The sequence below is a fragment of the Anthropogastromicrobium aceti genome (assembly GCF_020687335.1).
GTDB classification, from domain to species: domain Bacteria; phylum Bacillota; class Clostridia; order Lachnospirales; family Lachnospiraceae; genus Anthropogastromicrobium; species Anthropogastromicrobium aceti.
On sequence record NZ_JAJEQN010000001.1, the window covers coordinates 1 to 115343 of the forward strand.

92 protein-coding genes, 1 riboswitch and 1 other annotated feature are annotated in these 115343 nt (G+C 41.0%); of the genes, 23 read left to right on the forward strand and 69 right to left on the reverse strand.

Going from position 1 to position 115343, the window contains the following annotated elements; all coding sequences use genetic code 11:
• Positions 1–105 precede the first annotated feature (105 nt).
• Positions 106–447, forward strand: a complete 342-nt coding sequence (locus tag LKD48_RS00005; protein WP_118616482.1) for a helix-turn-helix domain-containing protein — start codon at positions 106–108, stop codon at positions 445–447.
• A gap of 61 nt (positions 448–508) precedes the next feature.
• On the opposite strand, the gene LKD48_RS00010 is transcribed toward LKD48_RS00005, so the two are convergent.
• The 3 genes from LKD48_RS00010 to LKD48_RS00020 form a co-directional block, all read right to left on the reverse strand.
• A complete protein-coding gene (locus LKD48_RS00010) occupies positions 509–1342 on the reverse strand; it encodes a formate/nitrite transporter family protein (protein WP_118616481.1) in 834 nt (277 codons plus the stop codon).
• A 365-nt stretch (positions 1343–1707) separates the two neighbouring features.
• Positions 1708–3294, reverse strand: a complete 1587-nt coding sequence (locus tag LKD48_RS00015; protein WP_308730754.1) for a zinc ribbon domain-containing protein — start codon at positions 3292–3294, stop codon at positions 1708–1710.
• Between the two features lie 35 nt (positions 3295–3329).
• Positions 3330–3500 (reverse strand): transposase, encoded by a 171-nt coding sequence (locus LKD48_RS00020; protein ID WP_118612202.1) that lies wholly within the window; start codon positions 3498–3500, stop codon positions 3330–3332.
• Between the two features lie 349 nt (positions 3501–3849).
• Between LKD48_RS00020 and proB the strand changes: the two genes are divergently transcribed.
• The 3 genes from proB to asnA all read left to right on the forward strand — a co-directional run bounded on the left by proB (position 3850) and on the right by asnA (position 6994).
• A complete protein-coding gene (gene proB, locus LKD48_RS00025; protein ID WP_118612201.1) occupies positions 3850–4626 on the forward strand; it encodes a glutamate 5-kinase in 777 nt (258 codons plus the stop codon).
• A 20-nt stretch (positions 4627–4646) separates the two neighbouring features.
• Positions 4647–5897 (forward strand): glutamate-5-semialdehyde dehydrogenase, encoded by a 1251-nt coding sequence (locus tag LKD48_RS00030; protein WP_308730755.1) that lies wholly within the window; start codon positions 4647–4649, stop codon positions 5895–5897.
• 86 nt (positions 5898–5983) lie between these two features.
• Positions 5984–6994, forward strand: a complete 1011-nt coding sequence (gene asnA / locus LKD48_RS00035; protein WP_308730756.1) for an aspartate--ammonia ligase — start codon at positions 5984–5986, stop codon at positions 6992–6994.
• Positions 6995–7059: 65 nt separating this feature from the next.
• Here asnA and LKD48_RS00040 read toward each other — a convergent pair whose 3' ends face one another.
• The 3 genes from LKD48_RS00040 to LKD48_RS00050 form a co-directional block, all read right to left on the reverse strand.
• Positions 7060–8511 carry a TrkH family potassium uptake protein gene (locus tag LKD48_RS00040; protein WP_308730757.1) on the reverse strand — a complete coding sequence of 484 codons (1452 nt, stop codon included), beginning with the start codon at positions 8509–8511 and terminating at the stop codon, positions 7060–7062.
• 36 nt (positions 8512–8547) lie between these two features.
• Entirely contained in the window at positions 8548–9909 is a 1362-nt protein-coding gene (gene trkA, locus LKD48_RS00045) for a Trk system potassium transporter TrkA (RefSeq protein WP_308730758.1), read from the reverse strand.
• 139 nt (positions 9910–10048) lie between these two features.
• Positions 10049–12238: a C40 family peptidase gene (locus LKD48_RS00050; RefSeq protein ID WP_308730759.1), complete on the reverse strand. Its 2190-nt coding sequence runs from the start codon at positions 12236–12238 to the stop codon at positions 10049–10051.
• Positions 12239–12474: 236 nt separating this feature from the next.
• Between LKD48_RS00050 and ymfI the strand changes: the two genes are divergently transcribed.
• On the forward strand, positions 12475–13203 hold the full coding sequence (gene ymfI, locus LKD48_RS00055; protein WP_308730760.1) for an elongation factor P 5-aminopentanone reductase: 729 nt from the start codon (positions 12475–12477) through the stop codon (positions 13201–13203).
• Position 13204: 1 nt separating this feature from the next.
• Here ymfI and LKD48_RS00060 read toward each other — a convergent pair whose 3' ends face one another.
• From LKD48_RS00060 to LKD48_RS00070, 3 genes are all read right to left on the reverse strand, one after another.
• Positions 13205–15028 carry an ABC transporter ATP-binding protein gene (locus LKD48_RS00060; RefSeq protein ID WP_308730761.1) on the reverse strand — a complete coding sequence of 608 codons (1824 nt, stop codon included), beginning with the start codon at positions 15026–15028 and terminating at the stop codon, positions 13205–13207.
• A gap of 59 nt (positions 15029–15087) precedes the next feature.
• A complete protein-coding gene (locus tag LKD48_RS00065) occupies positions 15088–16911 on the reverse strand; it encodes an ABC transporter ATP-binding protein (protein ID WP_308730762.1) in 1824 nt (607 codons plus the stop codon).
• A gap of 115 nt (positions 16912–17026) precedes the next feature.
• Positions 17027–18337, reverse strand: a complete 1311-nt coding sequence (locus LKD48_RS00070) for a hemolysin family protein (protein ID WP_308730763.1) — start codon at positions 18335–18337, stop codon at positions 17027–17029.
• Positions 18338–18786: 449 nt separating this feature from the next.
• On the opposite strand from LKD48_RS00070, the gene LKD48_RS00075 reads away from it, so the two are divergent.
• Positions 18787–21591, forward strand: coding sequence for a glycoside hydrolase family 3 protein (locus LKD48_RS00075; protein ID WP_308730764.1), 2805 nt, complete (start codon positions 18787–18789; stop codon positions 21589–21591).
• A 72-nt stretch (positions 21592–21663) separates the two neighbouring features.
• On the opposite strand, the gene trpS is transcribed toward LKD48_RS00075, so the two are convergent.
• The 16 genes from trpS to LKD48_RS00155 all read right to left on the reverse strand — a co-directional run bounded on the left by trpS (position 21664) and on the right by LKD48_RS00155 (position 44136).
• Positions 21664–22752, reverse strand: coding sequence for a tryptophan--tRNA ligase (trpS, locus tag LKD48_RS00080; protein ID WP_066561475.1), 1089 nt, complete (start codon positions 22750–22752; stop codon positions 21664–21666).
• A 116-nt stretch (positions 22753–22868) separates the two neighbouring features.
• The gene (locus LKD48_RS00085; RefSeq protein ID WP_308730765.1) at positions 22869–24983 is read right to left on the reverse strand and encodes an LTA synthase family protein; all 2115 of its coding nucleotides are present in this window, start codon (positions 24981–24983) and stop codon (positions 22869–22871) included.
• A gap of 42 nt (positions 24984–25025) precedes the next feature.
• Positions 25026–27764, reverse strand: coding sequence for an NYN domain-containing protein (locus tag LKD48_RS00090; protein WP_308730766.1), 2739 nt, complete (start codon positions 27762–27764; stop codon positions 25026–25028).
• Between the two features lie 19 nt (positions 27765–27783).
• Positions 27784–29031 (reverse strand): GTPase HflX, encoded by a 1248-nt coding sequence (gene hflX / locus LKD48_RS00095; RefSeq protein ID WP_308730767.1) that lies wholly within the window; start codon positions 29029–29031, stop codon positions 27784–27786.
• A 55-nt stretch (positions 29032–29086) separates the two neighbouring features.
• Complete coding sequence (locus LKD48_RS00100) at positions 29087–30454, reverse strand: MATE family efflux transporter (protein ID WP_308730768.1); 1368 nt, start codon at positions 30452–30454, stop codon at positions 29087–29089.
• Positions 30455–30474: 20 nt separating this feature from the next.
• The gene (locus LKD48_RS00105; RefSeq protein ID WP_308730769.1) at positions 30475–32487 is read right to left on the reverse strand and encodes a beta-galactosidase; all 2013 of its coding nucleotides are present in this window, start codon (positions 32485–32487) and stop codon (positions 30475–30477) included.
• 27 nt (positions 32488–32514) lie between these two features.
• A complete protein-coding gene (locus tag LKD48_RS00110; protein ID WP_308730770.1) occupies positions 32515–33348 on the reverse strand; it encodes a deoxyribonuclease IV in 834 nt (277 codons plus the stop codon).
• A 14-nt stretch (positions 33349–33362) separates the two neighbouring features.
• Complete coding sequence (locus tag LKD48_RS00115) at positions 33363–34244, reverse strand: aldose 1-epimerase family protein (protein ID WP_308730771.1); 882 nt, start codon at positions 34242–34244, stop codon at positions 33363–33365.
• 9 nt (positions 34245–34253) lie between these two features.
• Positions 34254–34847 carry an HAD family hydrolase gene (locus tag LKD48_RS00120; protein ID WP_066561494.1) on the reverse strand — a complete coding sequence of 198 codons (594 nt, stop codon included), beginning with the start codon at positions 34845–34847 and terminating at the stop codon, positions 34254–34256.
• Positions 34847–36049: a 23S rRNA (uracil(1939)-C(5))-methyltransferase RlmD gene (rlmD, locus tag LKD48_RS00125; protein ID WP_308730772.1), complete on the reverse strand. Its 1203-nt coding sequence runs from the start codon at positions 36047–36049 to the stop codon at positions 34847–34849. Before rlmD ends, LKD48_RS00120 begins: the two co-directional genes overlap by 1 nt.
• Positions 36012–37400 (reverse strand): CapA family protein, encoded by a 1389-nt coding sequence (locus LKD48_RS00130; RefSeq protein WP_308730773.1) that lies wholly within the window; start codon positions 37398–37400, stop codon positions 36012–36014. The genes rlmD and LKD48_RS00130 overlap by 38 nt, the downstream gene beginning before the upstream one ends.
• A 612-nt stretch (positions 37401–38012) precedes the next feature.
• Positions 38013–38630 carry a hypothetical protein gene (locus tag LKD48_RS00135; RefSeq protein WP_308730774.1) on the reverse strand — a complete coding sequence of 206 codons (618 nt, stop codon included), beginning with the start codon at positions 38628–38630 and terminating at the stop codon, positions 38013–38015.
• A 55-nt stretch (positions 38631–38685) separates the two neighbouring features.
• A complete protein-coding gene (gene hemW / locus LKD48_RS00140) occupies positions 38686–39894 on the reverse strand; it encodes a radical SAM family heme chaperone HemW (protein ID WP_308730775.1) in 1209 nt (402 codons plus the stop codon).
• A 4-nt stretch (positions 39895–39898) separates the two neighbouring features.
• Entirely contained in the window at positions 39899–41713 is a 1815-nt protein-coding gene (gene lepA, locus LKD48_RS00145) for a translation elongation factor 4 (RefSeq protein WP_118612173.1), read from the reverse strand.
• 81 nt (positions 41714–41794) lie between these two features.
• Positions 41795–42985: an acetate/propionate family kinase gene (locus tag LKD48_RS00150; protein WP_118612172.1), complete on the reverse strand. Its 1191-nt coding sequence runs from the start codon at positions 42983–42985 to the stop codon at positions 41795–41797.
• Between the two features lie 137 nt (positions 42986–43122).
• Complete coding sequence (locus tag LKD48_RS00155; protein ID WP_308730776.1) at positions 43123–44136, reverse strand: peptidoglycan recognition protein family protein; 1014 nt, start codon at positions 44134–44136, stop codon at positions 43123–43125.
• 170 nt (positions 44137–44306) lie between these two features.
• Between LKD48_RS00155 and LKD48_RS00160 the strand changes: the two genes are divergently transcribed.
• The 3 genes from LKD48_RS00160 (at position 44307) to argH (ending at position 49238) form a co-directional block, all read left to right on the forward strand.
• Complete coding sequence (locus tag LKD48_RS00160; RefSeq protein WP_082868509.1) at positions 44307–44786, forward strand: GtrA family protein; 480 nt, start codon at positions 44307–44309, stop codon at positions 44784–44786.
• Between the two features lie 64 nt (positions 44787–44850).
• The gene (locus LKD48_RS00165; protein WP_308730777.1) at positions 44851–47859 is read left to right on the forward strand and encodes a YfhO family protein; all 3009 of its coding nucleotides are present in this window, start codon (positions 44851–44853) and stop codon (positions 47857–47859) included.
• A 2-nt stretch (positions 47860–47861) separates the two neighbouring features.
• The gene (gene argH / locus LKD48_RS00170) at positions 47862–49238 is read left to right on the forward strand and encodes an argininosuccinate lyase (RefSeq protein WP_308730778.1); all 1377 of its coding nucleotides are present in this window, start codon (positions 47862–47864) and stop codon (positions 49236–49238) included.
• A gap of 113 nt (positions 49239–49351) precedes the next feature.
• On the opposite strand, the gene thrS is transcribed toward argH, so the two are convergent.
• From thrS to LKD48_RS00215, 9 genes are all read right to left on the reverse strand, one after another.
• Complete coding sequence (thrS, locus tag LKD48_RS00175) at positions 49352–51109, reverse strand: threonine--tRNA ligase (RefSeq protein ID WP_308730779.1); 1758 nt, start codon at positions 51107–51109, stop codon at positions 49352–49354.
• A 376-nt stretch (positions 51110–51485) separates the two neighbouring features.
• Entirely contained in the window at positions 51486–52886 is a 1401-nt protein-coding gene (locus tag LKD48_RS00180; RefSeq protein WP_308730780.1) for a tyrosine-protein kinase domain-containing protein, read from the reverse strand.
• A 109-nt stretch (positions 52887–52995) separates the two neighbouring features.
• The gene (locus LKD48_RS00185) at positions 52996–53178 is read right to left on the reverse strand and encodes a DUF6472 family protein (RefSeq protein WP_308730781.1); all 183 of its coding nucleotides are present in this window, start codon (positions 53176–53178) and stop codon (positions 52996–52998) included.
• A gap of 97 nt (positions 53179–53275) precedes the next feature.
• A complete protein-coding gene (locus tag LKD48_RS00190; RefSeq protein ID WP_308730856.1) occupies positions 53276–54400 on the reverse strand; it encodes a glycoside hydrolase family 88/105 protein in 1125 nt (374 codons plus the stop codon).
• A 96-nt stretch (positions 54401–54496) separates the two neighbouring features.
• Positions 54497–55843, reverse strand: a complete 1347-nt coding sequence (gene glmM, locus LKD48_RS00195; RefSeq protein ID WP_227100891.1) for a phosphoglucosamine mutase — start codon at positions 55841–55843, stop codon at positions 54497–54499.
• A 36-nt stretch (positions 55844–55879) separates the two neighbouring features.
• The gene (glf, locus tag LKD48_RS00200; protein WP_308730782.1) at positions 55880–56980 is read right to left on the reverse strand and encodes a UDP-galactopyranose mutase; all 1101 of its coding nucleotides are present in this window, start codon (positions 56978–56980) and stop codon (positions 55880–55882) included.
• 29 nt (positions 56981–57009) lie between these two features.
• Positions 57010–57258 carry a hypothetical protein gene (locus LKD48_RS00205; RefSeq protein ID WP_066558685.1) on the reverse strand — a complete coding sequence of 83 codons (249 nt, stop codon included), beginning with the start codon at positions 57256–57258 and terminating at the stop codon, positions 57010–57012.
• Positions 57259–57291: 33 nt separating this feature from the next.
• The gene (locus LKD48_RS00210; RefSeq protein WP_308730783.1) at positions 57292–58641 is read right to left on the reverse strand and encodes an LCP family protein; all 1350 of its coding nucleotides are present in this window, start codon (positions 58639–58641) and stop codon (positions 57292–57294) included.
• 333 nt (positions 58642–58974) lie between these two features.
• Positions 58975–60291 (reverse strand): hypothetical protein, encoded by a 1317-nt coding sequence (locus LKD48_RS00215; protein WP_308730784.1) that lies wholly within the window; start codon positions 60289–60291, stop codon positions 58975–58977.
• Between the two features lie 200 nt (positions 60292–60491).
• Positions 60492–60759, forward strand: a binding site (T-box leader).
• A gap of 148 nt (positions 60760–60907) precedes the next feature.
• On the opposite strand from LKD48_RS00215, the gene LKD48_RS00220 reads away from it, so the two are divergent.
• From LKD48_RS00220 to LKD48_RS00230, 3 genes are read left to right on the forward strand one after another with little or no spacing between them, the layout of a single operon-like run.
• Positions 60908–62008 (forward strand): ABC transporter substrate-binding protein, encoded by a 1101-nt coding sequence (locus LKD48_RS00220; protein ID WP_308730785.1) that lies wholly within the window; start codon positions 60908–60910, stop codon positions 62006–62008.
• A 32-nt stretch (positions 62009–62040) separates the two neighbouring features.
• Positions 62041–62967: an ABC transporter permease gene (locus tag LKD48_RS00225; RefSeq protein ID WP_118612159.1), complete on the forward strand. Its 927-nt coding sequence runs from the start codon at positions 62041–62043 to the stop codon at positions 62965–62967.
• Positions 62968–63013: 46 nt separating this feature from the next.
• Entirely contained in the window at positions 63014–63799 is a 786-nt protein-coding gene (locus LKD48_RS00230; RefSeq protein WP_118612158.1) for an ABC transporter ATP-binding protein, read from the forward strand.
• A 24-nt stretch (positions 63800–63823) separates the two neighbouring features.
• Here LKD48_RS00230 and bsh read toward each other — a convergent pair whose 3' ends face one another.
• The 14 genes from bsh to LKD48_RS00300 all read right to left on the reverse strand — a co-directional run bounded on the left by bsh (position 63824) and on the right by LKD48_RS00300 (position 81009).
• The gene (gene bsh, locus LKD48_RS00235) at positions 63824–64804 is read right to left on the reverse strand and encodes a choloylglycine hydrolase (RefSeq protein ID WP_227100902.1); all 981 of its coding nucleotides are present in this window, start codon (positions 64802–64804) and stop codon (positions 63824–63826) included.
• A 97-nt stretch (positions 64805–64901) separates the two neighbouring features.
• On the reverse strand, positions 64902–65915 hold the full coding sequence (locus LKD48_RS00240) for a hypothetical protein (protein ID WP_308730786.1): 1014 nt from the start codon (positions 65913–65915) through the stop codon (positions 64902–64904).
• Between the two features lie 199 nt (positions 65916–66114).
• Positions 66115–67125, reverse strand: coding sequence for a GGGtGRT protein (locus LKD48_RS00245; RefSeq protein WP_066558658.1), 1011 nt, complete (start codon positions 67123–67125; stop codon positions 66115–66117).
• 17 nt (positions 67126–67142) lie between these two features.
• Positions 67143–67835: an iron-sulfur cluster assembly scaffold protein gene (locus tag LKD48_RS00250; protein ID WP_066558656.1), complete on the reverse strand. Its 693-nt coding sequence runs from the start codon at positions 67833–67835 to the stop codon at positions 67143–67145.
• A 239-nt stretch (positions 67836–68074) separates the two neighbouring features.
• Complete coding sequence (locus LKD48_RS00255; protein ID WP_156500767.1) at positions 68075–68248, reverse strand: hypothetical protein; 174 nt, start codon at positions 68246–68248, stop codon at positions 68075–68077.
• A 246-nt stretch (positions 68249–68494) separates the two neighbouring features.
• Positions 68495–68737 carry an HPr family phosphocarrier protein gene (locus tag LKD48_RS00260; protein ID WP_262536898.1) on the reverse strand — a complete coding sequence of 81 codons (243 nt, stop codon included), beginning with the start codon at positions 68735–68737 and terminating at the stop codon, positions 68495–68497.
• Between the two features lie 304 nt (positions 68738–69041).
• Complete coding sequence (locus tag LKD48_RS00265; RefSeq protein WP_308730787.1) at positions 69042–71267, reverse strand: glycoside hydrolase family 3 N-terminal domain-containing protein; 2226 nt, start codon at positions 71265–71267, stop codon at positions 69042–69044.
• An 11-nt stretch (positions 71268–71278) separates the two neighbouring features.
• Complete coding sequence (locus LKD48_RS00270; protein ID WP_308730788.1) at positions 71279–71860, reverse strand: TIGR01440 family protein; 582 nt, start codon at positions 71858–71860, stop codon at positions 71279–71281.
• Between the two features lie 2 nt (positions 71861–71862).
• Positions 71863–72504: a methylated-DNA--[protein]-cysteine S-methyltransferase gene (locus LKD48_RS00275; RefSeq protein WP_308730789.1), complete on the reverse strand. Its 642-nt coding sequence runs from the start codon at positions 72502–72504 to the stop codon at positions 71863–71865.
• Positions 72505–72572: 68 nt separating this feature from the next.
• A complete protein-coding gene (locus tag LKD48_RS00280; RefSeq protein ID WP_262536905.1) occupies positions 72573–74513 on the reverse strand; it encodes a hypothetical protein in 1941 nt (646 codons plus the stop codon).
• 35 nt (positions 74514–74548) lie between these two features.
• Positions 74549–77026: a glycoside hydrolase family 2 protein gene (locus LKD48_RS00285; protein ID WP_308730790.1), complete on the reverse strand. Its 2478-nt coding sequence runs from the start codon at positions 77024–77026 to the stop codon at positions 74549–74551.
• Positions 77027–77052: 26 nt separating this feature from the next.
• Positions 77053–78648 (reverse strand): glycosyl hydrolase family 28 protein, encoded by a 1596-nt coding sequence (locus LKD48_RS00290; protein ID WP_308730791.1) that lies wholly within the window; start codon positions 78646–78648, stop codon positions 77053–77055.
• Between the two features lie 188 nt (positions 78649–78836).
• Complete coding sequence (locus LKD48_RS00295; RefSeq protein ID WP_308730792.1) at positions 78837–79742, reverse strand: family 43 glycosylhydrolase; 906 nt, start codon at positions 79740–79742, stop codon at positions 78837–78839.
• A 31-nt stretch (positions 79743–79773) separates the two neighbouring features.
• Positions 79774–81009 (reverse strand): aminopeptidase, encoded by a 1236-nt coding sequence (locus LKD48_RS00300; RefSeq protein ID WP_308730793.1) that lies wholly within the window; start codon positions 81007–81009, stop codon positions 79774–79776.
• Positions 81010–81414: 405 nt separating this feature from the next.
• Between LKD48_RS00300 and LKD48_RS00305 the strand changes: the two genes are divergently transcribed.
• The 3 genes from LKD48_RS00305 (at position 81415) to LKD48_RS00315 (ending at position 84361) form a co-directional block, all read left to right on the forward strand.
• Positions 81415–82152, forward strand: a complete 738-nt coding sequence (locus LKD48_RS00305) for an SDR family NAD(P)-dependent oxidoreductase (protein WP_308730794.1) — start codon at positions 81415–81417, stop codon at positions 82150–82152.
• 41 nt (positions 82153–82193) lie between these two features.
• The gene (locus tag LKD48_RS00310) at positions 82194–82811 is read left to right on the forward strand and encodes a ThuA domain-containing protein (RefSeq protein WP_308730795.1); all 618 of its coding nucleotides are present in this window, start codon (positions 82194–82196) and stop codon (positions 82809–82811) included.
• Positions 82812–82960: 149 nt separating this feature from the next.
• The gene (locus LKD48_RS00315) at positions 82961–84361 is read left to right on the forward strand and encodes a sodium-dependent transporter (protein ID WP_308730796.1); all 1401 of its coding nucleotides are present in this window, start codon (positions 82961–82963) and stop codon (positions 84359–84361) included.
• A 92-nt stretch (positions 84362–84453) separates the two neighbouring features.
• Here the strand turns inward: LKD48_RS00315 and LKD48_RS00320 are convergent, their stop codons facing one another.
• A complete protein-coding gene (locus tag LKD48_RS00320; protein ID WP_431833301.1) occupies positions 84454–85866 on the reverse strand; it encodes an aspartate ammonia-lyase in 1413 nt (470 codons plus the stop codon).
• 449 nt (positions 85867–86315) lie between these two features.
• On the opposite strand from LKD48_RS00320, the gene LKD48_RS00325 reads away from it, so the two are divergent.
• Positions 86316–87278 carry a LysR family transcriptional regulator gene (locus LKD48_RS00325; protein ID WP_118612146.1) on the forward strand — a complete coding sequence of 321 codons (963 nt, stop codon included), beginning with the start codon at positions 86316–86318 and terminating at the stop codon, positions 87276–87278.
• 136 nt (positions 87279–87414) lie between these two features.
• Here LKD48_RS00325 and ppdK read toward each other — a convergent pair whose 3' ends face one another.
• Positions 87415–90042: a pyruvate, phosphate dikinase gene (gene ppdK, locus LKD48_RS00330; protein ID WP_308730797.1), complete on the reverse strand. Its 2628-nt coding sequence runs from the start codon at positions 90040–90042 to the stop codon at positions 87415–87417.
• Positions 90043–90387: 345 nt separating this feature from the next.
• Between ppdK and LKD48_RS00335 the strand changes: the two genes are divergently transcribed.
• The 3 genes from LKD48_RS00335 to aroC are packed head-to-tail and all read left to right on the forward strand — an operon-like array spanning position 90388 to position 92176.
• The gene (locus LKD48_RS00335) at positions 90388–90834 is read left to right on the forward strand and encodes an ArsR/SmtB family transcription factor (protein WP_308730798.1); all 447 of its coding nucleotides are present in this window, start codon (positions 90388–90390) and stop codon (positions 90832–90834) included.
• A 13-nt stretch (positions 90835–90847) separates the two neighbouring features.
• Positions 90848–91027 carry a DUF4250 domain-containing protein gene (locus tag LKD48_RS00340; protein WP_118612145.1) on the forward strand — a complete coding sequence of 60 codons (180 nt, stop codon included), beginning with the start codon at positions 90848–90850 and terminating at the stop codon, positions 91025–91027.
• A gap of 51 nt (positions 91028–91078) precedes the next feature.
• A complete protein-coding gene (aroC, locus tag LKD48_RS00345; protein WP_308730799.1) occupies positions 91079–92176 on the forward strand; it encodes a chorismate synthase in 1098 nt (365 codons plus the stop codon).
• Between the two features lie 5 nt (positions 92177–92181).
• Here aroC and nudC read toward each other — a convergent pair whose 3' ends face one another.
• The gene (gene nudC, locus LKD48_RS00350; protein WP_308730800.1) at positions 92182–93102 is read right to left on the reverse strand and encodes an NAD(+) diphosphatase; all 921 of its coding nucleotides are present in this window, start codon (positions 93100–93102) and stop codon (positions 92182–92184) included.
• A 126-nt stretch (positions 93103–93228) separates the two neighbouring features.
• On the opposite strand from nudC, the gene LKD48_RS00355 reads away from it, so the two are divergent.
• Positions 93229–94080, forward strand: a complete 852-nt coding sequence (locus LKD48_RS00355; RefSeq protein WP_308730801.1) for an N-acetylmuramoyl-L-alanine amidase — start codon at positions 93229–93231, stop codon at positions 94078–94080.
• 54 nt (positions 94081–94134) lie between these two features.
• Here the strand turns inward: LKD48_RS00355 and LKD48_RS00360 are convergent, their stop codons facing one another.
• The 10 genes from LKD48_RS00360 to LKD48_RS00405 form a co-directional block, all read right to left on the reverse strand.
• Positions 94135–95007, reverse strand: coding sequence for an ATP-binding cassette domain-containing protein (locus LKD48_RS00360; protein ID WP_308730802.1), 873 nt, complete (start codon positions 95005–95007; stop codon positions 94135–94137).
• 3 nt (positions 95008–95010) lie between these two features.
• Positions 95011–95496, reverse strand: a complete 486-nt coding sequence (locus LKD48_RS00365; RefSeq protein WP_308730803.1) for a transporter — start codon at positions 95494–95496, stop codon at positions 95011–95013.
• Positions 95497–95663: 167 nt separating this feature from the next.
• The gene (locus LKD48_RS00370) at positions 95664–96734 is read right to left on the reverse strand and encodes an ABC transporter permease subunit (protein ID WP_308730804.1); all 1071 of its coding nucleotides are present in this window, start codon (positions 96732–96734) and stop codon (positions 95664–95666) included.
• 116 nt (positions 96735–96850) lie between these two features.
• Positions 96851–98029 (reverse strand): HAMP domain-containing sensor histidine kinase, encoded by a 1179-nt coding sequence (locus LKD48_RS00375; protein WP_308730805.1) that lies wholly within the window; start codon positions 98027–98029, stop codon positions 96851–96853.
• On the reverse strand, positions 98017–98691 hold the full coding sequence (locus LKD48_RS00380; RefSeq protein WP_117767624.1) for a response regulator transcription factor: 675 nt from the start codon (positions 98689–98691) through the stop codon (positions 98017–98019). Before LKD48_RS00380 ends, LKD48_RS00375 begins: the two co-directional genes overlap by 13 nt.
• A gap of 222 nt (positions 98692–98913) precedes the next feature.
• Positions 98914–99462, reverse strand: coding sequence for a hypothetical protein (locus LKD48_RS00385; protein ID WP_118612203.1), 549 nt, complete (start codon positions 99460–99462; stop codon positions 98914–98916).
• A 5-nt stretch (positions 99463–99467) separates the two neighbouring features.
• Positions 99468–100343, reverse strand: a complete 876-nt coding sequence (locus LKD48_RS00390; RefSeq protein ID WP_118612138.1) for a sugar phosphate isomerase/epimerase family protein — start codon at positions 100341–100343, stop codon at positions 99468–99470.
• The gene (locus LKD48_RS00395; RefSeq protein WP_308730806.1) at positions 100340–101056 is read right to left on the reverse strand and encodes a ThuA domain-containing protein; all 717 of its coding nucleotides are present in this window, start codon (positions 101054–101056) and stop codon (positions 100340–100342) included. The genes LKD48_RS00390 and LKD48_RS00395 overlap by 4 nt, the downstream gene beginning before the upstream one ends.
• A 184-nt stretch (positions 101057–101240) precedes the next feature.
• Positions 101241–102149, reverse strand: a complete 909-nt coding sequence (locus LKD48_RS00400; protein ID WP_308730857.1) for a cation diffusion facilitator family transporter — start codon at positions 102147–102149, stop codon at positions 101241–101243.
• A gap of 131 nt (positions 102150–102280) precedes the next feature.
• Positions 102281–102361, reverse strand: a riboswitch (NiCo riboswitch).
• A 124-nt stretch (positions 102362–102485) separates the two neighbouring features.
• Positions 102486–103358 (reverse strand): sugar phosphate isomerase/epimerase family protein, encoded by an 873-nt coding sequence (locus LKD48_RS00405; RefSeq protein WP_308730807.1) that lies wholly within the window; start codon positions 103356–103358, stop codon positions 102486–102488.
• A gap of 287 nt (positions 103359–103645) precedes the next feature.
• Here LKD48_RS00405 and LKD48_RS00410 point away from each other — a divergent pair, with 287 nt between their 5' ends.
• Complete coding sequence (locus LKD48_RS00410; RefSeq protein ID WP_118612133.1) at positions 103646–104029, forward strand: CidA/LrgA family protein; 384 nt, start codon at positions 103646–103648, stop codon at positions 104027–104029.
• A 6-nt stretch (positions 104030–104035) separates the two neighbouring features.
• Complete coding sequence (locus LKD48_RS00415; protein ID WP_066563672.1) at positions 104036–104728, forward strand: LrgB family protein; 693 nt, start codon at positions 104036–104038, stop codon at positions 104726–104728.
• 103 nt (positions 104729–104831) lie between these two features.
• Here the strand turns inward: LKD48_RS00415 and LKD48_RS00420 are convergent, their stop codons facing one another.
• The gene (locus LKD48_RS00420) at positions 104832–106538 is read right to left on the reverse strand and encodes a hypothetical protein (protein WP_308730808.1); all 1707 of its coding nucleotides are present in this window, start codon (positions 106536–106538) and stop codon (positions 104832–104834) included.
• Positions 106539–106724: 186 nt separating this feature from the next.
• Here LKD48_RS00420 and LKD48_RS00425 point away from each other — a divergent pair, with 186 nt between their 5' ends.
• Positions 106725–108476 (forward strand): helix-turn-helix domain-containing protein, encoded by a 1752-nt coding sequence (locus tag LKD48_RS00425; RefSeq protein WP_308730809.1) that lies wholly within the window; start codon positions 106725–106727, stop codon positions 108474–108476.
• Positions 108477–108480: 4 nt separating this feature from the next.
• Here LKD48_RS00425 and LKD48_RS00430 read toward each other — a convergent pair whose 3' ends face one another.
• The 7 genes from LKD48_RS00430 to LKD48_RS00460 form a co-directional block, all read right to left on the reverse strand.
• Positions 108481–108738, reverse strand: a complete 258-nt coding sequence (locus LKD48_RS00430; protein WP_308730810.1) for a heavy-metal-associated domain-containing protein — start codon at positions 108736–108738, stop codon at positions 108481–108483.
• A 155-nt stretch (positions 108739–108893) separates the two neighbouring features.
• Positions 108894–110132 carry a nitrogenase component 1 gene (locus tag LKD48_RS00435; RefSeq protein WP_308730811.1) on the reverse strand — a complete coding sequence of 413 codons (1239 nt, stop codon included), beginning with the start codon at positions 110130–110132 and terminating at the stop codon, positions 108894–108896.
• Complete coding sequence (locus LKD48_RS00440; RefSeq protein ID WP_308730812.1) at positions 110129–111421, reverse strand: nitrogenase component 1; 1293 nt, start codon at positions 111419–111421, stop codon at positions 110129–110131. The genes LKD48_RS00435 and LKD48_RS00440 overlap by 4 nt, the downstream gene beginning before the upstream one ends.
• A 12-nt stretch (positions 111422–111433) precedes the next feature.
• Complete coding sequence (locus LKD48_RS00445) at positions 111434–112210, reverse strand: ABC transporter ATP-binding protein (protein WP_308730813.1); 777 nt, start codon at positions 112208–112210, stop codon at positions 111434–111436.
• Entirely contained in the window at positions 112200–113231 is a 1032-nt protein-coding gene (locus LKD48_RS00450; protein ID WP_308730814.1) for a FecCD family ABC transporter permease, read from the reverse strand. The genes LKD48_RS00445 and LKD48_RS00450 overlap by 11 nt, the downstream gene beginning before the upstream one ends.
• On the reverse strand, positions 113231–114373 hold the full coding sequence (locus tag LKD48_RS00455) for an ABC transporter substrate-binding protein (RefSeq protein WP_308730815.1): 1143 nt from the start codon (positions 114371–114373) through the stop codon (positions 113231–113233). Before LKD48_RS00455 ends, LKD48_RS00450 begins: the two co-directional genes overlap by 1 nt.
• 48 nt (positions 114374–114421) lie before the next feature.
• Positions 114422–115171, reverse strand: coding sequence for a nucleotide-binding protein (locus LKD48_RS00460; protein ID WP_308730858.1), 750 nt, complete (start codon positions 115169–115171; stop codon positions 114422–114424).
• Positions 115172–115343: the final 172 nt, after the last annotated feature.

Consider the following 115343-nt stretch of genomic DNA (forward strand, 5'->3'; position numbering starts at 1 on the left):
CCATATAAAATTGCTATTCTGTCTGAATGCAAGCATTCACAGAAAGCAATTTTGCATGGCTCTGAATAGTTACAAAAAGCAAAATTAAAAACAAGGAGATTGACTATGTCTGATATTGCCGAAGCTGTTGGAAAACGAATTTATGCCATTCGAACATCAAAGCACATGAGCCGTAAAGATCTTGCCAAGCGCTCTGGGCTTCATCTTACCTATATCGGTCAGCTTGAGCGCGGTGAACGAAATGCGACGATAGCAACACTTGAAAGTGTTTCTTACGCACTTAATGTACCGATTGAGCGTTTTGTTGAATATATTACACCTGGAATGGCTTCACAGGAGACTGCTGCAAATGAATGCTATAACTTGATTTTAGAGCAGACACCGCGCACACAAAAGCGGCTTCTTGCAATTCTCCAAAATATGGCACAGCTGCACCAAATACAATAAATTCTAATTTTCAAAAAAAGAGTCACGCGAAAGTTTAGCGTGACTCTTAATATTACTTGTTTTATTTTTTTTCGCGGTTTAAATATAAAAGCGGAAGTCCAATACAACAAATTCCACCAACTATATTTCCAAGTGTAACCGGAATAAGATTTTTCACCAGAAAGCTTCCCCAGCTTAACTGTGATAACTGTGCTTCTGTGTAGCCATACAGTTCCATTGCTTTATTTACGTAGTCTGGATTCATCTTGCAAAACAGACCTGCTGTTATGTAATACATATTAGCAACGCAGTGCTCAAAGCCTGCTGTTACAAACAGCATGATTACAAAGAAAGATACAAGCAGCTTTCCGCTGATATCTTTTGCGCAAATTGCCATCAAAACAGCTGCGCAAACTAAAATATTACAAAGAATGCCAGATGTAAATGCCTTACCAAATGGCAGTGTTGCTTTTCCATATGCCACCTTAATTGTATAAGCACCAAGTCCGCCTGCTGAATAATCAAGCTGACCGCTGCAGTAAACTAGTGCTGTAAAAATCAGTGCTCCTGCAAAATTTCCAAGAAATACAAGTACCAAAACACGAATGCAGTCTGCCACAGAAATATGTTTTTCGGCAACACCAAGTGCCATTAAACAGTCACCAGTAAACAGCTCTGCCCCCAGCAGAATTACCATCATCAAACCTACTGGGAATACGACTGCCGCAGTAAGTCTCGCAAGTCCTACATTTGCAACAGAATGTGCTGCCACGCTGCTCGCTGCTGCACCCATTCCAATCATCATTCCAGCTAACATTGCTTTTCCAAACAGCTTGCCAATCGGTGTAGCTGCCTTTGCTTTGCATCCCTGTGCATAGCTTTTCGTTGCTTCTTTTACAGATAAAAAGCCTTCCATAGTAAAATATCCACCTGTCTTTTTTATTCCAGTCGGGATTTCCCGCCATCTTTTCCATTATATCACAATTTTTTTTGATTGAACAGCAAATTTTTAATGACATATCCTTTTCAACTGTGCTATAGTCAACAACTCGGTCATAGAATGGCCAAGCATCCAAAGTTTCCCTTGAATACCGGACATTCAATTTCCGCCCTTTGAAAATAAGTCCACGTTACACAATACGAATAACACAGGCTGATCCTCTCCGGACAGTCCATCTTACAGTCATGCCGTAAGAAGACGGTGGTTGTTGATATGTTCTGCTCTAGTCACAGATGAGATCCTACAGCATCATGTAAGATGTTACAGGGTCCCGTCTGCTTTCATGCAGATGCTGCTTGTTTTGTTTTATATGCGACATGCCGTTTTTCATATACGATTCGAATCGCATTCTGTAAATTCTTGTGACTGTATTGGTGTTCCTTACACAATTCCAGTATTTCTCTATCACCTGCCCGGTTTCTGATATTGACAGCACCAACGTGGTCTGCATCATCATGATACCCGCAGCTGGTACAGCAGAATCCTTTTGAGTGTCGGTTTTCTGCATTCATATTGCTGCATACCGGGCATACCTGACTTGTAAAATCAGGTGCTACCTCGAAAAAGTCACATCCTTTTTGATTCAGTGCTTCCATCAGCTTTCTTTGAAGCTTTCCCCTGGCAAATGTTGAAAACATTCCATTAACCTTACGGCTCTTATTAAATTCCTTAATATCCAACTTTTCAATCGCAGTCAGTGTATCTTTGGAAATGCTGTCCACATAGGTTGTGACTGATTTCTTGATCTCGTGATCCAGCCGTGCATAGTAGCAGCGTTTTTTACGATATGGTGCTTTTGCCGTTTGAATCATTCGTTCCAGGCGATCCATCTTTTTGATGAGAGAACGTCTCACATCCTCTGGCAGATCATGTTTTCTCAAAAAGTGCTTAATTTTTCGTTTCTTGTTTCGAAGGCTCGCAAGCTCTGCAAAGGCAGGCTCTACCTCTTCATGATAAAAGTCAATTACCGGACTCATGGAACCGATTGCCCTTCCGTCAGATGTATGAAAACAGTCCGAGATTCCGGTATCCACTCCAATACAATTCGTTGTTGCAGGCTGCTGTCTTGTTGAATCATAGGACCAGCCAATTCGAAGGTTTCCCTTTCGTATCTGCATCAGAACCATTCCTGCCATCTTGTTATTCTGAATCTTATGTAAAAAATGGCCGCTGGTATCAAGCGGGATCGTGATTCGCTGTCTTGTTTTTAATGGATTTGTAATAATGATTACATAGGGCATTTTGGTATCTGTTGATTGTTCGATCTTCATTAAGCGTAAGTCCAATGGAACTGATACGAAACGAAGCTTTGGAACACGATACTCCAATGATTTTGTTGCATATCGCTCCTGAAACTCCAGCTGCAGATCAGAAAATTCCTTTTCCGACATTTCATGAAGTGTTTTTGTGCAGTCCTCATAAAACATGCCTTCTATCTGTCGCATTGTTTCTTCCATCTTTTGCTTTGAGCATCCCATGACAGACATCGCAAACAATACTTTTGACTGTGCAAATATCCCCCTACCTTCTGACAAAAGATCCAGTCGGATATTATTCAAACGACCCGATACCTGCACTACTGCCGCATCGAATGCATTCTGGCAAAATGCGGAATTGATTCCTTCCGGACGAATGGCTTTTTCAAGCTTTCGCATTTGGGGATCTTTCTTATCATTCTTTACCAGTTGAAGTACGATATCAGGATTCTTTTCCAACAGATCAATGTCACGATTGATGAGAGCAGTATACGAGTTTTGCATCTGCTGTAAAATAACAAGCTTTTCCTTATTCGGCCGACCATACAGAAAAACACTCTTTGTAATAGTGGTCTGAAATGAACTGTTCTTTTTCTTTTTTGCTTTTGGCATAGCCCCTCCTTTCGTTAATACTGTTTTGACTGATGTTACATATACTTACGGATAGTCTCTTCTGAGATGTCGCCAATTGTTTCAAGGTAGTAAGAATGGTTCCAAAGCTCTCCTTTCCACTGCTGTTGACGTAAGTCTGGAAACTTTTCGTACATCTTTCTGCGGTATTTTACCGAACAAACAATATGATAATTGATGTTATACATGCAGGTACGTGCATGTTTCAGGCTATCTTTTTCACATATATTATATCATATAGTATACATATAGTCAACAAATAGTTGGAATATATTATACATACAGTATTGTTTTCTCTGTAGACTGCCACCCGAATCTTCCCTATATTTCTCTGCCGAAGACAGTTTCGCTTTTTGGAACACAAAAAGCTTTACGCCTTCGGCAGATTTATGGTATGATAAAAGCAAGCGGTGCTTTCATCTCGGTCATTGAATGGCCGTGGATTCCCACGCCAGATTCCTAAAGTAAAATGTAGCTATGATTTCTAAATAGTTACATTAAAATCAACTTCAAAAGCAGAAAGGTATGGTTTTCACTATGCGTATTGTCATAAAAATTGGTACTTCCACTCTTGCTCATCACACCGGACGACTTAATATACGACGTACAGAGGTGCTCTGCAAGGTAATCAGTGATTTAAAAAATGCCGGACATGAAATTGTCATGGTCTCATCTGGTGCCATTGGTATGGGTGCCGGCAAGCTTTCATTAAAGGAGCGACCGTCTGATATGCCGACAAAGCAGGCAGCAGCAGCTGTAGGTCAGTGTGAGCTTATGTATACATATGATAAGCTTTTTGGTGAATATAATCACACAGTTGCCCAAATTCTTTTAACTAGTGAAGATATTGAGCACGATGACAGACGGCAAAATGTGGAAAATACAATGGAGCGTCTGCTTTCTCTTGGCGCAATTCCAATTATCAATGAAAATGATACAATCTCTACTGCTGAGATTGTGATTGGTGACAACGATACGCTTAGCGCAATTGTAGCAAGCACTGTTCACGCTGATTTACTCGTGCTTCTTTCTGATATTGACGGCCTTTTTACAGCTGATCCAAGAAAGGATCCTTCTGCCACTCTTATTCCTACTGTTTGTGAAATCACACCTGAAATTAAAGCTATGACTTCTGGTGCAGGCACAAATCTTGGAACTGGCGGCATGACTACAAAAATTCAGGCTGCACAGATTGCAACAGAAAATGGCATTGATATGGTTATTGCAAACGGAGCTGACCCTGTTATCTTATATGACATCGCAGATGGAAAACAAGCTGGAACACGTTTTCTTGCGCAGAAAAAAATGCTTTAAAAGAAAGGACTAAACGCATTATGAAAGAAACAAAGTGTATTTTACGAGAGGCCAAAGCAGCTGTTTCTTCTCTGGCGGTTTTGAAAAGTGAAGAAAAAAATAAAGCGCTTCTTGCTATGGCTGATGCACTAATTGCTGACACTTCTTCTATTCTTTGTGAAAATAAAAAAGATATGGACGCAGCAAAAGACACTATATCTTCTGTCATGCTCGACCGGCTTAAGCTTGATGAATCACGCATACGCGCTATGGCAGACGGTATTCGTGCTGTCGCTGCACTGCCTGATCCTGTTGGCCGCATTCTTTCTGATGAAACGCGCCCAAACGGACTTCATATTCAAAAAGTCTCTGTACCAATGGGTGTTATCGCTATTATTTACGAAAGCCGCCCAAATGTTACATCGGATGCTGCTGCTCTAGCTTTAAAATCTGGAAATGTCTGCGTACTTCGCACAGGAAAGGAAGCCTTTCACAGTGCATTTTCAATTGTCAATGCACTTAAAAAAGGTCTTCATAGCTGTGGCATAAATGAAAAGGTCATAAACCTGATTGAGGATACAAGCCGAAAAAGTGCACTTGACTTAATGCGTGCCGTTGGTTTTATTGATCTTTTGATTCCGCGCGGCGGTGCAGGACTTATAAAAGCATGTGTAGAGCAGGCGCTTGTTCCTTGTATTCAGACAGGCACTGGAATCTGTCATATCTATGTGGATAAGGATGCTGACCTTTCCATGGCACTGCGAATAGTTGAAAATGCAAAAATGAGCCGTCCTTCTGTGTGCAATGCTGCCGAGGTTTGTCTTGTGCACCGTGATGTGGCAAAGAAATTTCTTCATATGCTGCAAAAAAGCTTGTGTGACCCATCTCGCGAACATCCTGCTAAGCTTCTCCTTGATAAAGAAGCTCTTTCAATTATTGATGGTACTCCTGCAGATGAGAATGATTTTGATACGGAATTTCTCGATTATATTCTCGCTGTGCATGTCGTAAGTGATGTGAACGAAGCAATTTCACATATTGCTTCCCACTCTACTCATCACAGCGAATCAATCATCACACAGAATGAACAGACTGCTGCTCTATTTACAACTCTTGTGGACAGTGCTGCCGTATATGTCAATGCATCAACTCGCTTTACTGACGGAGGTGAGTTTGGTCTTGGCTGTGAAATGGGAATTTCAACACAGAAGCTTCACGCGCGCGGTCCAATGGGACTTCGTGAGCTGACAGCTTACAAATATGTTATCACTGGAAATGGACAGACCCGTTGACAAAAGCATCACACTATCTTAACATACTTCTAGACGGCTGCAGCTATTATCTGATGTCCGTTTAAATAAATCTACTTGGAGGAATTATGGAACACTTAATTATCCCAGAGGGCTATGAACCAGCTTTAAATCTGCATGATACACAGATTGCCATCAAAACAGTCAAAGATTTCTTTCAGGATCTGCTCGCAAAACAGCTAAATTTGCTTCGCGTATCAGCACCGCTGTTTGTTGATCCGGCTTCCGGCTTAAATGACAACTTAAATGGTGTTGAACGCCCTGTATCATTTGACATTAAGGAGCAAAGTGGTTTTAATGCTGAGGTTGTACACTCTCTCGCAAAGTGGAAGCGCTATGCTTTAAAGGAATATGGCTTCTCAAATGGTGAAGGTCTTTACACCGATATGAACGCAATTCGCCGTGATGAGACTACAGATAATATCCACTCCATCTTTGTTGACCAGTGGGACTGGGAAAAAATCATCTCAAAAGACGATCGAACACTCGACACTTTAAAGTCCGTTGTCCGTGATGTATACAAGACACTTAGAAAGACAGAAATGTACATGGCAATCCAGTATGATTACATAGAAGAAATTCTTCCTAAGGAAATTTTCTTTATTACTTCTCAGGAGCTACTTGACATGTACCCGGACAAGACTCCAAAGGAGCGTGAATATCTGATCACGAAAGAAAAAAAGGCTGTCTGCCTGATGCAGATTGGTGATAAGCTTGGAAATGGCGAGCCGCATGACGGACGTGCACCAGATTATGATGACTGGGCACTCAACGCCGATATTCTTGTCTACTATCCAGTTCTTGATATTGCTCTTGAGCTTTCCTCCATGGGTATCCGTGTTGATGAGAACTCTCTTCGCACTCAGCTTGAGAAGGCTGGCTGCCCAGAGCGCGCCAACCTTGCTTTCCAAAAGGCAATACTAAATAAAGAACTTCCTTACACTATTGGCGGCGGTATTGGTCAGTCTCGTATCTGTATGTTCTTCCTTCGCCGTGCCCACATCGGTGAGGTTCAGTCCTCTATCTGGCCGGCTGATATCAGAAAGGAAGCAAAAAAGCACAATATTACATTGCTTTAATGCATATCAAAAAAGTGCCATGGACATCCACGGCACTTTTTTATATTTCTCGTCACTAATATTTATCAGCGTCTCCACGTATCGCGTGACAAAAGAATCAAAATTGGGAAAATTTCCAATCGTCCAGCCAGCATATCAAAAATTAGTACAATTTTTGCCAGCGGACCATAAATTGAGAAGTTACATGTCGGGCCTACTAATTCAAGACCTGGTCCGATATTATTAAAGCAGGCAAGTACGGCTGAAAAATTAGTTTCAACAGAAAAACCATCTATTGAAATAACTAGCAGACTAAACATAATAATAAGTACATATGCAGCAAGATAGGCGTTTGTATTTTCAAGCACCTTCTCTGATACGACCTGCTTGTTGCTGCGCACTGCCTGGATTCGCTGCGGACGAAGCATTTTCTGGATGTTTCTTCTAAGACTCTTAAAGACAAGCAAAAGTCTTCCGCACTTAAAGCCTCCGCCTGTACTTCCTGCACAGGCACCCACTACCATCAGACATAATAGGATTGACTTTGAAAAACCTGGCCACAAATCAAAGTCTGTGGTAGCAAAACCTGTAGTCGTCACAATACTGGCCACCTGGAAAAATGCGTGGCGTATTGTCTCTTCAAGTGTTCCATAAAAGCCTCTCAGGTTAATCACAATCAAAAGCACACTGCCCAGTACCATTCCAACATAAAGACGAAGTTCCTCATCTTTATATACACTCTTTACCTGCTTCATTATCAAAAGATAATAGCAGCTAAAATTCACACCGAACAGCAGCATGAACACTGTACATACATTTTGAATATATGGACTGTAGCTTGCCATACTATCATTTTTTACACCAAATCCACCAGTTCCGGCTGTTCCAAATGCTGTACACACAGCCTCTAATACAGGCATTTTTCCAACAATCAAAAGCAGGAAATCTATTACTGTCAATACAATGTACAAAATATATAAAATTCCGGCTGTGCTTCTGATTCTTGGAACAAGCTTTGCAACATTAGGTCCCGGGCTCTCTGCTCGAAGCAGATGCATTGTAAAACCATCATTTCGGCCGCTGACAGGAACAACTGCAAGTAAAAATACAAGAACACCCATACCGCCAACCCAGTGGCTAAAGCTTCTCCAGTAAAGCATTCCATTTGAAAGACCTTCTACATTCGATAAAATAGATGCACCTGTTGTCGTAAAACCAGATACGATCTCAAATAATCCATCAAGATAAGACGAAATTTCACGTGAAATCCAAAATGGAAGACAGCCCAAAAGACTCATTACAATCCACGCGAGTCCGACACAAACCATACCTTCTCTTGCATAAAAGCCTTTTTTGGCTTTTCTTGCAAAAAACATAAGCATGCCTGCCACTGCTAAAATCACAAGGATACTTAAAGCAAATCCTAAAATTGCCTGACTATCCTGACCAACCAGACTTATAATCAGTGCCGGCACCATAAATGCCGCCTCCGCCAACAGAATCTGCGCAATCAGCCGCCCCATCATTTTATAGTTCATAATTAAAAAACTCCTTTTTTGCAGAAACTGTATTTGTTATGCTTCAAAAATATCGTCAAGCTTATAGATAATATCATTTCTTGTTGTGACAACAACAACTGTATCACCCTCTCGAATAACAGAATCTCCTCCTGGAAGCTCTGTAACGCCGCCGTGTGTAATACAGGCTACAAGAATATTTTGCTTCACTTTCATGTTCTTTAACGGTTTATCACAATACGGCTTTTTCTCTTCAACATGAAACTCAATTGCCTCTGCCTTTCCATCTGCTATGGAATGAACTGATACGGCTGCTCCTGTCTGATTGTGCATTGCACGTATATAACGCACAATACCGTTACAGCAAAGATCCTTCGGCCAGATCGTACTTCCAATCGGAAGCTGATCAATCATGCTGCCATTTTCCATATGACCAAGCTTTGTGATAACCTGAGATACACCATGCTTAGTTCCATACAGAGAAATAATCATATTTAACTCGTCCATACCAGTTGCCGTGACAAGTGCATCACAGCTTTCAAGATTTTCACGCTTCAGCACAAATGTATTGCTCGCATCATCATTGATAATCTCTGTTTTAGGAAGAAGCGCTGCAAGTTCCTCACAATGCTTTGGATCCTTCTCGATCAAACGTACCGTCATGCCATCTTTTTCAAGCTGCTGAGCAAGATAATAGCTTACACGTCCGCCGCCGCAGATCATAACATGATTGACCTTTTTTGTTATAATTCCAAGATTATCAAGAAGTGTCGCCAAGCTTTCTGTTGATGCCGTAACAAAGATTCTGTCGCCCTCTCTAAGCACAAAGCTTCCATCCGGTGCTACAACATCACCTCTTCTAAGCACGGCACATACAAGAACACGGCACTTTATTACACGATTCAATTCGCTAAGAGCAACATTGCTCAAACGGCTTCTTTCATCAACACGCAGCTCTACGATCTCTACTCTTCCCTTTGCAAAGCTGTCTCTCTTTAAGAAGCCTGGAAATTTAAGCAGTCGTTCAATCTCGATTGCAGCCTGCTTTTCCGGATTTACTGTCAATGACAGCGCAAATGTTTTCTGCATTTTGTAAACCTGATCTGTATAATCAGGATTACAGATTCTTGCAATTGTATGGATGTTTGGATTGATTCCATGAGCAGTCATGCTGCACAGAAGATTTAACTCATCTGCACCAGTCATTGCAATTAAAAGATCCGCATCGTTTACACCTGCCTGAAGCAATGTCTCCATAGTGGCACAATTTCCTAAAACAGCCATTACATCATATTTTTCTACGTTTGCTTCCAATACCTGCTGCTTTACATCAATAAGCGTAATATCATAACCTGAGGCGCTCAGCTGCCTAGTCAGCGTTGATCCAACCTTTCCGACGCCCGCAATTATTATTTTCATACCCTTCACCTTTCATGTTCGAATAATGACATACAATTAATCATTATATTATGATAACACAAATATAAAAAAGTGCAAGGATATTCTCTCTATAAATAAAAACGACACCCTTTCGGGTGTCGCCTTACTTTAGTATTCTTTACGGCAAATATGTACGATATCCTATCGGTGTCTTAAAGAATACAGATGTTATATTAATTCCAGTCTCTGGTGAACCTGCATGAACAATTGCACCGTTACCGATGTAAATTGCCACATGGTTCGGATTATTGTAAAATACAAGATCACCTGGTCTAAGCTGATCGTAAGTGATAGCAGAACCACAATTCATCTGTGACATTGAGTGATGCGGAAGGCTTACGCCTGCCACTCTGCTGTATACCTGCATAGTAAATCCAGAGCAGTCTACGGAACCGCCAATAGAAAGATCGGTGCCGCCGTATACATAATTGCACTGACCTACCCAGCCTAATGCATAATTAACAATTGAATCACGAAGCGGTGTTGAATTGTTTGATGGAGTTGTAATTTCCTGTGTGGTAGTAGTCTCTGCCGCTGTTGTTGTTGTCGCTTCAACTGTTGTGGTAGTAGTTTCTGCCGCTGTTGTGGTGGTTGTCTCTGTCTCTGATGATGGAACTGTTTCCTCAACTGTGGTGGTTGTCTCTGCCTCTGATGATGGAGCAGTTTCTTCAACTGTAGTGGTTGTCTCATCAGGTACTGTCTCTGATGATGGAACATCTGACGGCTGTGTTTCTGAAGAAGCCTCAACTGTTGCCACATTTAAATCAAATGAAGAAGAGAATCCCTGATAGCTTACAGTAACAGTGTTCCAGCCTGCACTTAACATCATGCCAACCTGCTCACAGCTTAAGCCTTCTGTTACTGTCTGTGTTGTTCCATCTGTGTAAGTAACAACAATATACAGCTCACTTGCACTGAGTACCTGTCCTTCTGTCTTACTGCTTCCAGTATAAAATGCCTCAATACCCTGAATTGCTTTTACAGTCTCTGAAGGAGTAGTATTATCAGCTGTTGTAGTTGTGGTATCCTCTACTGTAGTCGGCGTTGTCTGCTCAGCTGTCGTAGTCGTGGTATCCTCTACTGTAGTTGGTGTTGTCTGCTCAGCTGTCGTAGTCGTGGTATCTTCTACTGTAGTTGGTGCTGTCGACTCTGTCTGATCTGGCTGCGTTTCTTCTGCTTCGCTTGATGAAGTCTGTGCCTGTGAGCTTGTTGTCGTTTCCTCAGCAGACGTAGCTGCCACTGTCGTAGTAGTAGTAGGTACCTCCGTTGACGTCTCTGCAACTGTCTCACCATTTAACGCTGCTGTCGCACGCGCTACCATGTCGGCTGTCTTTTTCTGCTCGCTCTTTGCTGTTGTTACTAAGTCTGCATAACCTGCGTTAGAAGCATCATTTATGTAATATTCCCAAAGCTGATATGCATATGTACTTGCGTTGTAAGCTGCCTGATAATCTGCTGCTGCCATACGCTTTTCAAAAATTGCCTCTGCATCGCGAATATCTACAAGATAGCTGTCCAACTGATTTTTTACCATCTGATCAGTGATTGCTACTGCCTCTGCATGACGTGTATATAAAGAAACATCCTTTGCTTTAACAAATCCGGCAAATTCTTCGTTAACTGCAATCTTTACAAATCCGTTCTGAATTGCAAGAACCTTATAATCACCATCCTTGTAAACATTGCCAACACTATCGGCACCGCTTGATGCTGAACTGTAAACAACCGCTGTATTGGCTTTTACCTTTGCATAACGGTTTGTAAGATCCTCATCGCTCGCCTTTGCAGCTGCACCTGTTAATACATAATCAGATGACACATAACCCTCTACATCTCCACTTTTGATCAGATACCAGCTGCCTTCACTGTTATCAACAGTATCATAAATAGAAACAACACAATTGCTGTATAAATATCCGATCACATTGCTTGATACAGATGGCTTATTTCTAACATTTAAGCTTGCCATTACACTGACAAGTCCTTCTTCCTTTTCGCTGGCATCCTTTGATACCAAGCTAGTTCCAAATACAACGGAACCATCTTCTTTCGTCGTCGCATTTACAGTAAAAACTGGGATGATCTTTTTCTCCTGTGCTGAAGCAACTATATAACGAATATAATCCATAATATCTGCTTCAGGCGTCTGGCTGCTTGCATAGTAGTTATCGAGAGAAACCGCCATGCCTGCCACAGCTGTATCCTGTTCAAGCGACGCGCCTGATGCTGCCGGTACTGCAATGCCTCCTCCAACTGCAAATGTCGCAGCCAGACAGGATGCCAGCGCATTCCTGCATAATTTATTCATATCTCAAAAACCTGTACCTTCCCGTAGCCTGCCATCTTGCCTGCAGGTACAAAAACATAATATCAGTTAAATTGTTACAATATTATTACAACTCCATTTTGATTATATCACATAGAAATCGCTTGTCAAGCAAGTTTATTTGTGCCTTTTGCACTTTTTATTTCTTTGTGCTATACTAATTAGCGATTTCCTGCTGCTGGGAAAAAATATAAACAGCTCTATGAGGTATAAATATAATGTCAAAAACAATTTTAATTACAGGTGCATCCTCTGGCATTGGACAGGCTGCTGCGCTGGCTCTTGCAAGTACTGATAACTGCCTGATTCTTGTTTCTATGAAAAATAAGGAAGGCTTAGAAAATACAGCAAAAAAAGCAAAGGAAAAAGGCGCTGATGTTTTGACCTTTTCCGCTGATGTATCAGACTATGAAGCATGCAAATCACTTTTAGCACAGGCAAATGAACATTTTGGCCCTATTGATCTTTTAATAAACAATGCCGGAATCTCCCATATCGGTCTTTTCCAGGATATGACACCTGATGAGTGGCAGCGTGTAATGAATGTCAATATCGGTTCTGTCATGAATTTATGTCATCTTGTCATCCCATCCATGGTACATCGCCACCACGGACGCATCATAAATATTTCCTCTGTATGGGGCAATGTAGGTGCCTCTTGTGAGGCTGTCTACTCTGCAAGCAAGGGTGCCATTAACAGTTTTACAAAAGCTCTCGCTAAAGAACTAGCTCCTAGTAATATTCAGGTGAATGCCATCGCTTTTGGTGCAATTGAAACACCGATGAATGCTTGGCTGTCAAAGGAGGAGGCTGAGGCTCTCGCAGATGAAATACCTGCTGGACGTGAGGGTACAAAAGAAGAGGCAGCCCAGATGATCTGCATGGTTGCAGATGCACCAGACTACCTCACTGGTCAAATTCTTACAATGGATGGCGGATGGATTTAAATTATTTTACTAATTCTTCCATCATCTCTTCCTTAAACTGCTGTGTGTACAGATCATGGTAATAGCCCTTCATTGCCATCAGCTCGTCGTGTGTTCCCTGCTCGATGATCTTTCCAGCCTTAACAACAAGAATTACATCTGCCTGGCGGATTGTCGAGAGGCGATGGGCAATGATAAATGAAGTACGATCCTTTAAAAGATAAGAAATCGCATTCTGAATCAGCTGCTCTGTCTCTGTATCAATAGAAGACGTTGCTTCATCCAGAACAAAAATCGCCGGATCTGCCAACACAGCTCTTGCAAATGAAATAAGCTGTTTTTCTCCGGTGGACATGGAATCTCCACCCTCTCCAACATCTGTCTGCCATCCCTTTTCAAGACGCTTTGCTACCTGATCTGCTGATACGATCTTTGCTGCCTCAATAACCTCTTCATCTGTAGCTTCTAGCTTTCCATAACGGATATTTTCCATAATTGTTCCTGTAAACAAATGAGGACTTTGAAGCACATAACCAAGCGCGCTGTGAAGCCATGACTGGCTGCGCTCTCTGTAATCCACACCATCGATTAAAATACGACCCTGTGTCGGTTCAAAGAAACGACAAGCTAAATTTACCAGTGTACTCTTTCCAGCACCTGTCTCTCCGACAATGGCAACTGTCGTTCCTGCCGGAACATGAAGGTTAAAATGCTCTAAAATATTTTCATTTCCATCTGGGTAATGGAACGTCACATCTTCAAATGTAATATCACCCTTAATTGGCTCCCAATTTTCACGCTTTTGCTCAAATGCTGTGCCATACTTTTCAATGACATCAGGACGATCCTTAATCTGCGGTTCTTCCTCAAGAAGTCCTGTGACACGCTCGATATTAGCCTGTGCTGCCACAATCTCTGACAAGTTAGACGCGATGTTTCGAATTGGCTCAAACATGTTGACAGCGTATGTGGTAAAGGCTGATAACGTACCAAGCTGAAGAGCCTGTGCCAACACAAGCTCACCGCCCTGCTTTAATGCAAGTGCCACACCAATATAACCACAAAATACAACAAGTGCTACATAAAGACCATTCATACGTGCCGCCTTCACACCTGCTGTTTTCATGTCATCAGTAAGTCCCTTGAAATGACGGCTGTTTTTTTCCTCAATGACAAGCGCTTTTGATGTCTGCGCACCTGTAATTCCTTCATTATATGCACCTGTAATCATTGAATTTTTCTTTCTGACCTGCCTGTTCCATTTTAAGATACGCTTCTGGAAAAAGCTTGTAAGAAGCACCAGACCCGGCACAATTAACATAATCCAAAGTGCCAGCTTCCAGTTTAGTGCAAGCATAATGCCAAAGATTCCCACTACATAAAACATCGCCCACAACATATCAAGAAGATTCCATGCTATCAGACCACTGATTCGTCCTGTATCATTCATTACTCTTGCCAAAATATAGCCGACTGGTGTTGTATTATAATAAGAAAAAGACAACTGCTGAAGATGATCAAAGCATGCCTTCTTCATATTTTTTGCCATATTCATCTCAATCACCATAGCACAGCGGCAAAAAATTACAACACTGACAGTCTGAAATATAATAGTAACTAAATAAGTTCCTGCAAAGCTTCCAATTCCTTCTGTAGTATTGCCGCTGATAAAATGATTAATTGCATACTGCTGAAACAAAGGAAGCGCAATATCGACAAGTGCACACAACGTATTAAAAACAAGTGCAATAATCATATATTTGCGAAACGGCTTCATAAATGGAAACAGTTTCTTCCAAATACGCCAGTCAAACGACTGGTCATATTCTTTTTCTTCAATCTGCATACTATTTTTATCCTGCCTTTCTGTGCCTGCATCACATTTGCGGACACTTTTTAATTTTCTTATACAGAATCAGCATCTAATTGAGTATTCATCTGAATATCATAAATTCTGCGGTAAATACCATGATGCTCCATAAGCTGTTCATGGCTTCCCATCTCTGCCACAGCACCATCTTCGAGTACCATAATGCAATCTGCCTGCATAAGAGTCGTGATTCTATGTGCAATCAAAATAACTGTTGTTCCTGCCATTCTCTTTTTTAATGCCTCACGTATCATGGCATCTGTCTGTGCATCTACTGCTGAAAGAGAATCATCAAAAATCATAACAGGTGTATGTTCTACAAGCATACGTGCAATCGCAACTCGCTGTTTTTGTCCGCCCGAAAGCGTTACGCCACGCTCTCCAACAATGGTTTCATAACCGTCTGTAAAACTGTCAATCGCACTGTCTACACAGGCAATCTCACATGCCTCACGAATATCATCAAATGCTGAACTTTCCCTTGTTATTCCAACATTTTCCTTTATGCTTCCTGAATATAAGAATGGCTCTTGAAGCACCATACCAATCTGGCTTCTCAAATACTGACGATCAATATCGCGAATATCAACACCGCCAATAGTAATCTTTCCACAACCATCAGGCAGATCGTAAAGACGATTTAATAGATGTACAAGTGTACTCTTTCCGCTTCCTGTATTTCCAAGAATAGCAAATGTCTTTCCTGCCGGAACAGTAAAGCTGACATTCTTTAAGACAGCGGCTCCCTCTTCATATTTAAAGTTCACATTATCAAATACAATATCCTTATTTATTGCAGGCTTTGTCACGCCTGGACGATCATCTTCTTCCTTTTCATCAAGGATATAGGCAATACGGTCAATTGACACACCTGCCTTACTCATCTCGGATATGATTCGTCCCAGACTTCTGACTGGCCATGCCATACTGGAATTGTAGGATACGAAAGCAATAAATTCACCGACAGTCAGATTGCCATCTACTGTAAATAACACACCCATGCAGATGACTGTAAGAATCTGAATACCTGTAATCAGATCACCAATCGACCAATAAAGACTCAAAAACTTACCTAAATAAATCCACAGTCCTGCAAAGCGCTCATTTTTCTCATCGAAACGTTTGCGCTCAAATGATTCTCTTCCAAATGCGCGCACCACTCGTACACCAGTTAAGTTTTCCTGAACAACGCTTGATAAAATTCCCTCTGCCTCATCTGCTTCCTGAAAGTGCTGTGCAATCTTTGAGAAGAAGTATCCAGAGTACAGAATTACAATCGGAAAAAAGGACACAGCGATCAATGAAATTTTAACATTCATTGAAAACATGATCACCATGTAGAATACAATCAAAAAGATAATACGAAATACTTCCATCAACTGATTAGTTACAAAATTTCGCACAACATCTACGTCTGATGTACAGCGCTGAATGATATCACCTGTCTGATTCTTTACATGCCAACTATACGGTAACTTCTGAATATGATCATACAACTGATCTCTCATGCCCTTTACAAAGCTTTCTGAACCCTTTGCTGCAAATACCTTTGAGTAGTAGTTTGCAGCGATGTTTATAGCTGCAAGCAAAATGACGGCAAGCGCTGCAATCGTAAGCATCTTTCCAGGATTTTCACGAATCGTTTCTTCTGATAAAAAGGCTTTCACCCATTCTGGAATCTTAGACAAGTCACTTCCTAAGACACCATCTACACTAATTCGAATAACCTGTGGGATAAATGCCTGACAGACAGTAATCATTGCTGAAAAGAAAAGACCTGTCAGCATAAGCGGCAGGCATGGTTTTAAAAACCTGAAAATCATCGCTGCCTTGCCGGCTTTTTTCTTATTTTGTTCCATAAGTATCTCTCCCCTTTCTTTTTTCGTAAATTAATAAAAGTACTGATGCACGGCCATCAGTACTCTCATTATATCGAATGAATATATGGATTTCAATGGGAAATCATTTTTCTAATTAAGTTTGTTCCTCTTGTACAATACGTTTTCGCACCGTAGTCTCTTCTACTCTGTGATCTTTTATTGAAGTAACCATAATTTCAAGATCAGGTGTAAGAACAGAAACTTGTGTGCCATCATCTGGCACATAACAAAGTTCACCAAGCACATAGCCGCCAAAGGTATCATATTCATCAAGCGGAAGTTCCACATCAAGTTCCTCTGCAACCTCATCTAGTGAAGCTGCACCCTGAATGCACCACAGGCTATCACCAATTTTTTCTATATCACTTGGCTCAGGCTCTTCATCATGTTCCTTCCACTCACCAACGATCAGCTCAAGCAAATCTCGCATAGTAACTATTCCTGCCATTCCGCCATACTCATCAATTGCGACTGCAAAATAGTTTCCTGTCTTTTTCATATTTGAAAACAATGACGCAGCTTTCATATTTTCAGGAATAAAATAAGGCTTTCGCACGCAGTTTTTCATCACGGCTTCCCTTGAATGGTCTCTTGATCTTAAATACTCTCTTGCATCGAGCACACCAACAATATCATCAGTATCCGCTCCGCAAACAACATAGAAGCTATGACGGTTTTCGTAGATTACTTTTTCCCATTCCTCACGGCTCTCATCGGCATACACACAGACAACATCTTTTCGATGCGTACAGATTTCATCGACAGAAACATCATTAAACTCAAACACATTTTGTATAAATTCATTTTCCTGTGTATCAATCGTTCCCTTCTGACTTCCAGACTCTGCCATCAGGCGAATCTCTTCTTCCGTAATTTGAGTCTGACGATGTGGATCAACACCACATAAACGAAGAAGCGTATGTGACGCGGCAATTAAAAGCCAAATTAGCGGAAAAAAGACAATCTGTACCACATAAACAATAGAAGAAAAACGAACTGCCATCTCTTCTTCTTTTTCTGCTGCCAAACGCTTTGGCACCATACGTCCAAAAATCATCGTTACAATACATAATACAAGTGAAATTGCAGTGACACAAAGTCCATCCAATACATTTGGATTTATTGCCTGTCCGCTTTTTCCAATAAAATCTTCCAGCGGTTTTCTAAAAACAAGCGCCGCATATGCACTTCCTAAGCATACACTTGCCATTGAAACAAGCTGCATAGCTGTTAAAAAACGCTCCTGCTTTGCCTTAAATCCAGATAAAAGCGCTGCTTTTGCTTCATCCTTTTTTGCCATCTCTTCTAATTGATTGTCGTTTAATGAAACTATTGCCGTTTCTGCACACGTAAACACTGCGTTCAGTGCGATCAGAATGACCTGCAGAATAATTGCCCCTATCATGCGAGACCTCCTTTCGAAACTCTCACAAAAATCTGCTTATTCGTATCCGTATCCGCGCTGCCGTCGTCTTCCATTATTGTTTCCTCCTAATTTTAAAATAAATTACTATGTTCATTTTTTTGATAGCTATTCCAACATTTCTTAAAATTCACGGCTCAGCCAATATTTATAGCAAAGCCCGAAGGTGAATGGATTTCACGAGCCGGACACTTGGAGCAGGTCTTTCAAAGTAATATATAACTAAGAAAGAACATAAAAGGAACCTGCGGAGTTTGGTCCGGCGACGAAACCATTACACCGAAGTGCTTTCGTAACATAGCCCCGTGAACTGCAGCCAATATCTGTGATTTCACAATGTTTTTTATTGAAATAATATCCTTTTTATTGTAAGATGGAAGCATGAAATTGTCAATGTATTTCGCATATTATAATGAAAGGAAACCATTTCTATGAGTAAATTTACACTTGACTGGAAGCAATATGCTGCACTTGCAAGACAGGCTGCTGCTGAGGGCTGCGTGCTTCTTGAAAACAAAAACAATACACTTCCTCTTGCCGATGGCGAGACATGTGCCGTATTTGGCCGTACTCAATTTGAGTATTATAAAAGCGGAACCGGATCTGGCGGTCTTGTTAATACAAGCTATGTACATGATCTTGACTATGCCCTTACAGAATCTTCTCTTACAATTGACGTGGAAGTAAAAACAGCTTACAAAAACTGGTTAAAAGATCATCCTTTTGATTTGGGAAATGGCTGGGCACAGGAGCCTTGGTGTCAGGTCGAAATGCCGCTTAGCGATGAACTTGTATCTGGCGCTGCTTCCCGCTGCCAGACTGCACTTATCGTAATCGGCCGCACTGCTGGTGAGGACCGTGACAATGCTGCTGAGAAAGGAAGCTGGTATCTGACAGACGGTGAAGAGGCAATGCTTGAAATCGTATGCCGCCATTTTTCACGTACAGTTGTTATCTTAAATGTTGGAAATATCATTGATATGAGCTTTGTTGACCGCTATGAGCCATCATCTGTTCTTTATATATGGCAGGGCGGCATGGAAGGCGGTTCTGGTGCTGTCGATGTCATCACCGGAAAGGTTCCTGCCAGCGGACGCCTCAGTGATACGATTGCTTATCATATTGATGATTATCCATCTACCCGGAATTTTGGCTGTGAGGATACCATTCGCTATGAAGAAGATATCTATGTAGGCTACCGCTATTTTGAAACATTTGCGAAGGAAAAGGTTCGCTATCCATTTGGCTATGGTCTGTCTTATACTACCTTTGATGTACAGGCTGCACTTGACATGTGTTCTCTGCCAGCCGGACTTGCAAAGGGCGAAGTTTCTAAAACCGATACCTTACATGTTACTTACGATATTACAAACACAGGCGATGTGGCAGGTAAGGAAACAGTACAGTTTTATGTACAAAAGCCACAAGGTTTTCTTGGAAAGCCGTCTCGCGAGCTGATTCGTTTTGCAAAGACTGAACTTCTTGAACCTGGTGAGGGTGAAAGCGGTATTCTTGCGATTGACTTTTATTCACTTTCCTCCTACGATGACAGCGGCATTACAGGACATGCGTTTTGCTATGTGCTTGAGGAAGGCACCTATACAATTTTAGCTGGTACCAATGTGCGAAATGCAACGGAAATCGGAAGCTTCGCGCTTACAGAAACAGTTGCTTTAGAAGAGCTCTCCCAGCAGCTTGCTCCTCGCCGCCATCTTGAGCGCATGACTCCTAAGACAAATGAGGATGGTACACTTGTACCTATTATTCAGGCTGCTCCTGTTTACTTACAGCATTACAGTGAGGATACATGTCCGCAATGTGCTGACTATACTGGTGATAAGGGCTATAAGCTTGATGACGTAAAACGCGGCATTGTTTCTATGGACGAATTTCTTGCACAGCTGTCTGATCTCGATTTGTGCCATATAGTAAAGGGCGAAGGCATGTCAAGTCCAAAAGTAACACCTGGAACTGCTGCTGCTTTCGGTGGTCTGACACCAAATCTTACATACTTTGGCATCCCGGCTGGCTGCTGCACAGATGGTCCGTCCGGCCTTCGCATGGACTGCGGTACTAACGCATTTAGTCTTCCTGGCGGAACCTTGCTTGCCTGCACGTTCAACACAAGCCTGAACGCTGATCTTTTTGAAATGGAAGGAATCGAGATGAGAAATAACCATATCGAAAGCCTTCTTGGACCTGGCATGAATATTCACCGCTGTCCGCTAAACGGCCGTAACTTCGAATATTTCTCTGAGGATCCACTTTTAAGTGGTGTGATCGCCTCCGCTCAGTTAGAGGGAATGGGACGCGCTGGTGTAACAGGAACAATCAAGCATTTCTGCGGAAACAATCAGGAGTATCACCGTCGTTTTGTGGACAGTGTCATTTCTGAGCGCGCAGTTCGTGAAATCTACTTAAAGGGCTTTGAGATTGCTGTAAAAAGCGGCTATGCAAGCTCTATTATGACTACCTACGGAAGCGTAAATGGTCTTTGGACTGCTGGAAACCATCAGCTTAACACAGATATTTTGCGTGGTGAGTGGGGCTTTGAAGGCATCGTTATGACAGACTGGTGGGCTGAGATCAACAATGCACCAAAGGACAAGCCATCTCGTGAAAAATTTGCTGCTATGGTTCTCGCGCAGAATGATCTCTACATGGTAACATCCGATACAACGCAGGTAATGGGTGATCTTGAAGCTGCACTTGCAAGCGGTCGTTTAGAGCGCCGTCATCTAACTCGCTGTGCTGAAAATATCTGCCGCTTTTTGATGAACTCCCCTGCTCTTCTTCGTCTTACTGGCAAAGAAGCAGAGATTGAGCTTGTAAATGTACCGGAAAATGCACAGCTTACTTCTGATTTTGATATCGTATATCATGATATCAAGGGAGTTACCACACTTCCTCTTAATGGAATTTCCAGCGAAAAAGGCGACAGCCATATGTTTGGAATCACCACCGAGGGCTTTGGTACTTTTCGTATCAGCATCACAGCTTCCTCAGAGTCCACACCACTCGCTCAGATGCCGGTATCTGTCTTTGTAGACAATCAGCTGTTTGGCACCTACAGTTTCAACGGAAGTGAAGGAAAGGAAGTGACTCTCTCCAGAGAGGGCGGTGTATTTGGCTTCCACCACTATGTACGCCTTTACTTTGGTCAGGGCGGTCTTACTCCAATTTCCATAACATTTGAGCCAATTGATATTGTCACTAGCTTTAGCGATAAAGATTGATAAAAAAGAGGCGTTCAAAGTTCGGTTAACTCGCACCGGACTTTGAACGCCCTTATTTTGTTTCTATTTTCCTTAGATTCCCTTATACTTCTCGCTCTGTGCCTTAATAAGCTCAACATCATCAAAATAGTTGATCTTCATTGCACTCTTTACCTCAGACAATGTCTGTGCCGCAACCTCTCTTGCAGCCTCGGTACCCTTGCGAAGAATGTTATAAACTTCTGGAATATCCTTCTCGTATTCCTTACGTCTCTTACGAATCGGCTCTAACTCTTCCTGAATAATGTTATTTAAGAATTTCTTTACCTTTACATCGCCAAGACCGCCTCTTGTGTAATGAGCCTTTAATTCATCCAGATTTGCATAATCTGGCAGATATCTCTCAAAGTGCTCCGGCTTGCAGAATGCATCCAGATAAGTAAATACTGTATTGCCCTCAAGATGTCCCGGATCGCTGACAAGAAGATGTTCTGGATCGGTATACATGCTCATGATCTTCTTCTTTACATCTGCTTCACTGTCAGACAGATAGATACAGTTTCCAAGAGACTTACTCATCTTTGCCTTGCCGTCGATACCTGGCAGACGAAGACATGCCTGATTAGTAGAAATTAAAGCGCTTGGCTCAACTAATACTTCGTCATATACAGAATTAAACTTGCGGACGATTTCTCTTGTCTGCTCGATCATCGGAAGCTGATCCTCTCCAACTGGAACTGTCGTCGCCTTAAATGCAGTGATATCTGCAGCCTGACTGATCGGGTAGGTGAAGAATCCAACCGGAATGCTTGCCTCGAAATTTCTCATCTGAATCTCAGATTTTACAGTAGGATTTCTCTGAAGTCTTGCTACGGTAACGAGATCCATATAGTAGAAAGTCAGCTCACACAGTTCCGGAATCTGGGACTGGATTAAGATATTACTCTTTGCCGGGTCTAATCCGCATGAGAGGTAATCAAGCGCTACCTCGATGATGTTCTGACGAACCTTCTCCGGGTTTTCAATATTATCTGTTAATGCCTGTGCATCTGCAATCATAATAAATATCTTGGAATATTCACCAGAGTTTTGCAGTTCTACTCTTCTTCTTAAAGAGCCTACATAATGTCCTACGTGAAGTCTTCCTGTCGGTCTGTCACCTGTTAATATAATCTTTTCCATGGTCTGTTTTGCCCTTTCCTAGTTACTGTCTCCAGTCGTATCGCCGACCTTTGAACCTTGGTATAATCATATCTCACTTTTTGCTGTACGTCAATCCATATCGTCAAACTATACCATTAGTGATTTACCTCAACACGACAGCTTCTTGTCGTACTAAGAATTGTCTTGCCATAATCATCCTGCTGTGCCACGCACACCTCAAGATCACCGCCAAGTTTCAGATCCTCTATCTTAATCAGATTCTGGTGCTGTGATGTAGGCTCATACTGCTTTCCATTTATGATTACAATTGAAAACTCATTAAAATTGCTTCCATACAGCCACATTGTACCATCTTTGTATAAAACACGATCTAATGTTATTGGAAGAATGCCCATCTTAAGATTTTTCGGCTGATACGGATTTTCGCCTCCAAATACCTCTTTATCACCATACAGCATATCATACTCAATAACAGCCATTGAGTCTAAATATGCACTTTCGTTTGCATTCTGCTCCTTAAAATATTTCTGATGATAACGGAACATAATTCCCTCATTGATGCCCATTCGCTGCATTACATATGCACCAAGTTGGTATGCCTCGACGTTTTTATCCTGCTTTTCCATCTGGAAATTACTCCACAAAATATATTTTGTTGTGAAGAGATTTCCCTGGTTCATATCAGTCTCCTCAATTCCAAGACTTGGCAGGTGATCACCATACATAACAAGAATACACGGCTCATTAAAGTCCTTTAATTGTCTTGTCAGCTCAGCTACAAACAAATCCATTTCATAAATCTGATTTGCATAGTAGGTCAGCTGATTTTGTCTGGCCTCATCATCTTCTTTTAACGTCACTTTGATGTGAGGATCCTTAAGTACCTCTTCTGTCGGATATGCACCATGTCCCTGCACGGAAATTGTATAGATAAAGTCACTTGTATCAGTTGACTCCATCGCCTCGATAATGTTGGTAGTAAGTACTTTATCCTTTGCCCAATTTTCAGGCGTATATGTCAGGTTATACATATACTCCATGCTCGTAAAGGTATCAAAGCCTAGACGTGAAAATACCATGTTTCGATTATAGAATGTAGCAGAATTGTTATGAATTGCATGAGATGTATAGCCAATGTTGTCATAACAATACGGCAGGCTCTCACATGTCTGCTCACGAAGTACTGTCTGATATGGATATTCGCCGCAGCCGAAGAAATCCAAATTCATGCCTGTCAAAATCTCAAACTCTGTGTTGGCTGTTCCCGCACCGACAGATGGAACGCTCAAAAAACCAGACGAGCATGTATCAAACAAGCGATGGTAATTAGGAATCGGATCTTCATTTACTGTCACATCATTCAAATCAGTAATATCAAAGAATGACTCTAACTGAAGATAAATAACATTGACGCCTGCATCGTACTCTTCGATTGGTGCCTTTGTCTCTTCTTCATATTCTTCTGGGACAGATACTTCCTCTGGTGCCGTAGTTTCCACTGGATCAATCTCTACTTCAGTGTTTACAGGCACAACCTCTTCATCCAGGATATTTTCTACCTTTTGCGCATCGTAATTATCAGGCTTTGAAATTCCAGTGCTGATGTATGAATTTGTAAAGCAGTAGGCAAGACCATAAGTCTGATAAGCTTCCGCGATATTGCTGAAATTACGCGGCAAAATTGCAGACCAGCGGCCAACACACCAAAAATAAACTGTTAACAATGCCACAGTTACTACACTTGCCGCACCCTTTTTGTAATTTGGCCTTTTTTCAAGACGTGCTGCCTTTTTAAACAACACAACTATAAGCACAATACACGCTGCAATCACAGCACCGATTGCTACAAATCCAATTCCTGATACATAATGGTTCATGACCTGCATAGCAGAATCAATCAGGCTTAAATCATGCCAGTTAAACGGTGTTGTTCGAAACAAAAGCAAAACAAAATCTGTCACACCTATTGCGCCCCAAAAAATCGCCACAAGTCCTCTGACAAATCCCCACCTTCTTGTCAAAAACATAAGCGAATATGTTGTAAGCACAAGCATAAAGTTCATTAAAAACAAATGCGGTGTCACAAATACAAAATGAAGCAGACTAAATAATGATTTTCTGCTGAGTAATTCCAACAGCAAAACAGTTACAATTGTACTGCCAAACCACACAGCAAGCGGATGACAATCAATTTTCATCCATCCTTCTTTTTTAATCTTCTCTGCAAAGGATTTCTTTTTTCCCTTCATAGAAATTTCTCCTCTCAGTCGAAATCACTTTCAAATGTTTTTTTACTTTTCCCCTTGTTTCCCAATATCAATTTTTTTATCAATTTTTTTATCATTTTTTTTATCATTTTTTTCCAGACGAATCTCATCAAGCTTTTTCTTAACATCATCAGATGTCTCATGAAACAAATAGACTTTACCGCTGTCTGACTTTGTTGTACACATTTCGCGAATCTCATGACCGGCACTTTCAATTTGCTTTTTTAAGCCAAGTGCTGACATACGCACACCACCCTGTCCAAGAATGATAACCTGCTCAAGACCATCTGATGTAGCCACAGTTACGCGATGCTTTCTTCCCATTGCATGAACTGTTTTTTCAATATATTGATCTGCTGTCTCTGCCTCTTTTGTGTACACAATATAAATATTGTGGTACTTTTCAACATGCTCTGTTCCTCCTGGCACCTTATAGGCATCAAACACAAGGATCAGCTTACACTTGCTGTAACCCTGATAATTACTTAAAATATCCATCAATGTAAGCCTTGCTGCCGCAATATCTGTCTTTGAAAGCTCATTTAATTCTGGCCAGCCAAAGATAATATTATAGCCATCTACAAGAAGATATTCCTCTTCTTGCTGCTTTTTCTTTGTTGGGCGATATGTAGATGCTCCCTTTGACGCTGAGGATTGATACTGCTCCTCGTCATCTTGGCGATACACCTTTACAGGTCCATAGGTCCTCTCAAAGATCTGCTTTAGCTCCTCATTCTCTGCCTCATAGTCTTCAAGAGAACGTACTATTTCCTGCTTAGCACGTTTTGCCTCATTTGCTGCACGAAGCATTTTCTCTTCTTCTGATTCCAGCTCCATACCTTCAATATGCATATAATCTGGCACTTCATACCATGGAACAACAAAGCCTGCTCCATGCGTGCAAAATACTGAGTCTGGCGTATTTGACAGATCTGCTTCCGGCAAATAGCCGATGCGTTCCACTACCTCTTCCTCATTGTGGCACGGTGCATATCCCTTTAATGTACAAAAAAGACGACCATGACCTCTGCTGTAGGCAACGACCTCTCTTTGATAGCCCCGCATCGTTGATACTGGTGCTGTTCCAGAAAGTATGCTTAGCTCTCCTTCCTGCTCAGGAGCAGAAAACGTACCGCACATCTGCTGAATATCAGTCATTGCTCTTCCAATACATTCTGATGGAATTTCAAGACGGTACGCATACACAGGCTCTAAGAGTCTGCTCTTTGCCTGCATCAGACCCTGTCTGACAGCACGGTAAGTAGCCTGTCTAAAATCTCCGCCCTCTGTATGCTTTATGTGGGCCCGGCCTGCTATAAGTGTAATCTTCGTATCGGTCAGCTCTGAGCCTGTCAGCACACCCTTATGTTTTTTTTCTTCTAGGTGCGTTATAATAAGGCGCTGCCAGTTCTTTGAAAGCAAATCTTCGCTGCAGTTTGTCTCATAAACCATTCCGCTGCCTGGTTCTCCCGGTTCTATTAAAAGGTGAACCTCTGCATAATGACGAAGCGGTTCAAAATGACCGATTCCCTCAACAGTATTCTCCACAGTTTCCTTGTAAATAATGGAACCAGAAGTAAAAAAGGCTTCCACGCCAAAGCGCTCACGAATCAAACTTTGCAAAATTTCAATCTGCACCTCACCCATGACTCTCGCATGAATCTCAGAAGTCTCCTCCTGCCATACAAGCTGCAGCTGCGGCTCCTCCTCCTCTAACACAGAAAGCTTTCTATACATCTCGTGAATATCAATCTCTGGCGAAAATGACACGCAGTATGTAAGAACAGGTTCCAAAATCGGCGTTTGCGCCTGAATCTCACAGCCTAAACCTTGTCCTGTCACAGTATCATTTAATCCAGTTACGGCACAAACCATACCAGGCTGTGCCTCTGATACTGATGTAAATGAAGCACCTGAGTAGACGCGGATCTGATCAATCTTTTCCTCACCAATCACCTGCTTTGCTTTAAGCACACCGCCTGTCACCTTTAAATATGTCAGTCGTTTTCCCTGTGCATCACGTGCAATTTTAAATACACGTGCTCCAAACAAATCGCCATACACTGGTACTGTCGTATACATCTCAAAGCCTTCCAGAAATTCTGTTATACCCTGCATCTTTAAAGCTGAGCCAAAATAACATGGAAAAAGCTTTCGATCCTTGATCTGCTTTTTTATATGTTCCAGTCTAATCTTTCCAGTCTCAAAGAACTGTTCCAATAATTCCTCATCTGTCTCTGCCAGACGCTCATCGAAATTTTCAAGATCAGAAAAGTCTACGCAGCGGACATCAAGACGTTTCTGTAGCTGCGGCAGCGTTTCTTCTTTATCAGCACCTGGCTGATCCATTTTGTTAATAAAAAGAAATACAGGAACATTATACTGCTTTAACAAACGCCACAGTGTCTGCACATGACCAGACACGCCATCTGCAACACTAATTACCAATATTGCATAATCAAGCACCTGAAGTGTTCGTTCCATCTCTGCCGAAAAATCCACATGGCCTGGCGTATCTAAAAGCGTAAGCTTTCTGTTTTTCAAATTTAGCTCTGCCTGCTTGGAAAAAATCGTAATTCCTCTGTTTTTCTCAAGCTCATACGTATCTAAAAATGCATCCTTGTGGTCAACTCTTCCCAGCTTTCTTGTGCCGCCTGTCAGGTAGAGCATACTCTCAGCCAATGTTGTCTTTCCTGCATCTACGTGCGCCACAATTCCGGCAACGGTATGTGCACATTCTTTTATCTGAGCCGTTTGCTCCATCTTAAGCCCTCCTGGTCATTTACTGAATCTGGTTATAATATTCGTTTGGAACATATCCGGTGACAGCTACGCCATCATCACGATACTCCTCTGTTACAATCTGTCCATACTTGCGAAGCAACTGAATTTTTCCCATCTCATCGTATCCATAGAGACGCTCCACATATTTTTTGCGATTTCTAAGAAAAGAAAGAAGCACCTCGCGCAGCTCGTCAAGACCTGTGCCATCTTTTACTGAAATCTCAATTGTGCGGTCTGCCTGCATATCTCGCTCGAAAAGATCTTTTTCTTCTTCTGATAACAAATCCTGCTTGTTCATAAGAGTAAAGATTGGTTTCCCCTCTACACCTAACTCCTTTAATGTCTGGTATACAACCTGCATCTGAGTCTCATGCTCTGGATTTGAACAGTCTACAACATGAATAATCAGATCAGCATGCTTTGCTTCCTCAAGCGTACTTCGAAATGCATCAATCAAATGATGTGGAAGCTTATCAATGAAGCCTACTGTATCCGTCATTAAAAGCGGTTCGTCATTGCCTAAACTAAGCAGTCTTGTTGTTGGATCAAGCGTTGCAAACAGCTTGTCCTCTGCAAGTACCTCTGAACCAGTCAGCTTATTTAACAAGCTTGATTTTCCAGCATTTGTATATCCCACAATTGCAGCAACTGGTATATGCGTATCATTTCTTCTTTTTCTTGTAACTTCTCTTGTGCGCTTTACCTGCTCAAGCTCCGACTTTAACTGACCTATACGCTGATGAATCAAACGGCGGTCTGTCTCAAGCTTACTCTCACCTGGTCCTCTTGTACCAATACCACCGCCTAATCTCGACATAGACTGACCCATTCCTGTCAGACGATTTGCACGGTAACGAAGCTGTGCCAGCTCAACCTGAATTTTTCCCTCACTGCTTCTTGCGCGTGATGCAAAAATATCAAGAATTACCATGGTACGGTCAAGCACATTAAAGCCAAGCTCCTGCTCTAGATTTTTCATCTGAGCCGGTGTAAGTTCATCATCACACACAATACCGTCTGCATCTAACTGTGCTGCCAGCTGGCGAATCTCTTCAATCTTTCCTTTTCCAACATAAGTAGCTGAAATTGGATGATCAAGATTCTGATAGATAGAGCCGACGGCCTCACCGCCAGCTGTATCCACCAAAAGAGCAAGCTCCTCCAGCGATGCTCTTACTCTGCTCTCCTCTGCCGTATTCACCGCAACTAAAAGCAGACGTTCTTTTTTTTGTGCTGTTTCTATCATATATGAAACCTCTCTATATTCTTTTACAAATGCCATACGCAGACTGCCTAGTTTATCAAATGTCTGCTTTTTTCTGCAATTCTCTTTCCTTGTCCTTCTTTAGAATATCCTTCATAATGAACAGGTACGCAATCCATAAGAAGATTCCGGCCGTCACCCATGCGCTTGCATTAGCAACACAGATACCTGTATAACTTTTTGCCCTTGCTGCCATGAATGCAAACACACTTCTGCTGATCAGCTCAACGACACCTCCAAGTGTAGGAAACAGTGCATATCCACATCCCTGAAGTACATTTCTATAAATAAAAATCATACCAAGCGGAATAAAGCAAAGTCCACAGATTTGAATATACTCGCGCACATAGCCGATCACCGTGGTCAAATCACCGTCAAAGAACAGTGATGTCATAAAAGGAAGTATAGCAAGAACGACAAAGTAAATAATTACAGCATAGCTGCAGCTAAGAACCATTGCTGTCTTCTGGCCTTTTCTTATACGCTCAGTAGAATGTATGCCCCAGTTTTGTGCACTGTATGTTGCCATTGTCATGCCCATTGCCTGAAATGCCTGAGTCACAAGCTGCTCTACCTTGCAGGCTGCTGTATAAGAAGCAACTACTGTAGAGCCAAGCAAATTCAATGCTGCCTGTAAAATCATTGTTCCGATTGCAGTGATAGAAAATTGGAGAGCCATTGGAATACCAATATTTAACTGAATTTTCGCACCAATTGGATCGAGCTTAAAGTGCTCCTTCTTTAGCTTTAGTATATCTACTTTTGTAAGCAAAAATACAAGACATAAAATTCCTGAAACACCCTGTGAAATAACTGTTGCAATGGCAGCACCAGCTACGCCCCATGACAATACCATGATGAAGAACAAGTCAAGAACAACGTTTAACAGTGCTGATAAAATCAGAAAATAAAGCGGAACTTTACTGTTTCCTACTGCACGTAAAATGCTAGCTGTTAAATTATACAATGTTGTAAATATAATACCCACACAGATGATAACAATATATTCCTTTGACATATCAAAGATATCCTCTGGCGTCTGCATTATGCGAAGCAGCCAGTCCATGCCAAGCAAGCTCGCAATTGTCATAATAACAGTCACAATCAAGCCAAGCACAAAAGCATTGCCGACACTCTTTCTAAGCCCTTCATAGTCGCCTGCTCCATAACGCTGTGATGACAAAACAGTAAAGCCTGTCGTCAATCCATTCATAAAACCAAGAATGAAAAATACAATTGTTCCGGTTGCACCTACCGCAGCAAGTGCATCTGATCCAACACCTTTTCCTACTATAATTGTATCGACCATATTGTAAAGCTGCTGAAATAAACATCCTAACAATACCGGAACTAAAAACTTTAAAATCAGCTTTAATGGGCTGCCTTTTGTCATATCAAGATTCATAGTGTTTTCCTCCTGTTTACTTAAACCTCCTCTACTACAAAGCCCCATGGTGCAAGCGTCAAACGATCTTTTTTCAAAACTGCGCCCTCCTCTTTGAGCACTCTTGATACCTTTGACGCCTCTTTTGGCAGCTTCACGCTCTGTTCCTTTCCTGAATAATTAAACAGATAGCGAATCTTTTTTCCCTCCTGATTTACACCCTCTTTTATGATAACTGGAAATGCAATTTCCTGCTTCCAGCCCCAAAGTCCTGCCTCTTTTACAATGCTGGCAGTCAATTTCTTTATGTATGCACTGCTTGTCTTGCAGGCGATATAATAGCAAGTACCTTTGCCCCAGCTGTTTTTAGTTACAGCGGCATACTCTTTCCACATATAATGATCATAAAAGGCAAGTACCTTTGCCCCAGCTGGCTCAACTAACTCCATAAAGTCTTGTACCTGCAATTCATCCTTTGATAAGCCAAAGGTTTCACCAGACAGACCAACATTTTTTGGTGCAGTAAAACGATCGTACCAGGCACCCATGCACTCAGAAAGACCTGCCGGCTGTCTGTCACAATTCACCTTTACATGCTCATCAGTAAAGCCTGTCTTAAAGGTAGCAACAAGTGTACCTCCATTTGCTGCAAATGCTGATAAACGCTCAAATACTTCCTTTGGCGCACTATATAATGCAGGGACAAAAATCACTTTATATGCATCGAGATTAGTTTCATCTGTCCAGATAATATCACACTCTATATTCTGCTCATAAAGCGCATCATAAATCCAGCGCACAATATCATTATAGGAAGTTTTTCCGCCAGGAATTTGGAACCAGTTAAGCGCAGTTAATGCTTCATTGCTGACCATAATAGCAGCCTGATTCGTTTTCTTTAAGTGAATCAATTTGTCGCTTAAGGCCTCAAATGATTTTCCTATCTGGCTAACCTCACGATAAATTGCATTCTCCTGCAGATCATGACTTAAAATACCTTTCCAGTATGTTTCACATGCATTGTGAATTGAATGCCAATGCCAGTACATCACACTGTCAGCTCCGCTTGCAAGATGAGAAAATGCCTGTAATTTAAGCTGACCTGAATATGGTGTCCACTCTGGAAAACCTTGTGCTTCTGTCTCAATTACAAGATAATTATCCTTTTTAAGTGAACGTGTCATATCACCACAGAAGGAAATTTCCTTTCCTGTCAGATCATCCTGTGATGGATGATAAATATCACAGCCTGCTATTGTAAGTGCCTTTGATGCAGATGGATGGTCAACATCTGGTTGAACACCGTAAGAATGACCCTTCCATGCAAAGTCAAAATTATGAGTAACAAACTGATCCTCGCGCAGATATTCCTGCACAATACTTCTTTGCCACATCAAAAATTCCGTTACAAGACTTCTTTGAAACTGCTCAAATGCACAGCCAAGGCTTCCATTTATAGTACCTCTTACACTTGGAAACTGCTCCCAGCTGTTAATTCTGTTACTCCAGTAATCCAGTCCGAAATCGTGATTGAACCTCTCAATATCTCCCTGATACTGCTTCTTAATCCATGATACAAATGCCTGCTGTACATTTTCGCTGCTCGTACCAAAATGCTTTGTCTCATTGTCAAGCTGAAATCCAATAACGCAGGAATAGTCCTTTACCACTTCCATCAGCTTACGAATAATACGCTCGCAGTAGAAACGGTAAGCGTGATGTGTTATGTCCATAATCTGACGCGCACCGTATGGACGTCGCCCACTCTTATCTGTCACCATGATATCCGGATACTTTTTTGCCATCCAAGCTGGTATTGCATATGTTGGTGTTCCGATAATAACATTAATTTTTTCGCGTTCACAAGCTTCTAGTACCTTTGTGACATGAGAAAAATCAAACACTCCGTCTTCTGGCTCTTCTGTGCTCCAAGTCGACTCTGCAATCCTGATTACATTGATTCCTGCCTTTTTCATCATAGCAAGATCCTTGTCAAGCCGTTCATACGGCATATACTCATCATAATATGCACAGCCATATAATAAATGATCCATCACGCTTTCCTCCTGCTGTTTTTTAATTTATTGCTCCTGCCACTTACGCACCATGGCAATCTCTCTTGCATAACCGTCATCCTCGTTAGGTGTCTCAAGAATAAATGGACGACCCTGAAGCGCTGGATGAGTGACAACTCTTCTTAAAGCTTCCTCTCCAATTTTTCCAAGACCAAGCTTTTGATGGCGATCCTTATGTGCACCGCAATCATTCATACTGTCATTTAAATGTACAGCACACAGTTTGTCAAGACCGATCAGACGATCAAACTCAGAAAGAACTTCATCAAGATGATTAACGATATCATAACCACCGTCCCACACATGACATGTATCAAAACAAACACCAAGTTTTTCCTTACATGAAACACGGTCCATGATTTCTTTTAATTCCTCAAAGCTTCTTCCGACCTCGCTTCCCTTTCCGGCCATCGTCTCAAGTAAAATCGTTACGCTCTGTGTACTGCTTATGCACTCATTTAACGCTGCTGCTATAAGCTCAATGCCAGCTTTGCTTCCCTGACCAACATGTGAGCCCGGATGAAAATTGTAAAAGGCACCTGGCAGATATTCCATACGCCTTATATCATCCTTTAGCATCTCCACAGAAAATTTGCGAATATCCTCCTTTGCTGCACAAACATTCATTGTATATGGTGCATGTGCAACAAGAGGACCAAATGAGTGATCTTTCATCAGTGTCAGAAGACGCTGTACATCTTCATCTTTTATCTCTTTTGCGCTTCCGCCTCTTGGATTTCTTGTGAAAAAGGCAAACGTATCGCCGCCAAGCGCTACTTCCTGTTTACCCATCGCCTCATATCCCTTTGACGAAGAAACGTGATTTCCAATATAAATCATTCTCTATGCTCCTATCACTCTAGCGGCAGACCAATTGTATAAACACCATTAAATACACCGCCAACCTCTAGCATTCTTTCATATGCGCGCTCCTGAAGTGTACCTGTGAAATCATCTGCATCGCATCTTCCATGCCATGGCTCTAAGCATACAAATGGTGCATCGCTAGTTGGTGACCACAATCCAAAGATTGGCTCATCAAACTGCATAACTACATACTCCTGTCCATCCGGATAAGCCAGTGCCAGACGTGATGCCTGATCATCCTTTGAAATAATAGCATCTCTTGAAAACAGATCAGCTGTAAGCGGCAGGTCACGCGGCAGTACAAGAGTATCATCCTCAAGTGCCATTGCATTTTCTGTAACACGATAGCAGGTAAATGTTCCTTCAATATTATCGCCCATGTGAAGATGATCTGTATCTGGACCAGCCTCTAGTGTCATACTGGTGAAAAATGCCGGGTGTGCACCAATTGAAAAATACATTTCTTTTGTATCTGTGTTGATTACATTCCAAAGTACAGTTACTTCTGTTCCCTTTAACTGATAACCAACCTCAAGACGGAATGTGAATGGATAATTTTCCATTGTCGTCTCGTTAGATACAATTGAAAACCACAGCGTATCCTGTGTCTGACTGTCCAGTGTAAATTCCATATCTCTCGCAAATCCATGCTGTGTCATTGTATAAGTCTTTCCATTATAGCGGTACTCTTTGTTTTTCACACCGCCGACAAACGGAAACAGAATTGGAGAATGACGCTTCCAATACTTTGGATCTCCATCAAATAAATATTCCTTTTTTGTCTTCTTGCCAACAAGACGCACAAGCTCTGCGCCGTGACTTGCAACCTCCAGATAAATGTGTTCGTTTTCTAATTGATATACTGCCATTTTTTCCTCCTACATATTTTTTATTGTATTCATTGCATCTTCATAGCTGGTAAACACATGTCCATTCATTTTATTTCGCACTGCACCGTCAATATTTTCCTGTTTGTCATCAAAAAACAGACATTCTTCTGGCTTTAATGAAAATAATTCAAATAACTTCTGGTAGATCGCATCATCTGGTTTTATCATCTTGTAGCGAAATGATAATAGCACACCATCTGCCTGATCAATAAATGGAAGCTTTTCTCTGCTGTCATGCAGCTGCTGATCACTGAAATTGGACAATAGATACACACGATATCCCATTGACTTAAGCTTTGGCACCCATGTGCTTGTGTACGGATACTCACCAACTGTACCATTTATATTTTCCATTACCATATAAATTTCTTTTTCAATACCAGGATCGTTCTCAATGAAGCGAGCCAAAAGTTCTTCTTTTGTCAGAACACCTCGGTCAATCTCGTTCCAGTCATCATTTAAAAAGACTGCATCTGCCAGACGTTTCTTTATTTCATCTGAAAATCCAAAATGATCCAGATGCTGCCGCCATGAAAACGGAATCAGTACATTTCCAATATCTAATACAATATTTTTAATCATTACTTTTTTCCTTTCTCAAGTAAACAAACTGTTTCCACATGTTCAGCCTTTGTCCACGGGAACATATCGACTGGTGTTGCTTGCTTTGTGTGATAGCCTTTCTTTGCCAGATATTTAAGATCTCTTGCCAGTGTCTGCGGATTACAAGAAACATATACAATGCGCTTTGGATTTAAAACAGCAACTGAATCCATAAATGCTTCACTGCTTCCGCTTCTCGGTGGGTCCATGAAGACAACATCGGCATGACTTCCCTCCTCTGCCATCTGTGTCATCTGTTCTCCTGCATCTCCCTGAAGAAAATGAATATTTGTCACATGATTTGCTCTCGCATTGGCAATTGCATCCTTTACAGCGAGCGCATTTAATTCAATTCCAAGTACAGTTTTTGCTTTTGATGCTGCAGTCATTCCAATAGTTCCAATTCCACAGTAAGCATCAATCGCAATTTCCTCACCTGTCAGATTTGCCAGCTCAACAGCCTTTTCATACAGCTTTTGTGTCTGCACTGGATTAATCTGATAAAAGGACTGCGCTGAGATACGAAAACGGTTATTGCAAAGCACATCTTCAATATAGCCCTTTCCGTACAGTACAATATTTCTATCGCCAAGCACCATACTTGTCATCCGGTCATTTACATTTAATACAACACTTGTAATCTCTGGATGCATCTTTAAAAGTGCTTTCACAAAGTTATTTTTTGATGGGAACACTGGTGAAGTAACAACAAGAATCACTAGCACTTCACCTGTTGTAAAGCCTCGTCTGATCATAACATGGCGCAGCAGACCATAACGTGTGCGCTCACTGTAAATCGTAATCTTAAATGATTTGAGCAGTCCTCTTATATCACATATAATCTGATCTGCGGTCTGATCCTCTAACAGACAGGAATCTACCGGCACAACACTGTGACTTTTCTCCTCATAGATTCCAGAAAAAATTTCGCCTTTTTTATAGGAAAATGTTGCTGTCACCTTATTGCGGTAATGGTATGGATTTTTCATTCCGATAATTGGATTTACCGGACAAATTCCCTTTAGTTGTGTTCTCACATACTGTTCTTTTTCTGTAAGCTGTTTCTCATAACTTCCGTTAATATAAGTGCAGCCGCCGCACATACCGGCCGCTGCACACTTATTTGCATTTTTTGTCTTCAATTTAGTTTTCTCCATCTGTTGATTCATCTGTTGATTCATCTGTTAATTCATCTTTTGACGCATCTTGTTCCTTACTCTCGTCCAGATCGCATTTTGACAGAATCTGACTGCTTAATCCCTGCAAAGATGCCAGATTAAACTCCTCGTTTCCAGATACAGACATACCATGGCGCGCTGCCAGATCACTTGTGTAATCAGCCAGCGGATATGTTGTGACAATGTCATAATATTCACTAGATTCTCTCTGCTCATAATGAGTTACAACAAAATCAAGTGAGTAATCTGAAATATGAGTTCCATCCTCTTCCTTACTGATTGTTACATTCGCCTGACCGCCAAGCATATTTTCCACTGTATTCTGGATTGACTGGAAATTGCCAAGTGAATAATAAACAAGAGTACGATCTCCATTTTCTGCTGTGATCCATTTAACAGGTTCTACTACATGAGGATATGATCCAATAATCAGATCAACACCATTGTCCGCCAGAAACTGTGCCTGACGCTCCTGCTCCTGCGTGTAGTCCATGCTGTTTTGCTCGCCCCAAAATGGAAATGCGATAATAAAATCAGCTTCCTCTCTTGCCTGCTTTAATATATCAGACAGCCAATCCTCATCATACTGATTTAATAAATATGGACTTGCATCCAGATCAGCTGTCTGGTTAGAACCATAGCTATAATTAATCATTGCAATCTTAATGTTATTTGTCTCCACATAAACAGGCTCATCCTTAGCCTCTCTGGAGTTATTTACACCAAGAAGCGTAATATTCGGATATTTTGTACTAAAATAGCTCATCATCGTATTCAGGCCGGCACTGCCTTCATCCATGATATGATTATTAGCAGCAAGAACAACATTGATTCCTGCATCTGCCATACCATCCGCAAGTTCCACTGCAGTGTTGAAAATACCTGTCTCAGTAGAGGTCGCCCCAAGTTCAATACCACCTAACACAGTATCCTGACTAATCACAGCAAGATCGGCTGCCTTAAAGATATCAGCCATATTTGCAAAATGCTTAGTAAAATCATATGTTCCATCAGCATTCTTTGCGCTTAATGTACAGGAACGATGCATAAGATTGTCTCCTACTGCGACAAGCTTAGCACTAGTTGGCTTAAACACCTCCTCCGTAACCACTTCTGTGTCTGCCTGTACCTGATTTGTCGGTGCCTGTCCATCCACATCAATCGGATATCCCGGATCTTGTACCGGTGTCTGTGAACTAATACTTGCCTTAGCACTCTTAAAACCAGCTAATAAAATACTTCCATAATGGTATCCAAAATAACCAATTACAGCCACCGTAACTAGCATCTCTATTCCCAGTATCATATATATAATTTTAAAAGAATCCTTCTTTTTCTTGCGGGATTTACTCATTCTTCTATTACTGCAGCGTTCTCACTGCACTCCTTTCCATTCTTTATGGGAATTTCCCCTTCGATACCAGATTGCGTCAGATTTCTGACCTTTTGACACTGGTATTATCTTATGATATCCACGAATTGCTCCGTTGCTATGCAACTTTCGCAATTCTAAAAACATTCGGATTCGCTGATTTTCCTTGAAAATCGCTGCATCCTCATGTTTTTGCGGGTCCCAAGCTCAAAAACCTAATCGTGCAAGCACGAACGGCTTTTGGAGCTTTTGACCCTGATATCATCTTATCACATTATAAAACAGCAGGCATAATTTTACAAGATCTTTCTCTGAAATGTCAAGCATGAAAGTTACAGTTCACGGATAAACCAATATTACAGCATGACAAATTTCATTACAGTTCACGGAACGCCCATTCGCAAAATCGCACGCTCCGTGCGCCGTTGCTTCGCAACTTTGTTTTGCTCATTAACGGGCGTCCACTTCGTCCTGCTGATCTGACAAATTTCTATGCAAGCATGAAATTTGTCAAGATCTAGCATGACGCGTGAACTGTAATATAAAAAAATAAGCATCTATTTCGTTTCCAAAATAAACGCTTACTTTTTTATATTACATCACCTTTAAAATGGCTTGTACGATCCATGCAACTCCAACGAATGTAATTGCGCCAAACATAAGATATACTGTACGGATCGGCATTGACGTTCTCCATAAATGTCTCTCATCAATAATGTCCGTTATAAATTTCATCTCTGACTCGGAAAGCTTTGACTTATCAAGTGTCATGATCTGCTCATCCTTTTTTGTGCACAGAACAATTTCTTCCTTGCGATTATATGCACCAAGTACTTGAGACCACTCATACTTACGCTCTTCCTGTGCCTCAATACGATAATTTACGATCTGCTCTTTTGTAATTCGTATATGCTTACCTGTCTTTTTTAACCACTCTTCGTTTTTAGAAGCTCTCTTGAAACGACTGATATGATTATAATTCATATAGACAACAAGAACAAGTAATACAAAGCCCATACCGCCGTTGATAATGGCTGTGTTGTTTGTTCCCGTCAAAATCTGTGGGAGTGCTGATGATATCATTAACATAGAAAATGCATACATAACAGCTGTCAGAAACACATAGCTTTTCTTTCTGCAGTACATATTCCATATCGACATCTCGTAGAATTTTTTTCCGTCCAGCAAAACGGAACAATCGACCTGATACATCTTTTCCTCTTTTCCGTGCTGCAAATCTCACAGCACCTTGTATTCTTCTGAAAAATCAGCCGCAAAAATCAGCCATGATCCAATTTGCGACCTCCATGCCTTTAAGCGTGAGCGCAACATGTGTCTCATCTGCTTTCATCATCCCCATCGCAGTATATTTCTTAACTACTTCCCCATATACTTCATTAAATGATTTGCCAAAGCGTTCATAAAATGACGACAGTCTGACACCTTCTTTTGTGCGAAGACCAAGAAAGGCCATCTCCTCCATTTGTTCCTGCAAAGAAAGTATATCACATTCCGCAAAGCATTTGTCTAAAGACAACGGATCATTCCAGTCAATCTCTGAAAACGCTTTTGTATCAGTAATGACCTTCAAACGACAATAATCACCTGATGAATTTGTTTTCATATACGAAGCAGCACCTGTACCGACACCAAGATATTCTTCACAGTGCCAGTACTTTAAATTGTGTCTGCATACGCTTTCTGGCAATGCATAATTGGAAATCTCATAGTGCTCATAGCCAGCCTCACCTAAAAGTTTCCAGGTAAGTTCGTCCATCTGCACCACTTCATCTTCAGAAGGAAGCAATTTCGCGGCATCCTTTTTCTTCTTTTTGGCACAATCAGTTTCACCATACTCATCAAAAAAAGGTGTTCCCTCTTCGATGATCAGGCTATATGCTGAAATATGCTCCGGATGAAGTGCAAGCACACTTGTCAGCGTATTTTGATATGATAAAACTGTCTGACCTGGAAGCGCACTCATGATATCAATATTGATATTAGTAAAGCAGGCATTACGAGCCGCTTTAAAGGTATCTAAAAATTCTTCCCATGTGTGGATTCGCCCTAAAAGCGCCAGTTCCTCATTATCAGCTGACTGCAGTCCTATGCTTAGGCGATTGATTCCTGCTCTTTTGTATGCACAAAGCTTTTTTCTCGTGACAGTGCCAGGATTACATTCAGCAGTAATTTCAGCATCATCTGCAACATAAAAAGACTCTCGCACCACATCCATCAATGCCTGCATCTGATCAGATGATAACAAAGACGGCGTACCGCCTCCTATAAAAATACTGTCTACAATATAATGTTTCCCTGACTTTTTTTGTCTCAGACGTTCACCAATTGCTTTTATCTGACCATGCAGGCTTTTCAGATATGCTTCACGCTCTGAATCACATGCAGGTGCCGATAAAAAATCACAGTATCGGCATTTTCGCACACAAAAGGGAATGTGAATATAAAGACCAAGCATCCGATTACTCCTCATCAAGCTTGAGCACACTCATAAATGCCTTCTGCGGAATCTCTACGTTTCCGACCATACGCATGCGCTTCTTTCCTTCCTTTTGCTTTTCAAGAAGCTTCTTCTTACGGCTGATATCACCACCGTAACATTTTGCAAGGACATCCTTACGCATTGCACGAACAGTCTCTCTGGCGATAATCTTGCTTCCAATTGCTGCCTGAATCGGAATCTCAAAAAGCTGTCTTGGAATTTCATCCTTAAGCTTTTCGCACATTTTTCTTCCTCTTTCATAAGCACTTCCTGCAAATACAACAAATGAAAGTGCATCGACTGTCTCTTTATTTACCAGGATATCAAGCTTTACAAGCTCTGATTTCATATAGCCCTTTAATTCATAATCAAATGATGCATATCCTCTTGAGCGTGATTTAAGCGCATCGAAGAAATCGTAAATAATCTCATTTAATGGCAAATCATACTTTAATACAGCGCGGTTCTCCTCGATATATTCCATACCAAGGTAAATACCTCTTCTTTCCTGACAAAGATCCATTATGGCTCCTATATATTCACTAGTTACCATGATTTCTGCTGAGACAACTGGCTCTTCCATATGTTCAATTGCAGATGGATCTGGCATATTGGAAGGATTTGTCAGCTCCATCATTGTCCCATCTGTTTTATAAATATGGTACACAACGCCTGGTGCCGTGGTTACAAGATCAAGATTGTACTCTCGCTCAAGACGTTCCTGAATAATTTCCAAATGGAGAAGACCAAGGAAACCACAGCGGAAGCCAAAACCAAGTGCAATAGATGTCTCAGGCTCATACTGCAGGGAGGCATCATTTAGCTGAAGTTTTTCAAGCGCATCTCTAAGATCTGGATACTTTGCACCATCTGCCGGATAGAGACCACAGTACACCATCGGATTAACCTTCTTGTATCCAGGAAGTGGCTCTGCTGCCGGATTGTTATTGTCAGTAATCGTATCGCCGACGCGAGTTTCGCGCACATTTTTGATACTGGCTGTGATATAGCCTACCATGCCGGCTGAAAGCTCATTACATGCGATAAACTGGCCTGCACCAAAATAACCAACCTCAACAACTTCCTCAACAGCACCAGTTGCCATCATGCGAACGGTATCGCCCTTTTTAACAGTTCCCTCCATAATACGACAAAATACTATAACACCGCGATATGAATCATACTTTGAATCAAAGATCAATGCTTTAAGCGGTGCGTTCGGATCTCCCTTTGGTGCCGGAATTTTATGAACTATCTCCTCTAAAACGGCTTCGATATTTATTCCATTTTTTGCTGAAATGCGCGGTGCATCCTGCGCCTCTATGCCAATAATATCTTCGATCTCAGCCGCCACACGGTCTGGATCTGCACTTGGCAAATCAATCTTATTTATAACTGGAAAAACATCCAAATCATGATCTAACGCTAAATACACATTCGCCAATGTCTGTGCCTCGATTCCCTGTGCAGCATCGACAACCAAAATGGCACCGTCACAAGCTGCAAGGCTTCTTGACACTTCATAATTAAAATCGACGTGTCCAGGCGTATCGATCAAATTGAAAATATACTCCTCACCGTCCTTGGCCTTATACATGGTACGCACAGCCTGGGACTTTATGGTTATGCCTCTCTCTCTTTCAAGATCCATATTGTCCAGAACCTGTTCCTGCATCTCTCTGCTGGTCAAAAGGCCTGTCTTTTCAATAATACGGTCCGCTAACGTGGACTTTCCGTGGTCTATATGCGCAATAATACAGAAATTGCGAATCCTGCTCTGTTCTGATAACGACAATTTGTAACCCAACCTTTCATAGAAACAAGCAGCAGCTGCCTATGCAGCTGCTGCCCGGTAATTTGTGACTTGTCTGTCGGCTTATACCAGCGCAACAGTCTCTCTTGCGATTGCCAACTCTTCGTTTGTCGGGATAACGCAAACCTTAACCTTAGAAGCCGGAGTAGAGATCATTGTGTTCTCTCCTCTCTTCTTGTTTGCCTCATGGTCAACTTCAATGCCTAAGTAGGTCAGACCGCTTAAGATCTTCTCTCTTGCATTTACGTCATTCTCACCAACACCTGCTGTGAATGCAATTGCGTCTACACCGTTCATAGCAGCAACATATGCACCGATGTACTTAATTACACGATAAATAAATGCCTCGTTTGCTGCCTTTGCTCTCTCATTTCCTTCATTTTCAGCCTTTGTAACATCACGGAAGTCACTGGAAACACCAGAAATACCAAGAACACCAGACTTCTTATTTAAGATATTTAATACCTCATCAACAGTCTTATTCTCCTTGTTGCAGATATACTGAACAACAGCTGGATCAACATCACCACTTCTGGTACCCATGATCAGACCTTCCAGAGGAGTCAGACCCATACTTGTATCTACACACTTACCGCCAATTGATGCAGAAATACTTGCACCGTTTCCTAAATGACAAACGATAACCTTGCAGTTTTCTGGATTCAGGTTTGCAAACTTAATAGTCTCCTTAGATACGAAGCTGTGGCTTGTTCCGTGGAAGCCATAACGACGAATACCATACTTTTCATAATACTCGTATGGAATTGCATACAGATATGCCTTCTTTGGCATACTCTGTCCGAATGCAGTATCAAATACTGCTACCTGCGGTACGCCTGGCATAGCTGCCTCACATGCCTCAATACCAATCAGGTTTGCTGGGTTATGAAGAGGTCCGAGATCGAAGCACTCTCTGATTACTCTCTTAACATCCTCATTTACAACGATAGAATCGCTGTATACCTGACCTGCGTGCAGAACGCGATGGCCTACTGCTGAGATTTCCTTGATATCGGTGATTACACCGTGATCCTTATCTGTCAGTGCATCCAGCACAAGCTTTACAGCAATCTGGTGATCCTTCATCGGAGACTCTACTACATAGTCTTCCTTTCCAGTTGGCTTATGAGTCAGCTTAGAACCATCAATGCCGATTCTCTCGCAAAGTCCCTTTGCCAGTACCTCCTCCGTCTGTGAATCAATCAGCTGATACTTCAGAGAAGAACTGCCGCAGTTAATAACTAATACCTTCATAATTTATCTCCCATCTGCTGCCCATGCAGCGTTTGTATCGTTGCTGTCCGTAGGGCAGACTGTCCCCAGACCGCAACAGGCTAATTCTATTCTACCGCGTTTCAAAAAGGTTGTAAAGTACAAAGTTGCCCGAAAGTTTACTGAATATTTGGATTTGCATAATAATAATCTGCTATATCCTGCTTCAGCTTATTCCATGCATCCTCGTGCTCCACATAATAAAGCGGGCAATATTTTCCATCACAGTCGAAATGGCGAATCACATGATCTGGCGTCAGACCTTTTTGCTGTAAAAGCCACGCTGTAAGCTTTACAAGTGTATTGTATGTAGTATCTGAAAACTTACCTGTCTCATCTGGATGACACACTTCGATTGAAATCGTATCTGGATTTCTTGAACGAACTGCATATGCCATCTCATTAAGTGGAAGACACTGTACTACCTCACCATCAAGCCCTACAATCAAATGTGCACTTGCCTGACGGCCAGCACCCTCTACAGCTGGATTATCAAGTGAATCAAAATAATCCCTGTTTGCCTTTGCAGAGCTTCCAGGATTTGCCACATAATGAATTGCAATATCATTTACAGTATCAAGGGCAATTGCTGGTCTTGACACATTATTAATATGGATCAAATCAACAGTAATCCAATCTGGAATAACAATACCAGACGGATCTATGACATGCTGCGCTGTATCAACTGCATTTACTGTCGCAGCAACAGATTCTGCCGGTTGCTGTACCTGCTCTGTTTCACCAACTGTCTCCAACGGATTTGTCTCTTGAATCTCTTCCTGTGTAGTTGGCACAGTAGCTTTCACTTCTGGTTCATTTGCCTCTTCAATTTGCCCGCTTGTTATCTCCTCCTGTGAGGTCTGCACAGGCATTGTTTGAAACAGTTTATCATCTTTTTTATTGCAGGATCTAAAAAGAACTGCTATCACAATCAAAGCAGCAACTGCAATCACTGCTGCTGTAATCCGCTGCTTCAATGCCTGCCTTTGCTGCTGCAGACGACGTTCTTCACGCTGTTTTTTTTCATATTGTATGCGACGCTCCATGTCATAAGTGCCATCAGCTTCCTTAGCACGTCTTTCGGCATTGCGCCTTTGATTTTCAAATGCTTTCTTGCGTTCTTGTTCTGTCATACCTTTTTACCTTTCATACAGAGGAAAGAAAAAGATTTACTTTTTTCTAATCCTATATTACAATAAGAATGCCGTGTTGTTTACATATATACGCCGGCCAAATGGTCAAACGCATTATTTATTATATGCGAATTTGAATCATCTGTAAAGTAAAAAGGAGCACATTTAATATGAAAGACAAAATCATGAACTTTCCACTGATTCGTTTTATAATCAATCTTAGAATATGTCAGTGGGCTGCCAATAATCCTGTTTTGTCGCGTTTTTGCAACTACGAAGTCATTAGCTACCTTGTCTGTGGTGTCCTTACAACCATCGTCAGCTATGTAAGCTACTTTCTTGTCCGTATCTTTTCTGGAGTCTTGATTTCTCAATGTATCTCCTGGGTGCTCGCTGTTGCATTTGCCTACGTCAGCAACAAGATTTTTGTTTTCCTGTCAGATGACTGGTCTGTGCCTGTTTTAAAAAAGGAACTGATTCCTTTTATAAGCTGCCGTATCTTTTCCTTTTTTGTCGATACTGCCTTCATGGAAATTACAGTCAGTCTTCTTTGCTGGAATGAACCGGCAATGAAACTGTTGTCTAATGTATTTGTTCTATTAATAAATTACATTGGCAGCAAGCTTCTTGTTTTTAAGAAAAGAAGCTAGTCACAGAATGATCAAAAAACAATGCTATCATAAAGATATATTTTAATAAGAAAGGATTTGTGCTATGAATTTGAATTTTTCAAAAATCATGCCGCAGCAGGCACATTCGAAGCGAACATGGAAGGATCGTTTGCCTTATCTTCTGGCTTTTTTTATTCCAGTTCTTTCCATGATTATGATCTTTATCGGAAAGGAAATCTACCCATTTGGCGACCGTTCTTTTTTGCGTACTGACCTGTATCACCAATATGCACCGTTTTTTCAAGAGCTAAAGGATAAGCTTGCAAACGGTGAAAGTTTGTTTTATACATGGGATATCGGTTTAGGTACAAACTTTATGGCAATATTTGCCTACTATCTTTCCAGTCCGCTTAACTGGTTTTTATTCCTGTGTCCAAGCTCACTTGTCATTGAGTTTATCACATATGGAATTGTATTAAAAATGGCGCTCTCTAGTCTTACGATGACCTGGTATTTAAACAGACACAACCACACAAACAGCATCGCAGCTGCCTTTTTCGGCATCTTTTATGGCCTAAGCGGCTACATGGCTGCGTACAGTTGGAATATTATGTGGCTTGACTGTATGGTTTTGCTTCCTGTAATTTTCCTTGGTTTAGAGCGGCTGATCAATGATGATAAATGCTATCTGTACTGCATCAGTTTAGGTCTTGCCATTCTTTCCAATTATTACATTGCAATCATGATCTGCATTACGCTTGTAATTTATTTTGTAATCTGCATGATTCTCGCAAAGGGAAAAAATTTTAATTACCCTAAAAAGATTTTGAATTTTGGTCTGTTTTCTATTTTAGCCGGCGGACTCGCAGGTGTTGTGCTTTTCCCTGAGATTGCAGCACTCTCATATACAGCTTCCGGCAACTTTAGCTTTCCAAAGGACTGGTCTTCCTATTTTTCTATGTATGACATGATTGCACGTCATCTTGTTAATGTTGAGGTTGAGATCGGACTAAAGCATTGGCCAAATATTTACTGCGGCGTTGGCATCCTGTTGTTTGTCCCGTTCTATTTTATGAACAAAAAGGTTTCCTTCAAGGAAAAGATTTCTTATCTTAGCCTGATCATTTTCTTCTATTTGAGTTTTAGTACCAATGTGCTTAACTTTATCTGGCATGGTTTCCATTATCCAAATTCTCTTCCGTGCCGTCAGTCATTTATCTACGTTCTGTTTTTGCTTGCGATGGGATATAAAGGCTTTCTTGGCTTAAAGGACCGCCCTAAAAAGCAATACTTAAGTGTTTTGCTTGGTGTTGTTGGCTTTATCATTTTGGCTGAAAAGCTAGAAGCCTCCTACACAGGAACAGGCGATGGACAGTATTATCTGTTCTCCTCATTCTATTTAAGTATTCTCTTTGTGGTAATTTATGGCATTTTAATTCATTTATACCGTTCAAAGGGCAAAAACTGGCGTATGCCGATTACTGTTGTTACACTTATCATTATTACTGCTGAAGCCACAATCAATATGTCGTATACAAGTGTTACAACAGTAGGAAGAACAACTTATAAGGAATATGATTCCAATGTACGCACACTTACCGCTGCTGCCGCAGCTGATGATGACACTGTATTTTACCGAACAGAAAAGGTAAACAACCGTACGAAAAATGATGGTGCATGGCTTGATTATCCTTCTGCATCAATCTTTTCATCAACTGCTTACGCGCATTTGACTTCTTTTTATAAGAAAATTGGTTTAGAGTCATCAACTAATGCATATGGAACTGCCGGCTCCACGCCTGCTTCCAATATGCTCCTTGGTATCCGGTACTCTATATACACAGACAATGATCCAAAGCCAGAGGATACTTCGCTTAGAAGCTTTTATCAAAGCACCGATAATGTAGACCTCTACAAGAATACTTATGCACTGCCGTTAGGTTTTCTTGTCTCTGATTCATTAGAAGCAGATTGGGATTTAACAGCAGATGATCCTGGCATAAACTGGAACAATCTTGTTCATTCACTTGGTATTGCTGATGACTTATTTGTTTCGCTTGACGTGACAAACAACGGAACCACTAGCGTAAACGTTACAACAACAGAAGGCGGCTACTACTGCTTTTATTCTGCTAAGTCTGGACCTTCTAAAATTCGAATAAGCCATCATAATACATCAAAAACCTTTGACAATTTAAGCCGAAGCTTTTTTATGTCATTTGACTATCAGACAGACGGCTCACTCTTTACTATCACAAATGATGATTCTTCTAGTTCAACCATCATCAATTTGTCCGCATACCGTCTGAATGAGGATGTGCTAAAAGAGCTTTATGAAATTCTTGACGAGTCACCGATGGAAGTTACTTCCTACACAAGCACAAGTGTAGATGCAACTATTACTGCATCTACTGATGGACGCGTTGTAACAACAATTCCTTATGACACAGGATGGACTGTCACTGTTGATGGAAATACGGTTGATATGACAGCCTTTAAAGACACATTCGTCTCCTTCGAAATTTCTGAAGGTACACATACCATTCATCTTGATTACACACCAGATGGTTTTTATCTCGGTCTTGCAAGCACGCTTATCTGTATTATTTTACTGATTATGATTGCTGCACTGATTCACCTCTGGAAGAAAAATCAAGCAGATGAAGCTTCACTTAATGATCAGGAGGAAATTTCTGCTTCTCAGGCAACTGCTTTGGCTGATTCAGAAGATCTTGAAAATGATTTATCTGAACCTACAGATGGTGCTTTAGATGATGAAACAGATAATGAAATCGAGACGGATGATTCAGTAATAGTTGAAGATGATGATCTAGCTGATGAATTTTTTGAGGAAGATTCAAACGAACCAGAAAAACCTTCAGAAGAAGAACTTTCGGAAGAATTTTCAAATAAAGATTTTTCGAAAGAACTTTCAGATGAAATGCTTTCGAATAAAAATTTTTCAAAAACAGATGAAAAGCGTGATTTATCAGCAAAAAAAAGTGTCAGTCTTGACAGTATTGAGCTTGATTTAACTCGCAGCCGTCACAATTCACTAAAATCAAAAAAGGCAAACAAAGACAGTCAACAAGCTGTCAGAAAAGAGGATTGATTATGAAATTATGGGGTGGACGCTTCACCAAAGAAATAAATGAACTTGTAAACCATTTTAATGCATCACTTCCATTTGACTGTCGCTTTTATGCACAGGATATCCGAGGCAGCATCGCACATGTGACTATGCTTGCAAAATCAGGCATCCTGACAAATGATGAGCGCGACCAGATCATCAGTGGTTTAACTGGTATTCTTTCTGATATCAACAGTGGCACACTTAAATTCGATGACGGAAGTGAAGATATTCACAGCTTCGTAGAAGCTCATTTGATTGAACGTATCGGAGAGGCTGGAAAGAAGCTTCATACAGGCCGAAGCAGAAATGATCAGGTTGCACTTGACATGAAGCTTTACACAAGAGATGAGATTGATGAGACTGATGGTCTTTTGAAAACTCTCCTTGAAGAATTGCTCACCATTATGAAAGCAAACCTTGATACCTTCATGCCTGGCTTTACTCACCTTCAAAAAGCTCAGCCAATTACACTTGCTCATCATTTTGGTGCATATTTTGAAATGTTTCGCCGTGACCGCAGCCGTCTGGCTGACATCCGCCGTCGTATGAATACATGCCCTCTCGGTGCAGGTGCACTGGCAGGAACCACTTACCCGCTTGACAGAGAGTACACTGCTTCTCTTTTGGAATTTGACTGCGCAACTGTAAACAGCATGGATTCTGTTTCTGATCGCGACTACCTAATTGAATATCTGGATGCACTCTCAATTATTATGATGCACCTGTCACGCTTCTGTGAAGAGATTATCACCTGGAATACTAACGAGTATCAATTTGTTGAAATTGATGATTCTTACAGCACTGGATCTAGTATTATGCCGCAGAAAAAAAATCCTGATATTGCAGAGCTGATCAGAGGAAAAACAGGACGTGTTTATGGTGCTCTTGTATCTCTTTTAACTACCATGAAAGGTCTTCCACTTGCATATAACAAAGACATGCAGGAGGATAAGGAGATGGCATTTGACGCATTTGATACTGTTAAGGGCTGCATTGGTCTGTTCACTGGCATGATTGCTTCTATGACATTCCGTAAGGATCGCATGGAAGCCAGCGCAAAAAATGGATTTACCAATGCGACAGATGCCGCTGATTATCTTGTAAACCACGGTGTTGCTTTCCGTGATGCACACGGCATTGTTGGTCAGCTTGTTTTACTTTGCATTGATAAAAATTGCTCACTTGATGAGCTTTCTCTTGATGCATATCGTTCCATCAGCCCAGTATTTGATGAGGATATCTATGACGCAATCAGCATGAAGACTTGCGTAGAAAAGCGTCTTACAAAGGGTGCTCCAAGCCGCACTTCCATGGAAGCGCAGATCGCTTTTTGCGAAAAATATCTGCTTGAGAACTAAATTGATTTTACTATAAGATCCTGAATAATTATGTTTTTTACAGAGAAAGGGCACGAATCTGAATTGGATTCGTGCCCTTCTTCTATTTACCAGATTCTTCGATCTGTTTACTTTTATCTTACCTTATTTTTAATTTCTTCATGGATCTTCTCAACAAACTCATCAAGTCCAACTGTTGTAGTATCCATTTCTCCATGAAGTCTATAGGAGACTGACTTATTCTCCATTTCGTTAAATCCGATTACAAGCAGATACGGTACCTTCTGAACTTGACCCTCGCGCATACGATATCCAAGCTTTTCTGCTCTGTCATCCAACTCAACACGAACATTTCTATCCTCAAGATTCTCACAGATTTGTCTTGCGTACTCCATGAGTTCCTCGTTATCTGTCTTAACAGGCATAACCTTTACCTGAACTGGTGCAAGCCATGTTGGCAGATTTCCCTTTGTCTCCTCAAGAATATATGCCATGAAACGGTCAAGAGATCCCAAAATTGCTCTATGCAAAACAACAGGAGTCTTCTTCTCTCCATCCTTATCAATGTAAGTCAGTTCAAACTTAGCTGGCAGACAGAAATCAAGCTGACAGGTAGACAATGTGTACTCATTTCCAACAGCTGGCTTTACATTTACATCAAGCTTTGGACCATAGAAAGCAGCCTCACCAATCTCCTCTGTATACTCAATTCCAAGGTCATTCATAACATCTCTAAGGGCATCCTCTGCCTTATTCCACATCTCATCGTCGTCATGATACTTTGTCTTGTTTTCCGGATCTCTCAAAGACAGAACACAACGATAGTCTGTAATGCCGAAATCCTTATAGGTGCTAAAGATCAAATCAACAACCTTTGAGAACTCATCCTTGATCTGCTCTGGTGTTACAAACAGATGCGCATCATTCTGGCAGAAGTGACGGCCTCTTTCAATACCCTTTAAAGTTCCACTTGACTCATAACGGAAATCATGAGCAATCTCACCGATACGAATTGGCAGATCTTTGTAAGAATGCATACGGTTTGCATAGATCATCATATGATGAGGACAGTTCATCGGACGAAGAACATATGCCTCTCCATCGACTTCCATAGCAGGGAACATGTTCTCCTTGTAGTGATCCCAGTGACCAGATGTCTTATACAGATTAACTGTTCCAACACACGGTGTCATAACATGCTGATATCCAAGCTTTCTTTCCTTATCCTTGATATAGTTTTCAAGCTCCTGCCAGATTACATAACCCTTTGGAAGAAACATTGGAAGACCACGACCTACCAGATCATCTACCATGAATAAATTCATATCTTTACCGATCTTTCTGTGATCTCTCTCCTTAGCCTCCTCAAGAAGCTTTAAGTGCTCCTCTAATTCCTCAGCTGTTGGGAAACATACACCATAGATTCTCTGCAGAACCTTATTATTCTTATCTCCCTTCCAGTAAGCACCAGAATGCTTTAACAATTTAAAATAACGGCAAAGCTTTACATTGTCAACGTGAGGTCCACGACAAAGATCTGTAAAATCTCCCTGTTCATAACATGTAATAGTTCCATCTTCCAGATTGGAAATCAGATCAAGCTTATACTCATCATCTTTGAACAGCTCCATTGCTTCCTCTTTTGAAATTTCCTTACGGATAATCTTGAAGCCTCTCTTTGCAATCTTCTTCATTTCCTTTTCGATTGCAGCCATGTCTTCTTCCTTAAATACGTGATCACCAAAATCAACATCATAGTAGAATCCTTCTGCAACAACTGGTCCTACCCAGAATTTTGCCTGCGGATACAGATGACGGATTGCCTGTGCCATCAAATGTGCACAGGAATGATTTAATGTGTTTAACGCTTCGTCTTCTTTAAAGTTTACCATTTTGATCTCCTCTTATTTTTATTTATTTTGTTTTCCATCGGTGACAGAGCAGGATACAGGAACGCAAAGTTTAACTTGTGCAATAAAAAAGCACCCTCAGGTATCTCAATACCTAAGGGTGCTAGCGCACGGTTCCACCTTATCTTTCACTCTTTGCTTATAACGCAGCAACACGGCAACGCTTCGAAGCTTTTTACTTCTTTCACGCACAGCTCAGGAATGGTCTTCATACAGTATTCCCATAAACCGCTTCCACCATACACGGCTCTCTCTGAATGATCTTACTGTACTACTCTTTCCGTCATTGCTTTTATTTTAAAGATTCCAGATTTCATTCTACCACGGCTTTTTCTAATTTACAATAGCTTTTGTAAATTTATTTTTTATTTTGGTTATTTCCATAATAATAACCGTAATTTCCCTTGCCATAATAACTGGAATCCTTTTTGCTACCGACCATATTCTGGACAACACCAATTACATTCGCACCCACTTTATCCATCTCAGACTTCATCTGCGCCAATGTCTTCTTCTTTGTAACACCATTTTCAACAACAAGCAATGCTCCATCACAAAAAGATGCCACAATTGCTGCATCTCCCACTACGCAGATCGGAGGTGTATCAAAAATAATATAATCATAGGAATCTCTAACTTCTGCACAAAGATTTTCCAACCACTTTGCAGACAAAAGTGCAGATGCATTTGGAACAAGCTTTCCACTAAACAATACATGCATATTAGGAATTCCAACATCATAAATAACCTGACCTAGCTCTGCATTTCCAGAAAGATACTCAGAAAGTCCAAGCTTTACACCTTCTAGTCCCATACGTCTTTGAAGCACTGATTTTCTCATATCTGTATCAACAAGAAGAACCCTTTTTCCCACCTGTGACAAACTATATGCCAGATGGAACGAAATAAAAGATTTTCCCTGATTTTCAAATGCACTCGTAACTACAATCGTTTTCACATCCTTGCTGCTGTATAAAATTCCTGTACGCAACTGGTAAATAGCCTCGGATGCATTAAATGGTAAATCCTCAGGCCACATAATTTTCTTCTGTTTTTTTCCTTTGTAATCTGGAATCGCACCAAGAACTGACAAACCAGTACATTTTTGAATGTCTTCATCACTCTTAATTGATGTGTTGGTAATAACAGATACTGCTACAATGCCACATGCAATCACAATTCCTGCCAAAATGCCAATTAATGCATACGATAAAACTGAGCGTCTCGTATTTTCCGCAAACAGATCATCTGCCTTATCCAAAATCGTTGGTTTACTGCTTCCTAACACATGAGGAATTTCATCCACACTGACAGACAAAATTTCATTTGCAATATTAACTGCTTCTCTTACTGTTCCTGCCGTCACATAAATCTTTAAAATGCGAGTACTATCTGGATTCTCGACAGAAACAATGTTGTATAATTGTTTGTAGGTAAGATCTAGCTTCAAATTTTCAATTACCTTATTCAATACAACTCTACTTTTAATGATACCTTCATAGTCTCCTGTTAGCGCAGAACCTAGCTGTACATCCGACATGGACACTTCCTTATTGCTGTCAATGATACACATTGATGCCTCTGCTTGATAAGCATCCTTAACAATAAACTTACCGTACACACCTAACGCTGCACCAAATATAATTGCTAACAGTACTATCCAATACCACCGCTTGCGCAATGCTCGAAAGATTTCCATTAAATCAATGGTATCTTCTTCTGCACTCGCCCCCATTGCTGTAATTTCTTTGCTCTCCATAAATCACACACTCCATAGACAAATGTTTTATTTGCCGCCTTTTTTTGTTTTTCTATTTTATAATAATAAACATTTATCATTTTGTCAATACCATTTTTTCCAAATATAGCTAAATCTGTTTTCTCACAATTCGGTATTCATCTCGATATTGAAAATGAGGGCAGATATAACGATCTCCATAGAGACTTGCTTTTGCAATATCATCCTCGTCAAAGAAAAACTGACAGCCATAGGATTCTTCATCCTCATCATATTCAAAATATGCACACTCCTCACAAGATGTTCCCTTCATCGTTTCCCTGCCTTTCATTTTCAAAAGTTTTTGCATTTCATCTCAATACAATTCATGCAAACTCATTTAAATCTACAAAATCAAATTATAACTACAATTAGTCGTCAAGTCTTCTCATCTCTGTATATGCCAAAAGGAATGGACCAACACCCTTTGCATCATCCTCAACTACTGGTTCAGACATATAGTATTCGTAAGTTCCATCTCTCATCTGCGGACCACCAAGACCAGCAACCAGACAAATTCCTCCAAGACTCAAGCGACCATCCTTCTCCTTTAAATAGCGATCACAAATTCCGTGGAATGCCTTCTCTCCAAGTTCTCGGAATCGCTCTGGCAAAAAGCCAAGTCTCACGCCTTTAAGCATTGAATATGCCATAATTGCACTTCCACTTGTCTCAAGATAGTTTTTCTCACGGCCACCCATATTGACAACCTGATACCACATGCCGCTCTCATCCTGAAACTTTGCCATGGACTCCATCAGGTCAACAAAAACCTGCTTTAAGCGATCATAGTCTGGCTGATAGCTATTATCTGCCTTCGTCAATGTATCAAGAAGTGCCATTGAATACCAGCCAAGTGCACGCAGCCAAAAATTCTTTGAAAGACCTGTCGTCTTATCACACCAGAACATTTCTTTTGATGAATCATAAGCGTGATAATAAAGACCTGTTTTTTCATCTCTCATATTCTTTACGACATTGAAGAACTGGTTAAAGATATCTGGATAGTTCTTCTTGTCATTAAAGCGTGTCTCATATTCCATATAAAATGGCTGTCCCATATAAAGTCCGTCAAGCCAAACCTGATTCGGATAAATCTTCTTATGCCAAAAATTACCTTCACTTGTTCTTGGCTGACCTTTAAGCTGTCCATAAATTACATCAATTGCCTTGCGGTACTTTTCCTTACCAGTAATGTCATACAGCAAAAACAAGGTCTTTCCTGCATTAACATTATCAATATTATAATCCTCCGGATTATATCCCTTTATCGTACCATCTTCCTGCACACGATGGTCAATATAAGCTTCCGCAAAATCAAGGTACTTTTTCTCTCCTGTAATCTTCCATGTCTCTATCATAGCAAGGATCATACATCCGTCAATGTAGTTCCAACCGGACTTTCCACCCTTTCTTGCTGCCTCAATGTTCCATGCCGGTACATCGAGTGTGCTGTTTTTAATAAGATCGTCCAGGTAAGCCTCTATAATCGGCATCTTCATACCCTGTTCCTCCCTTTTCGTATTTTTATTCGTTGTCTATTTTTCTTTTTTGCTTTTATTTTTGCCGGTATGATTGTTTAACTGCGTCTATTATTTTCTTATATGTGCATTTTTGCGAAGTACCTCAACTACCTGATCTACATACTTTTCACAATCATCTGGATCACTTGCCTCAACCATAACACGAATTAATGGTTCTGTTCCGCTCTCCCTTACAAGAATGCGTCCGCGATCTCCCAGTTCCTCTGTGATTCGTGCAACTGCTGCCTGAACATCTGCATCCTCTCTTGCTGCTGCCTTATCCATTACTCGAACATTTGTCAGCTTCTGAGGATATGACACAAAACCACGTCTTAACTGAGAAAGTGTCTGCTTACCTAATACCATTACTTCCATCATCTTGATTGCCGTAATCAGTCCATCTCCTGTTGCTGCATACTTGCTGAAAATAATATGACCAGACTGCTCACCGCCAAGACGATATCCATTTTCGCTCATGCACTCATATACATACTTATCACCAACAGCTGTCTTTTCATAAGATATACCTGCTGCATCAAATGCCTTATACAAGCCAAAATTTGACATGACGGTTGTAACAACTGTATTGTCAGCAAGCTCTCCCTTATTTTTCAGATATTTACCGCAAATATAAAGGATTGCATCGCCATCTACTACATCTCCATTTTCGTCTACGCAAAGACAGCGGTCTGCATCACCATCAAATGCAAATCCAACATCAAGGTGCTTCTCCTTTACCAAAGCCTGTAGTCCCTGAATATGAGTAGAACCGCAATTTGTATTAATATTAGTTCCATCTGGCTCGTTATTGATCACATATGTTTTTGCACCAAGTGCATCAAAAACATTCTTTGCAATCATCCAAGCACTTCCATTTGCACAGTCTAAACCGACACGCATATTTCTAAAGGAACACAGTGCCAGAGACATTAAATATCCAAGATAACGGTTTCTTCCTGCTGCATAGTCCACGGTACAGCCAATATTTTCCTTTGTCGCATATGGCAGATTCTTCTTATCTTCATCAAGATACTTTTCAATCTCATCAATGACAAATTCCTGCATTTTTTCACCCTTATCATTAATCAGCTTGATTCCGTTATCATAGAATGGATTATGACTTGCAGAAATCATAATTCCACAGTCGAAATCTTCTGTACGAACAACATATGATACACTTGGTGTTGTGGTAACATGAAGAAGATAAGCATCTGCACCGGAAGCAGTTAAGCCTGCAACAAGTGCATATTCAAACATGTAGCTGCTTCGTCTCGTATCCTTTCCGATTACTACCTTGCACTTATGCTCCTTTCCAAAATACCAACCAATAAAACGACCCACCTCAAATGCATGTTCAACTGTTAAATCTACATTTGCCTCACCGCGAAAACCGTCTGTTCCAAAATATTTTCCCATTGTTTCTGTCCTGCCCTTCGTTGATGTTTTTAACTTTTATCTATGCAAAGCTTCCCAGCCATTCATAGCAGATGCAATAACTTTATCCATATCATAATACTTATATTCACCAAGGCGACCGCCGAAAAATACTTTTTCCTGCTGTTGTGCCTTTTCGCGATATTTCTGATACAGCATCTGGTTTTTCTCATTATTTACCGGATAGTAAGGTTCCATGCCTTCCTTCCAGTCAGTAGAATATTCCTTTGAAATTACTGTTTTAGGCTGTGTTCCAAACTCAAAATGCTTATGCTCAATTACTCTTGTATAAGGTGTCTCTCTGTCTGTATAGTTAACAACTGCTACACCCTGATAATTATCTGTATCAAGCACTTCTGTCTCAAAACGCACAGTACGATACTCAAGTTTTCCAAAGCAATACTCAAAATACTCGTCAATTGCTCCTGTATAAACTACTTTATCAGCCATTGACATCCATTTTTCCTTTTCTGCAAGGAAATCAACGCCTGTCTTTATATCAGCACCCTCAAATAATGCATCTATCAACTTATTATAGCCGCCAATCGGGATTCCCTGATATAAATCATTAAAATAATTATTATCATATGTAAAGCGCACTGGAAGTCTCTTTATAATAAAACTCGGAAGCTCGCTGCAGTCGCGTCCCCACTGTTTTTCCGTATAACCCTTTACAAGCTTCTCATAAATATCTCTTCCTACAAGCGCAATTGCCTGTTCCTCAAGATTTTTAGGTTCTCCCGTAATCTCTGACTTTTGTTTGTCAATTATTGCCTTTGCTTCCTGTGGTGTACTAATTCCCCACATACGGCTAAACGTATTCATATTAAACGGCATATTGTAAATCTCACCCTTATAATTAGCTACCGGGCTGTTTGTATAACGATTAAATTCTACAAAAGAATTTACAAAATCCCATACCTTGCGATCACTTGTATGGAAAATATGAGCACCATATTTGTGAACATTAATTCCTTCAATCTCTTCACAGTAAATATTTCCGCCGATATGGCTGCGTCTTTCTAACACAAGGCAGCTCTTTCCTGCTTGCTTTGCATGCCAGGCAATAACTGCTGAATAAAGTCCAGCTCCTACTAATATATAATCGTAATGCTTCATAATCACCTCTTCCTTCTGCATTTTTGAAATCACATATAATAATTGCGCTCCCATCTGTCATAAAACGGCATAGGGCGCAGAAAACAAAGCTTTGCCGGATCTGCATTATGATATAAATCAATCATTTTCTGACGCTGCTTTGGTGTGAGATTAATCCACTCCATATAATCAAGCTCACAATTAGCCATCGGCGATGAACAGCACTGACAGTCCAGTTTTCTAAGCAGACTTACCATTCGCGTTGCTTTGCACTTTGGGCAAATAAATACATACATCATAATAATCTGTTAACCCTTCCTTTTCCATCATTTTTATTCATAGATGGTAGATTGCAGATAGCTTTTATTTGCCCCAAAATCAACAGCCAGAACTTCCTGATTAGCCCCCATAATTGCATTGCTCCATGTGCCGTCCGCCGGAACTCTCGCCTGAACCATATCATAATTCAGATATAAAACTGACTGCATCAGCAGTGAGCACATTTTGGAATCTGAAATATTTGTTGAAATATCTGGCAAAATAGATTCTACTGCTTTATAAATCGTAACTACATTTGCCTTTTTAACCTTCTCCAACAGTGCATTCATTACAGTTCTCTGTCTCTGTGTTCTTGCAAAATCATTTCCAATCTTACGGATTCGTGCATAGCCAAGCGCCTGTTTTCCCGTCAGTGTAATCTGACCGCCAGCAAACTGTTCGTCCACAAAGCCATCACGATCTGCGACTCCACTAACCTGATTGTATTCTGCAATATAGCCATTAATCCATTGCACCTCCGCCTGTTCCACATTGATAGTAACACCGCCAAAAGCATCAATAACATCAACAAAGCTAAAAAAATCAACCTGCGCATAATAGTCAATGCCCAGCTTATAATTTTCTTCAATTGTCTGAATCAGCAATGCCGCTCCGCCTCTTGAATACGCCTCATTTATACGATTCTCTCCATACCCTGGAATTGTCACATAGCTGTCACGCATAATAGATGTCATAACAAACTTTCTTTTATAAGGATTGATCGACACAACAATCATCGCATCTGATCTGGCATCATTTGAACCTGCTACTCTAGTATCAGTTCCAATCAGCAAAATATTGGTAACGCCTTTTTGTGTCAATACATCAGACTGTCTTTCATATGAAGTCTCATATGGCTTATAATTGGTCTGCGCAATGGTTGTACGCAAAAAAGCATAAACACCGGCAAGCGCCACAGCCATAATAATCAATATAATGATCAGCACCTTAAGCAGCTTGTGTAAAAAGCCCTTTTTCTTTTTTTCTTTTCGTGGCTTCTTTTCCGCCTTTTTGACCGTTTCCCTTACTTTTTGTTTTGTTTGTTTAGGACGTTTCTTTTTTTCTGCTTCCGGCACTGGCATCTTCTTTTCAATTTCAGGAGCTTTCTTTATAGCTTCATTCGATGCCTCTGGACCATAAATCGAGCGCTCATCTACAGGTGATGTTTCATTTGCTGTATTTGTATTTGGCTTTGGCCGGGTCTGTTTTCTTTGTCTTTGAATGGATTTGTCAGTTGACAAATCTTCATCCACAGCTTCATCCACAGACACTTCTCCTGCCTCAAGCTCCTCTGCCTTAATTCTTTCTTTTATCTCATATGCCTGGCGCAGTATTTTTTTCTCTTCTTCTGTTAAATCTGGCATACTCGCCTCCTTTTTAGAATAGTTAAAAGTTACGGTAACTATTATAGTATAGAAACCCTTGATTGGCAAGAAATATCTGTATCACAGTTCACGGATCATGTTACGAATGCCCTTCGGTGCAATGGTTTCGTCGCCGGACCAAACTCCGCAGGCTCCTTTTATATTCTTTCTTATTATACATTACTTTGAAAGACCTGCTCCAAGTGTCCGGCTCGTGAAATCCATTCACCTTCGGGCATGCTGCAAATATTGGATATCTCGTGAACATCAACCAAATATGGCCTGTCATACCCATTTGAATATGACAGGCCATCTTATGTACAAACTTTATAATTACTCAGCTACTGTTACAGCTGTTTCTTCTTCTTCAACTGGTTCCTGTGCAGCATAGAACATTGCAACAGTATTCTTTACAACATCGCGAAGCAGTGTTGCTGTCGGTGCCTCTGTATCAGTAATGGTAACACCATCTTCCTGTGTGAAGCTGCCAGCCATAGAAACTTCTTCGTTTCCATCATTTGTTGTCAGAGCAATGCTCAGTCCATTGTCAAGTAATGTCAGTGCAACATTCATATTTACTGTCTCGCCATCCGCTGTAGCAGTCATATCCATACCAAAATCATTATCCTGTGCGGTAATTGTTCCGTTTGCATTCATGATCTCAGTTCCGTCCTCTGTTACAACATAGTTAAAGGCTGTACCATCAAAGGACATATCAACCACAACAGTTGACTCACCATTTACAACAGTAACATTTTCTGTCATAGTACCATCTGCATTTACTGTAGCTGTACCGTTTATAGTAGCACCCTCATCAAGCATCTGCTGAATCTGATCTGAAAGCTTGCTGCCATCTTCTGTCTGAAGTGGTGTTACATCAAATGAAGATACCATCTCCTCAACCAGAGAATTCATCATATCAACAATCATTCCCTTTGCATCTTCAACAGAAACATCTGGTGAAGCCATGTTGACTCCCTCTGCTGCTGCCTGAAGATAATCATCAAATACTGTTACAAGCTGTGATGCATCTGTTCCCTGAACCTGTGATAATAATACTGACATAGCATTATCAACTACATTCTCAACTGCCTTAACAGTGTTTACAATTGCCGGTCCGTCAAATGTAATTGTAGTAGAGCCATCTTCTGCCGTCTGAATATCAAAATTTTCTGCCAGTGCAGTAAAATCATTCATCATAGAATCTACATCAAAATCAGTCTCTGCTTCAGTCTCTACTGCTGCAAAATCAATTGCCGGAATCTCAACCCAATCCTGATCAATACCAAACATTGGAAGCATTGAGCTGATATCAGAACCTAACAATTCACCATATGTACTTGCAATTTCAGCGACATTAATATAAAGATCACCAGAAACAACGCGAAGTACATCATTAAGACCATAGACTGTATCAGCCTCTTCTCCTGTAACAGATGGCGGAAGCGTAACATTTGCTGAAACACTAACGCCATCCTCTGCAAACTGCTCTGCAGTTATGGAAAAAAGCATAGACTCGCCATCTGCTGTAAGAGAAAACTCGCCTACATATGTAGATGGTGTAAACGCTGTTTCACTTTCTGCCATTACTGGCATTGTACTTCCCGCAGCCAACGCCGCACTCATAATTACCGCAAATTTTCTTTTCATATCTCGTCCTCCTAAAATTAAAAATTTGATAACTTTGGTTATCTGATTTGTTTTTCTTCCCCTTCTCATATGTGCGTCACTTTTATTATATCACATTATGAACAATTTGTTCAAGTAAAAAAAAGCTAATTTTATTTTTTTGGTAAATTTTTATTTTTCTCTTGACAACTTTACATTATTGAAGTAAACTACGTTCAAACAAGAAACCTGTGATTAAGAGTAAGTAGTCATGGTTGCGTGTTCACAGAGAGCTACTGTTGGTGGAAAGTAGCAGCACAAATTATGATGAATGGGCTTATGAGGGCGGCCGAACGCGATTTTCGTTAGTAGCAGCCGACGGGGCGCGCAGCCCGTTATCCGTTGCGTATCGCATAGTTGTGCAGATTTTTCACATGAATGTGCGAGTTGAGTTGGATGCATTAGCATCAATATGGGTGGCACCGCAGGATTAACAGTCTTGTCCCATTAGGATTGGGATAGGGCTTTTTTTGTTACCAAAATTTCTTTCTCCCGATCTATCTAACTCACTAACTGATGCCTACGAATTGCTCCGTTGTTTTTAGGCTTTTGCCCCTGGCATCCTACAAATTTTATTCATCAAAAGGAGAACACTATTATGAGAAAAAATTATTTAACCTGTGCCGCACTGATTTCTGCAATGAGCATGAGCACCATTGCATCTGCACCTGTATTTGCATCCGACAATAGCGATGCCCAAACATTTAAGATTGGTATCTGCAACTATGTTGATGACGCTTCTTTAAACCAGATCGTTTCTAATATTGAAAAGCAGCTTGAAAAAATTGAAAAAGATTCTGACGGTGCTGTTTCTTTTGAAGTCACAACAGAAAATTGTATGGCTGATGCCACTGTTCTTGATCAGATCATTGCAAACTTCATCGCAGATGACGTGGATTTGATGGTTGGTGTTGCCACCCCTGTTGCCATGGCAATGCAGGCAGCTACCGAAGACAACGAGATTCCTGTTGTTTTTGCAGCTGTATCTGACCCAGTTTCTACCGGACTTGTAGAGTCCATGGAAGAGCCTGGTGCAAATATCACTGGTACTTCTGACTACTTAGACACAACTTCTGTTATGGATCTTTTATTTGCTGCTGATGAAGAAGCCGATCATATCGCCCTTCTATATGATCAGGGTCAGGATTCTTCCACAACTGCAATCGAAGAAGCTAAGAAATACCTCGACGATAAGGGCGTTGATTACACAGAATACACTGGAACAACAGTTGACGAAGTTATGTTAGCAGTTGATTCTATCATCGCAGACGGTGCTGACGCAGTCTTTACACCATCTGACAACACTATCATGACAGCTGAACTTTCCATCTATGAGGAATTAGCAGAAGCTGGCATTCCGCATTACGCAGGCGCTGATTCTTTCGCATTAAACGGTGCTTTCTGTGGATATGGCGTTGACTATATTAATTTAGGTGTTGAGACAGCAAACATGATTAACAGCATCTTAGTTGACGGTGAAGAACCTGCAAAAACACCTGTCATGACATTTGACAATGGTATTGCAACTATCAACACCGAAGTATGCGATCAGTTAGGCTATGACTTCGATGAAATCAGTAAGACATTTGAGCCACTCTGCACTGCTGTAAAGGGCATCGAGACTGCAGAAGAATTTGAAGAAGAATCAGAAAGTGAAACTGAGACTGAAGAAGAATCTACAGAGGCTCAGGAAAAATAAATTTTAGTAATAAAAATCAAAGGGGTTTTCTCGTGGATATTCAAACATTATTGTCACTGGGACAGACTGCTCTTGAACTTGGTTTAATCTGTTCCCTTACAGTTCTTGCATTATTTTTAAGCTATTCCATGTTAAATGTCTGTGATCTTTCTACAGATGGATGTTTTACTCTGGGCGCCGCAGTCGGCGCTCAGATTGCACTGATGGGTCATCCATTTTTAGCAATTCTTGCTGCTATGGGGGCCGGTATTCTATCCGGTTTTGTCACCGGCACATTGCAGACAAAATTTGGCATTAACAGTCTGCTTGCCGGTATTGTAGTCAATACTGGTCTTTACTCTGTCAACATTGCCGTTATGGGCGGTTCCTCTCTTTTAAATATGAACAAAACTGTGACGGTATTTACAATGATGAAAGGACTCCTCTCGGGCACGCCGCTTGCCAGCTATTATAAACTGATTGTGGCACTGATTGCAGTTATTCTTGTCGTTGCGCTGCTGACATTGTTTCTTGGTACCCGTCTTGGTCTTGCAATCCGTGCAACTGGAAACAACCCGATCATGGTAAAATCTTCTTCTATTAATACTGTTTTTACCACCATTGTTGGTCTTTGTGTTGCTAATGCATTTACCGGTTTGTCAGGCTGTCTGCTTGCTCAATATCAGAAATCCGTCAACATCGACATTGGCTCTGGTATGGTTACGATTGCACTTGCCTCACTGTTAATTGGTGCAACAATCCTCGGACGCGGAAAAATTGTTACACGTGCCGTTGGTGTCGTACTCGGTTCCTTTATTTTCCGCCTTGTCTACACCATCGCACTTCGTTTCCATCTTCCGGCATTCATGCTCAAGCTGGTATCTTCTATCATTGTCGTCATTGCACTGTCTTTCCCATATTTGAAGACACAGCTCCCAATGATGAAGCGCCGACTAACTCATTCAAAAAATAATAGATAATTTGTACCTGACTGCAAAGCAGGCTACGGAAAGGCATTTGTAAGCTATGCTTGAACTAAAAAATGTTTCGAAAACCTTTAATCCTGGCACAGTAAATGAAAAAAAAGCCCTTGATAAACTTTCTTTAAATTTAAATGAAGGCGATTTTGTTACCATCATCGGTGCAAACGGTGCTGGTAAATCTACGCTGTTTAATGCAATCTGCGGTACCTTCTACACTGATGAGGGACAGATCATTCTTGACGGCGAGGATATAACACTTCAGCCAGACTATATACGAGCAAAAAAAATCGGTCATCTGTTTCAGGATCCCATGAGCGGCACTGCTCCTGGCATGACCATTGAAGAAAATATGGCTCTCGCAGGTTCAAAAGGCGGCTGGCTCTCTCACGTAAGCAAAAAAGAAAAGGAACTGTTTCGTGAAAAGCTCCGTCCTTTGAATATGGGACTTGAAGATCGCATGCATCAGCCTGTCGGACTTCTCTCTGGCGGACAGCGTCAGGCTCTTACTCTTGTAATGGCGACCATCAACCCTCCAAAGCTGCTGCTTCTTGATGAGCATACTGCAGCTCTTGATCCTGGCACTGCCGAGAAGGTGCTAAATCTAACCAAGTCTATTATTGCTGAGCACCATTTAACTTGCATGATGATCACACATAACATGCAGTCAGCTCTTGAACTTGGCAATCGTACCTTTATGATGAACAGCGGACACATCATTTTCGATACAGCAAATGAAGAGCGCTCAAAGCTTACCGTAAATGATCTGCTTGAGCGCTTCAAGGAAGGTGTTGGAAAGCAGCTTGACAACGACCGCATGCTGCTCTCCTGATATTTAACTATTAAAAATTTATATTTAGTTTTGCCATCTTATCTGCTCACCACACACAAGTGGGAAGCGGATCAGTTTTTTTGCGTTCAAATCTTCCTTATTCATATCCACTGCTGTAATCTGATGATTCTCATATGTTGTATAATAATAAATTCCCTTTGAAGCATTACAGCAAGAGGTGTAAATAGTAATCTCATATGCACCTTCCTTAACTTCACAACATCCTCTTTGCTGATCTACAGAACCAAGGATATGGAAAAACTGGCTCACACTCTCTGACTCCGAATCACCTGAAAGTGAATTCATCTTCACAAAAGAAACACGAACAAAACGAGATTCTGATGAAAGATCACCCGGAAGACCAAGCGCACCCATTCCACGGCTGTAAGCCTGAAGCGGCAGCTCATTAGCTCCGCCAAATGTGTTCTTCGGCTGTTTTGCTGAAAGGCCCATATAGCGATTTAAACCAGCCAGTTGTCTGTCAAACGGCGGATTATTTGTTAAAACACCAACTGGATTGTCATAGATCTTAATGCCCTCACGTACAGACTCTAACGTAATTGCCTCATCTTGATCTGCAATAATCCAGTGAAGTGATGACACCGGCATTGATTCATGAAAAGAAATATTTGTAATGCAAATGCGTTCAAGTAGTACTCTTGCCTCTTTTACGCTCGTGCACTGACCTAAAATCCACGGAATCAATTCAAACTGTGCCACGTTGTCTTTTCCCTCTGCCGGTTCTGTATAAAATGCATTGCCGACAAAATTAAGACCTGCCATTCCAAGACCCTTTTCATTAATCGCATCATAATACAGTGGATACTCGCCTGCCACATGTGCCATACCGATCAATGCGTACTTTGTCTGATATGGCTTTCCGTGGCGCATCATAAATGTATAACCACGCGGTGTTATCGTTACTTCCTCTCCATAAGAACACTCATAATCAAGTGTTCTTCCCATATAAAAGTCCTTTGTCTTATAGGTTGCTGCTGTACACATAATTTGCCTCCTTATTGCTCTTCCTAATTGTTTTTTGCTTTTTCTGTTTATTTCTATTTGTTCTGCTGCTCTTTTCTTTTGATTTTGCTCTTTTTCTTTATTTCTTTATGCTGTCAATAAATGGCTCTGCAAGATCCTTTAGCTGCTCTATCTGTTCATCAGTCAGCAACAGTTTCGGCGCTGTTATCGTATTTTGCTCGTCTAGTTTATTTGCCGCTGCATGTACTTCTGTCTGAAGACAATTTCCATCATCATCTGAAATGGTTATTGTAAGAGTAAACGTATAGTTATCTTCTTTGTCTACAAAAAATGACAGCTTAGCATCTGCCTGCTTTGGCTGGATTCCTACAAGCTGTGCAAAATAATCAGCATCGATTGTAAACTCGGACGCTCCATCATTCTTGCCACTCACCTTTACGGCTGACCAAAGCTTTGGATCAAATAAATGATCTGGTTCAGCTAAAAACAGCACTGCATCCATTCCACCTGGCATTTTTAACTGATTCTCGACTGTTACGCCTGTAAGATCGTATACCAAGCTAGTAAACTGCTCTAGTGTAACACAATGATCTTTAATCCATCCATTGTATGCTACTTTTAATAGAAAATTTTTGTCAATCTCATCACCTGCAAGTGCAGATATAATTGAGTCTATCCCAAAATAACATTTTCCATCCACCAGATAAAACGTCGTTAATGCAGTCTGCTTATCTGTTATATTTTCCTTTAGCTGCAATTTTAAATTTTTTTGTGCACTATCACCTGTTGCGGTAAATTTTGCTGTAAGTGAATCGGTGTTTAGAAGTTCCTGAACAAGATCTGTTACTGGCTTTAGCTGATCTGATGGTTCAAATGTCATCGCGCAATCCGCTGTAATATCATAGCCATTTCCTGCCACCAGCTTTTGCAGCGTCTCGATGGTCTGTCCTGCATTCATAATAAAATGCATATAGAAGATGATCGCTCCAATCAAAAAAGCTGCCAGAACAAGTCCCACTGCAAGCACTGCTTTTTTCTTTTGCTCATATACCCACTTCCTTTCAACTAGCTTACAGGACTTTAGTCCTTTACAAAAATTATAAAGCCTTTGATCTTTTCTGTAAACGGACAAAATGGCTCTTTTGTAAGGCTATTAAAAATTAGGGAGATTTTTTCTCCCCTATCATTCGAGTAAGCAAGCACAAAAATAAGGCGTATACCTTATTCAGATATACGCCTTTTCGGTGTACTAACGGTGTACTAACCGACCGTTATTTGACACGTTTTGTTGTTTTCTTTGGTTCCGATTTTCTTTGATTTTCCTTGAAAAATTAGAACTTACCAGCCTTAGCAGCTTCCTCGATGGAAACAGCTACAGCTACAGTCATACCAACCATCGGGTTGTTTCCTGCACCGATCAGACCCATCATCTCTACGTGAGCCGGAACTGAAGAGGAACCTGCAAACTGTGCATCAGAATGCATACGGCCTAAAGTATCGGTCATACCATAGGAAGCCGGACCTGCTGCCATGTTATCTGGATGCAGAGTACGTCCTGTACCACCACCTGATGCTACGGAGAAGTACTTCTTACCAGCCTCGATACGCTCCTTCTTGTAGGTACCTGCAACTGGATGCTGGAAACGAGTCGGGTTTGTGGAGTTACCAGTGATGGAAACGTCTACATTCTCCTTCCACATGATAGCAACACCTTCCGGTACGCTGTTTGCACCGTAGCAGTTAACCTTTGCACGAAGTCCCTCAGAGTATGACTTGCGGAATACTTCCTTTACTTCGTTGTTGTATGGATTGTACTCAGTCTCTACATATGTAAATCCGTTGATACGGGAAATGATCTGTGCAGCATCCTTTCCAAGACCGTTTAAGATAACGCGAAGAGGCTTCTGGCGAACCTTGTTTGCCTTCTCTGCGATACCGATAGCACCCTCAGCTGCTGCGAAAGACTCATGACCTGCCAGGAAGCAGAAGCACTCAGTCTCCTCTTCCAGAAGCATCTTGCCAAGGTTTCCGTGTCCAAGACCTACCTTACGGGTATCTGCAACAGATCCCGGGATACAGAAGGACTGAAGACCCTCACCGATAGCAGCTGCAGCGTCAGCAGCCTTACGGCAGCCCTTCTTGATTGCGATTGCTGCACCAACGGTGTAAGCCCAGCAAGCATTCTCAAAACAGATCGGCTGGATACCCTTGATCTGAGCATATACATCCAGTCCTGCATCCTTTGTAATCTTCTCTGCCTCTTCGATAGAAGCGATACCATAGCTATTCAGAACCGCATTGATCTGGTCAATACGTCTCTCATAGGACTCAAATAAAGCCATTTTCGTTACCTCCTGTATTATTCTTTTCTTGGGTCAATGATCTTAACTGCATCAGCAACACGGCCGTACTGACCCTTTGCCTTCTCCCATGCAGTATTCGGATCGTCGCCCTTCTTAATGAAATCAGTCATCTTTCCAAGGCTTACGAACTGATAACCAATAATCTGATCCTCTGCATCCAGAGCGATACCGGTTACATAGCCCTCTGCCATCTCAAGGTAACGAGGTCCCTTCTGAAGAGTACCGTACATTGTACCAACCTGAGAACGAAGACCCTTTCCAAGATCCTCAAGACCTGCACCTACAGCCAGTCCATCCTCAGAGAATGCACTCTGGGAACGACCATAAACGATCTGTAAGAACAGCTCTCTCATAGCGGTATTGATTGCATCACAAACAAGGTCTGTATTCAGTGCTTCCATAACAGTCAGACCCGGAAGAACTTCAGCTGCCATAGCTGCGGAATGGGTCATACCGGAACATCCGATGGTCTCAACGAGAGCCTCCTGAATGATACCCTCCTTAACATTGAGGGACAGCTTACATGCGCCCTGCTGAGGAGCACACCAGCCAACTCCGTGTGTGAAACCGGAAATGTCTTTCACTTCCTTTGCCTGCACCCACTTTGCTTCCTCCGGAATCGGAGCAGCACCATGATGAACGCCCTGCTTTACAACGCACATCTCTTCAACTTCACGTGAAATAACCATTGCAAAAACTCCTTTCAGTTCTGTATGTTGCACCTAAAAAGGTGCTGATTATGGCTTTGCCGACTGCTGATCAACAATTACAGCCATATCTTCAATATGTGTCTTCGGCATACCAGGCTGCAAAACGCAGTATACCTCATACACTTCTATTTTCTCACAAAATGCGCTGTTCGTCTAGTCCTTTTTTTTTATTTCTCGCAAAATGTTGCAGTTTTTACTATTATTTTCAGTATTGTTTTTTATTTTTTTCTTTCAAGCGTCCGAATCCTCTGGATTAGCTGCCACGCAGTCTCATGCAATGCCTCATTTTGAAGCTGCAGTCTGGCATTCTCCTGTTCATAATAATCAAGACGTTTTTGAAGTGCGGCTGCCTGCTCTCTCCAGTCTTGTTCTTTTTGCTCATGATATACCATCTAAGTTCCTCCCTTTCTGCTGCCTTGCCTATTATGTCAATTTTGGTCTCCTGCCATTTTATGGAAACTTTATGGTTACATCATACTCCATATATGGTGCTTTTTCACGCAAATTTTCTCGCATATTTCGACTTTTATGTTACAGTTCATAGATAAGCCAATATTGCGGCAAAAAAAAGCCGCACACGGAATTTCTTCCGCATGCGGCAGTCTATTGTACCGGTCAGGCCGGCTTTGTCTCATATTTTAGTTCAGTGCAAAACGATTTAACGCTACTTCGAACTGGTCATCTTTCAGTGGGTATCTGACAGTTAAGCTTCTGGTCAAATCAAGGCTGAAAACACCCATAATTGATTTTGCATCTACAACAATACGGTTATAACCTAAGTCTACGTCAAAGTCACATTTGCTTGCCTCTGACACAAAGTCCTGGACTGTTTCCCGAGATAAATGAATTTCTCTTGTAAACACTGCTTTCACTCCCTTCAATATCGGTGATGTCTTTGTCTTTTTGTTACCCTCTGCAGCGTACCGGTTCACTGCATTGACATACTTATAGCACATTGTCTTTATTTTGTCAAATCAACCGGTTAACCTATTTTTTTGCATTATTTGCCTTTTTTATCCAAAAACCTCATTTTCTTTTTTCTTTTTTATGCACTTTGATACTTTTCTCTTCATCATCATTTAATCATTGATTCCGTATTGAATTATTTTCATGCTCGTTTGCACTCGATTCTTTGCATTTTTGCAGAATTTTAGATTGTTTTTCTTGTTTTGCAGTCATAATCATTCAAACTTCGTCAAACTCTGCTTTATTCTCTGTTGTACTGTCTCCACCAATGTACACTTCAAACTTTCCCGGCTCGCTGCCATACGTCATATCGATCCGCCAAAAACGAAGCATAGGCTCGATGATCTCAAACGACACCTCACGGCTCTCACCTGGCTTTAGTGTAATCTTCTCAAAGCCTTTTAATTCACGTACTGGGCGCACCACACTGCCGCTCACATCACGTATGTAAAGCTGAACAGTTTCCGTTCCCTCACGGTCGCCTGTATTAGTTACCATAACTGATGCCACCCATGCTGCTTCTGCCTCATTTGCTTTCGTATTTGTTTCCCGCTTAATGACAGTTACCGGTGAATAAGAAAATGTGGTGTATGACAATCCATAGCCAAATGAATGCAGCGGACGGTACTCTGTATCAATATAGCCTATGCAAAATGCCTTAGGATCACCCGGATTTCGCGGTCGGCCCCCTTGAAACCGATTATAATACAGAGGCTCCTGCGAGGAGACATTTGGAAAGCTCATAGCAAGACGACCTGTTGGTTCTTTTACTCCAAATAATACGTCAGTAATCGCTACAGCTCCTTCTGTTCCTGGCATCCACACATACAAAACAGCCTTTGCAAGCGATTCAATCAAAGCGACCTCGATTGGACGTCCGGCAAACAAAACAACGATTACATTATTGTTAACTGCCGAAACCCTTTTTAGAAGTTCCATCTGAATCTCTGGCAATGTGATACAAGTTCTGCTTGCGCCCTCTCCAGTCTGACGGAACGATTCGCCCAAAAATAATACCACCTTTGATGCAGATTTTGCAGCCTGTACAGTCTGCTCAATTGACGCTTCTGCTTCATCTGGCGTCATGCCTTCCTCCACATAATCACGAATTACTTCCTTATCATAGAACATGCTGCAGCCCTTCATAAAATGACAAGCATTTCCTATATGCTCCTGTATGCATTCCTGTACTGTTTTTATATTGTCGTAAGTTGCAGGGAACGACCACGCACCGCAAAGCGCTCTGGTATCCACATATGGACCTGCGAACAAAACATCTGCAACTTCCTGTTCAGAAAGCGGCAATGTTTTATTTTCATTTTTCAAAAGGACAAATGTTTTTGATGCTGCCTCACGCGCTGCTGCACGATGTGCATCGCATAAGATCAGATTTTTCTCGTCCTCCTCACTTGCATCCTTATATGGATTCTCAAAAAGGCCAAGATCATTTTTTAGTTTAAGAATACGAAGCACCGCCTCATTCACAAGTGTTTCATCTACCTCTCCAGATGTTACAAGCTCTTTTAAGTAATGAAGATATACATCCGACATCATATCGATATCCACGCCTGCCTCAATGGCAAGCCTTGCTGCTTCTCTCTTATCCTCTGCGATACCATGTGGAATCAATTCTTCTACTGCTGAATAGTCAGAGATTAAAACACCATCAAAGCCTAAATCTTCTCTTAATACCTTTCGCATCAGCCACTTATTTGCAGTTGACGGCACACGATTCAACGTATTAAATGAAGTCATTGCCATACGGCAGCCGCCATCCACAGCACCCTGATAGCCGCTCAAATAATCTTGACGTAAGGTGCGCTCTGACAGCTCCACATTGTCATACTCACGACCACCCTCTGGATAGCCGTAGCAAGCAAAATGCTTCAAACAAGCTGAAATGTTTCCCTTTTCTTTTAAATTCTCTGGCGTTTCACCCTGAAAGCCCTCTGTCATCGCCTTTGCAAAACAATAGTTCAGATATGGATCCTCCCCAGGTGACTCCATAACTCTTCCCCAGCGTGCATCTCGCACCAGATCTGCCATTGGCGCAAATGTCACATGAAGACCCGATGCCGCTGCCTCCTTTGCCGCTATCTGCGCGCCCTTTCTAGCAATCTCTGGTTCAAAGCTGCAGCCTTGAGCCAGTGGAATTGGGAAAATTGTCTGGAATCCATTGATTACATCAAGCATAAACAGCATTGGAATGTGATGTGGCTGCGTGGCCATTGCATTGTCCTGAATCTCCTTTAACTTTGCTGCACCACTTGTTCCGAGAATTGTTCCGCAAAGCTTCATATCCTCTGGCTCGATTTTTGCGCTTCCCATCGGACCTGTAATGAGCATATCCGTTCCATAAAAATTTGCCGTCAGCTGCACCATCTGACCAATTTTCTCCTCCAGACTCATGTCTGCCAGAAGATCTTTTAACTGTTGTTCTGTCATCGCACTTCTCCTTATTTTTCATTTTCAAGATAACTTGCACGCTCACCGCCTATAAACTTTAATCTCGTGCGTGCGCAAACCACATGTGCCTCTCCAATGTGCTTTGTGCCGATACGCACTGGAACAGCAACTGGACGAAGATGCATGCCAATTAGTGTATCGCCAATATCAATTCCAGCGTGAGCCTGAATTGCCTCTACTGCCACAGGTGCCTGCAGTGCAGCATAAACAGCCGTCGCAAATGAACCGCCTGCTTTTAACTTTGGCACTACATTTACCATTGGAAGGCGATATTCTTTTGCTGCTGCCTTCTCAATGATGATTGCACGATTCAAATGTTCACAGCACTGAGCTGCCAAATAAATCTTCTTTTCCTTGCAGCAGTTAAGAAATGTTTGTGCCACTGCTTCTCCAATCTCTGCACTTGAATATGAGCCAATTCTATGACTTGCGATCTCACTTGAAGAGCATCCAACTACTAAGATATCGCCCTCTTCCAATTTTGCCTGTTCCATCAGTTCATCAAATACTGCTTTTGTCTGCTCCTTAATCTCATCAATATGTGTGTATTTTTCTTCGGATATTCCATTCATAGTTATTGCCTGCCTTTCATCAGTGTCATTCCATATTTTTTCAAATCAATTTTTCCATCTTCGCTCATCACGCCTTCCGCTGCCAGACGTGATGCCTGAACACCTGGGCCGCCAAACACAAATTCACCTGCCAACTCACCTTTTGAATTGACAACACGATGACACGGTATGGTAGATGGATCTGGATTTTTGTGGAGTGCATTTCCAACGGCTCTTGCCATACGCGGATTTCCTGCCATTTGGGCAACCTGTCCGTATGTTGCCACCTTGCCTTTGGGAATCTTCTTTACAGCCTCGTAGATACGCTTTGTCGGGCTGTCTGTCACCATACGGTAGCTCTCGTCAATCATATTTTTAATGGCATCATCTGGTACCGTTCCATCTAAAATAATCGTACTCCAATGCTCCTTATTCAAATGATATCCTGCTGTTACGGACGCAAAGGCAGACCTCCAGTAGTCACGCCACTCGGGGTCTGCCTTTACATTTAAATTTATATAGCCATCTTTCTCATAAGTCCACAAGAAAACTTTTTTGCTGCTCTTAATCCGCACTAACTGCCAATTAGGATCATGAAACGGTGCATCCTGACAAGTATCTGGATAAGACAGGCCAAACGCCAAAGCTTCTTCTCTCGTTGTCATATTCTTCACTCCAATCTTTCGCAAATTAAATCGCTTTGCTATTTATTGGAATGATAACACACTTATGTTTACAAATCAAGCGCCCACTTCACTGCATAATACAATGCCCAATCTTGATCATTTGCCCATGGATCATAGTAATGTGCCTTTTTGCCATTTACTGTATCTGGATAGACCATCGCGCAGGATGCCATGCCATCTATAAAGAACAGATTCAGACAACCTCGAAGTGAAGCCTTTGCCTTATGCTCATATGATTTGTCTCCCGTAATCTGTGCGTAACTTGCAAATACATCACCGCTGAGTGTACTCCAATAATGTGGAAACGTATCGCCATAGCACTCATATTTTCCAAACCAATAACCGTCCCAATGACGAATCGCATTCTCAAACAAGTGATAATCGGCTTGTTTTCCATTAAACAGCTCCAAAAGTTTTAATTGTTTTCTTGCTTCTTCAAGATATTTTTGCTCCCCGCTTATCTGGTAGGCCTGCAGCAGACAACTTACCGCTGGTGCAACAATGCTCTGCTCATATTTTACCTCTGAAGTTGGATAATTGACGCTAGTCTGCGTAAGCTGATCAGCATGATTTAAAAATGCTTGTGTAAATGCTTCTGACTGTGCTTCAAATCCCGCCTCGTCAAGAAGTGTCTTTAATTCATACGCTTCAATTCCAATGGCATAGAAATGTTCACCACCTGAGCGATAATATCCCATCATTGTCTTATAGGCATTTAACAGATAACGCACGTCCTTCTTTAAACGATACAATGCAATCTGGAAATTTGCCACCCACGGATAATTATAGAGACGATGCCAGTCATTATTTCGATTGATATCGTTATATACCACACCAGTATTCTCATCATACAATTCGCGGTATACATATCTTTCGTACGCATTCAAGCTTTCCATACACTTCGCATCTTCAGGATGACGCTTAAGATATTGTGCCATTATTATGCCCATTGCCAAACGCTCACGTCCTCCATTATGATCAGCTTTGTGACTATAATAAAGTGCATCCTCCTCGCTGTCATATATCAGATACGCACCGTCTAATGCACTGCCTTCTTTTTTATACTGCTGCTTTGTTGCAAGGAATTGACTTCTGCGCGTCAAAAGTATATCTACTGATGCACTGCAGTAAAAGAGAGCATGCGTATGCTTTTCTCCTGACCAAATATCAAAGCGATACTCTCCTTCTTTTTCTGCTGGATACTGATACCAGACAGAATAAGCAGGTTGTGAATATTTATCATTCGTCTCATCAATGCGAACATGTTTAATTTCTTTTTCATTGAATTTTACAAAAAGCTTCTGCGCCATTTCTTTATTTTTTGTCTGGACACAAAATTCAAAGTTTTCTCCCTGAATGCATGTCATCTGCTCTGCCTTCACAAGCAAGAATTCATCCTCATTTAAAAGTCTGTTGTAAAAATCATCCTTGCCCTGATGCCAAAAAAGCTTCCAACGAATCTCCTTCTTCTCACCTGGCTCAAATACACCAAGTTTTGGATAAAAGAGAAAATCACCGCGATCTTCGCTTCTAGCTGAAAAATCACGTTCCACACCATAGCCTATGATGCTTCCCTTTGTTAATACAAGTCCCAGATGTGGCGCTCTTCCTCCCTGGCGAAGTGCCATCACATAAGTAGCATTTTCGCCGATAAACAGATGTGCATTACAGCGCTTCTCAAGACCAACCTCTGCCTTTTCATAGCTGTCATTAAATGGCACATAGATATATGCATCCTTCTCCTTGATAAAAAGAGGTTCCCCTGATACATTTTCAAATGTGTAGCATTCCTCTAATTCTCCATTTTCCAAAACAGACAATGTTCTTGTAACATTCAATCCCATTGGAACTTTTACACTTCCCCAGCACTTTTCACCTTCAACCCAGTTCATCTGCGATGGGTCATCCTTATGGCTTAAAAACCATAAGCCTCGCTCATCATTTCCAATAATCGATTCACCTACACATCCAACTGTTGGCATATTCATTTTGTCTCTCCTCCATTCTCATCTTCTTACTTTTATTATTTCTCGCACACTTCAATGATGGTCTGTGCCTGACGCAGTCCATCTCCGAACGCATGCACACTTACTCTTCCTGGCTTGCAATAAAGTTCAAGCATTACGCTTGCACAGCCATGATACAAATGAACACTGTCTTCCTGATATGGCTCATTGCTGCAAATATCACCATTATCAACACCAACTATCTTCGCTGCTCCCTCTACTGCAAAGTGAACCTTGCCGCTCTCACGGAAACACGAATTACCATTTTCATCCACAGCACGAACTGTCAGCAATAAGTGCTGTTTCTTCTCTGGTATACCCAAATTTACAGTACTTACGCATTCCTTATGATCACACTCCTGGTCAAATGCCAGTGCGACTGCCATACCTGGTGTCACCACTTCATGGCGGCAAGCCTCTTTGCCATTTTGATAACCAACGACCGTAACCGTTCCCGGTTGCCATGGCAAAAATCCTGTAATGATACCGTTTTTGCACTCAGATGGGCGCGGAATGAAAAACTGCTTTCCATTCAAGAACAAATGAACCTCATCACAATTTGACGCAATCATATACGGAATCAACGTCTTTCTGAATTGTGGGAAATGCCAATGATCTGCATAGATTGGACTGTCCCAATGCTCCTTTACTCCTTCATCGTCAAGGGAGTAATCCATAACAGAAAAATGAACAACAGGTTCTTCACTCCAGATGCTCTTTAACATATAAGCAACTGGACGATACTCATTGTTTGTGCGAATCGGTGCACCACTCCAGCCCTTTGCAGGATACCCCATAGACTCGCCAAGATAATCATATCCTGTCCAGATAAAGCTTCCTATACAATAATCGTACTCAAAAGGAATTGCTGACGGAATCTGTTCTGTAAAGTTTTGCATTTGATCATAATGACCGCAAAAATATTCATATACCTCGGTTCCTAAAATCAACTTATTTGGAATCTGTTCATGAATCAACTCATACCACTGCTCCTGATAATTACATGAAATGATATCGACAATTTCTGCGATCTTTGCAATGCGGCTGACACGCTCCTTAGCATCGTAAATCTCTGTGTCGCTGACTTCGTCAACAAACTGCTGAATATCTTTGATCTTACTCAAATCAACATTGCTCTCCCGCTTAAAATGAGGATTCATTGCATATGTGATTGGACGCGATGAGTCGAGGCTACGAACCTTATCGGACAGCTGTTTTAAAATCGCAAGCATAGAATCCTGTCCCTGATTTTCAACTTCATTTCCAACACCCCATATCACGATGCAGGCGCGGTTACGGTCACGCTTTACCATTGCTTCAACATCTGATTCCCAGTTTTTGTCAAAGTAGCGTCCATACAGTCCGCCCTTCCATTTATCAAAACATTCCTCATATACATAAAAGCCCATCTCATCGCACAGATCAAGAAATTCCTCTGAGTAGGTGTGATGTGCTGCACGTATTGCATTGCAGCCAAGCTTCTTTAAATGAGTAAGACGCTCTCTCCAAATTTCTTTTGTCACAGCTGTTCCAAGGCAGCCTGCCTCTTGATGCAGACAAACACCTTTCAACTTGGTTGGAACACCATTTACAAACATTCCTTTCTTCGCATCAAATATCACCTCTCTAAGACCTATTACAAGTGATACACTATCGCTTTCTGTAGAAACAGTCAAACGATAAAGATTCGTATTTTCTGCTGACCAAAGCTTTGCATCTTTAATATAGAAGGTAAGCATTCCATTCGCTCCCTCTGCAATGAAAACTTCATTTTCCAATGACTCATTCTCTTTATTTTGAATCAGACGTAAAATTCCCTGCACAGCACTGCTCTGTCCAGTCTCGACCTGAATGGCGGCAGTGAATTTTGCAGCACTCTCTGTTTCTTTTGAATCCTTTGCACATTCTGTTTCTGCGATTTTTTCTATTTTGCTATGTACTTGAATATTCCACAAATCAAGATGATTTTCTGGAACAATACGAAGTGTCACGTCGCGGTAAATTCCGCATCCGCTGTACCAGCGGTCTGCTGGTGAAACAGAATTATCAACACGCATCAACAGCTCATTATCACCACTCTGCACAGCTTCTGTAATATCCATTTTAAATGAACTATAGCCATATTTATGACTGCCAATTTTCATACCATTTACCCAAAGCACTGCGTTTTCATACACACCGCCAAAGTAAAGAAGATAACGTTTACCTTTATTCTTTTCCTCAATATTCAGAGTCTTCTTATACCAGCCAATTCCCCAGCGGTCACGAAAGCCCTGTGACATTCCATCTTCCATTACTTTATTAAATGGCCTGCTTACTGCCCAGTCATGTGGAAGATCAACTTCTGCAAATTGCAAGTTTTCCAACTCTGTGCGAACATCTTCCCCTGACTGTTTTCTTTGTAATTCTTTTTTCTTTGCTGTCTTTGCATCAATTGGTGTGCATGGCAAAAGTGCAAACTGCCATCCACGATTGATTAGCTTTTCTTCTCTCATTATTCTGCATCTTCCCTTCTGTTATCTTAAAAGTTTAGCGACACATCCTCACATCGCTTAATTGAAATATGACCAGCAGTATCTGATTTTTCTTTTCCAAAACGAATATTAGAAAACTTAACATGCTTAATCTCATGTCCAATCTTATCAAAACCACATAGTTCAATTGCATCGCACTCATGCCATTTTGCTTCGTGATCCTGATAGATGCCAGTCAATCGAAGATTATCAAATGTACAGTCACTAAAATACGGCTGGTCTGGTCCTGCAATGCCGTCATCATTGTAGCCAACGCTGTGCATCAGAACACGTGGAAATACGCTGTCATATACATGAATTTCCTTTACATATCCGCCGCGCTTTGCTGTACCCTTGATCTCAAAACCACACAGCGCTGCCTCCATATCGCAGTCCCAGATTTTTACATCCTCTACACCACCTGACATTTCACTTCCGATCGTGATGCCATGACCCATCGTACAGCGACAGTCAAACACACGAACACCTTTTGTCGGAATGTTCACTTCATTTCCCTGTGGATTTTTGCCTGACTTGATAGAAACAGAATCGTCTCCGGTGTTAAATACACAATTGAAAATCACACAGTCCGATGAAGAATCCGGATCCCATCCATCTCCATTCCAGATGCCATGAGAATAAAATGTGCATCCGTGTGTTACAACATGATCACAGTAGATCATGTGAATATTCCAGCATGCACCATCACGAAGCGTAACTCCAGCTAACTCTACATTTTTGCAGTTGCTCATATTAATCAAGCGCGGACGCACTCTTGCCGGGATCGTCTCTGGCTTCTCGCACTCCTTGATCTTATCGCCAAGCGAGGCCAGATAATCTTTTAGATTTTCTGTCTCAGAGGCTATGATACGCTCTGCTAACACGCGGCCGCCGCTTGCAATCGTTCCCTTTCCACGGATGGCAACATTTTTGCAGGCAAATGTACTGTCATAATCAGCACGGTGCATTCCCTCTGGGTCAAGTACGCCTAAGTTTAACAAACTACTGTAGCACTCCATCTCAGTTCCCTCAAAACGACTCCAAATTCGTGGAAGATAATCTTCTGGATTAGAAGTTCCCTGAAGAACGGCGCCCTTTGCTAAATACAATTCCATATCGCTGTGAAGACGCAGCGCTCCTGTCATAAAAGTACCGCTTGGAATCATCACGCAGCCATCTTTTGGACAATCATCAATCGCTGACTGAATTGCTTTTGTATTTAATGTTTTTCCATTTCCAACTGCATTGTATGGTGTCTTTGTGATATCAATTACAACGCTTCTATTAAATGTATGCACTGTGATTGTCTGCTGTTTAATTTCCTTCTCGATCTGCACCGACTCACTTTCATCTTCAATAAGCGCCATATCAACTTGATAAATTCCTTTTAATAAAATCTCATACCGAGTATTTTCCTGTAAATTTTCTATTGTGTAATGCGTCTTTTGCGTGCTGCCAACCAAGGTAAAATCAGCTTCCGTATGATTCGTATCTTTTAAAAAGATTTCGTATGTAGTTCCAAGTCTTCCCTGTGGGCGTTCCCAATAAAGGGTAATACTATCTGGTGCTGATTCTGCACGCAGCATTGAAAAATTCTCTTTCATAAAAACCACCTTTCCAATAATATTTTTATCTTGTTAGCATCATTATATGGTGATTTTTATAATATTTCTATAGCCTAAAATTTTGATATTGTGCACTTTTGACTTTTTTTCTTATATGCAAAAATAGGTGCACAGCCAGATTTTTCCTGACTATACACCTATTAAACAATTTTATTTATTTTTGATTTTTACTCAAACTCCGCAGTATCCTGATAAATCATTTCAAGTCCATCTTCTGTTTCCTTTAATGGATAAACAACATAACCAGACTCAAAATATTTGTCACCGTCACCGCCCCAGCGGTCTCCTACATACAGAAGCTTTCCGTTTACATTTAAAAGGAATGCGGACTGACTGTCATATGTTGTCTCGTCACCGATCTCCTTTAATGAACTCCAACGTCCCTCGATTGAATCAGCCCATGCATATTTGCCCTGGTTTGGCGCCCATCCGGTACAGAAAGATGAAATCATATAATAATGATATTTTCCCTTAATTACAGCTGGTGCCTCACGATACTCGCCCTGCCACAAACTATGAACAAGACAATCTACATTCATATAGTCATCTGATAAACGATACACATGAAGATCAGCATTATCTCTCGATGCAGAAATAAAATACGATGTTCCATCCTCTTCCTGATAAAGAGTGCAGTCTCTTGACATATAACCATATGGATTGAAATGACCATGATAAGTAAAATCACCATCTGGTGTATCACATGTTGCAATAGCAACTGCTGCATCAAGATAATTTTTTCCATTTTCAAAATGAGCCCACATAACAAATTTGTTTGTCTTCTTATTATATAGTACCTTTGGACGCTCCAGATTTACTTTTTTTCCATCCTCATTGATCAACTTTAGCGTAGTACGCACGCGATAGCCTTCCATCTTCGAATTTGTCGTCAGAATATGATTTCTAAACTCCCAATCTGTCAAATTCTGTGAGCGATAGCAGCTGACATAGAAATTATCTCTTCTATCCTCACCATACCAATAATAATAGCCCTCATGGAAAATCATATATCCTCCATGCGCGTGAATCGGATTTCCCTGTGTATCCTTCCATACAATTCCATTCTTTAACATCTTTTTCTCCTCTTTCCTTTTAATTATAAATTTAGAATACAAAATTTCCGTGATCAAATACAGTTACTGTACTTCCATCCTGACAAATACCTTCAATATGCATCTGTCTTGATCCAAACATGAAATCCACATGAGTCATAGATTTATTTGCACCTGCTGCAGCTAAATCCTCATCTGTCATCTCAGTTCCGCCCTTTACATTCATAGGATAAGCGTCTCCCAATGCCAGATGGCAGGATGCATTCTCATCAAATAAGGTATTGTAGAATAAAATTCCAGTATTTTTGATCGGAGAGTCATAGCTGATCAATGCAACCTCGCCTAAATAACAGCTTCCCTCATCAAATTCAACAAGGCTCTTTAATACATCCTGTTCCTTCTTTGCACCGTAATTAACAACCTTGCCATCCTTAAACTCCAGCCAAAAATCTTCAATTAATTTTCCCTGATAGCTAAGAGGCATTGATGCATATACCTTTCCATTTACGCCTGTCTTAAGCGGCATACAGAAGTTTTCCTCAGTCGGCATATTCGGGTTGAATAACACACCCTTTGTGGAATACTCACAGCCGCCGCCCCAGATATGATTTTTAACAAGCTCTACTGTCAAATCAGTTCCAAGCTCATTTGTAAAATGAAGTGCCTTGAAATTATAATCATTTAACATCTTTGAATGACCAAGAATCTCTGCATTATGTTTATTCCACTCTTCTACTGGATCATTCTCCTCATTTACACGCACACTCATTAAAATAGCATCCATGAGTGCTTCAACTGCTTCGTCTTCTTTTTTGTCTGGAAATACCTTATTAGCCCAACCTGCAGATGGCAATGCCACGATACTCCACTGACCGTCATTGTTCATCGTGTATTTCTTTAACGGTGCATTCTTTTTGCTATATGCAGCCTGAACTCGCTGAATCTTAGTTGGATCAATATCCTTCATTAGCCCCGGCGTATCAGAAATGACATGAAGATAGCAGCATCCTTTTTTATGCTCCCAATCTGTCATATCGTACTTCCACTGTGGAGTCTCCTCTAACGTCTCTGTGCTTGCATACTGATAATTCATTAGATTATCCTGCTCATCATGCCAGTTTATTTTAACATATCCGGCACCAGCCTCATATGCTGCTTTTACACACATTCTTACAAACTCATAATCAGTTACGGATGCACTGATTACAAGCATCTGTCCTGGCTGAACATTTACGCCGCTCACTACTGCCAGCTTTGCGTACTTTTCCATTACTGCCTTACTAGCCATTTTTCTAACCTCCCTATTTTGCCTCGTAAAGAGACATTCGCAATCCATTTTCAGTATACCAGATATAGAAAGAATTTGGAAGATTACAGAAAAATTTTGGAGGAAATTTGTAAACTATGTTACAGTTCATGGATAAGCCAATATTGCGGCAAAGTCCTAAGGTGAATGGATTTCACGAGCCGGACACTTGAAGCAGGTCTTTCAAAGTAATGTATAATAAGAAAGAACATAAAAGGAGCCTGCTGAGTTTGGTCCGGCGACGAAACCATTACACCGAAGGGCTTTCGTAGCATGACGCATGAACTGTAACTAAACTTCCATCATTTTGATAAGAATACGCATTGACTTCAAGTGCCCTTGAAGCAGTATAATAAAGATACCAATTATTGAAAGGATGGATTTTTTATGAACACAATTTCTCCAGAAGTAAAAACTGCACTTGTAACAGGAACTGATCATGGTGTTGGATTTTCTCTTGCAAAAAAGCTTCTCTTGCGCGGCTATTTTGTAATCGCAGTTCGCATAGATGAAACAGAAAAGCAAATTGACGCTTTACAATCTTTATATCCCAATCAAATGGCAATTGTCTGTGCCGATATCGGAAGTGATGAGAGTGTTTTTAAGGCTTCAAATGATATCAAAAACATGACTGATCACATTGACCTGTTAATCAACTGTGCCGGGATCCTTGGTGACATGAACAAAAATCTCGGTGATGATCTTGATTTTGATGAAATTTCACGCGTGATAAATGTAAATGCCATCGGCACGCTTCGCGTAACCAATGCTCTTTCTTTGCTTGTATTAAACAGTACTGAAAAAACAATTGTAAACATCTCTTCTGAGGCTGGAAGCATTGCCGATTGTGAACGCACTGGATGGTTTGGCTATTGTATGTCTAAGGCAGCCAATAACATGCAGTCTGCTCTTGTTCACAATAATATAAGAAAGCTTGGAGGCAAGGTCTTTGCGATTCATCCAGGTCATGTCGCTACATATATGCGCGGTCATCTTGACACGACTGCAAAGATCACACCAGATGTTTCTGCAGAAGGAATTTTACATGTTGTTTTGGATATGCCTCATCCAATTAATTCGCGCCCACTTTATCTGGATTACACTGGAAAAGAACTTCCTTGGTAAGGCAAACATTTATTATAATCAACTGAAAGGATAACAAACTTATGAAAAAGAAAATTCTTGTAATAGGAAATTATACTGACGCAATCTATCATGGCTTAGCAGGTGTTGACAAGCGCCTTGCATCTATTTTATCAGACTATGAGCTAATTTGTACTGACGATACGTCAAAACTTCTTAGCTTAGAAAAAGATCATATTTCAGGTATCATCTCTTATCTTGATATCTGGCAATCAAAGCTTTACGATGACGAAGCTAACGCTTTCGAACACTTCGTAGCAAACGGCGGCGGTGCACTTTTACTTCATAATGGAATTAGTATTCAAAGTCAGGATCGTCTTCTAACACTTGCTGGCGCAAAATTTCTTGGTCACCCACATCATGAAGTTATCCGCTTTGAGCCGTCTGCTCATCCCGTCACAGAAGGCTGCAAAAGCTTTTCTCTTGATGAAGAACCTTATCAATTTGAGTTTGTGCCAGATAACAAAAAAATAATCCTTACCTACCAGTACAAAAATCAGAAATATCCTGCCGGATGGTGTAAAAATTCAGGTAAAGGACGTCTGATTTATCTTTGTCCTGGTCACACGCCTGAAATTTTTGACTGCCCACAATATCAGCAGCTTATCCGCCAAAGTATGGATTGGACGCTTGGCAACTGAAATAGGTTAAAATAGATCAAGTATTTTTTTGGCATTTTTGCACAAAAACAGTTTTTTAAATATTTTCGTCACTTGTAAAGAATAACATTCCATGATATGATAGTTCAAGGTTCTTAACCAATATTACTATTTTATATTAGGGGTGTATTATGCAGCAAAAAAAGAATAGCTTCAGCGGCTCGATTGGTTTTGTCCTTGCAGCCGCCGGAAGCGCAGTCGGTGTCGGAAATATTTGGCGCTTTCCTTATCTTTGTGCCAAGGATGGTGGAGGATTATTTTTAATCATTTATCTAGTTTTAGTTCTCACATTCGGTTTTGTCCTTCTGACAACTGATATCGCTATCGGACGAAAAACAAAGAAAAATGCACTGAATGCCTATGCCGCAATAAGTAGCAAATGGAAATTTCTTGGATATCTTACTTTCCTTGTTCCTGCACTGATCATGACCTACTACTCTGTAATTGGAGGCTGGATCGTCAAATATTTAACTGCTTATGTAGTTTCTGGAACCGAGGCTCCTGCACAGGATGGCTATTTTACTTCCTTTATCACATCAACTGCAGCGCCTATTGTATTTATGTTTATTTTTCTTGCGTTGACTGCATGGGTTGTTTATCTTGGTGTTGAAAAAGGAATTGAAAAGTATTCTCGTATTTTAATGCCAATTCTGCTTATTTTGATTATAGGTATTGCAATCTTTTCCTTAACGCTTTCTTATGAGACTGAAGATGGCACAGTCCGTACTGGTCTTCAGGGTTTATCAATCTACCTGATTCCAAATGTTGAAGGTCTTACTGTTAAGCGTTTTCTGGAGATTTTGCTTGATGCGATGAGTCAGCTTTTCTTCTCCTTAAGTGTTTCTATGGGTATCATGATCACCTATGGCTCTTATGTAAAGGATGATGTAAATTTAAGCAAGTCCATCAACCAAATTGAGATCTTTGATACTGGCGTTGCCTTTTTATCTGGTCTTATGATCATACCTGCTGTGTTTGTCTTCCTTGGAACTGACGGTATGACCTCTGGTCCTAGTCTGACATTCCTTTCACTGCCAAAGGTATTTGCTTCAATGGGAGCTGCCGGTCGTTTTGTTGGAATTGCATTCTTCTTGATGCTTGGCTTTGCCGCACTTACTTCATGTGTCTCTGTTATGGAAACACTAGTTGCAAACTGCATGGAGCTGTTTCACAAATCAAGGAAGAAAATGTGCATCATCATAGGCACCTATTCTCTCGTCACCTCAGTTATTATCTGCCTTGGCTACAACGTGTTCTATTTTGATTTGAAGCTTCCAAATGGTTCTGTTGGACAGCTGCTTGATTTGGCCGACTATATCAGCAATAGCTTTTTAATGCCGTTCATCTCGCTGCTTACCAGCATTTTGATTGGTTGGGTTATTGGACCAAAGTGGATTACAGATGAAGTCACAAAAAATGGTGAGTCATTTAAACGCGAAAAACTCTATGGAATTTTAATGCGCTATGTCGTTCCTGTTGTAATGTTAGTTCTGTTTTTCATGTCTACTGGACTGTGGGATATCATTTTTTAATAAAGCAAACTTCTTTGTATAATTAAGAGGATATGAGAAAATCACTCATATCCTCTTTAAAAATCTCAATATTTAATTTATAGGTGAAGAATTTAAATTTTGTTTACTGTTTTTCCAGAAATTCCAGGTTCTGTCATCTGGACTGGATCCATAATCTCATCCATCTGCTCCTTTGCAAGAAGACCCTTCTCAATGATAAGCTTTCTTACGGACTCACCTGTTTTAATAGCTTCTTTCGCAATCTCAGCTGCCTTCTGATAACCAACATATGGACAGATTGCAGTTATAATTCCAACACTATTCTCAACAAAATAGCGGCAGCGAGTTTCATTTGCAGTAATACCGATTACGCAGTTATCTACAAATGTATTTACAGCATATGCAATCGTATCAATTGACTGGAACAGACAATAGAAAATAATTGGCTCAAATGCATTCAGCTCTAACTGTCCTGCTTCTGCTGCCATTGTAATTGTCATATCATTTCCAATAGCATTAAATGCTACCTGATTTACAACCTCAGGAATAACTGGATTTACCTTACCTGGCATAATGGAAGAACCATTCTGCTTTGCCGGAAGATTAATCTCTCCAAAACCTGCTCTCGGTCCCGAAGACATAAGACGAAGATCGTTTGCAATTTTTGACAATGTAACTGCACATGCCTTTACTGCACCAGATACTGCTACGAAAGAATCAAGGTTCTGAGTTGCATCAATCAAGTCATATGCCTGCACCAGATCCATACCGGAAATTTCGCTTAAGTTTGGAACAATGCGGCGAAGATAAGATTCATCTGCATTTAATCCAGTACCTACTGCTGTACCGCCCATATTCAAGGTGCGCATCTCATCCATTGCCTTATCCATACGATTTAAATCACGTAAAATTGCAACACTGTATGCCTTAAATTCCTGTCCCAGACGAATCGGAACTGCATCCTGCAGCTGTGTTCTTCCCATTTTGATAACGCCATCAAACTCATCTGCCTTCTGCTCTAAAGCACTGTGAAGACGAAGCAGCTGCTTTTTAAGCTTCTTTAACAGGCGAAGTGATGTCATCTTTCCTGCTGTTGGAATAACATCATTTGTAGACTGTCCGCAGTTAACATGATCATTTGGATTAACAACAGAATAATCGCCCTTCTTTCCGCCTAGAATCTCAATTGCTCTATTTGCAATAACCTCATTTGCATTCATATTTAAAGAAGTTCCTGCACCACCCTGAATCGGATCAACGATAAAATCCTCACGAAACTTTCCTTCAAGAATCTCATCACATGCCTGAACGATTGCCTGCGTACGTCTCTTGTCAAGAAGACCTGCCTCACAGTTTGTGATAGCTGCCGCCTTCTTGATGTAAGCCAAGCTGTTAATAATCTCTGGGTGCATATTTAATCCTGTAATATGGAAATTCTCTGCTGCACGCAGTGACTGTACACCATAATAAACGTTTTCAGGCACATCCTTAGTTCCGATTGAATCCTTCTCAACACGAAACTCCATTTCATTTTCTGTCATATCCTTCATCCCTTCTGTTTTCTTATATACCTTTTCATTCATTTCTTATTTCCTCCACTTTATCCCTAATAGCCCTTTGGAAGTTGCAGTTCACGTGTCATTTTACGAAAGCACTTCGGTGTAATGGTTTCGTCGCCGGACCAAACTCCGCAGGCTCCTGTTATGTTCTTTCTTGTTATACATTACTTTGAAAGACCTGCTTCAAGTGTCCGGCTCGTGAAATCCATTCACCTTAGTGCTTTGCTATAAATATTGGCTGATCCGTGAACTGCAATCTTTGGAATATTTTTAAGATTTAATATCTTACCCTTGTCTTCATTATAGATTACCAGTATAATATAATCAAATACATATACTTTTATAGTTATTATAGTGTTTAAGTTATAGTATTTTTAATATTTTTTACAAAAAAACACGATAAGGATGGTATTTTTATGTTTCAGGGAATGGAATATGTTTACCAAGTTTACAAGGATAAAAGTTTTTCAAAAGCAGCTGCGAACCTTTTTATTTCACAGCCTTCTTTAAGTGCTAATGTAAAACGCGTAGAAAAAAAGGTTGGTTTTCCTATTTTTGACCGCAGCACAAAGCCGCTTTCTTTGACGGAGTGTGGAAAAGAATACATCCGATGCGTGGAAGAAATTCTCGCAGTGGAAAAGGGATTTTCGCAGTTTGTCTATGATTTTGACAATTTGGAAACAGGAACTTTAACGCTTGGCGGCAGCAATCTGTTTTCATCCTGGATTTTGCCATCTCTCATTTCAAACTTTGCACCACGCTACCCAAACATTAGAATCAATTTAATTGAAGAAAATACAACACAGTTAACTGAACTTTTGCAGAAGGGTATTGTAGATCTGATTTTAGATAACACAACTCTTGACTCTGCTGTCTTTGACAGCAAATTATATAAAGAAGAACATCTTGTGTTGGCAGTTCCACACTCTTTTTCAATCAACAGCGAATTAACCTCCTTTCAGATTCCAAATGATCTGATTGAGCGAAAAGATTTCCAGATGGATTCTGTGCCAGTTGTTCCGCTTCGTTTATTTTCAGATCTTCCATTCATTATGCTGCGAAATGAAAACGATACCGGCAGACGTGCCCGTCTAATTTGTCAGGACAGCAATTTCAAACCCAATATCATTTTAAATATGGATCAGCAGATGACTGCTTATAACATCTGCCAATCTGGTCTTGGAATCTGCTTTATAGGTGATATTATTTTGAGCCGTATTCCACACAACAAAAATGTAGTCTATTATCGGCTTCCTACTCAGCACAATACAAGACGCGTCTGCTTTTATTGGAAAAAAGGACGTTATTTTTCGCGCGCCATGGAAGAATTTTTAAATGAATGCTGTCTTATGGATGAATCTCCCAGTGCATTTACATGAATGAAGTCTCCACGCCCATGCAATACACTGCCCTACAAACGTGGTACCCTGCCGGATTTGATAGATAAAAAATGGGCTGCAACCTGTTTTCACAGATTACAGCCCATTTTTATTTTTACCTTAAAAGGTTACTTAATTACTTATTGTTTAATGCAGCCTGTGCAGCAGCCAGTCTTGCGATCGGCACACGGAACGGTGAGCAGGAAACATAGTTTAAGCCTACCTTATGGCAGAACTCTACGGAGCTTGGATCTCCACCGTGCTCACCACAGATACCGCACTTTAAGTTCGGTCTGGTAGCGCGTCCCTTTTCAACTGCCATCTTAACCAGCTGGCCTACGCCCTCCTGATCAAGTCTTGCAAATGGATCGGACTCGTAGATCTTAGCCTTGTAGTAGGAATCTAAGAACTTACCTGCATCATCACGAGAGAAACCAAAGGTCATCTGAGTCAGGTCGTTTGTACCAAATGAGAAGAACTCAGCTTCCTCAGCGATCTTATCAGCGGTCAGTGCGGCACGCGGAATCTCGATCATGGTACCGATATGATACTGCATGTCGGAATTCTTTTCCTTCTTAACCTGCTCTGCAACTTCTACAACAACGTCCTTAACGAACTTCAGCTCTTTCTTCTCGCCTACTAACGGAATCATGATCTCTGGAACGATGTCATAACCCTTCTCCTGTGCAACTTCGATAGCAGCTTCCATAACGGCTCTTGTCTGCATCTTAGCGATCTCAGGATAGGTAACAGCCAGACGGCATCCACGATGACCCATCATTGGGTTGAACTCATGCAGGGAATCACAGGTAGCCTTTACTTCCTCAACGGTCAGGTTCATATCCTTAGCCAGTGCTGCGATATCTTCCGGATCGGTAGGAACGAACTCATGCAGCGGCGGATCCAGGTAACGAACTGTCATCGGACGTCCCTCAAGAGCCTCATACATAGCCTTGAAGTCAGCCTTCTGGAACTGAAGAAGCTCTGCTAATGCAGCCTCTCTCTGCTCAACAGTCTTGGAAAGGATCATCTTACGGATCTTCGGGATTCTATCCTCACCGAAGAACATATGCTCAGTACGGCAAAGACCGATACCCTCTGCACCAAGTCTTACTGCATTTAAAGTATCTGCCGGAGTATCTGCGTTTGTACGTACGGACAGCTTTCTGAACTGATCAGCCCAAGCCATAACACGTCCGAAGTCACCACCTACAGATGCCTCAACGGTCTTGATGTCGCCCTTATAAATCTTACCAGTAGTACCATCCAGAGAAATGTAATCTCCCTCATGGAATGTGTAGCCACCTAACTCGAAGGTCTTAGCCTCCTCGTCGATCTTGATCTCGCCGCAGCCAGATACACAGCAAGTACCCATACCACGTGCAACTACTGCTGCGTGAGATGTCATACCACCACGAACAGTCAGGATACCCTGAGATGCATGCATACCCTCGATATCCTCTGGAGAAGTCTCAAGACGAACCAGGATAACTCTCTCGCCTCTGCCGCCCTTACCAGCAGCCTTAGCCTCGTCTGCAGTAAAGTAAACCTTACCAGCAGCAGCACCTGGAGATGCCGGAAGTGCAGAACCGATAACCTCACCTGCCTTTAATGCAGCGGTATCGAATGTTGGATGAAGCAGCTGATCAAGAGACTTTGCCTCGATACGGCATACAGCTTCCTCAGGAGTAATCTGTCCCTCATCTACAAGGTCACAAGCGATCTTGATAGCAGCCGGAGCGGTTCTCTTACCGTTACGTGTCTGCAGGAAGTACAGCTTGCCTTCCTCGATGGTGAACTCCATATCCTGCATATCATGGAAGTGATTCTCAAGATTTGTAGCCAGATCCATGAACTGCTTGTAAACTTCTGGCATAGCCTGCTCCAGAGTAGAGATCGGCTGTGGTGTACGAACACCAGCAACAACGTCCTCGCCCTGTGCGTTTAACAGGTACTCACCGAAGATACCCTTTGCACCAGTAGATGGGTTACGTGTAAATGCAACACCTGTACCAGATGTCTCACCCTTGTTACCGAATACCATGGTCTGTACGTTTACAGCGGTACCCCAGTCACCCGGAATATCATTCATACGACGGTATACGATAGCACGCGGATTATCCCAAGAACGGAATACAGCCTTTACAGCCTCCATCAGCTGTACAGTAGGATCCTGTGGGAACTCACTTCCCATAGCATCAAAGTAAACCTTCTTAAAACGAACAATCAGTTCCTTTAAGTCATCAGCGGTCAGCTCTACGTCGTAGGTTACACCTTTCTCAGCCTTGATCTCATCGATGATCTTCTCAAAATGGCTCTTCGGAACCTCCATAACAACGTCAGAGAACATCTGGATGAATCTTCTGTAAGAATCGTAAGCAAATCTTGGATTGCCAGTCTTCTTTGCGAAGCCTTCAACAGATACATCGTTCAGACCCAGGTTCAGGATGGTATCCATCATACCTGGCATGGATGCACGTGCACCAGAACGAACAGAAACAAGTAACGGATCCTCTACGTCGCCTAACTTCTTGCCATTGTACTCCTCTAACCACTTTAATGCATCAAAGATCTGAGTCTGAATTTCATCAGAAATCTTCTTTCCGCAGTTGTAATACTCGGTACATGCCTCAGTCGTTACAGTGAAACCCTGTGGAATCGGCATGCCAAGACCGGTCATCTCAGCCAGGTTGCAGCCCTTGCCTCCGAGAAGATTTCTCATAGAAGCATTGCCTTCCTGGAACTTGTAAACCCACTTAGCCATTATAAACCTCCTAAAAATAAGGGATTGCTCCCGGTTTTCTTTTGTGTCCAAACAGACCTTTACTGTTTTCACAGACACTCTGTTAATATTATAACATAATCTGGCAATTAGTAAAGTGGAAAATCCTAAAAAATCTTGTATTTTTATTTTTCCTATAGTAAAATAGATGACATGGCTAGATGATTCTTGTTTTTTTGTCAATCAATCTTGCTAATTTGCTGTATTTTGTGAACATATATTTGTTTTTTTATAAAAAACTCTATAAAAACCCTCATTTGCAAAAACAGCAATCTCATACTTGTGTCTGCTTACACCAGCAGATTACGGAAAGGCATGGTAATTTATATGACAACTCCAATTCTCCCACATAATCATGGGGATATCCATAACGTTCTTGAGGCAATGCCCTCTAAAGATACCTGTGCAGATATGGCCAGTGCCTTCAAACAGCTTTGTGACGGTACACGTCTTCAGATCTTCTGGCTGCTGTGTCACAGTGAGGAATGCGTACTTAATATCTCTGCTGCTGTCGGCATGAGTGCTCCCGCTGTCTCCCATCACCTGCGCTGTCTAAAAGATGCAGGGCTGATCACAGGAAATCGACATGGAAAGGAAGTACATTATCACATTGCCTCCACCACACAGGCCGCGCTCCTTCATCACTTTGTTGACAGCTACCTGCATACCAGCTGTCCCGGTGAATTTGACAGTCAGGGAATTTCGCACTCACAGACTGAACATTTTCAGCATGAATCCTGTTCATGCGGCTGCTCACATTCTGACAATAAATAATAGGAGGCTTTTCATGACCGTTTTACCTAAAGATCCAGTAATTCTTTTAAGCTATATCAATACGCAGCTTCGCGATTTTTATCCAAGTCTTGACGAACTATGCAGCAGTCTAAACGCAGACAAACAAACACTCTGCAACACACTCGCTCAGATTGATTATTATTATGATGAAACATCCAATCAATTTGTTTAAAGCTATTTCATTCAAACAAAGCTGATTTTTTGCACAGAAAGGCAGGTTTTTATGGCAGGTTCATCCTTCGGCACTATTTTTCGTATTACTACATGGGGCGAGTCACACGGTCCATCAATCGGCGTTGTCGTTGATGGCTGTCCGGCAGGGCTTTTTCTCTCAGAAGAAGATATCCAAATGCAGCTAAACCGCAGACGTCCAGGACAATCACGTTACTCTACCCCACGAAATGAGGCAGATCGTGTTCATATTCTCTCTGGTATATTTGAGGGACGCACAACTGGTACACCAATTGCTATGGAAGTAATCAATGAGACACAGCGCTCTAAAGATTATTCCAAAATTGCAAATAGCTATCGCCCTGGTCATGCAGATTATACATTTGATCAAAAATATGGTTTTCGCGATTATCGCGGCGGCGGACGCTCATCCGGTCGTGAAACAATCGGACGTGTGGCAGGCGGTGCTGTGGCTATGAAGCTTTTAGAGCAGCTTGGCATTTCTATTACTGCCTATGCCTCATCTATTGGACCTGTTACGGCCAACACATTTTGTCCTGAAGAGATTGACAACAATCCATTCCATCTGCCAGATGCAAAAGCTGCTGCAATGGCACAAGAATATGTTGACCGCATGATGGAAGAAAAGGAATCCTCCGGAGGTGTAATCGAATGCCGCATCATGGGTGTTCCAGCTGGCCTTGGTGATCCTGTATTTGAAAAACTTGATGCTAATCTTTCTAAAGCGCTTGTCTCTATCGGTGCTGTTAAGGGAATTGAAATCGGTGATGGCTTCGCAGCAGCACATGCTGTCGGCTCAGAAAACAACGATTCCTTCTATATTAATGAGGATGGAAATACCGCCAAGAAAACCAACCATGCAGGCGGCATTCTGGGCGGCATAAGTGATGGTGATACCATTATTGTTCGTGCAGCAGTTAAGCCTACACCTTCGATCTTCCGTCCGCAGCAGACAATTTCACGCAATAAGGAACCGATGGAACTGACGATCAAAGGTCGCCATGATCCATTGATTGTTCCTCGCGCTGTTGTTGTCGTTGAGGCGATGTGTGCGCTTACCATTGCAGACAGTCTGCTTCTCAATATGACAGCGCAGATGGACGGTGTGCTACGCTTCTATAATAAATAATCTCATCATACATCCTTGTGATCACGGAAATAACATATCATCTCATTTGTCAGGCTCAGGTCATCGTAAGAATCCTGAGCCTGATCAATTTTGTCGCGCTCGATCCACTCGGCAACAGCGAGTTCTTCCTTATCAAGACGAATATCCTGTTCTCCATCTGCCTCACAGAAAAATCCAGTAAGCAGCGTATCTGTAAAGGACCACGGCTGGCTCTTATAATAGCGAAGATTCTTTACCCTAATACCTGTCTCTTCCATTACCTCTCTTGCTACTGTCTGCTCAAGTGTCTCTCCAATCTCGGTAAAGCCTGCTACAAGTGCATATCTTGTATATGTTCTTCCTGCATACTTTGTCATAAGAAGCTTTGACCCCTTCGTTACAGCAATAATAACTGCCGGATTTATGCGCGGATACACTCGACTTCCGCACTTCTCGCAATAAAGCATACGCTCCTTATGATCTTTCTTTAAGGAGCCTCCGCAGTGACCGCAGTAACGATTGTTTCTATACCAGCCATCAAGCTGAAGCGCCGTAATTCCAGCAAAAGCAATAAAACGAGGCATTATCTCACGCATATCACGTCTGTTTTTCCAGGCTCCCGTAAGTACTTTTGTATTTTCAAGTGCCTGTAAGCGATCTGACGGACCAGATGTCATGTTGCTCTCATCCTCAATCCATCCCGTATCGTCCTTCCCTGTCATCTGCTTTAAAAAATAATGTCTTCCGTCAATGGCAAATAAATAAACAGCACCATAAAGTGGCTCTGCAAGTTCCTTGAATGTTGGTATGTACCAGCTGTTCTTTTCTTTTTTATCTTGGCATAACAGTGCTGTTCCATCCTTTATGCAAATACAAAAATCTGTGATTTGTGGCTGATATTCAATGTAATGATTATCATATTGATGTGGTGTAATATCCTGTATCATGTTTTTCTCCTCCTGCAAATATCCTATCACAGTTACAAATCATATGCAATTAGTTCTGCTTAAACAGGAACCACAACATATAAACAAACATACCATATAAGGAGCAAACTTTTTGAGGATTCCTACATGCCAACTGTTATTATTGATCCAGGCCACGGCGGAATGGATCCCGGTGCTGTCTATAAGGGAAGACAAGAAAAAGATGACAATCTTAGACTAGCTCTTGCTGTCGGTGAACTACTCGCTCAAAACGGTGTTGATGTTTTGTATACACGCACAGATGATGTCTATGACAGTCCTTATCGAAAAGCAATGATTGCAAATGAAAGCGGTGCTGATTATCTAATATCCTTTCATCGAAATGCCTCTCCAATCGCAGGAAACGCATCTGGCATTGAAACACTAGTCTATGCTGACCGCGGCGTAGCTGCACAAATGGCACGCGATATTAACAGAGAGCTTGCCGCACTTGGCTTTCGCGATATCGGCGTAATTGAGCGCCCTGGCCTTGCAATTCTTCGCCGTTCTCGCATGCCTGCTATTTTAATTGAAACTGGTTTTATCGACAATGATGCTGACAATCTAAAATTTGACGAGGAGTTTGAGGAAATAGCTGCTGCAATTTCAAATGGCATACTGGAAACACTTAAAAATGAAGGTCAGCTGCCTGATTCAATCTCATCAGCATCTTATCCTCCTGAAATCTCCAACAACACTCAAAATGAACGGCCGCCTTCTCCTCTATCTGACAATACACCTACCTCTAAACTTTACCGTGTTCAAGTCGGTGCATTTAAAAACAGAAATTATGCCTACGAATTAAACTCCCAGCTCACAGAAGAAGGTTTTCCAGCTTTTATTTTAATGGACGGCGACTTGTATAAGGTTCAAGTTGGCGCATTCTCTCGCCTCGAAAATGCAATCCGCATGGAATATCGTCTGCGTGCTGCTGGGTATGACACCTATATTACAACATGACAGTCATTGCAAGAAAGCAAAAAATGGCCCGCCAAACAGCGGGCCTTAATAATTCTAGCTATTCGTCAAATAAATATATGCATCTTCCAAAGTGATATCATTATCCGGGACACAATTTTCATTTGGCTTTTCTTTGCTTAATACTTTCATATGTATTCCATTTTTTACATACTGCTTAGATGAAATAGAATAATTGTTTTCTAACAAACGGGCTTCTTCTGCATTTTGTACCGTACAACTCCAAACACAGCCCTTTGCATTTTCCAGCAATCCACTCACGCTTCCGGAATATAAAAAACTTCCCTTTTTCATAATGGCAAGCTGTGTACAGGTTGCTGCTAAATCTTCTACTACATGAGTGGAAAACAGCACCGTTCTATCCTTTGAAAAATCAACCAGAAGATTGCGGATCCTGATTCTTTCTTCTGGATCTAACCCAGTGGTAGGTTCATCAATAATCAAAAAATCTGGATTATTAAGAAGTGCCTGTATAAGTCCGACACGTCTCTTCATACCACCAGATAATTGCCGCATTTTTTTATTCTGATGCTCTGTAAGAGAAGTCTTTTCCAGATAATAGGTAATTCTTTGTTCAAGGTCATTTCTGGATACTCCTGATAGCCCTCCCATATATAAGAGACATTCTTTTACCGTCAAATTCGGATATAAATCGATTTCCTGCGGAAGATAGCCAATCTTTTTCTGTATTTTCTCATAATTTCCCTCGTTATACAAAATTCCATCAAGCGAAACCATTCCTTCCGTTTGTTTTAAAACGGTTGTAAGAACCCTCATCAAAGTGGTTTTTCCAGCACCATTCTCTCCCAAAAGTCCGTAAATTCCCTTAGGTATTTCAAGAGATGCCTTATTTACTGCAACTACACCATTTTTAAATCTAACTGTTAAATCATTTATTCTAATACTCATAATCTATCCTCTTTTCTTTAAAGCCATTGGTAATACTGCAAATAAAAACAGCCCCGTTATAAAAGACACAAGCGTTCCATAAATCCAACTCTCGGACATTAATTGAGTAGGTTCACAAAAGCTGAAAGAAAACAATCCCAAATTTCCAAAAAATGAACTTCCCGCTTTTGATATAAGTCCAATGACAATTCCAAATAAACATCCTATACCTGCCCACATATTTCCAAGCAATGTACATAAAATCACAGAGCATATACTCCAAAGCCAGATGGTTCCGAACATTGCAATGAAAAATAAAAGAAATATCTGAGTACCCGAAACGCCTTCGTTTACACTGCCCGGTTTTTGCCAGAAAAACAAAACATATCCAACACAGGAAAGTATTAATAAATATAATATTTGAACGCCCACTCTCTGCGATATTACTTTTAACTGCTTTTTTTGATCATACAAATGAAATACATCGGCACGCTTACTTTTTACTTCCATCAAATATGTGTCACTACAAAAAATAATTGTTAAAAATGCTATTGGAGACTGAATTGCTGAACCGATTTCTTCATAGTATACAATCGGATGAATAGCACACAATATCAGTATAAATGCACATGAATAAAAAATCTTATACAACGACAGGCAGTTTTTTAGTTCCGTTTTCAATGAACCCTCCTCCTTTTCCAGATTGTAACAGAAATATATACTAATATAAATGATGAAATTACAAGCATAATCTGATTTATATTTGACATTTTGGCTGCATGTGTTTCAAAAAACCTGCCAGGAAATCGCACCATAATAGAGAACGGTCTCATATAATAAATATCATTCTTCATGGTCAGCAAATTTGAATATATAATGTGTAAAAACAAAACTGGTGCTGCCGGAAGCGGATTTTTAAATATTAATGCTGTAATTGTATAGACACAACATATCATCAAAAGATTCGGCACAATATAGATCAGAGAATTCACGCAAAAATCAATTGGTGTTACTGGAAAGCCCGATTCTAAAGACGTTTTCAAACACAGCATAAAGAATATAACATTCAAAATCACTAATACGCCCAACATACTAATAAATCCGCTTATTACTTTCCCGCATATATATTGGATTGCCGTAATAGGCTTTGTATGTAATAATTCATAGGTATTTTTTCGTGTATCCTGAATAAATAAAAATGATAGCAAGACTGTTGCAAAAAAGGCCATATGCAATCCTGCAAAATCCGTGAACTTTTTGGCAAAGTACCAGGAAAAAGAATGTTCGGATAATTTCCTCTCGATATAATGATTGATTTCTTCTGCTGTCCCCTTATGAATTTCAAGGTCTTCATAAGCATATAATGCATTATAATAGCCATATTGGGATTCCAAAAACTCAGAAGCAGTCTTTACATCCATATTCTGAATTTCTTTCATTACATGATCTGCTTCCTGCCTGCTAAATCCAAAACCATTTTGGGATGTGTCCATTAACGTCTCTTTGATCGTATCTTCCCACTCCCTTCTTCTTTCCTTATCATCAGATGTGGGAATGTACCCATCCATGACATCAGCATCTTCCAATGCTACGTCATTTTGTGTGATCTGTTCATTCTGTTTGATATAATGAATTTGCAAATACGATGACAGACATTGATACATACTGGCAACTATAATAATCAAGCCAATCCACAAAACAGGGTTCTTTAAATAATCAAGTATACTTCTTTTTATGATTGTTTTCATTGTATCTCTTCCTTTCTTTATTTCTTTAACACCATCATACAAATCAATTCTCAATAAATTCACAACAAAAAAGACTAAAACCACTTTATTTGTGATTTCAGCCTTATAAAGTATTTTTATTCAGCTTTGAAAAGAGCTTCTACATGAGCACCGCCTTGTCTGGCATTATATATTTTCAAATTTCCTCCATGCTTTTCACAGAAAATACGAGAAATATACATACCAAGGCCAAAATGCTTTAAATCATCTTGTGGATTCTTATGATAAAATGGTTCTGTTACTTTTTCCTCAGTATCCACAAATCCTATTCCATCATCTTCAACAGAAATTATAAGAAAACCATCCTTTTTCTTTATCTGCAAAGCAATACTTTTTTGTGCATATCGAACCGCATTTTCCAGTAAGTTGTCTATCACTTCCATGACAAGTTCCTCATCCACTTTCACAATGTTTTGTTCCTGCACTCTTTCTACCTTACATAATTTACTTTCCTTCTTGGACAGCATGGCAGCTTCTGCCTCAATCTTTTTTGCCAGTTTTGATAATTCTATCTCTGAGCATTGCAGTTTTCTCTGTTCTAAATGGGACATTTTTCTCATGTTTTCCGTGAAATGCTCTATACGGTCAATCTGATACATGCCTGTTTGTAAGATATCAATAACATCCTCTGTTTTTATACTCTCAGCAGAAACAAACTCTAAGAGCATTTCCTGATACCCACGCAATATGGAAAGTGGAGAACGTATATCATGTGCAATTGCATTCCGCAAAGCCTTCTCGTCATCAATCATTCGCCACATCTTTCTGTTGTTATCTGATAAATCACTTCGCATCATTTCAAATTCTTTACACAAAGTTCCCATCTCATCTTTATTTTCATAGGACACATGAAAATCCAGTTCATTATCTGCAATCATTTGTGAGGCATCTTTTAGTTCCTGTAGAGGTGTCTTTAACTTATTTTTATAAAAAAAGAATACCGCAACAATACTCCCAACAATCGAAAAAATCAGTACCGAATATGTTTCCATAAAGTCACACATTTCCGAAAGATGATGGTCCAAACGATTCATCTGCGATTGATTAGGTCTTGATATCTCAATCTCGTATTTCTTTCCATATTGCTGAAACACGTCCGTATAATCTGCATAATCAATATATTTTTCCCATATTTTATTCTGCATATTTCTTGCAAAATGAACTGTAAATCCAGATAACAGAAATGTTGCCGTTAAGCTGATCACAAAATAAAGCAGAATTGTTTTTTTCAGTGACAAGTTTCTTATTTTTTCCATCGGTATCCAATCCCCCATACAGTTTCTATGTATTCTTTTTCTGAATAATCCGCTATTTTTTTCCTTATACGCCGTACTAATTCCGTTATCGTTCTACTGTCCCCTTGTGCATCATATCCACAGACTTGTGCATATATACGTTCTTTATCAAACACCTGCCCTGGATGCATGGATAAGAATTCAATAATCTGATATTCAATTTTTGTGAACTCCATCCTGTGTCCAGCTATAGCTACTATTTTTTCAGAATAATCAATCAGCATTTCATCCATGAAACGGTATTTTGTTTTTTGTTGATGCCTCTCTTCTCTCTTTATGTTTGTAACAATCCTCGCTTCCAACTCCCGAAGACTAAACGGTTTTGTAATATAATCATCCCCGCCCGAAAGCAGCCCATTAATTTTATCATCTTCATCAACTCTTGCTGTCAGAAATAAAATTGGACATAACACTTTACTGCGTATCAGACGACATACTTCAATCCCATCCATATGTGGCATGTTGATATCCAATAAAATAATATCCGGTTTCATTTTTATTTTATTTAATGCTTCCATTCCGTCTGTAGCTGTAATGGTTTCATATTGTTTCATATTAAAATAACTACAAAGCATTTTCACCAATTCTTTATCATCATCTACAACTAAAATCTTGTATTTCATCCAAACCACCTCCAGTATCCATATTATACGATAAAACACAATAAAAACACAACAATAGTGGCCTTAATAATTGAATATAACAATTCATGCCGAAAGGATACAACCATTAGGTCTATCACTTTCGGCATGAATCATTAACATCACTATTTTCTTTCTTCCACTCTTCATATTGAGCTGAAAAATCTGTTAAAATATCCTGGTAGCCTGCTTTCACTGTTATGATTATACACGCTTATAAATTATTGGTTCATCATATCCAAAAGTTCTCTTTCCATTAACTTCCATGCTTTCCGATACTTCCAGGAAATTGTTGGAAAACTTTTCCCAAAGTTTGAATGTCATTACCGGAGAGAACTGGCTTGTGCTGCCTCCTTCCCAAATTCCGTCCTTTTCATGATAAAGTGCCGGGGTAAATTTTTCAGATTTTTTTAGTTTTGAATAATCAACATTCTTCATAGAATCATATGAAAATGTATTTTTATCTTCTCCTTTGGGAATTTCATAAGAAGAAAGTAAAATTCCCTGTTCTATTTCCGTGATAAGGAAAAGATGTGGAGATGCATGACGTTTCCCATTAATTTCATAATAACTCTCTTCAACAACAAATTTTCCTTTGAAATCTTCAGGAAGGTTATTTATTTTGTCATTACAGATTGTATTTACATGTTCCGCATATGGATATATTTTCCCTTCTGCCTGCATCTTATTAAATTGATCCTTATTATCAAAATGTCCTGTCATCATTCCTACAAAATTTTCAAGTTTCATAATATAATTTACCTCCATGTATTGAACTCGCCTTTCATCAAATACTCCGCCGATCTTACAATTCCATCATACTGATTTTCCAGACCAAACTGCTCTACTGCAAGCCATCCTTCATAACCATCTCTCTTTAAATAGGAAAGAATCGAATCAAGTGGAATATAGCCATCTCCAGCGCTGACCGGGCGAAGACCTTTATTATATGTGCCTGTGATTCCATTTGATGTTGGATTTTCTGTTCCCCTATCCTTGCAGTGGACATGAGCAGTATATGTACGAAGCACCTCATATGCATCTAATATGTTCTCACTACTATAAGCAAAATTCCCAGCATCCAGCGTCCAACAAAGCCCCGGCACCTGTTCCATAAACCATTTTAACGCATTGATTCTAGAACATGGTGACAATGTGCTGTCAAAATCCTCAAGTGTCACAATGACATTCTTTTCTTTTGCATGGGCAACTGCTCTACGAAGACCTGCCATAATATTTTGCACTACCTGATTTGACTGCATAAATGCCACTGTTTTTTCCCAATCATCTGCAGACTCTCCAAATATCTTTGCATCTGCCTCACTGAAAAATCCTGGCACAAGAAGCACACGACTGCAGCCATTTTTTGCGGCCTGATCAATTACATCAAGACATTTTTGTTCTTCTGGATCACTGTCCAAATGACAAAAGCCGTATATGCTGCTTATGACAAGCCTAGCTTTCTTTAAAGACGTTAAAATTGACTGTTCATCATCTTCAGATGACAGCATATCGTAATCCATCTCTATTCCATCAATACCGCTTTTCTTTACGTGTTCAAGCACTTCTTCAAGTGGCTTTTTTGTCTGCTCACATGCTTTTTCGATATGCTCGTAAAATACAGATATTTTCATGGAAGCGTCACCTCTTTTACTTCTGCGCAGTCTAGTGGGCTTGTCTTTCTCACACTTGGCTTACACCAGTACACTGCATTTTTAATGATCTTTTGTACTTCTGGAATATAATAAACCGGGTATTCTTCATGACCAGGTTGGAAATAAAAGATTTTTCCATAACCGCTATGGAATGTGCAGCCGCTTCTGAAAACCTCACCGCATGAAAACCATCCAGTAAAGATCACATCATCTGGTTTTGGAATATCAAAGTACTCTCCATACATCTCTTCTTTTGGGATATCAAAGCGTTCTGGTATTCCCTCTGCGATTGGATGGTAAGGCGCTGTACAGAAGACACGCTCACTTTCTCCATGTTTCCAGCGAAGCGTCATGCTTGTTCCAAGCAGTTCCTTCATAATCTTTGAGAAATGTGCCGAATGAAGTGCAATCAGTCCCATTCCTCTGCGGACATGATCACAGACTCTCTTTGCAACCTCATCCGAAAACTGCTCCTGACGCATATGGCTCCAGAAAATTAGTACATCGGTCTGTTCCAAAACTTCCTCTGTCAGTCCATGCTCCGGCATCTCAAAGGTAGCTGTCTGAATTGACAGTTCCTCGTCTGTCTCCAAAAATTCCTTAATGCAACCGTGAATTCCATTTGGATAAATATGACTTACAGGCTCCTGCTTTTCATGCAAATATTCATTCCATATCGTTACTCGAATCATAGTCGTCCTCACTTCTGCGCAGCCGCGCTTTTTTTCCAGTATAGTTCATTCGAAGTATGTTGTCCATGGTATTCTTAACCAAAAATAACTCCAGCCGAGAACAGCATCTCAACTAGAGTCATTTTTATTTTTATCAATTTTCTCAGTAAATCTTGTCACCTTTCAGATAAACGCTTGGCATTGTTTACGCCGGATTGACATGCACCATGATGTGCTTTACCTTTGGAAATTCGTTCTCAATGCGGTTGTGGACTTCCTCTGCGACTGCATGTGCCTCGCGAAGTGTCTCATTTCCGTCAGCTCCAATTTCAATATCAACATAAATCTTATTGCCAAAGACACGAGTCTTTAACATATCAACTCGAACAACACCCTCCTGCTTACTTGCGCATTCGCGAATTGCCTGCTCGGTCTGTTCATCACATGCCTTATCAACCATTTTGTTAATTGCATCCTTAAAAATATCAAGAGCTGCTTTTTCAATAAAAACACAGATAACAAGGCTGGCGAGTGGGTCCATTAACGGATATCCCATTCTGGAAGCTGCGATACCAACTAATGCACCAACTGAGGAAAGTGCATCGGAGCGATGATGCCATGCATCTGCCATTAAGGCGCTGGAATCTATTTTTTTTGCATGGAATCTTGTGTACCAGTACATTCCTTCCTTTGTTAAAATCGACACTACTGCTGCAACAAGAGCAAGCACACCAGGAACCACAACAACTCCTGTACTCTCTTTTGCAATAGACTGAATTGCTGACCAGCCGATTCCAAGACCTGTTACGGCAAGAACTGTTGCAAGCACAATCGCCGCAACACACTCCATTCGCTCGTGACCATAAGGATGCTCCTTGTCGGATTTTCTGCCAGCCAAATGAATGCCTACCATAACAATAATTGTACTAAATACATCTGAAGCTGAATGAATTGCATCACTGATCATTGCACCAGAATGAGCGATCACTCCGGCGAGAAGTTTGAAAAGAGAAAGCAGTACATTGACAACAATGCTGACAGTTGAAACCTTCATTGCCTCTTTTTCAAACTGTTTTTCCTGCAGATTTGTGTTTTCAATTTGATTCTGATTCATCTGCGGATTTTGTTTTTTTGTTTTTTCCATAGTAGTTACCTCCTAAATAAAAGATGGATTGATAACTCTTTATGGCACTTATTTTTTCGTGGAAGATAAAAAAATACACCCACGAAACCAGTAATTACATATACTGTCCCGCAGATGTCTTCGATCCACTGTCATTTACGACCCGGCCCCAGGAAATCCCCGGCCTGCTCAGTTTGTACTGTATAAAATACTGCAGTGCAAAGAGTAGTTTTGATTAATATATCATATCTATATGACATTGTAAAGTTAAAGTTGCAACTAACTTTTAAAAAAAGAGGGATGAAAAACCATCCCTCTTAACATACATCAACTTGCTTCTACCATATCTGCCAGTCTTCTTGCAGCTGCGGCTAAAACTTTAAGTCCCTCAAAAACTTTCTTCTCATCCGCATCTTTTGGAAATGACTTCAGATAGGAATCTGCTTCTAAGGTAATATATCCCTGATAATTTATTTCTCTAAGTGCTGCTGTGACTTCATCAAAATCAATTTCCATAGAAAATGGGAGCTGATGAGAATCATGAAGTCTGTCATTATCATGCATATGAAGTGCTTCTAGATGATGACCGAGTGCACGAATCATATTGGCTGCTCCTGAGCCTGAGCCTCTCATTTCTGCATGACCAATATCAAGACAGGCAACTAAATAGTCATCATTTACAAGATTTAAATGCTTTAGGAAATCTTCAGATGTTGCGCATGCAGCAAATGATGATTGATCCTTTTCTTCATCCCACATCCACATATTTTCCGTAGCAATCTTTACCCCGCACTCCTTTGCAAATGGAAGCAGTTTCTGATACATCTCGGCATTCTCTTCTGCTGATTTATCATTCTCAGGATGAATGATACAAATTTTTCCTCCAGCTTCTGCCGTGCATTCAATCGCACGCATAAGATATGGTTGCATTGCTGCTGTAGATGGAAATGGTGCATGAGACTGGTTGCATACGATACCATTGTCCAGTCCAATCTGCTTTAATCTTCTTACAAATTTCAAATAATCCTTTGAAGCGAATGGATGAGTGTTTCCTGGAGTAACCTTTCCATTTTTGTCAAGAACACACATTGGAAACATGGATAAATCCCATGCATCAAAGCCTGCTTTTCCAACTAGCTCTACCGCTTTTTCCTCCCCAAATCTCAGTGCTGTAGAGTTAATCTCTGTTGATATTTTCATAAAAAAATTTCTCCTTTATTTTTTGTTTTTTATTTCCCTTTTTTTACTGCGTTTTGATGAATTTTTTTCTTTTTTTTCACCTATTTTTATACATTCCCTATTGTATATATTCCCATATATGTTGTCAATATCATCACCTTATAAATAAAATTCACCTTTTTTAGTCATTATTGCGGTTATTTCTTCCACTTGTCTTTAACATAGTTCTGTGCTAAAGTAGGGCTTGTGTAATAAAACAATATATTTGTTTTAGTGTACTAAACGTTTGCTTTTGGGAGGAGATATCTATGAAATACCTCAGACAATTTCTATTGATTCTTCTAATTTCTTTTATTGGAGAATTGCTTCACGAAGTGTTGCCGCTGCCAGTTCCAGCCAGTGTATATGGATTTGCAATCCTATTTATCGGTCTGTTAAGCGGCGTTATTAAGCTTGCTCATGTGAAAGATACAGGAAAGCTTTTAATTGAAATCATGCCAGTTATGTTTATCCCGGCTGGTGTCGGACTTCTTGAATCCTGGCCGCAGCTTTCGCCTATTGGTGTACCGGTTGCCATAATTACACTTGTTTCAACCGTAGTTGTTATGATAATTTCCGGAAAGATTACACAATTTGTGATTCATAAGGAAGCACAGCGAAAAACTGCTTCCAGTCAAACAAAGGAGGCTTGATCTAATATGCTTGATTTTCTGACTAATTCATTATTTTTTGGCGTTGCTGTAAGTCTTGCCGCCTATGAAGTAGGTTCACTTTTAAAGAAAAAATTTAAATCTCCGCTTTTAAATCCTCTTTTAATAAGCATTATTCTGGTAATTGCAATTCTTGTGGCACTTGATGTTGACTATCAAAGCTACAACATCAGTGCAAAATATTTAAGCTACTTATTAACACCAGCTACTGTCTGTCTCGCGATTCCGCTATACGAACAGATTGAAAAGCTTAAAAGCAACTGGAAGGCAATCGTTGCTGGCATTGTTTCAGGTATCATTTCATGTGTGCTGTGTGTCTATGCCTTCTCCTTAATATTTGGCCTTACACATGAGCAGTATGTTACCCTTCTTCCAAAGTCCATCACAACTGCAATCGGTATGGATGTTTCAACTGAGCTTGGAGGCATCACAACTATTACTGTTGCTGTTATTATCATAACTGGTGTATTTGGAAATATCGTTGGAGAGCCAATCTGCAAGCTGTTTCATATCACAGAGCCTGTCGCAAAGGGTGTGGGAATGGGTTCCTCTGCCCATGCAATAGGAACAGCCAAGGCCATGGAGATGGGTGAAGTCGAAGGTGCAATCAGCAGTTTGTCTATCGCTGTAACAGGTCTTTTAACTGTTATTGCCGCTTCCATTGCCGCAAATCTATATTAAATTATCGTAACTATTCAGAACCCCATTCGCAAAATCGGCAGCACAGAAACTTATCACTCTGTGCTGCCATTTTTATTTTAGCCTGAACATATTTCGTCAAATCTTATTTTGCATACAGTCTTGTTGAGCCTGCCGGCTGATCTGCCGTATTTCCAGCATAGATCTTTCCATCATCACCCTCATACACATAATCGTAAATATTAGGAAGCTTTATTGTGCTGCCATCTGATGTCTCATATGCATTCTGTGACAAGATATAATCGCAGAAGCTTTCTGTATCATATGTATCTGGCTGCTTTTCCATTTCACTCTTGAAATAATCACCAGGTGTTTGTGTGCTCTGTGTACCATTTGAAATCTGCGCAATTAACTGAGTACTCAAATTGCTGGATGCTATGATAAAGCCATCGCTTACCTTTGTATTTAACATGAATAAATTAAAATCATTAAGCCCTTTTTCAAAGGCTGCTGTTGGCGTCATATAAATATAGGTATATGGTGCATTCCATACATAGTAGGTATCTGAGTAGCCAGCTGCTTGTGTCATGCTAAACTGGATAATCTTTGTCATTGTGACAACCTTTGCACGATAGTCGATTCCATCAAGCATAAATGAGTATGTGCGATCTGATGCTGTACATGCCACTCCATCTATCACAACCAGTCCTCCTGACTGTACAGCTGTCTGCTGTTCATCATAGCACTGCTGCGCCAATTCTGTAAGTATATCTTCCTGCTCTGCTGTCACTTCTTCCTCTGCCTCAATTGTAATATCGGTGTCAGTCACAAGACTGCTTATAATAAAATCTGCATAGCCAGATGCATACATTGGTGTCAGCTGTGGATAAGTATTATAAAATAATGCGCCTTCCTCATATAATCCCTGCTGCGCGTACATCTCATCATACATATACTGAACATCTGACATATATGCCATCTGATACATCATATTGCTATCTGATGCCTGAATCTGTACCTGAACTGGACTTGCCGGACTCTGCCACTTGCCGTCTCCCCACCACATAATTTGATGTTCAATCGTATAATCCGACGGTGCATAACAGCGCGCAACAGTTTCATTTGTTTCCTGATCAACGATAGAAGTCAGCGTATACGACACTACTGCATCTGGATCTGCGAAATCTGCTGCATCCCCATTTGTATTATTGTTTTTTGCATCATTGCCTATGTTTCCGACGATACCGCCAATTCCAGGATTTTTAACTCCTTCATTTCCATTTTTAGAATTGATAACACCAGATTTATCTGTATCATCTTGATTTTTTGTTTCCAGATTATCAATCTGATCGTTCTCATCATCTCCATTTTTCAAAAGTGCATTTGCCAGCTTCCAAAGTTCTTCATCACCGGAAATCTCATAGCAAAGGCCATTTGCCTCTAAATGATGACCATTAAAGGAAATTCGGTATGCGCTTGCATCAGCAAATGTGAAATAAAAAATATCGTCACAATCACTGCTTCGCTCAGTTGTCACATTCTTTACCTTAATTGATGACATCGCATCAAAAAATGCCTGAATCTCATCGGCATCAAATGTAGCGACATCAATTCTTGTCTCACCATCCTGACGATATGCTAACGAGAATACCTCATCCTTATTAAAATTCTTTGCAAATTCCTTTACCTCATCTGAGCAATAATCAAAAAGTCCATCACCTGCCTGTGCCTGAGGCTTTGTAACTGACGATTGAATACTTGAATATACTGCCGCCTGCACGCTTACAGCTGAAATTGCCATCCCCATTGCCAAAACACATCCACATGTACTAAAAACTCTTTTTCTTTTCATACAAAACACTCCTTCCATTCCTATTTTACAACGATTCAGAACAAATAAAAAAAATCACTTCTAAGTTCTTATCAACATTATACAGTATGAAATATCTGTTTGAAAGGAATTTACCACTTCTGGCATTGACTTATCTGGCAAATTTTTCTATACTGAAAAAAAATAACATTTTTAAAGGGGGATATCATGACATTTTCTGAACAATTAAACGAATATCTTTCTATTTTAAATTGCAGTGCTAAAGAACTCTCACAAATAAGCGGTCTTTCTAATTCAGTCATAAGCCGCTATCGAAGCGGTGAACGTGTTCCTCGCCCTGAAAGTGAAAAATTAAATCAATTATGCGAAGGAATTTATCTACTTTCAAAAGAAAAAGCAGCTTCTAAGCGTACTTCTGCTTCCATAACGCCTTTTACAAAAGATGAAATCTACACCGCTTTTACAAATACGTTAAAGCAGCCTGATAATAGCCAACTTTGTGAAAATTTCAATCATCTGCTGTTAGCATCCTCTGTCAGCCTTGCTGATCTGGCACGTTTTTTAAATTATGATTCATCTTATCTGTCACGCATACGTTCTGGTTCACGCATCCCTTCTGATCCTGAATGGTTTTGCAGCGAGACAGCTCGTTTTATTGTGCTTCGCACACCGCCTGCTGACCGCATTTTTATTGAAAAGCTGACTGGTCAGTCTATTAAGGATATAAATGATTCTGCGACTCTTTGTCAGCTGCTTTCTGGGTGGCTTTTAAACACAAATACTATTTCACCGCAAATAAACCAAATGCAAAGCTTTCTTGAAAAGCTTGATCAGTTTGACCTTAATAATTTCATTCGTTCCATTCACTTTGATGAATTGAAAGTACCAACTATGCCAATCCAGTTGCCTGGCTCACGCTCCTACTTTGGTATTCGTGAATTTATGACTGCTGAGCTAGACTATTTAAAGACTACCGTTCTGTCACCTTCTATGGAAAACGTGATTATGTACAGCGATATGCCAATGGAAGAAATGTCAAAGGATCCAGACTTTCCTAAAAAATGGATGTTTGGTATGGCGATGCTCCTCAAAAAAGGTCTTCACATAAACATGATTCATAACGTAAACAGACCATTTTCAGAGATGATGCTTGGACTTGAAAGCTATATACCAATGTATATGACAGGCCAAATTAGTCCCTACTATTTAAATGAAACGCCAAACCAGGTTTTTGGTCATTTTCTTAAAGTTTCTGGAACAGTTGCCTTATCTGGTGAATGCATTGCCGGTTTTCATAATGATGGAAAATATTATCTGACAAAGAAAAAGGACGAGGTGTCCTACTACAGACACCGCGCCCAGGCTCTTTTATCACATGCTCGCCCACTTATGAGAATTTTTCGTTCAGACAATGCGATTCAATATAAGACACTGCGAACACGTCTGTTTGCATCCGGCTCTCAGAAAAACATTGTCGCATCACTTCCAATTTATACAATGACAGATGATCTTTTATGCTCTATTTTTGCTCAAAATTATGTTTCAAAATCAGACGCTGCAAAAATCTTCTCCTACACTGCTGCTGAGCGTGCACGTGTTGAATCATTTCTTGCCACAGCTTCTTTAACAGATGAGATCAGTCCAATCGACAAGGCCGAATTTGAGCGCTATCCGCTTCGTCTTTTTCTTGCCGATCTATTTTTGGAACATGATATTGTATATACATGGGATACATATCAAAAGCATCTTGCACTTACAAAACAATATGCCAAAACACATGGCAGTTATTCTTTAAAAATAAGTACTACACCTGCTTTTCGAAATATCCAAATTCAAATTTGCGAAGGAAAATGGGCTATTATCTCGAAAAATAACAGCCCGACAATTCATTTTGTGATTGAGCACAAGAAACTTCGCCATGCCATTGAAAATATGGTGATGCCGCTAGTAGAAACTTAACAGATCACTTTATTCCAAAATGGAAAAATCCCTTTTTCTCATATGGCTCACTCTCGTAGGAGACAAGCTCATATCCGATCTCTTTGATCTTATTTTTTGCCCACGGAATATCCAGTGCGTCCTCGCTGATTACAACAGTCTCTCCATCCTTTGCTGATGAGGAGACTTTTTTTACCTTGAAATTGCTGCGAATCAACTCATTCATATGTGCCTCGCACATGCCACACATCATTCCGTCGATTTTTAATGTTGTCTTGATCATATCTGCACCTGCCTTTTCTTAGCAAAATCATACCCCCTTGGGGTATATTTATCGTATGCCCCAAGAGAGTATTTGTCAAGTGCGAACTCTATTATTGAAATATTTTATCATCTGGCGCTGATGAATTGCTCTATTACAATATAGCTCTGGTATCATCAAATCTCAAGCTTATCAAAATACAGTTCCTTGCATTCTCTCAAATAGTCCATGCCCTTCTCGCCCATGAATGGAAGGTGGTGGGCAATCTGTGGTTTTCCAGAGAACGGGAAGCTTACACAGGTAAAATAAGTGTCCTGTGGCACGCAGCTTTCCATCACGCTATCGCCGAGCACCCACTGACCATGAAGCGTCTGATATAAATCAAGTCGATCTTTCTCCTTTGCATAGTAGGTAACGTCTGCATTTGGAGATTCAATTGCCTTTAGGCTATGACTGCAAATCATAGCAGTCGGTTCAATATCAAGCTCTCTCATTGCACCAGCTAATCCAAGTAATGTATCGTAATCAGCTTGAATAGTGGCCTGTGCCGGCTTTCTTCTCATGCTTGCCATTGGTCCACCGCCCATCGGCATCAAATCAGCCTGTTTTTCTTCGATGCGAGCAAGCAATTCTTCGTTGATTGGCTCTCCAATCACGGCCGAAATCTGCTTTAACCAGTCGATAGTTCCCTGATAACCATATGGTGCACCATAGACAAAAGGTGTCCCAAAGCGATCCTTTAAAATGTTTCCTGCTTCAAGCGCCTCATTTCGAATAATGAGATTAAGTCTTGCTGCCCCTGCCGTCTCAAGATCTTCAATATCAGATTCAAGTCCCATCACCATTCTACACTTCCAGCCAAATGCTTCACTCATCAGCTGCTGTAACTCCCACACGTCGGAACGGATTCGGTAGGAACCAGCCGACGCACCGATGATCTGATAAGTCTTTTCTTCTTTTTTATCACAATCCTTTGCGATTTGCTTTGCCAAAAGCTTATAGACAGCGCGAAGTCCGTAGGTATAATCACCGCGAAAACCTCCATCCTCAAAGGCAACTAATTTTGCATTTACCTTCTCTTGCATATAGCGGCAGACACCTTTGATGTCTGTTCCAATGACAGCAATAACGGCTGATGCCACAACGAAAATTACCTTTGGCGCATAGGTCTCATCAATCTCGACAATCGCCTTTTCCAATCGAGTGACATCTCCCATTATGACATCATCTTCACTGATATGAGTTGTAAAAAGAGACTGGCTAAGTCGAATGCCAAGCGAGCTGTAAAGGCCACCACCAAAATGAGTTGTTCCAGCCGGGCCGTACTCAAGTACAATCGCATTCTGAATCGGCATCAGGCTCCATATGATCGCCATGCGGTCGGACGCCGGCGGGTAAAATCTACATAAACTCATTTCATCCCTCCTTTTTGTGCCTGAACAAATGCATTCACAACCATCTCGTTCACCTCGAAGCCCAGCACATTGTAGGCCTGCATCATGCGAATCATCTGTGTGCCAGATTTTTTCATCTCTTTCGCATTTCCAGCTCCGATGTTAAATTGAGGTTTTAATACTGGATATAGATATTGCAAAGGTCCAATATTGGCTGCTCTTGTCACATATGGATCGCAGTGCGTCAAAATTTCTTTACGCCACTGTTCATCTTGTGCAGTCAAATCTGAGATTTGTAACAGAAGTGGCTCCATGCCAAGACTTGTCAGAAAACTATGAAGTTCATAATTACACAGAGCCGTATTGCCACTAAAATATGTTTTTCCTTTTAAAATCGGCTTTGCATTTTCTGTGCGCTCTTTGGCTTTCTGATGCCAATCGGAAAGCTTTTCTGGCATCTGTTTTTCCAGAATTTCAAACAATTCTTTATAAGCGTGATAGATTCGGTCAGGATCGCTATAGCGCTCAAATACCACATACGGTGTGCCAAACTTTTTTTTCATTTTCTTTGCAAGCGAAATACCCACTGGATGCACAACCAAATTGACAGCTGCCTGTGGTGCCGTTTCAATTTCCTCTACGCTGCTATTTCCCGGAAGCTGCATGCCAATTGGAATCGACTGTTCCTTAAGGACGCGATACACCTCTGTTTTTGTAAAGTCTCCCAGACGAAGTCCCAATACATTGACGCAGTTTGTTTTTTCTTGTGGCTGCATCATCTCGCAACAGACCTCTAATGTATGTTCAATTCCCGGAAGATGGTCATCTGTCTTAAAATTCTCTGCATGGACAACCATTACTGGAAAGCCATATTGATCTGAAAATAGATCAGCCATTGACTCCACATCATCACCTGTGATCTCCGGCACACATGTTGTGACTATGAAAACTGCCTTTGGATGATATTCCTCGTTTAACTCTTTCATTGCCTCTTCCAGCTTTTCCTGACAACCAAAGGTTACATCATGCTGCTCTAATACAACCGATACAATCTGACAGCCATCAGCTGACATACTTCCATTTCCAGATGTTGCCATCTTTGTGTAATAGGCACACTCATCTGGTCCAAGCACCAGCATTACGCTGTCTTTGATCGCACGGATTGTCAGCATTGCGCCCATCAGAGGACAATGATAGCCTGGAAACAGCGCGTAAGAAAGTGGCTCTACCTGCTTCATTTTATCGACCTGACTGAGTCTTTTCAGGTTTTGAAGCATCTTTTCTCCATTTAATCCCATATTTTTCTCCATTTTATTTTGCTTTTAAATCGCGGCATAGGCAAGTAACGGTTTTTCTCGTCCTGCCACATGCAAAATCTCACATTCTACCTGATAGACATCCTTCATCATCTTTGATGTGATCACATCCTGCGGCGCGCCTTCGCCATATTTTTCTCCATTTCGAATCACAATCACATGATCACTGACGTCCATCGCCTGTGCCAAATCGTGAAGCACCATGACAACGCCGATTCCTGTCTCACGATTGAGTTTTTTTACCAAATTCATCGTCTCTAGCTGATGGGAAATGTCCAGATAGGTTGTCGGTTCATCCAAAAACATAATCTCTGGCTTTTGTGCCAACACGGTTGCAATCCATACACGCTGCGTCTCACCACCTGAAATTTCATAAATGGACTTGTCACGAAATTTCCAAGTACCAGTCACTTCCATTGCCCAGCGAATGACTTCCTCATCCTCCTTGCTCTTTCCTGACATCAATTTCTGGTGTGGCATTCGCCCATAGCCGACAAGCTCTTTTACACGAAAGTCAGACGGAGCTGTATGGATCTGGGGCAACACGCCAAGTTTTTTGGCAAGTGACTTTGGCTTCATCGTCTGAATGTCACAGCCATCCAAAATGACACTTCCCTTCTGATAACGGATCAGTCTTGTCAGTGCCTTTAACAATGTCGACTTTCCAGAGCCATTTGGTCCAATGATCGTCGTGATTTTGTTTCTTGCAATTGACACATCCATCTGATTGACAATCACATGATCTCCGTATCCGATTTGCAATCCGCTTGCCTCAAGCTCCATTGAAACTACCTCTCTTTCTAAGCATGTATAAGAAGAACGGGCCTCCAAATACACTCATCATGACACCAACTGGAATCTCAGTTCCCGGCCAGATGCTTCTTCCCACCGTATCAGCAAGCAATACCATCACACTTCCACTTAAGATACTGGTTGGAAGCAATACCTTGTAGTCTGATCCGACTAACATTCTCGCAATATGAGGCGCCACCAGACCGACAAAGCCGATCATTCCAACTTCAGAAACTGTCGCTGCTGCCAAAAATGCAGAGACACCTGAAAGTGCAATTCGGCTCAAATTGACGCGAATACCCAAATTTTTTGCCATCTCATCGCCAAGCTGAAGCGCATTTGCATTTCGAATACAAAGACAAGCAAGCACAAGGCCAACCACAGCATACAGTGCCATCACACGCACCTGAGTCCAGTTTCCACCGGAAAAGCTTCCATTCATAAAGGATAAAACACCGCTCAAATTATCGCTATTTTGCAACTGTAAAAATGAATTATATCCGCCTAAAACTGAGTTGACTGCAACACCAGACAAAATAATTCTGACTGGATCTACGCCATCCTTCCATGCAAGCAGATAAATTAGCACACAGGCAAGTGCCGCACCACCAAATGCAAACAGTGGAACCGAGTAGGTGAGACTCGGAAACAGAAGTAGAATTGTGATTGCCGCTGCTCCTGCACCAGCTGACACACCGATTGTTCCTGGATCTGCAAGTGGATTTCTCATAACTGCCTGAAGAAGTGCGCCTGCCGCTGAAAGACACGCGCCCACCATAATGGCAAGCACAGCTCTTGGCAGTCGAAGATTGAAGACAATGATGCGAATCTTTCCGGCATTCTCATCCCAGAGGCCCCGAAGGACCTCTGGAAGCGGATAGCCAGAGCTTCCTATCGCAATACTTAAAAGAAACACGGCAGCCAAACTGGCAAGAAGAATTGCCCAAACAACACCTGTTCTTAACAGCTGATTGCCGCTTTTATTATTTTTATTGCTCTTACTTTTTCCCATTACTTTGTCTCAGCTTCAGAAGTAGATTCCTCTGCATCCTCTGAAACAGCCTCACTTGTCCCTTCCTCAGATGCATCTTCATCGACAGAGATTGTCTCAACCTCAATACCGTAAAAATCTGCAACAGTTCCAATCAGTTCATTGATGCAATCAACTACATTGATTCCTGCTGTTGACACATAGGATACTGGAAGATACAAAACTCTTCCCTCTGCGATTGCCGGAATGCTGTTCCAATACTCTGGATTCTGTGCAAATGCAGTCTCCATCAGCTCCTTGTGACCCTCTGCATCTTCTGCACCTACGCACATTACGATATCTGGATCATAGTCAAGTGCCTGCTCATAGTCTAACTGTACCATGGAAGACTGATCATTTGTATAAACATTCTCAAAACCAATCATCTTCGCCATGCTGCCAAGTGTTCCGTTCTCAGTCTGAATATAGTGTGCATCTCCGCTAGACTGAAGTACCATTACACTCTTGCCCTCAAATGCTTCCTTTGCAGCCTCTACATTCTTATCAAGTGCCTCAAAACGAGCCTGAATCTTTTCGCCTGCTTCCTTAGACTCCTCGTCTACAGCAAACGCATCAATCAGTGCATTGGTCTGACCAACAATAGACTCATATGGAACTGTGTGACCAGCATACAGATAGTAAACCGGAATGCCAAGAGACTCTAATGTCTTTCCTGCTGTGTCGGCACCATTGTAGGCAAGCAAAACCAGATCTGGATCTAAATCAACAACGCTCTCATAATCAAAGTCGTCTGGGCTCATCACAGAGAAGGAAACTGTTTCAGTGCTCTCCTTTAAATCCTCCGGCCAAGTCACAACCATGCTGTTTGGAATACCAACTAAGTTGACACCTAACTCATACAGTGCCAAAACTGGTGCTGTTGACAAAGAAACGACACGCTCCGGAACCTCATCTAATACGATCGGATCAGTATAACCAAGCTCCTGCATATCCTCTGGATACTCTAAGACAAACTTACCTTCTGTGCTCTCCTCCTTGCTCTCCACTACACTCTCAGTTTCTGCCTCGGAGGTTGTCTGCTCTGCAAATACACTTACTGAGCTAAGTGCGCTTGCTGCCATTGCTCCTGCCATAATTACTGCCTGAAACTTTGTATTCTTCATTTTCTTTTTTCCTTTCTGCCCGTAGGCTGCAATTTGCTACTTATCTTGTCATGCATCTGCAAGAATTCGGTCTGCAAGCTCATTGTAAACGCCCTGCATAACCGAGTCGGTCAGAAACTCAAATACGGTTCCTCCCTGATTCTCTGCCTCCTGAATTTCAGAAGAACGCGGCACATAACAGACTATCTGAGTTCCAATCTCTTGAACTGCCTTTTCGACAATCTCTCGCTCATTTTCAATGTTTTTTGCATTTAAAACCAGTCCGCGAAGCCGTGCATAGCCACGCTTTCCAAAATTCCGAATCGCACTGGCAATGTTGTTTGCCGCATATAGAGACATCATCTCGCCAGATGAGACCACATACACGTCCTTTGCATAGCCACCTCGAATCGGCATCGCAAAGCCACCGCATACAACATCTCCTAATACATCGTAAATGACAATATCCGGCTTGTAGGTTTCAAATGCCTCAAGCTCCTCTAACTTTTCAAATGCGGAAATAATGCCTCTTCCTGCACAGCCAACTCCTGGTGTCGGTCCACCTGACTCTACACACAGCACACCGCCAAAACCTTCAAATACAATATCATTCAGGGTAAGCTCTTCCCCTTTTGCCTTAATTTGCTCAAGAACAGTCGGAATGCGCTTTCCACCCATCAGATTTTTGGTTGAATCTGCCTTTGGGTCACATCCAATCTGCATGACACGATAGCCCTTCTTTGCAAGTGCAGCAGATAAATTCGATGTCGTTGTTGACTTTCCAATACCGCCCTTGCCATAGATCGCAATCTTTCTGATATTCTCTGTGTTCATTATGCCTCCCTTTGGTTAGTTATTCCTAACAGTAGAAGATACTATATCATATCTTTCCAAATCCTGTCAAGCACAGAAAACGCAAAAAAGCAACTTTAGTTAGTTTTATATAACCAAAGTTGCTTTTATCTAATTATTTTCTATTCTTTGCACAATA

Excerpts from the sequence above, each read along its gene's own strand:
- LKD48_RS00020 (WP_118612202.1), bottom strand. The coding sequence starts at position 3,500 with ATGTATAACATCAATTATCATATTGTTTGTTCGGTAAAATACCGCAGA.
- LKD48_RS00115 (WP_308730771.1), bottom strand. The coding sequence starts at position 34,244 with ATGGCAGTATATCAATTAGAAAACGAACACATTTATCTGGAGGTTGCA.
- hflX (WP_308730767.1), bottom strand. The coding sequence starts at position 29,031 with ATGATAGAAACAGCACAAAAAAAAGAACGTCTGCTTTTAGTTGCGGTG.
- nudC (WP_308730800.1), bottom strand. The coding sequence starts at position 93,102 with ATGATACAGGATATTACACCACATCAATATGATAATCATTACATTGAA.
- LKD48_RS00065 (WP_308730762.1), bottom strand. The coding sequence starts at position 16,911 with ATGGAACAAAATAAGAAAAAAGCCGGCAAGGCAGCGATGATTTTCAGG.
- ppdK (WP_308730797.1), bottom strand. The coding sequence starts at position 90,042 with ATGGCTAAGTGGGTTTACAAGTTCCAGGAAGGCAATGCTTCTATGAGA.
- LKD48_RS00110 (WP_308730770.1), bottom strand. The coding sequence starts at position 33,348 with ATGATTTATATTGGAAATCACGTTTCTTCGTCAAAGGGATATGAGGCG.
- LKD48_RS00285 (WP_308730790.1), bottom strand. The coding sequence starts at position 77,026 with ATGAGAGAAGAAAAGCTAATCAATCGTGGATGGCAGTTTGCACTTTTG.
- LKD48_RS00335 (WP_308730798.1), top strand. The coding sequence starts at position 90,388 with ATGACAACTCCAATTCTCCCACATAATCATGGGGATATCCATAACGTT.
- LKD48_RS00105 (WP_308730769.1), bottom strand. The coding sequence starts at position 32,487 with ATGGATCATTTATTATATGGCTGTGCATATTATGATGAGTATATGCCG.
- LKD48_RS00250 (WP_066558656.1), bottom strand. The coding sequence starts at position 67,835 with ATGGTTATTTCACGTGAAGTTGAAGAGATGTGCGTTGTAAAGCAGGGC.
- LKD48_RS00245 (WP_066558658.1), bottom strand. The coding sequence starts at position 67,125 with ATGGCTTTATTTGAGTCCTATGAGAGACGTATTGACCAGATCAATGCG.
- LKD48_RS00190 (WP_308730856.1), bottom strand. The coding sequence starts at position 54,400 with ATGCCGATTATAGAGGCTTACCTGGACGATCTTATTAAAAACAGCACA.
- LKD48_RS00315 (WP_308730796.1), top strand. The coding sequence starts at position 82,961 with ATGCAGCAAAAAAAGAATAGCTTCAGCGGCTCGATTGGTTTTGTCCTT.
- LKD48_RS00310 (WP_308730795.1), top strand. The coding sequence starts at position 82,194 with ATGAAAAAGAAAATTCTTGTAATAGGAAATTATACTGACGCAATCTAT.
- LKD48_RS00150 (WP_118612172.1), bottom strand. The coding sequence starts at position 42,985 with ATGAAGGTATTAGTTATTAACTGCGGCAGTTCTTCTCTGAAGTATCAG.
- LKD48_RS00030 (WP_308730755.1), top strand. The coding sequence starts at position 4,647 with ATGAAAGAAACAAAGTGTATTTTACGAGAGGCCAAAGCAGCTGTTTCT.
- ymfI (WP_308730760.1), top strand. The coding sequence starts at position 12,475 with ATGTCAAAAACAATTTTAATTACAGGTGCATCCTCTGGCATTGGACAG.
- LKD48_RS00085 (WP_308730765.1), bottom strand. The coding sequence starts at position 24,983 with ATGAAGGGAAAAAAGAAATCCTTTGCAGAGAAGATTAAAAAAGAAGGA.
- LKD48_RS00180 (WP_308730780.1), bottom strand. The coding sequence starts at position 52,886 with ATGGAGAGCAAAGAAATTACAGCAATGGGGGCGAGTGCAGAAGAAGAT.
- glf (WP_308730782.1), bottom strand. The coding sequence starts at position 56,980 with ATGAAGCATTACGATTATATATTAGTAGGAGCTGGACTTTATTCAGCA.
- LKD48_RS00355 (WP_308730801.1), top strand. The coding sequence starts at position 93,229 with ATGCCAACTGTTATTATTGATCCAGGCCACGGCGGAATGGATCCCGGT.
- LKD48_RS00070 (WP_308730763.1), bottom strand. The coding sequence starts at position 18,337 with ATGATAGGGGCAATTATTCTGCAGGTCATTCTGATCGCACTGAACGCA.
- trkA (WP_308730758.1), bottom strand. The coding sequence starts at position 9,909 with ATGAAAATAATAATTGCGGGCGTCGGAAAGGTTGGATCAACGCTGACT.
- LKD48_RS00210 (WP_308730783.1), bottom strand. The coding sequence starts at position 58,641 with ATGCCAGATTTAACAGAAGAAGAGAAAAAAATACTGCGCCAGGCATAT.
- LKD48_RS00455 (WP_308730815.1), bottom strand. The coding sequence starts at position 114,373 with ATGAAGAATACAAAGTTTCAGGCAGTAATTATGGCAGGAGCAATGGCA.
- LKD48_RS00370 (WP_308730804.1), bottom strand. The coding sequence starts at position 96,734 with ATGAAAACAATCATAAAAAGAAGTATACTTGATTATTTAAAGAACCCT.
- LKD48_RS00130 (WP_308730773.1), bottom strand. The coding sequence starts at position 37,400 with ATGAGTAAATCCCGCAAGAAAAAGAAGGATTCTTTTAAAATTATATAT.
- LKD48_RS00165 (WP_308730777.1), top strand. The coding sequence starts at position 44,851 with ATGAATTTGAATTTTTCAAAAATCATGCCGCAGCAGGCACATTCGAAG.
- LKD48_RS00420 (WP_308730808.1), bottom strand. The coding sequence starts at position 106,538 with ATGAAAAGAAAAAGAGTTTTTAGTACATGTGGATGTGTTTTGGCAATG.
- LKD48_RS00375 (WP_308730805.1), bottom strand. The coding sequence starts at position 98,029 with ATGGAAAAAATAAGAAACTTGTCACTGAAAAAAACAATTCTGCTTTAT.
- LKD48_RS00440 (WP_308730812.1), bottom strand. The coding sequence starts at position 111,421 with ATGGAGAAAAATATGGGATTAAATGGAGAAAAGATGCTTCAAAACCTG.
- LKD48_RS00185 (WP_308730781.1), bottom strand. The coding sequence starts at position 53,178 with ATGAAGGGAACATCTTGTGAGGAGTGTGCATATTTTGAATATGATGAG.
- LKD48_RS00305 (WP_308730794.1), top strand. The coding sequence starts at position 81,415 with ATGAACACAATTTCTCCAGAAGTAAAAACTGCACTTGTAACAGGAACT.
- LKD48_RS00265 (WP_308730787.1), bottom strand. The coding sequence starts at position 71,267 with ATGACAGAACAACAGTTAAAAGATCTTCTGGCAGACATGAGTCTGGAG.
- LKD48_RS00320 (WP_431833301.1), bottom strand. The coding sequence starts at position 85,866 with ATGGAGTTTCGTGTTGAGAAGGATTCAATCGGAACTAAGGATGTGCCT.
- LKD48_RS00060 (WP_308730761.1), bottom strand. The coding sequence starts at position 15,028 with ATGCAGATTGAAGAAAAAGAATATGACCAGTCGTTTGACTGGCGTATT.
- LKD48_RS00135 (WP_308730774.1), bottom strand. The coding sequence starts at position 38,630 with ATGTATCAGGTCGATTGTTCCGTTTTGCTGGACGGAAAAAAATTCTAC.
- LKD48_RS00295 (WP_308730792.1), bottom strand. The coding sequence starts at position 79,742 with ATGTTAAAGAATGGAATTGTATGGAAGGATACACAGGGAAATCCGATT.
- LKD48_RS00160 (WP_082868509.1), top strand. The coding sequence starts at position 44,307 with ATGAAAGACAAAATCATGAACTTTCCACTGATTCGTTTTATAATCAAT.
- LKD48_RS00040 (WP_308730757.1), bottom strand. The coding sequence starts at position 8,511 with ATGAACTATAAAATGATGGGGCGGCTGATTGCGCAGATTCTGTTGGCG.
- LKD48_RS00100 (WP_308730768.1), bottom strand. The coding sequence starts at position 30,454 with ATGAATCTTGATATGACAAAAGGCAGCCCATTAAAGCTGATTTTAAAG.
- LKD48_RS00005 (WP_118616482.1), top strand. The coding sequence starts at position 106 with ATGTCTGATATTGCCGAAGCTGTTGGAAAACGAATTTATGCCATTCGA.
- rlmD (WP_308730772.1), bottom strand. The coding sequence starts at position 36,049 with ATGAATCAACAGATGAATCAACAGATGGAGAAAACTAAATTGAAGACA.
- thrS (WP_308730779.1), bottom strand. The coding sequence starts at position 51,109 with ATGGTAAACTTTAAAGAAGACGAAGCGTTAAACACATTAAATCATTCC.
- LKD48_RS00400 (WP_308730857.1), bottom strand. The coding sequence starts at position 102,149 with ATGAATCAGAATCAAATTGAAAACACAAATCTGCAGGAAAAACAGTTT.
- LKD48_RS00425 (WP_308730809.1), top strand. The coding sequence starts at position 106,725 with ATGACATTTTCTGAACAATTAAACGAATATCTTTCTATTTTAAATTGC.
- LKD48_RS00270 (WP_308730788.1), bottom strand. The coding sequence starts at position 71,860 with ATGAATGGAATATCCGAAGAAAAATACACACATATTGATGAGATTAAG.
- LKD48_RS00255 (WP_156500767.1), bottom strand. The coding sequence starts at position 68,248 with ATGGTATATCATGAGCAAAAAGAACAAGACTGGAGAGAGCAGGCAGCC.
- LKD48_RS00430 (WP_308730810.1), bottom strand. The coding sequence starts at position 108,738 with ATGATCAAGACAACATTAAAAATCGACGGAATGATGTGTGGCATGTGC.
- glmM (WP_227100891.1), bottom strand. The coding sequence starts at position 55,843 with ATGGGAAAATATTTTGGAACAGACGGTTTTCGCGGTGAGGCAAATGTA.
- LKD48_RS00220 (WP_308730785.1), top strand. The coding sequence starts at position 60,908 with ATGAGAAAAAATTATTTAACCTGTGCCGCACTGATTTCTGCAATGAGC.
- proB (WP_118612201.1), top strand. The coding sequence starts at position 3,850 with ATGCGTATTGTCATAAAAATTGGTACTTCCACTCTTGCTCATCACACC.
- LKD48_RS00380 (WP_117767624.1), bottom strand. The coding sequence starts at position 98,691 with ATGAAATACAAGATTTTAGTTGTAGATGATGATAAAGAATTGGTGAAA.
- LKD48_RS00300 (WP_308730793.1), bottom strand. The coding sequence starts at position 81,009 with ATGGCTAGTAAGGCAGTAATGGAAAAGTACGCAAAGCTGGCAGTAGTG.
- asnA (WP_308730756.1), top strand. The coding sequence starts at position 5,984 with ATGGAACACTTAATTATCCCAGAGGGCTATGAACCAGCTTTAAATCTG.
- LKD48_RS00445 (WP_308730813.1), bottom strand. The coding sequence starts at position 112,210 with ATGGAGCTTGAGGCAAGCGGATTGCAAATCGGATACGGAGATCATGTG.
- argH (WP_308730778.1), top strand. The coding sequence starts at position 47,862 with ATGAAATTATGGGGTGGACGCTTCACCAAAGAAATAAATGAACTTGTA.
- LKD48_RS00230 (WP_118612158.1), top strand. The coding sequence starts at position 63,014 with ATGCTTGAACTAAAAAATGTTTCGAAAACCTTTAATCCTGGCACAGTA.
- hemW (WP_308730775.1), bottom strand. The coding sequence starts at position 39,894 with ATGCTTGGTCTTTATATTCACATTCCCTTTTGTGTGCGAAAATGCCGA.
- LKD48_RS00010 (WP_118616481.1), bottom strand. The coding sequence starts at position 1,342 with ATGGAAGGCTTTTTATCTGTAAAAGAAGCAACGAAAAGCTATGCACAG.
- LKD48_RS00155 (WP_308730776.1), bottom strand. The coding sequence starts at position 44,136 with ATGACAGAACAAGAACGCAAGAAAGCATTTGAAAATCAAAGGCGCAAT.
- LKD48_RS00275 (WP_308730789.1), bottom strand. The coding sequence starts at position 72,504 with ATGACAACGAGAGAAGAAGCTTTGGCGTTTGGCCTGTCTTATCCAGAT.
- LKD48_RS00280 (WP_262536905.1), bottom strand. The coding sequence starts at position 74,513 with ATGAATATGCCAACAGTTGGATGTGTAGGTGAATCGATTATTGGAAAT.
- LKD48_RS00120 (WP_066561494.1), bottom strand. The coding sequence starts at position 34,847 with ATGATTAAAAATATTGTATTAGATATTGGAAATGTACTGATTCCGTTT.
- LKD48_RS00205 (WP_066558685.1), bottom strand. The coding sequence starts at position 57,258 with ATGATGTATGTATTTATTTGCCCAAAGTGCAAAGCAACGCGAATGGTA.
- bsh (WP_227100902.1), bottom strand. The coding sequence starts at position 64,804 with ATGTGTACAGCAGCAACCTATAAGACAAAGGACTTTTATATGGGAAGA.
- LKD48_RS00410 (WP_118612133.1), top strand. The coding sequence starts at position 103,646 with ATGAAATACCTCAGACAATTTCTATTGATTCTTCTAATTTCTTTTATT.
- LKD48_RS00075 (WP_308730764.1), top strand. The coding sequence starts at position 18,787 with ATGAGTAAATTTACACTTGACTGGAAGCAATATGCTGCACTTGCAAGA.
- LKD48_RS00435 (WP_308730811.1), bottom strand. The coding sequence starts at position 110,132 with ATGAGTTTATGTAGATTTTACCCGCCGGCGTCCGACCGCATGGCGATC.
- LKD48_RS00390 (WP_118612138.1), bottom strand. The coding sequence starts at position 100,343 with ATGAAAATATCTGTATTTTACGAGCATATCGAAAAAGCATGTGAGCAG.
- LKD48_RS00050 (WP_308730759.1), bottom strand. The coding sequence starts at position 12,238 with ATGAATAAATTATGCAGGAATGCGCTGGCATCCTGTCTGGCTGCGACA.
- LKD48_RS00290 (WP_308730791.1), bottom strand. The coding sequence starts at position 78,648 with ATGAAAGAGAATTTTTCAATGCTGCGTGCAGAATCAGCACCAGATAGT.
- aroC (WP_308730799.1), top strand. The coding sequence starts at position 91,079 with ATGGCAGGTTCATCCTTCGGCACTATTTTTCGTATTACTACATGGGGC.
- LKD48_RS00015 (WP_308730754.1), bottom strand. The coding sequence starts at position 3,294 with ATGCCAAAAGCAAAAAAGAAAAAGAACAGTTCATTTCAGACCACTATT.
- trpS (WP_066561475.1), bottom strand. The coding sequence starts at position 22,752 with ATGGAAAAGATTATATTAACAGGTGACAGACCGACAGGAAGACTTCAC.
- LKD48_RS00395 (WP_308730806.1), bottom strand. The coding sequence starts at position 101,056 with ATGATTCGAGTAACGATATGGAATGAATATTTGCATGAAAAGCAGGAG.
- LKD48_RS00450 (WP_308730814.1), bottom strand. The coding sequence starts at position 113,231 with ATGGGAAAAAGTAAGAGCAATAAAAATAATAAAAGCGGCAATCAGCTG.
- LKD48_RS00365 (WP_308730803.1), bottom strand. The coding sequence starts at position 95,496 with ATGGAAGTAAAAAGTAAGCGTGCCGATGTATTTCATTTGTATGATCAA.
- LKD48_RS00325 (WP_118612146.1), top strand. The coding sequence starts at position 86,316 with ATGTTTCAGGGAATGGAATATGTTTACCAAGTTTACAAGGATAAAAGT.
- LKD48_RS00405 (WP_308730807.1), bottom strand. The coding sequence starts at position 103,358 with ATGAAAATATCAACAGAGATTAACTCTACAGCACTGAGATTTGGGGAG.
- LKD48_RS00215 (WP_308730784.1), bottom strand. The coding sequence starts at position 60,291 with ATGAAAAGAAAATTTGCGGTAATTATGAGTGCGGCGTTGGCTGCGGGA.
- LKD48_RS00340 (WP_118612145.1), top strand. The coding sequence starts at position 90,848 with ATGACCGTTTTACCTAAAGATCCAGTAATTCTTTTAAGCTATATCAAT.
- LKD48_RS00090 (WP_308730766.1), bottom strand. The coding sequence starts at position 27,764 with ATGGAGCAAACGGCTCAGATAAAAGAATGTGCACATACCGTTGCCGGA.
- LKD48_RS00360 (WP_308730802.1), bottom strand. The coding sequence starts at position 95,007 with ATGAGTATTAGAATAAATGATTTAACAGTTAGATTTAAAAATGGTGTA.
- LKD48_RS00415 (WP_066563672.1), top strand. The coding sequence starts at position 104,036 with ATGCTTGATTTTCTGACTAATTCATTATTTTTTGGCGTTGCTGTAAGT.